At 35.9% G+C, this 115343-nt stretch carries 130 protein-coding genes and 2 pseudogenes (1 of these 132 cut by a window edge); 101 read left to right on the top strand and 31 right to left on the bottom strand.

What is annotated here, in order from left to right; genetic code table 11:
* The first annotated feature begins 74 nt into the window (after positions 1–74).
* The 28 genes and pseudogenes from Q5760_RS20650 to Q5760_RS20515 all read left to right on the top strand — a co-directional run bounded on the left by Q5760_RS20650 (position 75) and on the right by Q5760_RS20515 (position 27701).
* Positions 75–1970 (top strand): PrkA family serine protein kinase, encoded by a 1896-nt coding sequence (locus tag Q5760_RS20650; protein ID WP_428909485.1) that lies wholly within the window; start codon positions 75–77, stop codon positions 1968–1970.
* 620 nt (positions 1971–2590) lie between these two features.
* Positions 2591–4282: a methyl-accepting chemotaxis protein gene (locus Q5760_RS20645; RefSeq protein ID WP_428909484.1), complete on the top strand. Its 1692-nt coding sequence runs from the start codon at positions 2591–2593 to the stop codon at positions 4280–4282.
* 49 nt (positions 4283–4331) lie between these two features.
* Positions 4332–5357, top strand: a complete 1026-nt coding sequence (locus tag Q5760_RS20640; RefSeq protein WP_428909483.1) for a TRAP transporter substrate-binding protein — start codon at positions 4332–4334, stop codon at positions 5355–5357.
* A 240-nt stretch (positions 5358–5597) separates the two neighbouring features.
* A pseudogene (locus Q5760_RS20635) lies at positions 5598–6266 on the top strand (DUF444 family protein); the annotation flags it as partial.
* 696 nt (positions 6267–6962) lie between these two features.
* Complete coding sequence (locus Q5760_RS20630) at positions 6963–7151, top strand: hypothetical protein (RefSeq protein ID WP_428909482.1); 189 nt, start codon at positions 6963–6965, stop codon at positions 7149–7151.
* Positions 7148–7531, top strand: coding sequence for a hypothetical protein (locus Q5760_RS20625; RefSeq protein WP_428909481.1), 384 nt, complete (start codon positions 7148–7150; stop codon positions 7529–7531). The genes Q5760_RS20630 and Q5760_RS20625 overlap by 4 nt, the downstream gene beginning before the upstream one ends.
* Complete coding sequence (locus tag Q5760_RS20620; RefSeq protein ID WP_428909480.1) at positions 7524–7757, top strand: hypothetical protein; 234 nt, start codon at positions 7524–7526, stop codon at positions 7755–7757. Before Q5760_RS20625 ends, Q5760_RS20620 begins: the two co-directional genes overlap by 8 nt.
* Complete coding sequence (locus Q5760_RS20615; protein ID WP_428909479.1) at positions 7750–8124, top strand: HNH endonuclease; 375 nt, start codon at positions 7750–7752, stop codon at positions 8122–8124. Before Q5760_RS20620 ends, Q5760_RS20615 begins: the two co-directional genes overlap by 8 nt.
* Before the next feature lie 111 nt (positions 8125–8235).
* Complete coding sequence (locus tag Q5760_RS20610) at positions 8236–8754, top strand: phage terminase small subunit P27 family (protein WP_428909478.1); 519 nt, start codon at positions 8236–8238, stop codon at positions 8752–8754.
* On the top strand, positions 8751–10454 hold the full coding sequence (locus Q5760_RS20605) for a terminase large subunit (RefSeq protein WP_428909477.1): 1704 nt from the start codon (positions 8751–8753) through the stop codon (positions 10452–10454). Before Q5760_RS20610 ends, Q5760_RS20605 begins: the two co-directional genes overlap by 4 nt.
* A gap of 36 nt (positions 10455–10490) precedes the next feature.
* Entirely contained in the window at positions 10491–11684 is a 1194-nt protein-coding gene (locus Q5760_RS20600; protein ID WP_428912649.1) for a phage portal protein, read from the top strand.
* Entirely contained in the window at positions 11662–12414 is a 753-nt protein-coding gene (locus tag Q5760_RS20595; RefSeq protein WP_428909476.1) for a head maturation protease, ClpP-related, read from the top strand. Before Q5760_RS20600 ends, Q5760_RS20595 begins: the two co-directional genes overlap by 23 nt.
* A gap of 1 nt (position 12415) precedes the next feature.
* Entirely contained in the window at positions 12416–13654 is a 1239-nt protein-coding gene (locus Q5760_RS20590; RefSeq protein WP_428909475.1) for a phage major capsid protein, read from the top strand.
* Between the two features lie 41 nt (positions 13655–13695).
* A complete protein-coding gene (locus Q5760_RS20585) occupies positions 13696–13923 on the top strand; it encodes a hypothetical protein (RefSeq protein ID WP_428909474.1) in 228 nt (75 codons plus the stop codon).
* The gene (locus Q5760_RS20580) at positions 13923–14255 is read left to right on the top strand and encodes a head-tail connector protein (protein WP_428909473.1); all 333 of its coding nucleotides are present in this window, start codon (positions 13923–13925) and stop codon (positions 14253–14255) included. The genes Q5760_RS20585 and Q5760_RS20580 overlap by 1 nt, the downstream gene beginning before the upstream one ends.
* A gap of 13 nt (positions 14256–14268) precedes the next feature.
* Positions 14269–14571 carry a phage head closure protein gene (locus Q5760_RS20575; RefSeq protein ID WP_428909472.1) on the top strand — a complete coding sequence of 101 codons (303 nt, stop codon included), beginning with the start codon at positions 14269–14271 and terminating at the stop codon, positions 14569–14571.
* 1 nt (position 14572) lies between these two features.
* Complete coding sequence (locus Q5760_RS20570; RefSeq protein ID WP_428909471.1) at positions 14573–14995, top strand: HK97-gp10 family putative phage morphogenesis protein; 423 nt, start codon at positions 14573–14575, stop codon at positions 14993–14995.
* A complete protein-coding gene (locus tag Q5760_RS20565) occupies positions 14992–15336 on the top strand; it encodes a hypothetical protein (RefSeq protein WP_428909470.1) in 345 nt (114 codons plus the stop codon). Before Q5760_RS20570 ends, Q5760_RS20565 begins: the two co-directional genes overlap by 4 nt.
* Before the next feature lie 14 nt (positions 15337–15350).
* Positions 15351–15923 (top strand): major tail protein, encoded by a 573-nt coding sequence (locus tag Q5760_RS20560; RefSeq protein ID WP_428909469.1) that lies wholly within the window; start codon positions 15351–15353, stop codon positions 15921–15923.
* A 57-nt stretch (positions 15924–15980) separates the two neighbouring features.
* Positions 15981–16298, top strand: coding sequence for a phage tail assembly chaperone G (gpG, locus tag Q5760_RS20555; RefSeq protein WP_428909468.1), 318 nt, complete (start codon positions 15981–15983; stop codon positions 16296–16298).
* A gap of 176 nt (positions 16299–16474) precedes the next feature.
* Positions 16475–19930: a phage tail tape measure protein gene (locus Q5760_RS20550; RefSeq protein WP_428909467.1), complete on the top strand. Its 3456-nt coding sequence runs from the start codon at positions 16475–16477 to the stop codon at positions 19928–19930.
* A 12-nt stretch (positions 19931–19942) separates the two neighbouring features.
* Positions 19943–20773, top strand: a complete 831-nt coding sequence (locus tag Q5760_RS20545; protein ID WP_428909466.1) for a phage tail domain-containing protein — start codon at positions 19943–19945, stop codon at positions 20771–20773.
* 15 nt (positions 20774–20788) lie between these two features.
* A complete protein-coding gene (locus tag Q5760_RS20540) occupies positions 20789–22549 on the top strand; it encodes a hypothetical protein (protein ID WP_428909465.1) in 1761 nt (586 codons plus the stop codon).
* Between the two features lie 59 nt (positions 22550–22608).
* Complete coding sequence (locus Q5760_RS20535) at positions 22609–23640, top strand: acyltransferase family protein (RefSeq protein ID WP_428909464.1); 1032 nt, start codon at positions 22609–22611, stop codon at positions 23638–23640.
* Between the two features lie 104 nt (positions 23641–23744).
* Positions 23745–26111, top strand: coding sequence for a phage tail protein (locus Q5760_RS20530; RefSeq protein WP_428909463.1), 2367 nt, complete (start codon positions 23745–23747; stop codon positions 26109–26111).
* 20 nt (positions 26112–26131) lie between these two features.
* Positions 26132–26335, top strand: coding sequence for a hypothetical protein (locus tag Q5760_RS20525; protein ID WP_428909462.1), 204 nt, complete (start codon positions 26132–26134; stop codon positions 26333–26335).
* A gap of 32 nt (positions 26336–26367) precedes the next feature.
* A complete protein-coding gene (locus Q5760_RS20520) occupies positions 26368–26769 on the top strand; it encodes a phage holin family protein (RefSeq protein WP_428909461.1) in 402 nt (133 codons plus the stop codon).
* The gene (locus Q5760_RS20515; protein WP_428909460.1) at positions 26769–27701 is read left to right on the top strand and encodes a LysM peptidoglycan-binding domain-containing protein; all 933 of its coding nucleotides are present in this window, start codon (positions 26769–26771) and stop codon (positions 27699–27701) included. The genes Q5760_RS20520 and Q5760_RS20515 overlap by 1 nt, the downstream gene beginning before the upstream one ends.
* 33 nt (positions 27702–27734) lie before the next feature.
* On the opposite strand, the gene Q5760_RS20510 is transcribed toward Q5760_RS20515, so the two are convergent.
* Genes Q5760_RS20510 through Q5760_RS20500 form a run of 3 tightly spaced genes read right to left on the bottom strand, consistent with a single transcriptional unit; the run spans position 27735 to position 28331 of the window.
* On the bottom strand, positions 27735–27929 hold the full coding sequence (locus tag Q5760_RS20510; protein WP_428909459.1) for a hypothetical protein: 195 nt from the start codon (positions 27927–27929) through the stop codon (positions 27735–27737).
* Between the two features lie 20 nt (positions 27930–27949).
* The gene (locus tag Q5760_RS20505) at positions 27950–28189 is read right to left on the bottom strand and encodes a hypothetical protein (protein ID WP_428909458.1); all 240 of its coding nucleotides are present in this window, start codon (positions 28187–28189) and stop codon (positions 27950–27952) included.
* The gene (locus Q5760_RS20500) at positions 28182–28331 is read right to left on the bottom strand and encodes a DUF6364 family protein (protein WP_428909457.1); all 150 of its coding nucleotides are present in this window, start codon (positions 28329–28331) and stop codon (positions 28182–28184) included. Before Q5760_RS20500 ends, Q5760_RS20505 begins: the two co-directional genes overlap by 8 nt.
* An 88-nt stretch (positions 28332–28419) precedes the next feature.
* Between Q5760_RS20500 and xerA the strand changes: the two genes are divergently transcribed.
* Complete coding sequence (xerA, locus tag Q5760_RS20495) at positions 28420–29439, top strand: site-specific tyrosine recombinase/integron integrase (protein WP_428909456.1); 1020 nt, start codon at positions 28420–28422, stop codon at positions 29437–29439.
* A 31-nt stretch (positions 29440–29470) separates the two neighbouring features.
* Here the strand turns inward: xerA and Q5760_RS20490 are convergent, their stop codons facing one another.
* Together Q5760_RS20490 and Q5760_RS20485 are read right to left on the bottom strand one after the other, a co-directional pair.
* The gene (locus Q5760_RS20490; protein WP_428909455.1) at positions 29471–29731 is read right to left on the bottom strand and encodes a hypothetical protein; all 261 of its coding nucleotides are present in this window, start codon (positions 29729–29731) and stop codon (positions 29471–29473) included.
* 9 nt (positions 29732–29740) lie between these two features.
* Positions 29741–30106: a hypothetical protein gene (locus Q5760_RS20485; protein ID WP_428909454.1), complete on the bottom strand. Its 366-nt coding sequence runs from the start codon at positions 30104–30106 to the stop codon at positions 29741–29743.
* A 125-nt stretch (positions 30107–30231) separates the two neighbouring features.
* Here Q5760_RS20485 and Q5760_RS20480 point away from each other — a divergent pair, with 125 nt between their 5' ends.
* The 3 genes from Q5760_RS20480 to Q5760_RS20470 all read left to right on the top strand — a co-directional run bounded on the left by Q5760_RS20480 (position 30232) and on the right by Q5760_RS20470 (position 31635).
* Positions 30232–30429 carry a hypothetical protein gene (locus Q5760_RS20480; RefSeq protein ID WP_428909453.1) on the top strand — a complete coding sequence of 66 codons (198 nt, stop codon included), beginning with the start codon at positions 30232–30234 and terminating at the stop codon, positions 30427–30429.
* Positions 30430–30650: 221 nt separating this feature from the next.
* The gene (locus Q5760_RS20475) at positions 30651–31061 is read left to right on the top strand and encodes a hypothetical protein (RefSeq protein WP_428909452.1); all 411 of its coding nucleotides are present in this window, start codon (positions 30651–30653) and stop codon (positions 31059–31061) included.
* Entirely contained in the window at positions 31048–31635 is a 588-nt protein-coding gene (locus Q5760_RS20470; protein WP_428909451.1) for a hypothetical protein, read from the top strand. Before Q5760_RS20475 ends, Q5760_RS20470 begins: the two co-directional genes overlap by 14 nt.
* 214 nt (positions 31636–31849) lie before the next feature.
* On the opposite strand, the gene Q5760_RS20465 is transcribed toward Q5760_RS20470, so the two are convergent.
* Complete coding sequence (locus Q5760_RS20465) at positions 31850–32140, bottom strand: helix-turn-helix domain-containing protein (RefSeq protein ID WP_428909450.1); 291 nt, start codon at positions 32138–32140, stop codon at positions 31850–31852.
* 236 nt (positions 32141–32376) lie between these two features.
* A complete protein-coding gene (locus tag Q5760_RS20460) occupies positions 32377–32793 on the bottom strand; it encodes a helix-turn-helix domain-containing protein (protein ID WP_428909449.1) in 417 nt (138 codons plus the stop codon).
* Between the two features lie 226 nt (positions 32794–33019).
* Between Q5760_RS20460 and Q5760_RS20455 the strand changes: the two genes are divergently transcribed.
* The 30 genes and pseudogenes from Q5760_RS20455 to Q5760_RS20310 all read left to right on the top strand — a co-directional run bounded on the left by Q5760_RS20455 (position 33020) and on the right by Q5760_RS20310 (position 51811).
* Positions 33020–33298: a hypothetical protein gene (locus Q5760_RS20455; protein WP_428909448.1), complete on the top strand. Its 279-nt coding sequence runs from the start codon at positions 33020–33022 to the stop codon at positions 33296–33298.
* An 89-nt stretch (positions 33299–33387) separates the two neighbouring features.
* On the top strand, positions 33388–33549 hold the full coding sequence (locus Q5760_RS20450) for a hypothetical protein (RefSeq protein ID WP_428909447.1): 162 nt from the start codon (positions 33388–33390) through the stop codon (positions 33547–33549).
* 4 nt (positions 33550–33553) lie between these two features.
* The gene (locus Q5760_RS20445; protein WP_428909446.1) at positions 33554–33805 is read left to right on the top strand and encodes a hypothetical protein; all 252 of its coding nucleotides are present in this window, start codon (positions 33554–33556) and stop codon (positions 33803–33805) included.
* A gap of 10 nt (positions 33806–33815) precedes the next feature.
* A complete protein-coding gene (locus tag Q5760_RS20440; protein WP_428909445.1) occupies positions 33816–35330 on the top strand; it encodes an AAA family ATPase in 1515 nt (504 codons plus the stop codon).
* Complete coding sequence (locus Q5760_RS20435) at positions 35327–35590, top strand: AbrB/MazE/SpoVT family DNA-binding domain-containing protein (RefSeq protein ID WP_428909444.1); 264 nt, start codon at positions 35327–35329, stop codon at positions 35588–35590. The genes Q5760_RS20440 and Q5760_RS20435 overlap by 4 nt, the downstream gene beginning before the upstream one ends.
* A 4-nt stretch (positions 35591–35594) precedes the next feature.
* Positions 35595–35747, top strand: a complete 153-nt coding sequence (locus Q5760_RS20430; protein WP_428909443.1) for a DUF6906 family protein — start codon at positions 35595–35597, stop codon at positions 35745–35747.
* A gap of 141 nt (positions 35748–35888) precedes the next feature.
* Positions 35889–36818, top strand: a complete 930-nt coding sequence (locus Q5760_RS20425; RefSeq protein ID WP_428909442.1) for a recombinase RecT — start codon at positions 35889–35891, stop codon at positions 36816–36818.
* 6 nt (positions 36819–36824) lie between these two features.
* Complete coding sequence (locus Q5760_RS20420) at positions 36825–37577, top strand: MBL fold metallo-hydrolase (protein WP_428909441.1); 753 nt, start codon at positions 36825–36827, stop codon at positions 37575–37577.
* Positions 37578–38003 carry a hypothetical protein gene (locus tag Q5760_RS20415; RefSeq protein ID WP_428909440.1) on the top strand — a complete coding sequence of 142 codons (426 nt, stop codon included), beginning with the start codon at positions 37578–37580 and terminating at the stop codon, positions 38001–38003.
* A gap of 6 nt (positions 38004–38009) precedes the next feature.
* Entirely contained in the window at positions 38010–38795 is a 786-nt protein-coding gene (locus tag Q5760_RS20410) for a replication protein (RefSeq protein ID WP_428909439.1), read from the top strand.
* Positions 38767–40068: a replicative DNA helicase gene (locus Q5760_RS20405; protein ID WP_428909438.1), complete on the top strand. Its 1302-nt coding sequence runs from the start codon at positions 38767–38769 to the stop codon at positions 40066–40068. Before Q5760_RS20410 ends, Q5760_RS20405 begins: the two co-directional genes overlap by 29 nt.
* Before the next feature lie 215 nt (positions 40069–40283).
* Positions 40284–40538: a hypothetical protein gene (locus Q5760_RS20400; RefSeq protein ID WP_428909437.1), complete on the top strand. Its 255-nt coding sequence runs from the start codon at positions 40284–40286 to the stop codon at positions 40536–40538.
* Between the two features lie 210 nt (positions 40539–40748).
* Positions 40749–42110, top strand: coding sequence for a DNA cytosine methyltransferase (locus tag Q5760_RS20395; RefSeq protein WP_428909436.1), 1362 nt, complete (start codon positions 40749–40751; stop codon positions 42108–42110).
* Positions 42111–42285: 175 nt separating this feature from the next.
* Positions 42286–42591, top strand: coding sequence for a hypothetical protein (locus Q5760_RS20390; protein WP_428909435.1), 306 nt, complete (start codon positions 42286–42288; stop codon positions 42589–42591).
* Positions 42592–42777: 186 nt separating this feature from the next.
* The gene (locus Q5760_RS20385) at positions 42778–43227 is read left to right on the top strand and encodes a hypothetical protein (RefSeq protein WP_428909434.1); all 450 of its coding nucleotides are present in this window, start codon (positions 42778–42780) and stop codon (positions 43225–43227) included.
* Positions 43224–43460: a hypothetical protein gene (locus tag Q5760_RS20380; RefSeq protein WP_428909433.1), complete on the top strand. Its 237-nt coding sequence runs from the start codon at positions 43224–43226 to the stop codon at positions 43458–43460. Before Q5760_RS20385 ends, Q5760_RS20380 begins: the two co-directional genes overlap by 4 nt.
* Before the next feature lie 3 nt (positions 43461–43463).
* On the top strand, positions 43464–44063 hold the full coding sequence (locus Q5760_RS20375; RefSeq protein WP_428909432.1) for an HNH endonuclease signature motif containing protein: 600 nt from the start codon (positions 43464–43466) through the stop codon (positions 44061–44063).
* 165 nt (positions 44064–44228) lie between these two features.
* Entirely contained in the window at positions 44229–44423 is a 195-nt protein-coding gene (locus Q5760_RS20370) for a hypothetical protein (RefSeq protein ID WP_428909431.1), read from the top strand.
* A 288-nt stretch (positions 44424–44711) separates the two neighbouring features.
* Positions 44712–45383 carry a dUTP diphosphatase gene (locus Q5760_RS20365; protein ID WP_428909430.1) on the top strand — a complete coding sequence of 224 codons (672 nt, stop codon included), beginning with the start codon at positions 44712–44714 and terminating at the stop codon, positions 45381–45383.
* Between the two features lie 12 nt (positions 45384–45395).
* Positions 45396–45938, top strand: coding sequence for an HNH endonuclease (locus Q5760_RS20360; RefSeq protein WP_428909429.1), 543 nt, complete (start codon positions 45396–45398; stop codon positions 45936–45938).
* Positions 45939–46127, top strand: a complete 189-nt coding sequence (locus tag Q5760_RS20355; protein ID WP_428909428.1) for a hypothetical protein — start codon at positions 45939–45941, stop codon at positions 46125–46127. It begins immediately after the preceding gene.
* Between the two features lie 2 nt (positions 46128–46129).
* On the top strand, positions 46130–46576 hold the full coding sequence (locus Q5760_RS20350) for a YopX family protein (RefSeq protein ID WP_428909427.1): 447 nt from the start codon (positions 46130–46132) through the stop codon (positions 46574–46576).
* Positions 46576–46860 (top strand): hypothetical protein, encoded by a 285-nt coding sequence (locus Q5760_RS20345; RefSeq protein WP_428909426.1) that lies wholly within the window; start codon positions 46576–46578, stop codon positions 46858–46860. Before Q5760_RS20350 ends, Q5760_RS20345 begins: the two co-directional genes overlap by 1 nt.
* Before the next feature lie 102 nt (positions 46861–46962).
* The gene (locus tag Q5760_RS20340) at positions 46963–47445 is read left to right on the top strand and encodes a hypothetical protein (RefSeq protein WP_428909425.1); all 483 of its coding nucleotides are present in this window, start codon (positions 46963–46965) and stop codon (positions 47443–47445) included.
* A 56-nt stretch (positions 47446–47501) separates the two neighbouring features.
* A complete protein-coding gene (locus Q5760_RS20335) occupies positions 47502–47945 on the top strand; it encodes an ArpU family phage packaging/lysis transcriptional regulator (protein WP_428909424.1) in 444 nt (147 codons plus the stop codon).
* Between the two features lie 51 nt (positions 47946–47996).
* Positions 47997–48149, top strand: coding sequence for a hypothetical protein (locus Q5760_RS20330; protein ID WP_428909423.1), 153 nt, complete (start codon positions 47997–47999; stop codon positions 48147–48149).
* 142 nt (positions 48150–48291) lie between these two features.
* A complete protein-coding gene (locus tag Q5760_RS20325; RefSeq protein WP_428909422.1) occupies positions 48292–48834 on the top strand; it encodes a CopG family transcriptional regulator in 543 nt (180 codons plus the stop codon).
* Positions 48835–48851: 17 nt separating this feature from the next.
* Positions 48852–50447, top strand: a complete 1596-nt coding sequence (locus Q5760_RS20320; RefSeq protein WP_428909421.1) for a recombinase family protein — start codon at positions 48852–48854, stop codon at positions 50445–50447.
* Positions 50448–50457: 10 nt separating this feature from the next.
* Positions 50458–50970: pseudogene (locus Q5760_RS20315) on the top strand (DUF444 family protein); the annotation flags it as partial.
* A 232-nt stretch (positions 50971–51202) separates the two neighbouring features.
* Entirely contained in the window at positions 51203–51811 is a 609-nt protein-coding gene (locus Q5760_RS20310) for a YczE/YyaS/YitT family protein (RefSeq protein WP_428909420.1), read from the top strand.
* Positions 51812–51860: 49 nt separating this feature from the next.
* Here the strand turns inward: Q5760_RS20310 and Q5760_RS20305 are convergent, their stop codons facing one another.
* Both Q5760_RS20305 and Q5760_RS20300 read right to left on the bottom strand, forming a co-directional pair.
* Entirely contained in the window at positions 51861–52496 is a 636-nt protein-coding gene (locus Q5760_RS20305; protein ID WP_428909419.1) for a spore coat protein, read from the bottom strand.
* Positions 52497–52608: 112 nt separating this feature from the next.
* On the bottom strand, positions 52609–53226 hold the full coding sequence (locus Q5760_RS20300) for a DUF47 domain-containing protein (RefSeq protein ID WP_428909418.1): 618 nt from the start codon (positions 53224–53226) through the stop codon (positions 52609–52611).
* Between the two features lie 185 nt (positions 53227–53411).
* On the opposite strand from Q5760_RS20300, the gene Q5760_RS20295 reads away from it, so the two are divergent.
* On the top strand, positions 53412–54242 hold the full coding sequence (locus Q5760_RS20295; protein WP_428909417.1) for an aldo/keto reductase: 831 nt from the start codon (positions 53412–53414) through the stop codon (positions 54240–54242).
* Positions 54243–54661: 419 nt separating this feature from the next.
* On the opposite strand, the gene Q5760_RS20290 is transcribed toward Q5760_RS20295, so the two are convergent.
* Positions 54662–55582: an RluA family pseudouridine synthase gene (locus Q5760_RS20290; protein WP_428909416.1), complete on the bottom strand. Its 921-nt coding sequence runs from the start codon at positions 55580–55582 to the stop codon at positions 54662–54664.
* A gap of 139 nt (positions 55583–55721) precedes the next feature.
* Here Q5760_RS20290 and Q5760_RS20285 point away from each other — a divergent pair, with 139 nt between their 5' ends.
* Both Q5760_RS20285 and Q5760_RS20280 read left to right on the top strand, forming a co-directional pair.
* Positions 55722–56120, top strand: a complete 399-nt coding sequence (locus Q5760_RS20285) for a DUF5365 family protein (protein WP_428909415.1) — start codon at positions 55722–55724, stop codon at positions 56118–56120.
* Between the two features lie 158 nt (positions 56121–56278).
* On the top strand, positions 56279–58021 hold the full coding sequence (locus Q5760_RS20280; protein ID WP_428909414.1) for a phospho-sugar mutase: 1743 nt from the start codon (positions 56279–56281) through the stop codon (positions 58019–58021).
* Between the two features lie 158 nt (positions 58022–58179).
* Here the strand turns inward: Q5760_RS20280 and Q5760_RS20275 are convergent, their stop codons facing one another.
* A complete protein-coding gene (locus Q5760_RS20275) occupies positions 58180–58437 on the bottom strand; it encodes a YhdB family protein (protein WP_428909413.1) in 258 nt (85 codons plus the stop codon).
* A 201-nt stretch (positions 58438–58638) separates the two neighbouring features.
* Between Q5760_RS20275 and Q5760_RS20270 the strand changes: the two genes are divergently transcribed.
* Positions 58639–60051: a SpoVR family protein gene (locus Q5760_RS20270; RefSeq protein WP_428909412.1), complete on the top strand. Its 1413-nt coding sequence runs from the start codon at positions 58639–58641 to the stop codon at positions 60049–60051.
* A gap of 344 nt (positions 60052–60395) precedes the next feature.
* On the top strand, positions 60396–61415 hold the full coding sequence (locus Q5760_RS20265) for an AI-2E family transporter (RefSeq protein ID WP_428909411.1): 1020 nt from the start codon (positions 60396–60398) through the stop codon (positions 61413–61415).
* A gap of 64 nt (positions 61416–61479) precedes the next feature.
* Here Q5760_RS20265 and cydC read toward each other — a convergent pair whose 3' ends face one another.
* The 5 genes from cydC to Q5760_RS20240 form a co-directional block, all read right to left on the bottom strand.
* Positions 61480–63210, bottom strand: a complete 1731-nt coding sequence (gene cydC, locus Q5760_RS20260) for a thiol reductant ABC exporter subunit CydC (protein ID WP_428909410.1) — start codon at positions 63208–63210, stop codon at positions 61480–61482.
* A complete protein-coding gene (gene cydD / locus Q5760_RS20255) occupies positions 63207–64934 on the bottom strand; it encodes a thiol reductant ABC exporter subunit CydD (RefSeq protein ID WP_428909409.1) in 1728 nt (575 codons plus the stop codon). The genes cydC and cydD overlap by 4 nt, the downstream gene beginning before the upstream one ends.
* Before the next feature lie 2 nt (positions 64935–64936).
* Positions 64937–65950 (bottom strand): cytochrome d ubiquinol oxidase subunit II, encoded by a 1014-nt coding sequence (gene cydB, locus Q5760_RS20250; protein ID WP_428909408.1) that lies wholly within the window; start codon positions 65948–65950, stop codon positions 64937–64939.
* Positions 65937–67340, bottom strand: coding sequence for a cytochrome ubiquinol oxidase subunit I (locus tag Q5760_RS20245; RefSeq protein ID WP_428909407.1), 1404 nt, complete (start codon positions 67338–67340; stop codon positions 65937–65939). Before Q5760_RS20245 ends, cydB begins: the two co-directional genes overlap by 14 nt.
* Positions 67341–67667: 327 nt before the next feature.
* Complete coding sequence (locus tag Q5760_RS20240) at positions 67668–69053, bottom strand: hemolysin family protein (RefSeq protein ID WP_428909406.1); 1386 nt, start codon at positions 69051–69053, stop codon at positions 67668–67670.
* A 467-nt stretch (positions 69054–69520) separates the two neighbouring features.
* On the opposite strand from Q5760_RS20240, the gene Q5760_RS20235 reads away from it, so the two are divergent.
* A complete protein-coding gene (locus Q5760_RS20235; RefSeq protein ID WP_428912648.1) occupies positions 69521–70555 on the top strand; it encodes an ATP-binding protein in 1035 nt (344 codons plus the stop codon).
* A 76-nt stretch (positions 70556–70631) separates the two neighbouring features.
* Here the strand turns inward: Q5760_RS20235 and Q5760_RS20230 are convergent, their stop codons facing one another.
* Entirely contained in the window at positions 70632–71204 is a 573-nt protein-coding gene (locus Q5760_RS20230) for a GNAT family N-acetyltransferase (protein WP_428909405.1), read from the bottom strand.
* A 175-nt stretch (positions 71205–71379) separates the two neighbouring features.
* On the opposite strand from Q5760_RS20230, the gene Q5760_RS20225 reads away from it, so the two are divergent.
* The 3 genes from Q5760_RS20225 to Q5760_RS20215 are packed head-to-tail and all read left to right on the top strand — an operon-like array spanning position 71380 to position 73773.
* Positions 71380–71610: a FeoA family protein gene (locus Q5760_RS20225; protein WP_428912647.1), complete on the top strand. Its 231-nt coding sequence runs from the start codon at positions 71380–71382 to the stop codon at positions 71608–71610.
* Entirely contained in the window at positions 71610–73616 is a 2007-nt protein-coding gene (gene feoB, locus Q5760_RS20220) for a ferrous iron transport protein B (protein WP_428909404.1), read from the top strand. The genes Q5760_RS20225 and feoB overlap by 1 nt, the downstream gene beginning before the upstream one ends.
* Positions 73617–73632: 16 nt before the next feature.
* On the top strand, positions 73633–73773 hold the full coding sequence (locus Q5760_RS20215) for a FeoB-associated Cys-rich membrane protein (RefSeq protein WP_428909403.1): 141 nt from the start codon (positions 73633–73635) through the stop codon (positions 73771–73773).
* 69 nt (positions 73774–73842) lie between these two features.
* Here Q5760_RS20215 and Q5760_RS20210 read toward each other — a convergent pair whose 3' ends face one another.
* On the bottom strand, positions 73843–74043 hold the full coding sequence (locus Q5760_RS20210) for a small, acid-soluble spore protein, alpha/beta type (RefSeq protein WP_428909402.1): 201 nt from the start codon (positions 74041–74043) through the stop codon (positions 73843–73845).
* 306 nt (positions 74044–74349) lie between these two features.
* Entirely contained in the window at positions 74350–74520 is a 171-nt protein-coding gene (locus Q5760_RS20205) for a hypothetical protein (protein WP_428909401.1), read from the bottom strand.
* Positions 74521–74748: 228 nt separating this feature from the next.
* On the opposite strand from Q5760_RS20205, the gene Q5760_RS20200 reads away from it, so the two are divergent.
* The 9 genes from Q5760_RS20200 to Q5760_RS20160 all read left to right on the top strand — a co-directional run bounded on the left by Q5760_RS20200 (position 74749) and on the right by Q5760_RS20160 (position 85554).
* On the top strand, positions 74749–75882 hold the full coding sequence (locus Q5760_RS20200) for a DUF445 domain-containing protein (protein ID WP_428909400.1): 1134 nt from the start codon (positions 74749–74751) through the stop codon (positions 75880–75882).
* Positions 75883–75994: 112 nt separating this feature from the next.
* Positions 75995–76339 carry a YlbF family regulator gene (locus Q5760_RS20195; RefSeq protein WP_428909399.1) on the top strand — a complete coding sequence of 115 codons (345 nt, stop codon included), beginning with the start codon at positions 75995–75997 and terminating at the stop codon, positions 76337–76339.
* Positions 76340–76481: 142 nt separating this feature from the next.
* Positions 76482–77348 carry a Cof-type HAD-IIB family hydrolase gene (locus tag Q5760_RS20190; protein WP_428909398.1) on the top strand — a complete coding sequence of 289 codons (867 nt, stop codon included), beginning with the start codon at positions 76482–76484 and terminating at the stop codon, positions 77346–77348.
* 138 nt (positions 77349–77486) lie between these two features.
* Positions 77487–78278, top strand: a complete 792-nt coding sequence (locus tag Q5760_RS20185) for an enoyl-CoA hydratase-related protein (RefSeq protein WP_428909397.1) — start codon at positions 77487–77489, stop codon at positions 78276–78278.
* A gap of 149 nt (positions 78279–78427) precedes the next feature.
* The gene (locus Q5760_RS20180; RefSeq protein ID WP_428909396.1) at positions 78428–79327 is read left to right on the top strand and encodes an ABC transporter ATP-binding protein; all 900 of its coding nucleotides are present in this window, start codon (positions 78428–78430) and stop codon (positions 79325–79327) included.
* Positions 79320–80570, top strand: coding sequence for an ABC transporter permease (locus Q5760_RS20175; protein ID WP_428909395.1), 1251 nt, complete (start codon positions 79320–79322; stop codon positions 80568–80570). Before Q5760_RS20180 ends, Q5760_RS20175 begins: the two co-directional genes overlap by 8 nt.
* Before the next feature lie 336 nt (positions 80571–80906).
* Positions 80907–82127 carry a metallophosphoesterase family protein gene (locus Q5760_RS20170; protein ID WP_428909394.1) on the top strand — a complete coding sequence of 407 codons (1221 nt, stop codon included), beginning with the start codon at positions 80907–80909 and terminating at the stop codon, positions 82125–82127.
* 3 nt (positions 82128–82130) lie between these two features.
* Positions 82131–85109, top strand: a complete 2979-nt coding sequence (locus Q5760_RS20165; RefSeq protein ID WP_428909393.1) for an AAA family ATPase — start codon at positions 82131–82133, stop codon at positions 85107–85109.
* A gap of 253 nt (positions 85110–85362) precedes the next feature.
* Positions 85363–85554 carry a sporulation YhaL family protein gene (locus Q5760_RS20160; RefSeq protein WP_428909392.1) on the top strand — a complete coding sequence of 64 codons (192 nt, stop codon included), beginning with the start codon at positions 85363–85365 and terminating at the stop codon, positions 85552–85554.
* Between the two features lie 48 nt (positions 85555–85602).
* Here the strand turns inward: Q5760_RS20160 and Q5760_RS20155 are convergent, their stop codons facing one another.
* Positions 85603–86466, bottom strand: a complete 864-nt coding sequence (locus Q5760_RS20155; protein ID WP_428909391.1) for a peptidylprolyl isomerase — start codon at positions 86464–86466, stop codon at positions 85603–85605.
* A gap of 184 nt (positions 86467–86650) precedes the next feature.
* On the opposite strand from Q5760_RS20155, the gene Q5760_RS20150 reads away from it, so the two are divergent.
* On the top strand, positions 86651–86731 hold the full coding sequence (locus tag Q5760_RS20150) for a YjcZ family sporulation protein (protein ID WP_428912646.1): 81 nt from the start codon (positions 86651–86653) through the stop codon (positions 86729–86731).
* A 76-nt stretch (positions 86732–86807) separates the two neighbouring features.
* Positions 86808–86891 carry a YjcZ family sporulation protein gene (locus tag Q5760_RS20145; RefSeq protein WP_119707122.1) on the top strand — a complete coding sequence of 28 codons (84 nt, stop codon included), beginning with the start codon at positions 86808–86810 and terminating at the stop codon, positions 86889–86891.
* 49 nt (positions 86892–86940) lie between these two features.
* Here Q5760_RS20145 and Q5760_RS20140 read toward each other — a convergent pair whose 3' ends face one another.
* Complete coding sequence (locus Q5760_RS20140; protein WP_428909390.1) at positions 86941–87126, bottom strand: hypothetical protein; 186 nt, start codon at positions 87124–87126, stop codon at positions 86941–86943.
* A 385-nt stretch (positions 87127–87511) separates the two neighbouring features.
* Here Q5760_RS20140 and Q5760_RS20135 point away from each other — a divergent pair, with 385 nt between their 5' ends.
* On the top strand, positions 87512–87847 hold the full coding sequence (locus tag Q5760_RS20135) for a DUF1878 family protein (protein ID WP_428909389.1): 336 nt from the start codon (positions 87512–87514) through the stop codon (positions 87845–87847).
* A gap of 3 nt (positions 87848–87850) precedes the next feature.
* On the opposite strand, the gene Q5760_RS20130 is transcribed toward Q5760_RS20135, so the two are convergent.
* From Q5760_RS20130 to Q5760_RS20110, 5 genes are all read right to left on the bottom strand, one after another.
* Positions 87851–88426, bottom strand: a complete 576-nt coding sequence (locus Q5760_RS20130; protein WP_428909388.1) for an HTH-type transcriptional regulator Hpr — start codon at positions 88424–88426, stop codon at positions 87851–87853.
* 239 nt (positions 88427–88665) lie between these two features.
* Positions 88666–89019: a YtxH domain-containing protein gene (locus Q5760_RS20125; protein ID WP_428909387.1), complete on the bottom strand. Its 354-nt coding sequence runs from the start codon at positions 89017–89019 to the stop codon at positions 88666–88668.
* Between the two features lie 552 nt (positions 89020–89571).
* Complete coding sequence (locus tag Q5760_RS20120) at positions 89572–90102, bottom strand: tryptophan transporter (protein WP_428909386.1); 531 nt, start codon at positions 90100–90102, stop codon at positions 89572–89574.
* Positions 90103–90221: 119 nt separating this feature from the next.
* Positions 90222–91304 (bottom strand): 3-phosphoserine/phosphohydroxythreonine transaminase, encoded by a 1083-nt coding sequence (gene serC / locus Q5760_RS20115; protein WP_428909385.1) that lies wholly within the window; start codon positions 91302–91304, stop codon positions 90222–90224.
* 139 nt (positions 91305–91443) lie between these two features.
* Positions 91444–91863, bottom strand: coding sequence for an HIT family protein (locus Q5760_RS20110; RefSeq protein WP_428909384.1), 420 nt, complete (start codon positions 91861–91863; stop codon positions 91444–91446).
* 713 nt (positions 91864–92576) lie between these two features.
* Here Q5760_RS20110 and Q5760_RS20105 point away from each other — a divergent pair.
* Genes Q5760_RS20105 through Q5760_RS20090 form a run of 4 tightly spaced genes read left to right on the top strand, consistent with a single transcriptional unit; the run spans position 92577 to position 95998 of the window.
* The gene (locus Q5760_RS20105) at positions 92577–93317 is read left to right on the top strand and encodes an ABC transporter ATP-binding protein (protein WP_428909383.1); all 741 of its coding nucleotides are present in this window, start codon (positions 92577–92579) and stop codon (positions 93315–93317) included.
* A complete protein-coding gene (locus Q5760_RS20100; protein WP_428909382.1) occupies positions 93310–94521 on the top strand; it encodes an ABC transporter permease in 1212 nt (403 codons plus the stop codon). The genes Q5760_RS20105 and Q5760_RS20100 overlap by 8 nt, the downstream gene beginning before the upstream one ends.
* Before the next feature lie 37 nt (positions 94522–94558).
* Entirely contained in the window at positions 94559–95281 is a 723-nt protein-coding gene (locus Q5760_RS20095; protein WP_428909381.1) for an EcsC family protein, read from the top strand.
* A gap of 48 nt (positions 95282–95329) precedes the next feature.
* Positions 95330–95998 (top strand): phosphatase PAP2 family protein, encoded by a 669-nt coding sequence (locus Q5760_RS20090; protein WP_428909380.1) that lies wholly within the window; start codon positions 95330–95332, stop codon positions 95996–95998.
* Between the two features lie 24 nt (positions 95999–96022).
* Here Q5760_RS20090 and Q5760_RS20085 read toward each other — a convergent pair whose 3' ends face one another.
* Positions 96023–96544, bottom strand: a complete 522-nt coding sequence (locus Q5760_RS20085; RefSeq protein WP_428912645.1) for an antibiotic biosynthesis monooxygenase family protein — start codon at positions 96542–96544, stop codon at positions 96023–96025.
* Between the two features lie 216 nt (positions 96545–96760).
* On the opposite strand from Q5760_RS20085, the gene hemE reads away from it, so the two are divergent.
* The 3 genes from hemE to hemY all read left to right on the top strand — a co-directional run bounded on the left by hemE (position 96761) and on the right by hemY (position 100558).
* Positions 96761–97801 carry a uroporphyrinogen decarboxylase gene (hemE, locus tag Q5760_RS20080; protein WP_428909379.1) on the top strand — a complete coding sequence of 347 codons (1041 nt, stop codon included), beginning with the start codon at positions 96761–96763 and terminating at the stop codon, positions 97799–97801.
* A 358-nt stretch (positions 97802–98159) separates the two neighbouring features.
* Complete coding sequence (gene hemH, locus Q5760_RS20075) at positions 98160–99095, top strand: ferrochelatase (protein WP_428909378.1); 936 nt, start codon at positions 98160–98162, stop codon at positions 99093–99095.
* Positions 99096–99118: 23 nt separating this feature from the next.
* The gene (hemY, locus tag Q5760_RS20070) at positions 99119–100558 is read left to right on the top strand and encodes a protoporphyrinogen oxidase (RefSeq protein ID WP_428909377.1); all 1440 of its coding nucleotides are present in this window, start codon (positions 99119–99121) and stop codon (positions 100556–100558) included.
* A 157-nt stretch (positions 100559–100715) separates the two neighbouring features.
* On the opposite strand, the gene yhfH is transcribed toward hemY, so the two are convergent.
* Entirely contained in the window at positions 100716–100850 is a 135-nt protein-coding gene (gene yhfH / locus Q5760_RS20065; RefSeq protein ID WP_428912644.1) for a protein YhfH, read from the bottom strand.
* A 224-nt stretch (positions 100851–101074) separates the two neighbouring features.
* On the opposite strand from yhfH, the gene Q5760_RS20060 reads away from it, so the two are divergent.
* The 4 genes from Q5760_RS20060 (at position 101075) to Q5760_RS20045 (ending at position 104317) form a co-directional block, all read left to right on the top strand.
* The gene (locus tag Q5760_RS20060) at positions 101075–101809 is read left to right on the top strand and encodes an MBL fold metallo-hydrolase (RefSeq protein WP_428909376.1); all 735 of its coding nucleotides are present in this window, start codon (positions 101075–101077) and stop codon (positions 101807–101809) included.
* A 15-nt stretch (positions 101810–101824) separates the two neighbouring features.
* Positions 101825–102505, top strand: a complete 681-nt coding sequence (locus Q5760_RS20055) for a metal-dependent hydrolase (protein ID WP_428909375.1) — start codon at positions 101825–101827, stop codon at positions 102503–102505.
* A gap of 100 nt (positions 102506–102605) precedes the next feature.
* Positions 102606–102854, top strand: a complete 249-nt coding sequence (locus Q5760_RS20050; protein WP_428909374.1) for a hypothetical protein — start codon at positions 102606–102608, stop codon at positions 102852–102854.
* 146 nt (positions 102855–103000) lie between these two features.
* On the top strand, positions 103001–104317 hold the full coding sequence (locus Q5760_RS20045) for a DRTGG domain-containing protein (RefSeq protein ID WP_428909373.1): 1317 nt from the start codon (positions 103001–103003) through the stop codon (positions 104315–104317).
* A 360-nt stretch (positions 104318–104677) separates the two neighbouring features.
* Here the strand turns inward: Q5760_RS20045 and Q5760_RS20040 are convergent, their stop codons facing one another.
* Positions 104678–104980 (bottom strand): YtpI family protein, encoded by a 303-nt coding sequence (locus Q5760_RS20040; protein ID WP_428909372.1) that lies wholly within the window; start codon positions 104978–104980, stop codon positions 104678–104680.
* Positions 104981–105132: 152 nt separating this feature from the next.
* Between Q5760_RS20040 and Q5760_RS20035 the strand changes: the two genes are divergently transcribed.
* The 3 genes from Q5760_RS20035 to Q5760_RS20025 all read left to right on the top strand — a co-directional run bounded on the left by Q5760_RS20035 (position 105133) and on the right by Q5760_RS20025 (position 107717).
* Complete coding sequence (locus tag Q5760_RS20035; protein ID WP_428909371.1) at positions 105133–106089, top strand: DHH family phosphoesterase; 957 nt, start codon at positions 105133–105135, stop codon at positions 106087–106089.
* Positions 106090–106542: 453 nt separating this feature from the next.
* Positions 106543–106842: a transposase gene (locus Q5760_RS20030; protein WP_428909370.1), complete on the top strand. Its 300-nt coding sequence runs from the start codon at positions 106543–106545 to the stop codon at positions 106840–106842.
* The gene (locus Q5760_RS20025; RefSeq protein WP_428909369.1) at positions 106839–107717 is read left to right on the top strand and encodes an IS3 family transposase; all 879 of its coding nucleotides are present in this window, start codon (positions 106839–106841) and stop codon (positions 107715–107717) included. Before Q5760_RS20030 ends, Q5760_RS20025 begins: the two co-directional genes overlap by 4 nt.
* A 758-nt stretch (positions 107718–108475) precedes the next feature.
* Here Q5760_RS20025 and ytrI read toward each other — a convergent pair.
* Both ytrI and Q5760_RS20015 read right to left on the bottom strand, forming a co-directional pair.
* A complete protein-coding gene (ytrI, locus tag Q5760_RS20020; RefSeq protein WP_428909368.1) occupies positions 108476–108982 on the bottom strand; it encodes a sporulation membrane protein YtrI in 507 nt (168 codons plus the stop codon).
* Positions 108979–109317 carry a YtrH family sporulation protein gene (locus Q5760_RS20015; RefSeq protein ID WP_428909367.1) on the bottom strand — a complete coding sequence of 113 codons (339 nt, stop codon included), beginning with the start codon at positions 109315–109317 and terminating at the stop codon, positions 108979–108981. The genes ytrI and Q5760_RS20015 overlap by 4 nt, the downstream gene beginning before the upstream one ends.
* A gap of 385 nt (positions 109318–109702) precedes the next feature.
* Here Q5760_RS20015 and dnaE point away from each other — a divergent pair, with 385 nt between their 5' ends.
* The 4 genes from dnaE to accD form a co-directional block, all read left to right on the top strand.
* Entirely contained in the window at positions 109703–112825 is a 3123-nt protein-coding gene (gene dnaE, locus Q5760_RS20010) for a DNA polymerase III subunit alpha (protein ID WP_428909366.1), read from the top strand.
* A gap of 139 nt (positions 112826–112964) precedes the next feature.
* Positions 112965–114194, top strand: a complete 1230-nt coding sequence (locus Q5760_RS20005; RefSeq protein WP_428909365.1) for an NAD(P)-dependent malic enzyme — start codon at positions 112965–112967, stop codon at positions 114192–114194.
* Positions 114195–114273: 79 nt separating this feature from the next.
* The gene (locus tag Q5760_RS20000; RefSeq protein ID WP_428912643.1) at positions 114274–114840 is read left to right on the top strand and encodes a FadR/GntR family transcriptional regulator; all 567 of its coding nucleotides are present in this window, start codon (positions 114274–114276) and stop codon (positions 114838–114840) included.
* Positions 114841–115023: 183 nt separating this feature from the next.
* On the top strand, positions 115024–115343 hold the 5' end (the start) of the coding sequence (gene accD, locus Q5760_RS19995) for an acetyl-CoA carboxylase, carboxyltransferase subunit beta (protein ID WP_428909364.1). 547 nt of this gene lie beyond the right edge of the window; the window shows 320 of its 867 coding nt (coding positions 1–320); the start codon lies at positions 115024–115026; its stop codon lies off the right edge, out of view.

The following is a 115343-nucleotide window of genomic DNA, read 5'->3' as shown; positions in this document are numbered from 1 at the left end:
CTTACCGCTATTATTTTTTCACAAAAAATATGATCTATAGCTAGTAAGAAAGAAAAGCGTAAGGGGAGGTCTATATGGATATATTAAAAAAAGTTCAATTATATCGTCAAGAAGAAGCGATGCTTAAATGGGAAGGTACTTTTGGAGAGTATTTAGAGATTGTTAAAGAGAAGCCATGGGTGGCGCAGTCAGCACATTCTCGTGTCTATAATATGATTAAAGATGCTGGAGTGGAAGAGGTGAATGGGCAAAAGCGATATAAGTTCTTCTCAAACCAATTATTTGGTCTCGAAGAAGCATTAGAGAGATTGGTAGAAGAATATTTTCACCCTTCTGCGAAAAGATTAGATGTTCGCAAACGGATCCTTCTATTAATGGGTCCTGTCAGCGGCGGTAAGTCTACATTGGTTACTTTGTTAAAAAGAGGTTTAGAAGCTTATTCTTTAACAGACCGAGGAGCAGTCTTTGGAATCAAAGGATGCCCAATGCATGAAGATCCCCTTCATTTAATTCCGCAGCATTTGCGAAAAGATTTCTATGACGAATATGGTATTCGAATTGAAGGAAATCTATCGCCACTCAACATGATGAGGCTCGAACAAGAGTATGACGGTCGTATTGAAGATGTTCTTGTTGAAAGAGTCTTCTTCTCTGAAGATCGTCGTGTCGGTATAGGAACGTTCAGTCCATCTGACCCGAAATCACAGGATATTGCAGACTTAACCGGAAGCATTGATTTCTCAACAATTGCTGAGTATGGATCTGAATCAGACCCAAGAGCCTACCGCTTTGATGGGGAATTGAACAAAGCCAATCGCGGAATGATGGAGTTCCAGGAAATGCTGAAATGTGATGAAAAATTCCTATGGCATTTATTATCCTTAACACAAGAGGGGAACTTTAAAGCGGGTCGATTTGCGCTCATAAGCGCCGATGAATTGGTTGTAGCTCACACGAACGAAACCGAATATCGTTCGTTTATCTCTAATAAGAAAAACGAGGCATTACATTCAAGGATCATTGTAATGCCAATTCCGTATAATTTGAAAGTAACAGAAGAAGAAAAAATCTATGAAAAAATGATTCGCGAAAGTGATGTTTCTGATGTGCATATTGCACCGCACACATTAAGAGTAGCGGCGATGTTTACAATTTTAACTAGATTGAAAGAGCCGAAAAAAGGTGACATTGATTTAGTTAAGAAGATGCGTCTTTATGATGGTGAAAATGTTGAAGGCTATAATCAGGCCGATGTAGACGAATTGAAAAAGGAATATACAGATGAAGGAATGAGTGGAATTGATCCACGATATGTCATTAACCGTATTTCTTCCACGATCATCCGAAAAGATATGACAAGCATCAACGCCTTGGATGTTCTCCGATCCTTAAAAGAAGGACTTGATCAACATCCATCTATCAACTCTGAACAGCGTGAACGTTATTTGAATTTCATTTCTTTAGCACGTAAAGAATACGATGATATCGCCAAGAAAGAAGTACAAAAGGCGTTTGTCTATTCTTATGAAGAATCAGCGAAAACGTTAATGGACAATTATTTAGATAATGTGGAAGCCTATTGTAATAAAAATAAGCTACATGATCCGTTAACTGGAGAGGAAATTAATCCAGATGAAAAACTAATGAGGTCGATCGAAGAACAAATCGGAATTTCTGAAAATGCGAAAAAGGCATTCCGTGAAGAAATCCTCATTCGAATTTCCGCATATGCGCGTAAAGGAAAACGTTTTGATTATAATTCACATGATCGTCTGCGTGAAGCCATCCAGAAAAAGCTATTTGCTGATTTAAAAGATGTGGTTAAGATTACAACGTCTACGAAAACGCCAGATGAGCAGCAGCTGAAGAAGGTAAATGAAGTGGTCGCACGATTAATTGATGAGCACGGCTATAATTCAACTTCAGCAAATGAACTCTTACGTTATGTCGGAAGCTTATTAAATCGATAAATGAAACGATCGGCAATCCTTTAATGAATGCAGTTCCAATCACTGTAGAAAATAAGTAAACTTGATTTATAATAAAAAACAATAGAACAAGCAAAATGGAACGCATGGATTTCCGTGCGTTCCATTTTGCTTGTTTTATCTAATTACATATTAACCATCGAGTTCATACTGTTCTAATTTCTGTGGACATTGTCCAATCTAATAGAATGTGAAATCTCCATTCTTGACTTAAATAACGGAACACACGTCCTCATACTCAGACCCATAACAGTAAAATTACCTTTTTCATATAACCTATTCAAGCATAGTAAATAGGATCACTTTTCATACACTAAATAACAGAGTTGCATCGTTTATTGCCACTCTGTTATTTGGTGTATTCTTTTATTTGTCATGATTTTAAATTTGTTGAAGTTCTTTATTCGTTGATATAACAGTAAACGGAACTGCTAAGGATAGTCATTTTTTTATTTTTTACGAAAAATTTATTGAATTATTATTATTTTACATAAAATTGTTACTTTTCTCACAGAGGAATCACGAAGAAATGGATATACTAGTTCTAATAATAGGTAAAAAGAATGAATAAGTAGCTAGTTCATCATAAAGGAGACATTTCTATGAGACTAACGGTAGGCAAAAAAATATTTGGTGGTTTTTTCTTCATTCTTCTTTTATTAGCAATTGGAAGTTTAATATCTAGCAATCGAATCAATTTTACCGATGAAAGTTACAGTAAATTGATTTATGAAAATGTGGAAAATGCGATGTACGCAAAGGATTTGAATATCCTCTATTTAGATCAATCTAATGCTGTTAAAAGTTACCTGTTAACTGGGGATGAAACGTATATTGAACATTACGAAGAACAATTAAATAAGGCGAACGAAACGATGAAGGAAATGTTAAAAGTCTATCAATCAGAAAGGGATCTAGAAATTATAGAGCAATTGGTTGCTTTCCAATTGCGTTTTGATGAAATTGTCAGAAAAGAGATCGCATTGAAGAATGATGGTGATACCGTCGGATATACAAATTTAATGAATACATCTGGAAAAACAATATCCAATGTATTTCAAAAGAAAATTGAGGATTTGGATAAAGGGCAAGAAACCCTTGTCTTCTCGGGAATTGAAGAAACGTCTAAATCAGTGGATCAGACAAAAACGTTTGTTTTAGTTATTGGAATCATAAGTATGTTAATGGGTACGATATTGGCGATTCTCATCACCCGATCCATAACGAAGCCGATCAAATCTGCTTCTGAAGCTCTAGGGAAAATCGCCGCAGGAAACTTACAAATACAAGCTTTAGAGATTAAGAGCAATGACGAAGTGGGAGATTTAGGAAAATCATATTATAAGATGATTGAAGATTTACGTTCTGTACTTGGACAAATTCAGGAATCCGCCTCAAGTGTTGCATCTAGTAGTGAGGAGCTAGCAGCAAGCTCTCAGGAAAGTACGTCAGCATCCGAACAAGTTTCCCGGATGACTCAAGATAGTGCTGAAGGAATTGAAAAACAACTGCTTTATTTCAAAGAATTATCTCAGTCAATCAATGAAATGAATGAGGGTATCTCACAAATCGCCGAAAACAGTGAAAATATGCTTCATTTAACTGAAAAGACAAGCTCCTTAACAAATGAAGGGGAAGGATTTATTGAACATGTTGTGAAACAAATGAACCAAATTCAAAAAACTGTAATAAAGGCTAGTGATTCAATCGGATCCTTACAGACGAGTTCCAACGAAATTAGCCAGATTATTGAAATCATTACAGGCGTTGCGGAACAAACCAATCTACTTGCCTTAAATGCGGCAATCGAAGCAGCTAGAGCCAGTGAACATGGACGAGGATTCGCAGTTGTAGCAGATGAAGTGAGAAAGCTTGCGGAAGAATCGAAACGCTCAGCTGGACAAATCACAAAAATGATTCAACATATTCAAGTTGAAACAAATGAATCCGTTAACATGATGAATGAAGAAAGTCTTCAAGTAAAAGAAGGATTAAGAGAAACAGAAGAGGCTTATAAGGCATTTAAATCGATTTCAAATGCAATGGAAGAAGTCAGCCAAAAGGTAATCGAAGTGTCAGCAGCTGTTGAGGAGATGACTGCAGTTACAAGTCAAATTGTGAATGCCATTAAGAAAGTGGAAGATATCGCTGAAAAGAGTTCGCATAATAGTCAAGAAAGTGCTGCTGCAACAGAGCAGCAATTTGCAGCCATGCAAGAAGTCGCTGCATCCGCACAATTTTTATCCAAAATGGCAGAAGATCTACAATCAATCTTATCAAAATTTAAATTATAGGATTTTGTCTAACGTTTAAAAATATAGATCAGCACAAGGGGACCTGATTATGAAAAGAAATAAACTCTTTTGGTTATGTATCCTTATGGTTCTATTCAGTATATTGTCAGCATGCTCAACACCTACAACCAGTGAAAGTGGGGAAGGGAGTCATGAAATATTCGTTATAAAAGCAGGTCATGCCGCCGCAAAGGAGCATTTTGCGCAAAGCTCATTCGAGAAGTTTAAAGACTTGGTTGAAAGCAGAAGCAATGGAAGAATAAAAGTGGAGATCTATCCAGCAGGGGAGTTAGGTGGCGAACGTGAAATGCTTGAGCAAGTATTGCTTGGCGAATTAACGATGATCGCTCCTGCATCTGCACCACTTGATGCGGCTTCTAAATATATGGCGGTTTGGGATTTGCCCTATTTATTTAATGATCGAGAAACTGCCCATAAAGTATTGGACGGAGAAGTCGGACAAGCCGTACTAGATTCCCTTTCAAATAAAGGACTTAAAGGGCTCGTATATTGGGAAAATGGTTTCAGACACTTAACGAATAATATTAAACCCATCACAAGTGTTGAGGATTTAACAGGGATTAAGATGCGAACTTTAGAAAATCCGATGCAAATAAAGGCTTGGTCATTACTTGGGACAAATACAACGCCGATTGCCTTTACGGAATTATATGGCGCATTAGAAACGAAGAGCGTTGACGCTCAAGAAACCCCACTTTCGCTTATGTACTCGTCTAAATTTCACGAAGTTCAAAAATATTTAACGTTAACCGGACATACCTATTCTCCATGGCCAGTCGTTATGAATAAAGAGTTTTATGATCAGTTGCCTGAAGACTTGCAAAAGGTAGTGATGGATGCTGCTATTGAAACAAGGGAGTATAACCGAGAATTATCGAAGCAAGATGAAGAAACATCGCTCCAACTATTAAAACAAGAAGGAATGGAAGTAACGGAATTAACAAACGAACAAAAACAAGAGTTTAAAAACAAGATGAGTGAAATATATCAAGACATTGAAGTTGAAGTAGGAACGGAATTTTTTGAGCAACTAATGAGTGAAGTCCGATTATAGGAAAATGGGGTTGTCCTAAAAGTGCAATGCACCTTAAAGGCAACCCTATTTTCTATTAAAAATAGCTTGTCTATAATGATAGGCATTTTAATCAAATAAAAATTATTTGTAAATTATTTTGTCTTCTCGCATATGATAGAGTAATCCATTATTTTTCCCTTTTTTTTGCACTCAAGATATAGTATGTAGACCTTCCAAAAGTGTGCAAAAAAAAATGATTATTTTTAAGGAGGGGTAGAAGTGACTGATAAAAATAAACATCAATTTGTAATTTCGAAAGAAGATTGGTCCCTCCATCGCAAAGGCCACGATGATCAACAGCGGCATCAAGAAAAAGTTCAGGAAGCGATTCGTAATAATCTCCCCGATCTCATTACAGAGGAAAATATTGTTATGTCAAACGGTCGAGAAGTAGTGAAAATTCCGATTCGTTCCCTTGATGAATACAAAATTCGTTATAACTATGATAAGAACAAACATGTCGGCCAAGGCGACGGGGAGAGCAAAGTTGGAGATGTTGTTGCTCGTGATGGTTCTCCAGGTCAAAAAGGACCTGGGAAAGGGCAAGGTGCTGGCGACCAAGCTGGTGAGGATTATTTTGAAGCAGAAGTATCCTTGATGGATCTCGAAGAAGCCTTATTTAAACAGTTAGAACTTCCAAACTTAAAACGAAAAGAATTACAAGAAGACATTATTGAAGATATTGAATTTAACGATATTCGTAAAACCGGTTTAATGGGGAATATTGATAAGAAAAGAACAATGATGTCCGCCTTTAAACGAAATGCCATGAAAGGTGCACCGAAATTCCACCCCATTTATCAAGAAGATTTAAAATTTAAGACGTGGAATGAAGTGGTGAAGCCAGATTCCAAAGCCGTTGTCATTGCCATGATGGATACAAGTGGAAGAACGGTAGTATTGTTTTAACTATTGTTGTAAATGTTGATGTATCAATGTTTTAAAAGTTTATGAAGAATTTTTTGAGAATGTTTTAATGATGATTTAAGTTATTTGGATAAATACGTGTTAAATTTATATCATCGAATTCGTTTAAAAGAATTCTAAAACCTGCATTGGCGATTCGTTTAGGCGAGTCGCTCTTTTTATACTTTGTAAACAGTATCCAGTAACCTTAGTAAATGAACACAATATCTTTATGGTTGAGATATCTTTTCATGTGCGTGTTATTTATTAAGTACTGGATATTGTTTAGAGAGACTAACTCTTGAAGGCGCTGATTTAGCGCCTTTTGTTATGGGAATCATTTGTTCGTACTACAATTAGAGTACGATAAACATCGTACTACAATAGGTGGACGATATCGTACTACAACTGTATGACGATGTAGTACTACAACTGTAGTACGATAGAAATTTTTCCTTCATTATATGCAAAACTCCTAAAGAAAATATTAAAGAAAATATTAAAGAAATATACTAGCAAATCATCTTTGCTAGTTTTATTTTTATTTTATTTATTAGTAGTTAAGGAGGTGGATCAGGTTGCTTTATCAATATAAAGGCGATATGCCGGAAAGGTTAAGGTGATCCAATCTATCTCCGAACTATCGGTTAAATAGTAATTAAGGTTGAGGTGAACGATATGAAGTTTGCTGATCATTTAAGTAAAGAAGATATTCGTAAGTTCAACCAGATGAGAAAGGCAGAACGTGACAAGAAGTTACAAAAGCCTAGGAAGAAAGAGAAACTCAGTCAACGAGAACTTGAGGATTTAATGGATGTACACAGAGATGTATACATTCGACATAATGGAGCGTGGAGGAGAAAATGAAATATAATAATCACTGTGAATGTATGGATGAAAATTGTAGGACTGTAATTGTTGGACCTGATACTCGTTTAGATGGGATTAGTTGCCCTAGATGTGGAGGACCAGTTTTCGTTAAACCTCTACAGGATAATAAAAAGAAAGTTAGTGATAGGGCTTTATATGTTAGGAAAGAAATACTTTGGAAAAATAAAAAACATTGCTTTGATTTAACGCCAGAACAAATTGAAACGGTCTTGAGTATTGGTGATGAGTACAATAAAAAACATTCATATGTAAATGATTTAAAATGCACAATAAATATTGATAGCAAAGAACTTGCTAGACTTGTAAGTGAACATATTAAGAGAGAAGAAAAAAGAAGTGTAAGGTTCAATGGCTAGATTACCTGAAGGGAAACAGAGAATATCGGTAGGTTGTTATTATGAAATGAGTCCAGGTAAAAACTTTACTATCAATATGTCATTTATTATTAGATGGTATGCTTGGCCATTCTTAATGTGGAAATTCATTAGGAAAGAACAAGATGTTAAATGGTATCAGTATCCAACTCTAGTGTTGATAATCATTAATTACACATTAAAGAAGTGGTTAAAGATCAATGAATAAGAAACCATTAAAACCATGTAGCAAGATTGGTTGCCAAAACCTAACAACCTCTAGATACTGTGATCAACATCAAACTGAATTTAGAAACCAAAATAGATTTTACGATTTGAATTTGAGAAATAAAAAGTCGGATTCATTTTATCATTCTGCTGCCTGGAAGAAAGCAAGGGACCTTGTAAAGATAAGGGACAATGGTTTGTGTCAAGAATGTATAAGGAATAAACGTATAGCTGTGGGTACAGAGGTAGACCACATCATCCCGATCAAGCAAGACTGGAACAAAAGACTAGAGTTAGGCAACCTTCAACTCTTATGCAAGGCTTGTCATAACAAGAAAACAGGGGTGGAAAGAGCTGGAGAAGCATAGCCCCCTCCCTTTTTCTTTAGTTGGGTAAAGTACTATACACCGGTTGTCCACTTTCCGTGCAGAAAAATCCGTTTTTGAAATATTTTTCAGAAAAGAAAGTGAGGTGATAGCATGGCAGGCAGAAATAAGCAGCCGTTAAGCGTAATTCAAGGGAAAGGTCGCTCGAACCATTTAACAAAAGATGAAATAAAAAAGCGACAAAATCACGAAGAAAAAATGCGTGGACCTACTGAAAATATCGAACCTCCTAAATATTTAACTGTGGCACAAAAAAGAGAGTTTAACGAGATTGCAGAAAAACTCGTTGCTCTAGAAATATTTAGTGAGTTAGATGTCGATGCTTTGGCTCGTTACTTAGATTCGAAATATCAATACATTCAGTTGGTAAAGGAACTTAAAAAAATCAAACCTACAGAAACAATAGTGCAACCAGACGGTAAAAAAATAACCTTAGCAAATGATGATTATCCCAAATTACAAAGAACAAAGAACACATTATTTACTGAATGTCGTTCAGCTGCAAGCGATCTAGGGCTAACTATCACTTCACGTTTAAAATTAGTGATTCCAGAACCATCTGAAAGAGAGCCAACGAGTGAAGCAGAACGGCGCTTCAGTGGTAGGTTATGAGCGTTTTAGAAAGAGTCTTTGCTTATTGCGATGACATCTTAAAAGGTCGTATAAAAGCAGGGAAAAAACATATATGGGCGGTAAAACGCTTTTTGAAGGACTATGAAGATTGTATTAACAATCCAGATAGTCCTTTTTATTTTGATGAAGATGTCGGAGAAGATTTCTATTGGTTCTCGCGTGAATTCAAGCACGTTGAAGGGGTTCTTGCTGGACAATCAGTAGAACTAACAGATTTTCAATTATTTATTTCCGTTAACATATTCTGTTTTAAAAAGAAAAAGAATGGCGCTCGTCGCTTTCGTAAAGTCTATATCCAACTGGCTCGTAAGAATGCTAAATCGCAATATCTTGCAATCGTAGGAGCCTACATAGCATTCCTTGGTGATGAAAAACAGCGTATTTATATTGCTGGATGGCAAAAGGACCAATCTGACGAGGTTTATATAGCTGTTCGAGATGGAATTGGTTCTAGTTCTCTATTAGACGGGAAATGGAAAGAAGCATACGGCAAGATTGAAATATTTAGAAATGGTTCCGTAATTGTACCGTTATCCCGTGAAACTAGAAAAACAGGTGACGGGAAAAACCCATCAGTTGGAATAGTTGATGAGTATCATATCCATCAAACATCTGAAATTTATGACGTATTACAGTCAGGTATGGTCGCCCGTAAAGAGCCTTTAATGTTTGTTATCACAACAGCAGGATTCGATTTAAGTCGCCCATGCTTTATTGAATATGAATATGTGAGTAGAATTCTTGACCCAGATGATGATATCGAAAACGATGATTACTTTGCAATCATTTGTGAGCTTGATGAAGGTGACGACATAAAAGATGAGTCGAACTGGATTAAAGCTAACCCGATAGTAGCTACTTATGAAGAAGGCTTAGAATCTATCAGATCCGATTTAAAAACAGCCCTTGACGTTCCGGAGAAAATGAGAAACTTTATGACCAAAACCATGAATATTTGGGTTGATATGAAGGTCGGTGGCTATATCCCAGCAAGCAAATGGAAGGCAGGTAAAATCGATTCTTTCGATATGACTGGAAGAGATGTTTATATCGGAGTCGATTTATCTAAAAAAATTGATTTAACTTCTGTTGGATATGTATTTCCTACTGATTATGGATATCACGTTGGTCAACATTCATTTATGCCTGAGGAAGCATTAGCAGAGCGCAGAACAAAGGATAAGGTTCCTTATAACGTATGGATTGATGAAGGTTGGATGGATGTAACACCAGGAGCTGTAGTTGATTATAGTTTTGTAGAACAATGGATTATTAATTTTATTAACGACTATGAATTAAATGTTATTTTATTCTGTTATGACCCATATGGAGCAACGCAATTCGCTCAAAATATGGCTAATTATGGGTTAACTATTGTGGAAGTTAGACAAGGATTCCCTACTCTATCGGAGCCAACTAAAGAGTTTCGTGATTACGTCTATCAAAATAATGAACAGCAAAAGAAAATCACACATATTGGCGATAAAACATTATCCTGGGCTGTTGGAAATGCGATAGCTGAAATGGCAGCAAATGAAAGTATTAAGTTGTCTAAATCAAAATCTAGGGAGCGTATTGACCCAATAGCTGCAATCATTACGGCATTTGTACAGGCAAGATTTGCAACAGTAAATTCAGGTAACGGAAATATCAAATTTATCTCTATCAATGATCTGTAAGGAGGTGAGATTTTGAAATGGCATCAGAGAATTAGGATGGCTGTAAAAGGTGCAGTAACCGGATGGAAAGGTTTAAACTATGACTTTTCCAATTGGTTTGGACGTACCTTTTGGGGCGTTGATAATAGCAAACTAGCAACAAATGAAACTATTTTTAGTGTAATTAGTAGGCTTTCTAATACTTTATCCGCATTGCCTATTAAATTGCATCAAAACTATGATGTGATCATGGATCATCAAGCAGCAGATGTATTAATCAATGACCCAAACCCCAATATGAGTAGCTTCGATTTATTAAATAAATTAGAAGTCGCAAGGAACGAAAACGGGAATGGATATGCAGTTATAATCCGTAATATTAGGATGCAACCAGAAGCGCTTATACCGTTAGATTCTAGCTATGTGACACCATTTATTAATTTAGATGATGAATCACTATGGTATAAAGTTATTTCAGCAACAAAAACCCACTATGTCCATAATATGAATATGATTCACGTTAAACATATCACAGGGACATCAAGATGGGCAGGAATAAGCCCTTTGGATGTTCTTAAAAACACACTGGAGTATGATAAGGCGGTCCAAGAGTTTTCTCTTTCAGAAATGAAAAAGAAAGAGAGCTTCATTCTGGAATATGCTGCAAACGTGGACGAAGAAAAACGAAAATTAATTATTGCTGATTTTAAACGATTTTACGCTGAAAATGGCGGTATCTTGTTCAAAGAACCGGGTGTTGATGTTAAAGAAATCGAAAAAAAATACTTTGCATCTGACACGCTGGCATCGGAGCGGATCACACGCTCAAGGGTAGCCAACGTTTTTAATGTTCCTGTATCTTTTCTAAACGATACAGAAGGCGGTTCGTTTGGCAGTAATGAACAACAAATGATTCAGTTCGTAAATATGACCCTTCTACCAATAGTACGGCAATATGAGCATGAATTTAACCGAAAGTTGCTTACGAGAGCCGAAAGATTGAAAGGTTTTTACTTTAAATTCAATCTTGGAGGACTTCTTCGAGGTGATACAGCTGCAAGAACTCAGTTTTATCAAGCTATGCTGAGAAGTGGAGGGATGAAACCTGATGAAGTAAGAAGATTAGAAGACTTACCGCCATTAGGTGGAAAAGCTAATGAATTGTGGATCAGCGGTGACTTATATCCAATTGAACTTGATCCGACATTACGTAAAGGAGGTGAGAAGAGTGGGAAAGAACCAAAAGAATAAGTTTTTCAACATGAAAGCATCAGCCGATGGAAAGTCAGCTGATATTTTTATTTATGGTGAAATTACCAAATATGCATGGGAAGAGTATGGTGAAGTATCATCCATTACTTTTAAAAATGAACTTGATCAACTAGGTGATGATGTAGAGGTTATTCATCTTTATGTTAATAGCCCAGGTGGGAGCGTTTTTGAAGGTGTAGCTATCCATAACATGCTCGTAAGACACAAAGCAAGGATAATTGTACATGTTGATGCATTGGCTGCTTCTATTGCTTCAGTTATAGCGATGGCAGGAAATGAAGTCAGAATGCCTAAAAACTCTATGCTTATGATTCATAATCCATGGACATTTGCGATGGGTAATGCCGTAGAATTACGAAAAGCAGCAGATGATTTGGACCGTATTGGTCAGTCTGCTATTCAAAGTTATCTTCAAAAATCAGGAGATAAACTTGACGAAGAAACATTGAAAGAGTTACTCGATGCTGAAACATGGTTATCAGCTGATGAGGCATTTCAATATGGACTTGCTGACGTTGTAGAAGAAGCTAATGAAATGGCTGCATCTATTAATCAGAATCTATTCCAGAAGTATAAAAACGTACCAAAACAACTTGTTTCCGAACAAAAACCAACTATTTCAGCAGAAGAAATGTCACAACGTAAAAAAATTGCAGAAGAAGCAAAGGCTAATTCAGCCTATTTAAATACGATTCTAGGAGGAATGTAACATGACAAAGAGCAAACAATTATTCAAGGCGGTACAACGTAAAAATTTATTAAAATTAGACCTTCAACATTTTGGGACAACTCTTTTTGAGTTAAAACAAAACATGGCTACTATTGGTCAACAACTTCAAAAAGTTGAGGGCGAATTAGCACAAAAAGCAATTGATACCACTGCATCAATGGAGGATATCCAGGTATTACAAAAATCAAAACAAGATTTGCAAATGCGTTTTGATGTGATTAAACAACAGCATGACCAAATGGAGGCTGAACAAAAAGCAAAGTTTTCAGCTAAACAAGGTATTAGTGGGATTGAAGATCCAAAACAAAAAGTTATTTCAGCTAAAGCTGCTTTAATTCGTTCTACTATTCGTCAAACAGCTCTTTCTACTGATGTTTTCCAAGCGTTAGGTGATAATGATACAACCGGAGGTAACAAGTTCCTACCAAAAACAGTTTCTAATGACATTTTGGTGGAACCGTTAGTTAAAAACCAACTTCGTGAATTATCAACTTTTACTCAAATTACTAACCTTGAAATTCCAAAGCTTGCATTCACATTAAGCGACGATGATTTTATTCTGGATACAGAAACAGCTAAAGAACTTGCAGCTACAGGAGACGTTGTAACCTTTGGACGCCATAAATTCAAAGTTTTTGCTAGTATTTCTGAAACTGTTATTAACGGGTCTGATGCTAATTTAGTATCATATGTTGAAAATGCCCTGCAATCAGGTGTTGCAGCGAAAGAAAAGAAAGTTGCATTTGCTACTGCACCGAAAGCAGGAGAAGAGCACATGTCTTTCTATTCATCAGGAATTGCTGAAAAAACATACGTTTTAGATGCTGATGAAACTATTAAGGCTAAAAATCTATATAAAGGTATTAAAAACGCAATTGCCGATCTTCACGAGGATTACCGAGAAAATGCAACAATCGCCATGACGTTTAAGGATTATTCCGATATTATCGAAGTTCTTGCAAACGGCAATGCAACTTTATATAGTGCTCCTCCTGAACAAGTATTAGGAAAGCCAGTTCAATTTATTGATGCTGCTGTAAATCCTGTAGTAGGTGACTTTTCTTACTCTCATTACAACTATGACCTAGATTCACTTTATGACCGTGATAAAGATGTGAAGACTGGTATGGAACAATTTGTTGTTACAGCTTGGATGGATCACCAAATCAAATTAAAATCAGCTTTCCGAGTAGTTAAAGGTGAAGTGCCTACTCCTTAATAAATAGATACTTTAATAGATTGTAAAGAAGGTGATTTATAGTGTACAAGGTTATTAATAGATTCAAAGAAAACCAACATGACGACCACATCTATGAAGTTGGTAAACCATACCCAGCAGAAGGAAAAAAACTTGTTAAATCTAGAGCTGAGTACCTTACAAAAGTGCATCCGAAATATGGTGTTGCATTTTTACAGGAAATCGAGGAAAAGAAACCTGCTGTAAAAAGCGCGCCTAAAAAGGTAACGGTTGAAAAGAGTGATGAATAATGAACGCTCTACTCGAAGAATTAAAGCAATACTTACGAATTGACGGGGATGATGAAAATTCATCCCTTTCTACTTTTTTATCTGCGGCTATATCTTATTTGATAGGTTCTGGAGTTAAACAACCACAAGATTATTATTTAAAAGTTGACGGTAAAGATGTTTTTTCTTTACATCGTTTAGCTATTATGATGCTTGCAACACATTTCTATGAGAATCGTATAGCCATAACCCCTACAACTATTAAGACTGCTCAAATTCCCATTCCTTACGGCTTACAATCGGTTATTTTGCAATTAAAGTGGGTTGATCCGGATGAACTTTCAATACAATAACAATCCTGCCAGGATGAATAAAAGAATTACCTTTTATAAACCTCCAGGAGAAATTGTAAATGGATGGCCATTAATTGAATGGACAGAGCATGTCACCGTATGGGGAGAAGTTAAAACTCAAAAAGGTTATCGAATGTTTAATTCTGATGCAACACAATGGCAAGGTAAGAAGATTGTTGGAATCAGGTATAGAAATGATATCCAAGCAGGTATGAGGCTTAGTATTAATGGTGTTATGTATGAAATGGACTCTCCACCAATCAATGATGATGAGCGTAATCAATGGCTTACTCTTATAGTTATGGAGGTTCTATAGGATGGAAATGAAAGTACTTGGTTTGGATGAAACTCTTCAAAATCTAAGAAAATATATAGTTGATGAAGCGATAGAAAATGAAGCATTAAAGAAAGCTGGAAAGGTTACACAGGAGGCTGTTATTGAAGAAGCACCAATTGATAACAGAAATCCACCTGACCATGCGTCATTGCATAAGAATATTAAAGTAAGTAGACCTAGAGACGGAGAAGTTAAAGTCCACACTGGAGGAGCTTACCATGCACATCTTGTTGAGGATGGAAGAAGTGGCGGATCAGCAGTAGTAATAAAAAATGGTAAACGCCAAAGAGTGACATGGGGACCAACCAGTCCAAATCCATTCTTTTCAAGAGGTTTTGGAAAAAGCAATATTCCTGCAAGACAAGCTATGGTCGATGAATTGAAAAAGGGGTTAGATTTATGATAGATATAATCGATTATATTAAAACAACCCTATCCCCATTAGGTATTCCGGTAGTATTTAATGGTCTTCCTACAGGTTCGAAAACACCTAGTCAATACATTACCTTTCTTGAATATTTATCTGGGGCAGAATTAGAAGCAGCTGATAAAGAAATAACAACTGAAAGACTTATACAAGTAAATGTATGGTCAAAAATTAATTATTCACAGCTAGTTAGTGATGTGAGAACGCTATTAGAACAAGTAGGATTCGAGAGAATATCTGATTATGATGCAGCATATCAAGATGGAGATTCCCATTTTAATAGAGTGTTAAGGTTTAAATTTATAGATGAATACTAGGAGGTATTTATAATATGACACCAATTCCAGAAAAAGTACAAAAAGTAAGCTTGAAAAAGCTACATTATGCAGTTATGACCGATGAAGCTACAGAAGCGCATGACACTGTAAAAACATTAACAATGCCAATTGAATTAACATTAACACCAAACTATGCGGAAGGTACGTTTGATGCTGGTGATCAAGTAGTAGCAAGCGAAGTACAACTTGATACTATTACCATTGCTGGTCAAACAGCGGACCTACCTACAGAAGTTCAAGCCGATTGGTTCGGTCATAAATTATCTGATGATAAGGGGCTTATCGCTAACGTTAATGATACACCTAATTATATTGCTGTTGGTTTTGAGAGCGGATCTAAATTAGTGTGGCTTTATAAAACTAAGATGCGCCAAACGGAAGAAACTAACACAACCAAAAGAAAAGGTGAAATTACTTATAAGCAAAGTGGTTTTAGTGGAGAAGCTATTCCGTTAAAAGATGGGACATTAAAATACACTGTACGTACAGATGACACAGGAGTAACCGAAACAGCTGAAACATTCTTTACTACAGTTAAAAAGCCAACTATTACACCGGCACCATGATGAAGGGAGGACTTAGTGCCTCTCTTTTTTATTTGACTATTTTTAGGAGTGAAAATCATGCAAATTACCTTAAATAAAAACGGTTCTGAAAAGACATATATAAACGATTTTGTAAAAGCTCGCCACTTTCGAAATGCTCTAAAACTAAATAAAGAGTTCAGAGAATCTAATTTAACCATTGCTGACGAAGAAACTTATCAAAAATTATCTGAGTTTACAGTTTCAGTATTCGATAACCAATTTACGTTAGATGAATTAGAGGAAGGAATTTCAGCAAAAAGTTATCTCTATGAATTACAAAGAATTTTTAATGAGGTTCTTAATTTAGGTGGTTTAGAAGTGCAAAGTGACGAGGGAAACGAACAGGGGAAGTAAGTAACTTTGACGGATACGCATGGATAAAAGACTGGTATCGTGAGCGTATCCGTGAAGGTTATAAGCTTCCCGAAATAGATGAAATGGATATAAAATTTTGGTTTGAATTAAACCTGATTGAAACGGAATACATCACAGCTGACGATCTGGATTGGCTATAAAGGCAGGTGAAATAAATGGCTGAAATAGGTAGTTTATCGGTTTCATTATCTTTAGATGCTTCAAACTTTAATGGAAGTATATCCAAAGTTGACAGAAACCTTCGTGCTATGGGATCCGAGTTAAAGGCTATTAAAGCTAAAGGCGCTGATTACGGTAAATCATTAGACGGGTTAAAGTCTAAAAAAGATGTATTGTCACGTTCGGTTGAAGCGGCAAATATCAAGTTAACTGAATCTCGAAAAAAGTACGATGAGCTAGCAGCAAGCGGTAAAGCTAGTGAAGTGCAACTAGAAAGACAAGCAAAAAAAGTTAATGATGCACAGACACAATTTAATAGACTTGAAACAGAATTAAAAGAAGTCGATGCAGCTCTAAAAATTCAGTCATCTTCCTGGACTCAAGTTTCTCAAAAACTTGAACCGATTGGAACCAAGTTAACAACTGTCGGAAAAAGCATGACTGATATAGGTCAAAACTTAACCATGAAGGTAACGGCACCATTGGTTGCATTAGGCACAGGTGCGTTCAAGGCAGCAGTTGATTTTGAATCAGCCTTTGCCGGTGTTAGAAAAACAGTCGATACAACAGAAGAAGGATTTGAAAAGCTTGAAAAAGGCATTAGGGACATGGCAAAAGAATTGCCGACTAGCGCAAATGATATTGCGGCTGTAGCTGAATCAGCAGGACAATTAGGGATTGCTGAAGATAAAATTTTGTCATTTACGAAAACTATCATTGACCTGGGAGAGTCAACGAACCTTACTAGAGAGCAGGCGGCAACAGAGTTTGCCCGTTTCGCTAACATTGTTGGAATGAGTCAGGATGATTTCGACAAATTAGGTTCAAGTGTTGTTTCGTTAGGTAACAATTTAGCAACTACAGAATCTGAAATTGTATCTATGGGTATGCGCTTGGCTGCACAAGGCGCACAAGTAGGAATGTCAGAAGCACAGATCATGGCATTAGCGGGAACCATGTCCAGTTTAGGTATCCAAGCCGAAATGGGTGGCACTGCGATGACTACCATCCTTAAAAAGATTCAGTCAGCTGTAGGATCAGGTGGGAAGGATCTAGAAGCATTTGCTAAAGCAGCAGGAATGACAGGAGCAGAATTTAAAAAGGCTTTTGAAACTGATGCTGTAACGGCATTAGATGCTTTGATCAAAGGTTTGAATAAATCATCCGGTGAAGGAAAGAACTTAACGGAAATTTTAGAAACACTTGGTATAAAAGGTGTCTATGAATCAGACGTGATCATGCGTATGGCCGGTGCATCCGATCTATTATCAAGTGCTGTAAATACATCAACAAAAGCGTGGAAAGAGAACAACGCTTTAACTAACGAAGCAAAACAGCGATACGAAACTACAGCTTCACAATTAAAAATCTTGTGGAATAATGTAAAAGACTTAGGTATCGAAATGGGAGGACATCTTATTCCAATCGTGATGGATGGGGTAAATAAGATAAAACCTCTTGTAAAATCATTTGGAGAAGCTGACGATAAAACAAAGAAGCTCATCCTTACAGTAGGCGGTTTAGTTGCGGCAGCTGGACCATTGCTCGTTATCGGTGGAACGATTATGAGTGGAATAGGCGGAACTGTAACAGCGGTATCAGCTCTTACTGGAGCAATTGGTGCTGGTGGGGGGTTAGCAGCAACTCTTACAGCATTATCAGGTCCAGTCGGTTGGGTAGTTGGCGGTATTGCACTTTTAACAGGAGCAGTAATTGGTGTTAAAAAGGTAATCGATGATAATAATGCAGCCACAGAAAAGGCGAAAGAAGTAAATCTTGAACATGCTGAATCTTTAATTGCTCAGCAACAAGAATTAGGCGGTTTATCTGAAAAATACAATGAATTAAAAGGAAAAAACAAGTTATCTAATGATGAATTACTAAGGTATCTAGATATACAAGATGAATTAAAATTCGCTACAACAGCAGACGAAATAAAGGCTTTAACGGATGAGCAAGCAAACTTACAAGAAAAGTCTGGTCTGGCAAATGAAGAAATGGCTGAATTACTTAGTTTGAATGACCAATTGATTAAAAAAGTACCTGATGTAGATACTGTTTTATCAGAACATGGAAACATAATTGTCGGTAACGCTGATGCTATTGATCAGGCTAATGGTAAGTTAAGAGAAAATATAGCATTAGAATTAGAGAATCAAAGAATTAAAGCAGAAGCTCAACTGGATGAACATATCAGAAATTATATAACAGCATTGGATGAATTGAGCGCAAAGGAAAAAGAACGAGATGAAGCAGTTAAAACAAGAAATGAAACACAACAAAAAGTAGACGCATTAAGAATTGAAGCTCAAAATCAATTGAATGCAGGTAAAGATGCTGAAGCGGAAAAGACCATTGAAGAGTTAGTAAGTCAAGAAATCCTATTAGATAGACAGAACGATAAAATTGTTAATATAGCAAATGAAGTCTCAGAAAAACAAAAGAGTGTTGATAAATCACAGGAAGAAATTAATAAAACAATAGAATTATACAATCAAATGATTAATCTTCAACTAGCTCAAGTTGGGATTAATGCTGAGGGCGACAAGGGAATCAAGCAATTAGATGAAGCTATAACAAAGACTCAAACAAGAATTGATGAGTTAAATAATACAAAAAGTGCTCAAGGCGGTCTAAATGCCGAACAACAAAAAGAACTAGACAACTTATTAAAGGCATTAGGTTTATATCAAAATACTAAAGGTGAAATACAAAGAATCCAGGGTGAACAATCTACTGTTAATCAGAAGATTGATGAGGGTACTGGAAAAGCCCAAAAAATGACTGATGAGCTTGGTAAAGATGTAAAAAAAGATGTAAATGTAGATGATAAAGGTAAAGCGAAGCAAATTTCCGATGAAGCCGGAAAAAGTAAAAATAAAAGCGTTACTGTCAATGATAACGGTGGAGCCGATAATTTAAATCGAAAAGTGAGCGAGGCTAAAACAAAAAGAGTCACGCTTAACGCAAGATGGACGGGAATTAAAAGTGCATTAAGAATTGCACTTCCTCATTTCTTTGCAAAAGGTACAAGAAACGCCCCAGGTGGATTATCCGTTATTTCTGAAGCGGGTAGAGAGCTAGTAAGCGTAGGGAATGGTTTATACCTTGCAGAAGAACCAAGTTTAGTAAATCTCCCAAAAGGGGCAAAGGTAATTCCAAATAGAGATACAGAAGCAATTTTAAGAAAATGGAATGTACCGGCATATGCAAATGGTACTGATAATGCTAGAGGTGGACTTTCTCTAGTCGGTGAGCGAGGCAGAGAATTGATTGATTTAAATAGAAATAGAGGATCAGGAAGTAACGATTTAGCTGTTATCTTAGAAAAACAAAATTCAATCTTGTTACAAATACTTAATAAAAACCAACACTTATATGCTGATGGAGAAAAAATAGCGGACATTGTAAATCATAGAAATGCTTTAACAAATTCTATGAATCTATTTTAAGGAGGTTTACTCATGTTTCTGGTCTATGATAAAAACATGAATCTTATCAGTTATCCAGATGGAGCTAAACCTCTGGATATATTTATCCATTCGATAAGGAAAAAACGAAATCAAGAAGAAATTGAAGGAAGAAACGGGATAATTGATCATGGTTTTACTTATGATACTCGTCTTATTGAAACAAAAATGCTATTAAAATCTTATGATGCAAAGGATTATGAGCTACTAAGAGATGAAATATATAATCTGTTAGATGATATTTATTATATTTCTGAAGAACGTGAAAAAGGAAAAAGATTTAAAGTTACCACATCAGAATCAATTATCCCTGAAAAGTTTACAAAAAGAGTTTCAACAATTCTTGTGAATTTTAATACAGCGGAAATCCCATTTGCTGAAAGTATAGGAACAGCAAAAGATATAGATCTTAGAGGAATTAATGCAGAAGATGAGTTATGGGGTTTCGGCATGGGGTTGATTGATGATCCAGATAGCCACAAATATACCCACACAGGAACTTCATTTAAAATTTACAATGCAGGCAACGAATCTATACATCCATTTGAACAAGAATTGAAAATTACAATCAGCAACATTCAAGGTTCAACAAACTTCTTTGAACTAAGAAATCTAACAAATAATACTGTATTTCATGTAAATGAAGCAGTTTCAAGTGATAAAAAAATAGTTATTAATGGTCCAAACGTAACTCAAAACGATTTGGCTTTTTTACGTAAAACAACAAAAGAATTTATTGAACTTAACAAAAAGTGGAATGAATTTAAAATCACAGGGGCTACAAGCGCAAGAGTAGAGTTTGATTTTCGATTCTACTACAAGTAAAAGAGGTGACATCAATTGAGCAGAAAAGAAGTTGGCACCGGATGGGATAGGGACAGCCGCAATGCCATAAATAATAATTTTGAAGAGTTATATAAAGTACAAGACAGAGCTATTGCAGAAGCAACACAAGCTGTCATTAGTGATTCGAAATTGATTTGGAAGGAACCAGTTGCGACTTTCAATGATATTGCTACAACTTATACAGATCCCCAAAATGGTTATACGGTCATGGCAAGAGATACCGGTAAAGTGTACCGTTTTTTTGAAGGTAATTGGGACGAAATACAAGAAATTGATGCTGGTCCAGTTAATGCAGCAGAAACAAGATTGTATCAAAAGATAGATGATACAGCCGGAGATTTATCACTATTACAGACTCAAAATAAGACAAATATCGTTGAATCAATCAATGAAGTTACTTCGCAAATGGCTTCAAGTGCGAATGAAATACAGGAAAAATACGAGTCTCCTTTTGTGTCTCAAGGAATTAAGATTCCTAAACCAATTTTGGTGTTTGAAGACGATGACGGTAGAATTGAAACGTGGACTAAAACGAGAGAAATATTTAATCGTAAAGGTAAGAAATTTGTTTCAGCAGTGTCGGCAGGGTTGGTTGATACAACGGGTTACATGACGTTATCACAAGTAAAACAATTACAAGCAGAAGGACATGAAATATCTGCTCACTCGTTTATGCACTATGGTGGAGACGCTGATATTGGCGGAATCAGTCAATCTAAACAATGGTTTATTGATAATGATATAAAATGCGACACTTACACTTGGGTTGGAGGTGCATATTCTGACCTTACAATAAATGAAGCAAAGAAATATTATAAATGTGCGGTAAGTGTTGAACGAGGCATAAACATTGTTCCTGTTAAACAATTCCGTCTGAATAGGTTCGCTGTCGGTTCTATGTTTGGAAATAACACCATTGCTGGACTATTAGAAGATGGTTCGCAAACGCAGTACAATGCAATGGTAGATATGGCGAAAAATAATAATGCTCTTGTAATTGCAATGATGCACAATTGGAACCCTCAGTTTGATACCACTCAAGAGGCAAGATTAGAAGCAATGATTGATTATGCAGATAATCAAGGTGTAGAAATAATGACACTATCGGAAGCACTGGAGTATTTCGGAAACCTAATAGATGTAGGTACTGACAGTAAAGATTTTTTTAGAGTTGGTGCAAATGGAAAAATTTCTTCGCCAGTACTCGATAAATTTATTTATAAAAATATGGGGCTTAACCCTTCTGGAATAACAAGTTCAACACTAGGCACTTCGTTTGAAAAAGGGTTCGTTAGTATTGCAACATTTAACCTTACTCCGGTTACGGGATTTCCAGTTTCTAACGCAGGTATTTTAGAGACCTATTACCCTTACGATGCCTATGGGATACATCAAAAATGGTATCCGTATAACAGCGGAACCATGTGGTTTAGGCAATACAATGGAGCAAATAATACATGGGGCATTTGGCGAAGAATAAGTTTAGATTCCACTTCTACTATTAGTGTAAGTGTGGATGCTCAAACCATTAATGCAAACTCAGTTAAAGAAATACAAATTACTCATCCAGATGCATCGAATATTGATGGAAACAATGATCTGATTTTAATGTCACCAATTGGAGGATTGGAAAACAACTTAATTCATAGCGTTTCCATGTGGTCGAATAAAACAATTATTTTAAGATTATACAACCCAACAGCTTCAGCAATCACTACAGCAGTCAGAAATTGGAGAGTTAAAGTATTGAAATAATGATGAAAAGTATATAACAAAAATGATATTATTGTATAAAAAGGCAAGGGGACTGCTTCATGCTATATACATTAATATCTTTTTTTCTCATTATCGTTATTCTTTTTATTTTCTCTTGGTTTAACAAAGATAAAACCGTCCAAGTAAATGGGTTTTCTCATTTAAGTAAAAAACACACTGATATTTTAAAGGGTATAGCTACCGTACTGATTGTTATTTCTCACATTGCGAACTATAGAGGTTTTAGTATTTTGATACCTCTAGGCGGAATAGGAGTTGCTTTATTTTTATTAGGCTCTGGCTATGGATTAAATGAATCTTTTAAAAGAAAAGGATTGGACAATTTTTTTAAAAATCGTTTACTAAAAATAATGATTCCTTATTGGATAATGGTGATTTTTTATTGGGTTTTAAATTTTGAAACTATAAGTTTAAACTCGTTTTTAGGGTCACTTATCCTTGTAAATAGGTTGCCTTTCATGTGGTTTATCCAATACATTTTTATTTGGTATTTAATATTTTATCTAAGTAAGAAGATTTTCAATGGATCAAAAGGAACATTATTTCTTTTAATTATGGGATTAATATTAGTGTTCATCTTTAAAGATACCACTTGGGGAGAACAATCTTTCTCGTTTACTGTAGGTGTACTATTATCTCAATATCAAAAACTGAAAAATTATTTATCTGTTAACACATATCAATCATCATTAGTGTTTTTGCTTTTGGGAATTATATTCTCTGGGTTATTTTTTATGATGAAAATAAAAGGGTTAGACACTATTAATAACTATTGGGTAATGAGTATTATTCAAACGCTTATGAAAGTTTCGTTATCTATTTTTATTATCCAATTTACGTATTGTTTTAAGAACTATTTATATACTGCATTGGTGACGGTAGGGTTATATTCATTTGAGATTTATTTGTCACACACATTGATTATTGAGATGACCAGAAGTGATAACCAATACTACCTTTTGATTGTCTTCTTCATCGTAGTAATAGCTCTTTCAGTTGGAATAAACAAACTAAGTTCCATGGTTTATAAAATGCTTTTCAAAAAGACATCAATATCCACTACGTCATAATTGGACTAAATTCCGAAGTAAGGAAAAACATAATAGTTTAGTAATACAGAAATTAAAAGAGGACTATGACAGTTCTCTTTTTTCTTTTTGAAAGGGGTGAGTAAATGTACGTAAGAGATTTAGATGGTAATGAGTATCCTTTACAAGCAACCTCTACAAATGACCAAGAACTAAACAGCAATCAATCATTAACCTTTAGAATACTGCCAACTAAAGCTAATAATTTATTTATAAAGGACATTTCTGAAATGTGGGAAGTTGTTGATCATGACGATGTTCCCCATAAAATAATTTATTTTAAAAAACGTGGGGAAGGTATTACATTAACTGTCGAAATTAAAGCTATCCCTTTATTTTTTGATGACTTTGAGAGAGATCGGATTTATGAAGAATACAACAAACACATGACAGCAAGTGAATTTTTCACCTTGCTTTTTAATGGCACCAATTATGATTTTGTCCTGGTTGATACTTTTGATGCGATTCAGTGGGAAGGCTTGGGAAAGGGTAATACTAGACGTTCTATATTCAAAGACGGCTTAAATAGGTATGGGGCAGAATTTAAGCTGATAGGAACTACTGTTTACCTTGAAGCACAGGTTGGCAGAGATACTGGATTTATGTACCGGCATAAATTAAATGCTTCAAATATCGTACAGGAAAATGATGCAAGCTCCTTATACACCTATGCAAAAGGGTTTGGTAACTATGCGGATGGTGAAGAATCTAATGCAACTTTAATTAGAGAATATACTTCTCCTATAGCATCCATAATTGATATTCGTCACGCTCCACCAATCTACGACGGACGGATCACCGATCCAGATACAATGGATAGCAAATTAAAAACACTTGTAGATGAATCATTGAAAGTTAGTGTGTCAGCTGATATCCATGATTTACGAAAACAGAATTATCCTATCGCTCAATCGGAGGTGGGAGATAGAGTCTTTTTAATCGATGAAAGAATCAATTTAAACACAGAAGTAAGAGTAGTAAGTCAATCGAAAATAAGAGATTGGCGTGGAAATGTTATAGGTCTTAGAGTAACGTTTGGTTCCCCTGGTATTACAAAACGATATCAATCTAATATAAATACTGCTGTTAGCAACATTAAGGATGTCATGTCTGGTCGAAAAAAGATTCCATTTACCGCATTAGACAACGCAGTTATGCAAGCGACAAAAGATTTACAAAATGTACAAACTGAATTAGTAATCCCACCAAACGGTGGGTGGATGGCAGTTGATAAAGATGACCCCAACAAACTAGTACTATTTAACTCAGCAGGTATCGGTATCTCTGATGATGGTGGTCAAACATTTAAAACAGCTATGACAGGTAGTGGGATTGTAGCTGACGTTATTACAGCTGGAACTCTTCGTGGTATTAATATCGAACAAGTAAGTGAATACGCTGGATTAAAGCTTTATAATGGTCTTGTCGAGTCTTATTACAATGGAAACCTAGCGATGAGATTCGGGCAATATAGTTTTGATTTTTACAATAGGGATAGAGAATTAACAGGAAAAATTGTTACTAACCATACTTCCGATAATGAAAATAAAGGACTCGGTATTCATTTCTATAATGAGTTTATATCCATAGCAGAAGCGCAACCTGGTTTAGGAACTACAAGACCAGTTTTTTATTCTTCTACATGGGACAAAAGCACAGATGTTCTTGGTCCGTACTCAGAAGGAGAATCTTTCCTTAGACTTTTTGCTAATGAAAGGTTATGGGAAGAGACACATCCGAGAGCGAGAGCTACAGACCAACCGTGTATTATTTTACAAGAAGGTTCGGAAGACTCAAGTGTCTATCATTATTATGGAGGATATAACAAACGAAATGGTTCTACTTGGAAACTTTATTATAATTATGATGAAACATCGGTATATCCAAGGATAATTGCAACTGATAAAGGAGTAGAACTATACGGGATTGTCAGAGCAGTCCACGATATTTATATTGGTGAGCCATCTACTGGCATTAACGCTGCTGTAGTAACCTATCCAGATGCAGCAGTATATTGGCAAGCTAATAACAATTCGATGATTAGGCAATTCAAGGACGGAACCGTTGACTTTATCATTAATGGTGCCGGTAATTTCGCAGTTTTCCCTAGTGGAAATGGTCAAGTAGCAGGGGCGTTTTTCGCAACCGAATTTAACCCTACATCAAGTGCTACGTATAAGCAGAACATTAAATTATACGAAGAAAATGCAACGGAATGGGTGCGCGACATAAACGTGTATGAGTACCATCTAACTAGTGACCTTGATAAATTAAACTTCACGAAAAAAATCGGATTTATTGCAGAAACTCTTCCTGATAAGTTAAAGGGTTCAGATGGTATGTCTGTTAATTTATACGGATTATTGTCAGTTTTATGGAAAGCAGTAAAAGAACAACAACAGACGATAGACGATCTAAGCGAACGAATAAAAACATTAGAGTTAATTGCTTAAATATTATTGGAGGGATTATTATGGCAGAACAACAAAGGCAACTAAATAAGGATTATGTTATTCAATCTTTGCAAATGCAATTATCTGAGGCCCACTATAAGATTGCAGAAAGAGATTCAGTTATTACAGAATCCTATCAACATATCAAAGAACTTGAAAAAGAATTACAAGAATTAAGAGAAGAACAAATCAAAAAAATGGATGAAGAATTAAAAGCCGAATAAGGCTTTTTTATTTTGTCGAAAGGAGAGGGAGAATGAATTGGGAAGCATTTTATAAAATTGGAGCGACAGCTACTGGAGTCATAACGGGATACTTATTTGGGGGGTGGAGTGTATTGCTACAAGTATTGCTTACTTTTGTTATTATCGATTACATTAGCGGTTTACTAGCATCTGGAGTAGAAGGCAAACTTAGTAGCAAAATTGGATTTAAAGGGATTGCTAAAAAATTGATGATTTTTTGCTTAGTTGCAGTTGGACATTTAGTAGATAAAGCGATTGGAGATGGTAGCATGATTCAAAATGCGATCATCTTTTTTTATCTGGGTAATGAGTTGTTAAGCATTCTGGAAAATGCGGGACGTACAGGTTTGCCTGTACCAGAACAAATTAAAAGCGCAGTACAAATTTTAAAAGGAAAAGGAGAGAGTAAATAATGGGTTACATTATCGATTTATCTCACCACCAAGTACCGACAAAAATTAAATACGATGCATTGTCTAAGGAATTAGACTTTGCAATTATCCGTACTCAATACGGTTCAAAGACATTGGACAAGTATTATAAGACCCATCATAAAGAGTTACAATCTAGAGGAGTACCTACAGCTGCATATGCTTGGGTAAGAGGTGTAAGTATTGCTGATATGGAGGTCGAAGCAACAGACTTCTATAATCGTACAAAGGACCTTAATCCAACATTTTGGTTCCTAGATGTAGAAGAAATCTCAATGAATGATATGAGAGCAGGAGTTAAAGCATATGTTAATAGATTACGTGCTTTAGGCGCCAAAAAGGTTGGTGCCTATATTGCTCATCATTTATTCAAACAATTAAATTTAGATACAAGTGATTTTGATGCAGTGTGGATCCCAAGATACAGTAACTCTAAACCTGATTATTCATGTGACTTATGGCAATATACCGATAAAGGTCGCTTAAATGGATATGGTGGAGATTTAGATTTAAATAAAATCATTAGCAATAAAACATTAGATTTTTTCACTGGTAAAGAAGAACCAAAAGTGATCATTCAAACAGCAACATCTAAAAAGGAATCAAACGATGATTATCTCCATGTTGTGAAGTCAGGAGAAACTTTAAGCGGAATTGCATTTCAACATCATACTACAGTTGATTATTTAGCCAAACTAAATGACATCGATGATCCTGACCGTATTTATGTAGGACAACGATTAAAGTTAAAAGGTAAATTACCAGAATCAAAACAATACTATACAATTAAATCCGGTGATACACTATCTGAAATTGCTGTAAGATACAAAACAACTGTAAAAAAACTTCAGGATTTAAACGGAATTAAGAATGCACATAAAATTTTTGCAGGACAAAAGATAAGAGTTAAATAATTATGGAAAAGCCCATCTCGTATGAGACGGGCTTTATTTTTGTTTTTCTTTATTTTTCTTATCTATTAAAGCAATATATTTAAAACCGTACTTCACCAGTTCTTCAATTGCCCTTGAACGGTTTTCCATTCTGTTTTCAAAACGAAAATCCTCAATTTTTTCTAATACTTCTGGATCGAATGAAATAGTAGCAGTAGGACGGCTAGAATCTTTTCTATTATGTGCCATTTTAAATTTCCCCTTTAAACTTATTTCTTATTCCCATCTTCATATCCCCAGTTATATGCCCAGGACATTCCCTCTGCAATGATATTAGCTTTTCTTTCTGAATTTAATACGACACCTTCAGTCATATCTCTATCAATAGTGTAATGACCATTATTCGTATGTAGAAAAGAATCTATTTTGTATTTCCCTTTGCCCAAGATCCCTTCCATTTCTACTACTTCAAAATACATCATTCTATTTTCTGTGTAATACTTAGTCATTTTCGTTCTCCTTATATTCTTCGAGAACTTGTTTCAAAGTTTTTTCTATTAGTTTTGATTGGGGAATCAAAGTCTGTTCTGAAACCTTTTTTAATTTGTCAATAAGTTCTTCTTCCAAAGTAAAAGTTATTCGTTTTTTCATATTATCAACTCCTTTTCTTAAATAATACAATAAAAGTATTGCACATACAATACTTTTTATATACAATATAAATATGGTAAAGTATTGCATGAAAAGGAGTGGTGATAAAATGTTTGAGGTAAATGACACAGCTCGTCTTATGAACGATTTAGAAGTTGTTATCAGTACAATAGCTAGTGACTCCGATCGCAATAAATTAGTAGTTTGGCTTGAAGAAGTTTTGAGTAATTATCAGATTCAGCGTAAGACAGAAATAGATATTGAAAACGATATGCAAGAAAAAATTGATATGTATTTGTCAGCTAGAACGATTGAGGGGTTATCGAAAAAAACACTCGATGGTTACAAAATTGAATTGAGTTTATTTGCCAGAAGTATTGATAAACCGACTGTGCAAATTAACACAGCTGATATAAGAAAGTATCTTGCTAGCAATAATAATTGGATGGTTAGTACAGTTGATCGTAAGTTATCGGCTATCAAAAGTTTCTTCGGTTGGCTTGTGGAAGAAGAACTATTATTGCGTAATCCTGCAAGTAAAATAAAACCACCTAAGAAGCCAAAACGGTTACCAAAAGGATTATCAGTTGAAGAGTTAGAAATTGTTCGTGATTCTTGTAAAGATTTACGTGAAAGAGCATTAATAGAAGTTATGTATGCAACTGGATGTCGGTTATCAGAAATTCAATATATGAAAATATCTGATATCAATTCACAGGAAATGAGCATGAATGTTATTGGTAAAGGAGACAAAGAAAGGACTGTATACTTATCAATTAAAGCTATGCATCAATTACGAAAATATTTAAACAGCAGAAATGATGATTGTGATTTTTTATTCGTAACAGAACGTAAACCAATTAGAATGATGAGTGATCGAAATATTGAAAGAATCGTAGATAAAATTGAACAAAGAGCCAAGATATCAAAGAAACTTACTCCACATACATTTAGACATACAAAAGCAACTTTGATGATGGAGTCAGGAGCCGATCTAGCAGACGTTCAGCAAATACTTGGACACGAGAGACCTGAGACAACTCTTGTATATGCTCACGTATCAGAAGAACGGAAAAAGCAAGCAAATAATCGGTTCCATATTCAGTAATAAAAAGCCCCTTGCTCTGGTGAGTGAGGGGCTAAAAAGGTAATCCATCATCATGAATCCTGGTATCTAAATCTTTAACCAAATCAGTGATATCATGTTCATTGTTGTAAGTAACTTTCAAAATATTATTTATCCCACGTTCTCTTCTAATGCCTTTAATCCAGTTTAGCGTTACTTCTGCAGCCGCCTTGTCTGGAACCTCTCTAAACTCCCTGTCATCTACTCTAAAATTTCCTTTTTGCGTGATGGTGCTTTCCCATCCAATATAGGTTAGTTCAATATGGATGTTCATTTCGTGACCTCATCTATCTAATAACATTTTAGCTGTTTCATATTTTTTGCTAAACTCAACGCTATTATCCTTGTAAGCATCAACTGCCTGACCAACGGCGTGAAGCAACACAGCGTCTTTTTCTTCTTTATTAGAAGCTACTCCGCGATTAAATCTTATAGTGCGATCTGTTCTTAATTCCTCAAATTCAGTCATTTCGTTCAATTCATAATCAGTTAGACTTCTATCTTCTTTATAGGCATTTTCTACGATAAAAAATGCCTTTTCGGATTGTTCATAAACTCCATCGCTGTAACTGTTAGCATTAACAATAAAAGCTACAGAAATAAATAAAACAACTCCAATAGCAATTATAATTTTATAAATGTTTTTCACACAAATCTGCCTCCTAGAATATTAATCTAGGACTATCGTATCTAATTAGGAAAACAAAGTAAATATTTAATAGGTGTCATAAATCACTATTACCGATAATACCTTGTACTAAGGAGGCGGTAATAGTGAGTAAAAACAAGAAAATAAAATCAATTAGTTTCAATTTCAACAATAATAGCGACATGGAAATTCTGAAAAAAATTGATGCACCAAATTTTAATTTTAGTGGTTATGTAAAAAAGCTCATCTTAGAAGATATACGAAAAGAACAAATGAGGGCGCTCAAAAGTTCTAATGGTGGAATCAAGATAGTGCTCAAATAATTACTTATTTTTCTTTGACTTCACACTGTCAACATAATGCATAGTCTTTGCTTTGTTCGCTAACTTCTTTGCTAATTCCTTAGTTTCTTTATCAGATGGTATTAACCTAGTCATCGTAAATCACCTCAATAACATTCCTTCCCCTATTCGTAGCAAAATATACATCCAATTAACCAACTGACCAACCAACCCAAAGATAAACCCAAGAGGGAGGCTGAAATATGGAAAAGAGGGGGCATATCAACCCAATCCTTTCTAATAAATCCAAGAGAAAGACGGATCAACAACCAAGAAAAATCCGTTCAGACAAACTCCATGATATTAAGGTACCTGTTACAGAATCCATTGATTTAATCATAAGGAGGGAGGCTAGAAAAGGGTGGGGAGGATCTAAAACATCTGTAGGTACGGAAATATTACTTTATGGACTTGATCATATATTTGAGTATCCAGAAGTAATTTATAAAGATGGTCCATTTACAGTCCATTGCAAAGTCGATCATACCACTTACAATAAGATTGGGCTTTATGCAGATAAATGGAAATGCAGTATCAGAATGGCCGCACATCGGATATTTATTGAGGCACTTAAAAAGAAGCAGCTGGGAGGAATTAATCATGAAGAAATATAGTGAAGCTAATTTATTAAAGGATGAATTAGATTTTATTCCAGCTAATAGCGATGTTTTTAGTAAATTTCTCTATAAGTTAAATAAAAAAACAATGGTATATCTAAAAATCAATCTACCAGTTAGCCTTTATTTAAGAGCAGAAATTTTCTGTGAAGATATAGAGGAATTAAGTGAAATGGAGTTTACCCAAACAGACCTAATAAACATTCTTTATAATGACTTTCTTCTTTATGCAAAAAAGAATCCAGATCCACATAAGATTTATGATTTACTCTTGTCACTTGATCAAGATAAAAAACAATTGAAGTTGGTACAGGAAAGTGAATCAGTCTTTACTACCTTGCGAAAAAGTGAATATCAAAATATGCAGCCCTTACAGATCAAAATGAGAAGGAAAGAGGCGCTTCGTGGCGAGGTGCTTCTGGCTGATATTGAGGAAGTAGTTCCAGATCATGGATATACATTAGAAAAATTATTCGAATTGTTATATTGTGACTTTGTTGAAAAGTTTAGGAAGGAAAATAGTAAAAATGTCATTGAAAATGTTTTAAAGTCTTTGATTGATGATTTGTAAAAAAAGTAAGGATTTGGTTAATATAATAAATTAGTAATATATGTCACAGTACTAATTCCTACTTATCAGGTATAATTTTAAGTATGCTTGACGGCAAAAGCATTATTGAGGAATATTTTAAAAAATAAATATTAACTATTGAATAAGAACGGGTGTTCCTATATAATATAAACAAATAAGGAAAAAAGCACCAACGCTGAGAACGTAAAGTGCTTTATCTATACTTATTTTTTACTTCTTTATAAAGATTTAGAGCTTTAATCATAAATTCAATTTCATCGGGTGCATAGCTCTCGGTATGTATAGGTACATCGGTCCTATCAAATAAATAATCAAGAGATACCTTATAAAAGTCTGCAATTTTTACAAGGGTGTCATAATCCATTTCTCGAGTACCTATTTCGTAACCACTGTAAGTATTTCTGGCAACACCAAGATATTTTGCAACGTCTCCTTGGTTAAGGTGGTTGCTTTTCCGTAATTCATAAAGCCGTTTTAGTAACATCTACAGCCCCTCAATCTATCTATGTACACTTATTATAAGTTTTGTAGGGGAATCGTAAATAAGATGTCACAAAATGCGTATTAATTTATTTTATATATCACTTTTCGAGACAAAAAACAAAGGAAGAAGGTTAAGTCATAATGAAAAAACCTGTAGATTTAGAAGCACTAGCGAAGATGTTAGGGGTCAATCTATCAGATATGATAAATTCCATTAAAAAGTTAAAAGTACTCCTATTATTTCTCTACCTGGCGTAAAGTACGTATATATGCAATAAGTCCTTTTGCTTCTTCTTCAGTTAAACTTTTTCCGTCAAGCTTCAAATCAAACTGCTCCATCAATTCTTCATCAGATAAATCAATTTTTTGTACAAATTCTTTTTCATATTTGTATTCTTTAGGATCCTCATTAACAACATCTAATAATTCATCTTCCTCCCAATAACCACACACAACCATTAATTCCACATACGTTGTTGTTTCTAAATACTCAGCTAGAGCCTTCAAAGTTCTTGCTTCAGGTTTTTGAATTTCTTTTTCAATTCTAGATATAGTCGAAACACTAATTCCACTTTTTTCTGCGAGCTGCCTCATAGTCTTGTAACCACTAGCTTTCCTATGCCTTTTGATAAATTCACCGTATCCTATTTCCATTTTATAGTTCTCCTTTTATTTAATATTGTTTATAGTCAAAAGTAATTTCACTTACGATTATACAAAATTAATTGCGTGTACGCAATAATATATATGTATCATTTTTCGCATTTACGACATAAAAATGTCGATATTTGAAAGAAAACATTAAAAATACAAAATAAAAAGTTGCGTTCTCGCAAAAAATGTTTTATATTGGATTCATGAACGAGTTGGAGGTGAGTAAATGGAAACTAAAATAGAAAGAGCAACAATACGTTTAAATGAAAAGGAGTTGATGAAAGCGGCAATCGATCACAACTTAGAAACTAAAGCGCAGATTGCTGAAAAAATTGGTGTATCAGTTTCACAGTTATGGAGAGCAACATTGCCTGTTACAGATCCACGTTATTGTTCACCAGGACAAAGTTTTATTGCTGGAGTAATCGCTGCATTTGGTGAGCCATTTGAAAGGTTCTTTTTTTTGGAAGGAACAGTTGCGAACGCAAGTGCAGAGGAGGTTTAAAGAAATGTTTGTTGCGTACTTGCTTTGTTTACTATCGTTTTTCTTTGGTGTTTTGGTAGGAGATTTTCATAGTGGAGGGAGGTGAAAAATTGCATAAGCACCTTTTTCATGTATATGAATGTCAGGATTGTATTTTAACTTTTGCGGTTGAACAAGCTTTTGAAGAACAATCAGCTGTATGTTGTCCGGTATGTCATGATGACAATTTGAGTGATGTAGCATCCGGGGAAATGAATATAAAAGGAGAGTAATGAAGTGGATTTAAAAACATTGGAGTATATGAAAGAAAGGGTAAAAAAGGCAGAGAATCTTGTTTTTCGCATAAATGAACTTAACAAGGCAATTAAGAAGATTGAAGTAGCTGAAAAGACTATGTTTTCTACAAAACAACATGGAAACTACGTTGAATTAGATGGATTTGAACTTGTAAAGGACTTAAAAGCATCTTCAATCGTTTGTATTGAAAAAGAAATTGCTCGTTTAGAAAAAGAACTAGCAGAACTATAGGAGGTATTTCATGAAAATAATATTCAAAACTTTATCTCTAGAAAATTTTAAAAGTCACCAAGACCTCACTGTTAACTTTGGCGAGAGAACAGAGGTCACTGGTGACAATGCGAAAGGTAAAAGCTCCGTACCAGAAGCAGTTACATTTATATTTTACGGCACAGATGTTTTTGGGTCAAAACTAGATCCAACTCCTATCACTTACGAATCAGAAGAAACAAAAGTTTCACTTTTATTCAATGTTGATGGAAAAGATGTACTTTTAGGTCGCGAAATTAAAAAAGGCAAGACAAAGTACATTATTAATGATGTTCCATCGAAAGCAACAGAATTCAATGAAATCGTAGGACGATTATTTGATAAGGACCTGTTCCTGTCATTATACAATCCAAGTTATTTCTTCACTATGAATTGGACTGAACAAAGAGCAATGCTTCTGCAATATGTAACGGCACCTGCAAATAAAGAAGTACTTAAACAGTTGCCAGCTGCACAAGAAGAAATGCTCAGTGGACTTGTTAAAAAACATAGTTTAGATGATCTCGAAAAGATTCATAAGGATAACAAAAACAAAAAAGATAAAGCTTATATTGCTGCTCAAAGCAGAACAAAAACTCTTAAAGAAATGTTTGAAAACAATGCTCCTACAGTTGCACTCGATGTTGTAAAAGTTGAGCTTGATCAATTAACAAAACAACGGTCTGAAATTGAAAAAGTAACAGATTCAGCAAGTGATAATAACAGCAAGATAAATGTATTGAACAGTCAAATTAAAACGCTCATGGATCAACGTGACCGGATGAAAGATGATTTCCAAGACTTAAAAAATGAGGAAGTTAAAGATACTTGTCCAACTTGCAAACAAAACTTATTAGGTAAAGCACTTAAAGCTGTTGTTACTGATAAAGAAAATAGAATTGATAGATTCAAGGATAACTATAATTCTGTTGTAACTAAAAGAAAAGAATTAGAAGAACAGCTTTCTGCATTGGAATACATTGACGTATCTGAACAACTTGAAAAAGTACGTGAATTAACAGCAAAAATCGAACCATTAGAGCATGAATTGAGAAAACACAAAGAGTATGAAAGTAGTTTAGAGCAAGTCAAACAAGCTGAAGATGATGAAAAAGAAACATTAAATTCTCTGAATGAATCAATATTTATCCTGGACTGCATTAAAGCATTCAGAGCAAAAGAAGCTGAAATGCAAGGTGAAAAAGTACAAGCCTTATTTGACACTTTAACTATTAAACTATTTGAAACTCAAAAGACCGGTGAAATTAAGCCTACATTCGAAATTGAAATGGATGGTAAGGGTTATAAGAGATTATCGTTGTCAGAAGGTATTAGAGCAGGATTAGAACTAAGGGAAGTACTTAGTCAACAAAGCGAAATAACTGCTCCAGTATTCGTAGACAATGCAGAGTCCATTACAAGCTTTAAGGAACCAACTGGACAATTGATTATGTGCCGGGTTGTGGGTGGACAAGAATTAAAAATTGAAGGAGGAAAAACAGAATGAAAGCATTAGGTATTGTTCGTAAAATTGATGATTTGGGTCGTGTAGTTATTCCGATGGAAGTTCGTAGAACAAATGGTTGGGAAACTGGTACTCCGGTTGAATTATTTTCAACGGAAGAAGGTCTATTGATTCGTGAATATGGTCGTGAACAAGAAGTAGTTAATCTTCTTGCTGAATTAGATAAAGCTGATCAATTAGCTTCAAATGAATCTATAAAACTAGCAATCAACAAAGCTAGAGAATTCATTGCAAAGGGGTGAGGAAATGAAACACGGCAAGCGTCCTACTCGAAATCAAAAGAAATCAGTTATTTTCGCAGGATTAAATCCACAAAATTGGCTTGTGTTTAAAAAAGAAGGCGGTCAATTACACCTGGTCCATCGGGAAACTGGACAAACCAGAGTGATTCCAGAATGAAACAAAATGAATTAGGTCTAATTGAATATTGCGGAGAAATCATACCTATCACATGGGATGAATACCTATCACTAATTTGGAACAAGGATCCACAAATAGAAATCTTATCGGTCCCTAAAAGAACTAAGGAGGAAAAGAAATATGTCAAATAATCAACTATCAGTCTATCAATCTTTTGCTTTTGGTGAATTAACACAACAGGATGTAGTAACAATTCGTGAAACAATTGGTAAGCAGTGTGATGAATCTCAATTCAAATTGTTTATGTCAATTGCAAAGGCAGCTGGTGCTAATCCAGTAATGAATGAGATTTACCCAACTGTTAGACAAAATCAATTAACTGTTCAATTTGGAGTTGATTTCTTTGTAAGAAAAGCTAAGGAATCAGATGGTTATAAAGGTTATGATGTTCAGCTTGTACATGAAAATGATGAATTCAAAATGCACCAAGAAAAAGCAGAAGACGGTAGTTATTTTGTTGTTATCGATGAACACTCTTGGGGATTCCCTAGAGGAAAAGTAATTGGTGGTTATTGCATCGCTTATAAAGAAGGGTTTAATCCATTTACCGTAGTTATGGAAGTTGAAGAAGTTGAGCATTTTAAACGGTCACAAATTGGAATGCAAAAAACAATGTGGACAAACTATTTCAATGACATGTTCAAAAAGCATATGACTAGAAGAGCACTAAAAGCCGCCTTCAATTTAAACTTTGATGATGAAACAGTTGAAAACAATGGTGGAGACAACATTCCAGAATATCAACCACAACAAAGAGAACGTAAAGATATTACTCCACAGCAAGATACCATCCAAGAACCACAACAACAGGAACCGGAAGTAATTGATCCAGAAGTAGATAAAATTAAACAAGCAAGAAAAGATATGTCCTCCAAGTTTAAACAGTTAGGTATTACTACTAAACAAGGAATGTCAGATTATATCGCTAAAAACGCTCCTAATTTTGGTGATAATCCATCTTACTCAGATATAGTCGGACTACTATCTTACATGGATATGGATATCGAAATGCAAGAAGCAAATGCAACTGATGATGACAGTTTGGAGTGATAAGAATTGAAAATTGACATTTTAGCTAGTGGATCTGCTGGGAACTGCATAGCCATTACCCATCCCAATAAAAAGACTATTTTAATAGATGCAGGTATAGCGAAAACTAAGATTGATAAAAGATTAGTAGAAGTTGGAATACATCCAATTAATGTAGCAGCAATCTTTATCACACATAGTCATGGAGACCATATTAAAGGTCTCCCTTTGGCTAACAAATATCGGATTCCAGTTTTCGCTGGTGAAGGTGAATGGAAAACAATTAGTACAGTTGACTTAGAATTACAAAGACCAATCAAAGCTCGAGAGAAAATGAATCTTGAATCAATCGGTTTTTATGTAGAATCATTCGGAACTCATCATGATGCCATGGATCCATTAGGATACACAGTACATGATTATTGCGGTCATAAAACTTCGATATGTCTGGATACCGGAAAAGTGGACCAAGAAATGTTAGAAGCCATGGAGTATTCTTCAGCCTATATTATCGAAAGTAATCATGAACCGAATATGGTTGAAGCTGGCGATTATCCACCTAGTGTTAAGTCAAGAGTACTTTCAGATGTTGGTCATTTATCTAATATGCAAACCGCAAAAGCTCTATTTCAGCTTGTAAATGGAGTAGGAGAAAAGATTTATCTTACTCACTTGAGCAGTAAAAACAATATGCCAGGACTCGCTGAAATGACAACAAAAAGAGCATTAGCGAAAAAGGGTTTCAAAGAAGGTAATCATTATTTCTTGGAGGTGTGCTGAATGGAAGTTATAACAAAGAGTGATTTAAAGTTTCCCCATAGAAACGGAAGAAAGGTGATTAATAAAGGCACAGTGTTGGAAGTGAAAAAAAGTAAAGTATGTGGTTTAGACTCTTATAAAATTACAACTGGTTTATATCAAGGGTATTATCTTGATCCTAGTAGTTGTGAAGTAGTCGAAGATGTAATCTATACAGAAAAAGAATGGAATGACATGGAGAATTATTATCTAGCTGAAATAGATAAGGAAAAAGAACAAACTAAACGCGCTTATGAAATAGTTAGTAATCTATCTTATCACCTAAAAAAGAAACACAAAGAAATTGAGAAACTAGAATATTATTTAGGTGCATTAGCAAAGGGATTAAACGTAGCTGGTGAAGCTATGAGGGAAATGAGGAATAGCAGCATACAAAAGAATGGATGATCGTGAATGGCGAGTCCACAAACTGGAAATGGTTTTACTAGAATTGCTAATGAGATTTTAGATCAAATCATTAAAACAAATTTTAATGGAACACAGTACAGGATCGTGATGGCTATATGGCGATACACTTATGGGTTTCGCAGGAAAGAGTATGAAATGCCATTGTCTTTCTTAGCAGAAAAAATGGATACTACCAAAAGCCATGTAGATAAAGAGTTAGATGTATTAATAGAACGAAAGATTATATCCGTTCATGGTGTCGGTCCAAGGAGGGGAAGGATTTTGGGTTTTAACAAAAACTATGAAGAATGGGGCGATAAACCGCCTGAACAGGAAGAAGTTGAAACCAAAAAGAAAGAAGTTAAACCTAAAAAACAGAAGATATTAAAATATGATGAAAATAATACCTATTACAAAATGGCTCTTTATTTTCATGGATTGGTTTCAGCTGTCGCAAAAGATGCCGGTGTTGAGCACTTAATTAAAAAGGCTAATTTACAAAGTTGGGCTAATGATTTTAGGTTGCTTGTTGAAAAAGATGGCGTTAGTAAGCGCCTGGCAAAAGATGTGATGGATTGGGTTACTAAGGATGATTTTTGGAAGACCAATGTACTATCAGCAAAAAAGCTCCGGGAAAAGTTCGGTGAGTTGGCCATAAAGATGAATGCAGCACAAAAACCTAAACAACAGAAACAGCAACCACAACAACAGAATGATATAAGAGATAAGGAAATAGCCTTTAACAAATGGATAGCAGAAGGGAATGATCCTAATGCATTCGATTGGAGCTAATGAATTAGTTGCAGAACAATCTGTATTAGGTGCCGTTCTTTTAGATGCTTCAGTTTTGGACGATATTATTTTTCTCGAAGAACGTGATTTTTCTTCTAATAGACACCAACAGATTTATAAAGTGATGAGGTATCTAGAAAAACGTGGCGATCCAGTAGACCCAATTACAATTACAGATGCATTCGTCAAATTTGGCACAATCGAAAATGTCGGTGGAATTGAATATCTCTTAGAATTATCAAACTCCTGTCCATCAACTGCAAATGTAGTTTATTACGCTCAAATTATTCGTTCGAAAGCCTTTGAACGTAGGATAAAAAATACAGCAGAAATCATTTCAGGTATGAGTAGAGATGATTATGATACAGACGAAGAATTCTTTAGTTATGTTGAATCTCTAGTATCAGAAATGAGACCACAAGATACATCAAAAATGAGGAACTTCACTGAAATGCGGCAGGACTATATCAAACACTTAAAAACTCCTGCTCAGTATATTCCTACAGGTTTCAAAGCATTTGATGAATGGGCAAAAGGACTTTGGAGAGGTTGGTTATATGTTTTAGCTGGTCGTCCAAGTGTAGGGAAAACAGCAAAGACTTTACAAATGCTCCAAGGTGCAGCAATGTCTAACAAAGGTGCCGTTCTCCTGTATTCTCAAGAGATGGGTTATGAACAAGTGATTGATAGATGGATATCTAGTGCAACAGGTATCAACTATCAAAAGATTAAACATAAAAATCTTAGTCCAAATGAAATGGAACAAATATTAGTAGCCTATGAAGCTTTTGAAGGTTTACCTCTATTTGTCCAGGACTCAGCTGGTATTACCATAGAGGAAGTTAAAGCAACAGCAAAGATAATTAAAAAGAAATACGGAAGAATCGCAGTAATAGCAGTTGATTATCTCCAGATCATGAAGATTCCGCAGAAAAAAAGCGAGAGCAGATCAACTGCAATTGGTAATGTCACTGGAGAAGCCAAACGAATAGCAAGAGAATTGGATTGTTGTTTTATTATGTTATCTCAAATGTCTAGAGCTTTTGAAGGTGCCTTAAAACCTCAACTTTCACACTTAAAAGAATCAGGTTCTATTGAACAGGATGCAGATGTAGTTGAATTCTTATGGCATGACCCTAATGACACAATAAGCGGTGGAAAGGTCATTCAACAGACCATTGCAAAGGGTAGAGATACGGGTCTAAATGAATTCAGATTACTCTTCCAAGGATGGATCCAGCACTTTAAGGAGCTGCCAAGTGATAGGAAGTAGGCTCAAAGGGGTGATGTTATGGCTAACAAAAGACAAACGAAAAAGGAGTGGAGGAGGTTAATAAATATTTATGGCGACCTCACAGTGCTAAAAGAAAAACGCGGCACTCCTACTAAAATTAGGTTTAACGGACATGATTACGCCCTGGTACATCCTAATTATATCAACGGAAATAAGAGCAAGTTAAAGCGCTTTTGAATGAGAAGGTGAATTCGATGAAAAGAATCTTTATTTTTGCAGGTTCACAAAATAGGTCTAAAGAGTATCGAGGGTATTTTGACGGAAATACTTTCCATCCAAAACTTGGTTTCTGTCATTCTTTAGATGAATTGTATCAGTTTGATTATGTGGAGTTTTATGGAATGGATGGATTATTGTGTTATTCACCTAAACGATTCCATTCTGATTTATTAAGGTTGATGAATCACGAGTTTATCAGAGAGTACGGGGAAATGACGTTATTTGATTAATAAGGATTCGACTGAAATTTTGCGGTAAGGAAGGTGATTAATTTGAAATTAAAAATGTGTGATAACTGCGGAAAGAAACCATGGGAAGAATCTATGAATTATAACGGTGATATCTATTTCTATTGTAAAAAGTGTTATATAAAAATTCAATATCCAATCGACACAAGTATACGGTAATGACTATAAATACGAAGTAAGGAAGGGTGAGAAATGCAGCTAGATTTATTTAGAGAAATCATAGTTGACAATTTTGCCGGTGGCGGTGGTGCATCAACGGGTATTGAATTGGCTACAGGACTCTCAGTTGATATTGCCATTAACCATGACCCAGCTGCAATTGCTATGCATAAAGCAAACCATCCAGATACAGAGCATTATTGTGAGTCGGTTTGGGACGTGGATCCAGTCAAAGCATGTAAGGGACGTAAAGTTGGATTAGCTTGGTTTAGTCCTGACTGTAAGCATTTTTCCAAGGCTAAAGGTGGAAAGCCAAAAGATAAAAATGTACGTGGTCTTGCGTGGATTGCAGTTAAATGGGCAATTGCAGTAAAACCAAGAGTTATTATGTTAGAGAATGTTGAGGAATTTAAAACTTGGGGTCCATTAGATGAAAATGGCTATCCAATCAAAGAAAGAGAAGGAAAAACCTTTGAATCGTTTGTTAAAGCCTTAGAGTCATTAGGATATCAGGTTCAATTTAAAGAATTAAGAGCCTGTGATTATGGAGCACCAACTACTAGAAAAAGATTCTTCATGATTGCTCGATGTGACGGTAAACCAATTGTTTGGCCAAAGCCTACCAATGGTGATCCTAATAGTTTGGCTGTTCAGGTGGGGAAGTTAAAACCATGGAGAACTGCAAGTGAAATTATTGATTGGAATATTGGTACACCCTCTATTTTTGAAAGAAAAAAGCCATTAGCGAAAAACACAATGCTTCGAATTAGTAGAGGAATTCAGAAATTCATTATTGAAGCAGATAATCCTTATATTGTTGAAGATAAAGCCTGTTTTATTCAACACTATTACACACATCAAGGGAAAGAAACAAGGGCAAGTGGTTTAGATGAACCGATAGCAACAATCCCAACTGCGAATAGATTTGGTCTTGTTACTGCTTTTTTAGCAAAGAATTACGGAGGTAATTATACAGGTTCTGGAATAAGCCTTGAGGAACCATTGCATACCATAACGGTTAAAGATCATCACTCATTAGTAGCTGCTTTTCTTACAAAATATTATGGAGCCGATGTTGGGCAATCACTAAATGCTCCATTACACACAATAACTACTAAAGACAGATTCGGGCTGGTTACTGTTAAAGGAGAAAATTACCGGATAACAGACATTGGGATGAGAATGCTGCAACCGAGGGAATTATTTAATGCTCAAGGATTTCCCGAGAGCTACATTATTGATCGGGACTATACTGGCAAGATTTATCCAAAAACTGAACAGGTCGCTCGATGCGGTAATTCAGTTCCACCACCGTTTGCAGATGCTTTAGTAAGAGCTAATCTTCCAGAGTTTTGCTCGAGTGAAAGTAGATATAAAACGGTTGTTGGTAATTAGGTTTACGTCATAGTCCGAACAAATTTGGCACAAAGGAGGGATAACAATGGAATTTCGTACAAATTTAATCTATGAAGCTACTAAATTATTAATGAAATGGAAAGAGTCTTTACGTAAATAAGTAATATTTTTTTTACCAAAATTGTTGCGAACGCAAATTTAAGGGGTGATCTCGTTGGCTAAGAATCCTTTGTTGGAGAAGAAAAGACAAGAAGGAATCCTCGAAGGAATGAAACTTGGTGAAACAGCTGGTTTTATAAAAGGTTATGAAGAGGGATTTGAAAAGGGTCAAAAAGAAGCCGTTAATATTTTAGCTGATAGATTTGATGGTCTTCATAAAGTACCTGGCATTGGTCCTAAACTTATGGAAAAGATAGTGAACCACTTTGGTTCTGAATACTTTAAGGCGGTGGCAGAGGGAAATGAAAAACAAACACAAACAGGAGAAGAGATTGAAAAAATCTCTCTCCCGTCAACGTAAGTTAGTTGATGAGAATAAAACAAATAATGCACTAAGAAATATTTTAGAAGAGAGAGGGTTTTTCAAATAACTAGATTCGTAGGTATTGACCCATCTACTAAAACAGGTTTTGTTGCTCTTGATGGCAAAGGCAGTGTTTTAAAAGCAAAAGAATTAACAGGTATAGGGAAAGTAGATCCACATCGTATGGTAACTCAAATCGATGAAATTATGGACCATATCCAAAAAGATGACTTAATTGTGATTGAAGGATTTGGTTTCAACTCTCAACAAGCTATTCAATTAGGTGGAATTGGTTGGGGTGTAAGAATGGCACTTCACCGTAGAGGATTTACTTATTATGAGGTTGCTCCGAATGCTGTAAAAAAGTTTGTTGGTGTAACTGGATGGACTGGTGAAACAGGAAATAAAAAACGTCTCACGGGTCCACAAAAGAAAAAAGCGGTTATGGCAGCAGTTAAGGAAATGTACGGATTTACTCATTCCAGTGACAATATTGTAGATGCTTATATAATGGCTCAGATTGCTCAAGAAATTTGGATGGAACAAAACGTCTATAGGATTTTACCAACTAACCAGGCAGAAGTAATTGCAACCATTTTAAAGCCAAAAATTAATAAGAAGGTGAAAAAATGAAGAACACTCTAGGTGATTTAAATAATCATTTGTTTGCTCAGTTGGAACGTTTAAGTGATGAGGATGTTAAGGGTGAACAACTAACTGAAGAACTAGAAAGAGCTGATGGAGTATCTAAAATAGCAACTCGAATTATTCAAAATGCAAATCTAGTATTGAGTGCTCAAAAATTTTACGATGATAAAGATCGTCTTAATGTAGATGCAAAGAAACCCAAGATGTTGGAGGGTTGATAATTGGCTTATCATTTTTACACTCCTCAACAAATTGAATTTCTTAGAGAAAATGTCAAAGGTCGTTATAGAAAAGAATTAACCGAAATGTTTAATGTTCATTTTAACTTAAACCAAAGTACCGATCAAATCAAAAGTGTATTGAAAAGATATGGTTTGTGTAGTGGGATAGATGCAAGTTTTAAAAAAGGTAGAGTACCTTGGAATGCAGGAATGAAAGGGTTACAAACTGGTGGTAAAGAAACGCAATTTAAAAAAGGACATATACCATCTAATTATAGACCTGTTGGTTCCGAGAGAATTACCAGAGATGGATATACAGAAGTTAAAGTTGCTGATCCAAACAAATGGAGATTGAAACATCAAATAATCTGGGAGCAAATGAACGGTCCCATTCCAGAAGGGCATACAGTAATTTTTGGGGATAGGAATAGACAAAACTTTGATGCAGACAACCTAATCCTCGTATCTCGCAAACAATTAGTTACCTTAAATAAAATGGATTTAATAAAAGACCATGCAGAACTAACCAAAATCGGTATAACCATTTGCAATATTCATCAAAAGAAAAATGAACGAAGGAGGAAATTGAAAAATGGGTAAATCGACAATCATTGAAGATCAGGAACGTTTGGATTATAAAAAGCGTTAGCAGAATTCATGCAGGAGATTAATCCAAAAATGGACGAAGCAATCATTGAAAAGATAAAAGAACACTATAGAAAAGAACGGTTCGAAAATTAATTAATTTAAAAAGGTGGAGTGTTTATGATATCAACATTTACAGTCACCGAAGAAATGAAACGTCAAATCTATATTAAAAGATTGCTAGAAAACAAAGTTTACACGGATCCAGAAGGTACAAGCATTTATGAATTAGATTATAAGTCTTTAAGGCGTGAAGTAGTTATGCTTGAGTATCGAAACATAAATGTTGAAAGTCCTGAAAATGATTGGTTTTGAGGTGAAAAGATGCTGTATTTTGAAAATGCAACTAAGCAGCAGTTATTAACCATCTGTCTTTATGAAGATTGTCCATTGGAATACAAATATGAAGCTGCCAGGGAATTGCAGATTAAACAATGGCGCGAGGAGTATTTAACTGACTTAATCAGATTATAGGGAGAAGGAATGACCATAATTGAAATTGCTGTTGAATTAGGAATTGATAAAAACCAAGTGGTTTATCAACTTGATAAATACGTTTTGTATGGCAGAAGAATTAGAAAAAGTGAGAAAGGGGCGTAATTTATGAATATAGAAAAAATGCTACAAACCCAAATAACGCTTGATGATCGGATTATCAAAGAACATGGACTTGAAGGGAAAGACCTTTTTCCTAACACAATTTTAGCTTTGATAGTGGAATTGTCAGAGTTTGCTAATGAGGGAAGATGGTTCAAACATTGGAGTAATAACCAGGAGCCAAGAACAAAGGTTAAATGTGAGTATTGCTCTGGTAAAGGTTACTGGGAATTAGATTATTTTCAGCAGATTGGACATTGCCATTATTGTAATGGAAAAGGGTTTATAGAAGGCGAAAACCCACTTCTTGAGGAATATGTCGATTCAGTTCACTTTTTCTTATCGATTGCAAATCAAAAGGGATGGCAGGATGCACTGTACATTTCAAGCGAGCCTTTAATGGAGTGTTATGAAGAGATGTACAGAGAAGGAAAGAAAAAGTACCTAACAGATACATTCCTAGAAACGATTTATTTCTTAACGAAAGCCTATATGGAAATAAATCCAAATGAAAATAAAATAGCAGGGTTTAAGATTAATGTTTATCATTTTCGCCTTGCATGGAGTTTGTTTATAACTATCGGTCTTGTTGGTTTTAATTTCACACCAGATCAGATCGAGCAAGCTTACTTTGCTAAAAATGCTGTGAACCACGAAAGGCAAAACTCAGGATATTGAGGTGATCGGTTGATGGAATGGAGAGATGTTGTTGGTTATCCTGGTTACAAGATAAATAATTGCGGTGAAGTTTTATCAATAAGAACAGGTACAGAAAAGCTACTAAATACATTTTTAAATAAAAAAGGATATGTAAGAGTAGGTTTGATGAAGGACGGAAAGCAAAAACAAGTATTTGTACATCGATTAGTTACAGAAGCGTATATTGGGAAAATTCCAGATGGAAAGTGCGTAAATCATATCGATGGTAACAAAGAAAATAATCACGTTAGTAATCTTGAAATTCTAACACACAGCGAAAACATAATACATTCTTGCTATGTATTGGGTAAAAATATAAAGCCAGTTTTAATGCTAGATAAGAAAACATTAAAACCAATTAAAAAATTTAACAGTGCTTCAGAAGCAGGAAGAGCAATAAATATAGATATTGCTGCAATTTATAAAGTTTGTGTGTTTGATAGAAACTTTGCTGGTGGCTATTCTTGGTGCTTTGCTGATGAATATACTTCTGAAACGATACAGAAAAAAAGAAATAGATTGAAGGGTGCATAAATGGTTACTAATCTCAGCTGGAAGAACACTCATCCTAAGACATTAAGGAAAATAGTTTACGCATTAAATGAAACAACATTAAATCAATTGATTGAAGATCACGAAGATAGAGGATGGTCACAAGCAAGTGAAATAAAAGAGCATGGTTATGGTATTGCTTGCTTAATGGAATTCAAAAGGAAGGTGTAATGATGAGAGAGATTAAGTTTCGTGTATGGGATAATGATTATAAACGAATGCATATTGTTGGAGATAGCAGTCATGACACCTTAACTTGTTGGAATGGAGAAGTTCAATATTATAACCTTCAAAACGGCGAAGGTAGTGGGGAATATGGAAGTTATATTCTAATGCAATACACAGGTTTAAAAGATAAGAATGGTAAAGAGATTTGTGAAGGGGATATTGTTACCCTCTATTGTCAAGAAAATCGTGGAGAGTGGAAAGACTTTGATGTTACAGGTACAGTTACTTACTTTGCCGATCCAGCTCAATTCTTAGTGAAACGTGAAAATTCACATCCTCAATTAGGTTTTGATTTGTTTGAAATGTGCCATCATCCAGACTATGAATTACTCGAGATGGAAGTCATCGGCAACATTTACGAAAATCCAGAACTGTTAGAAGGTGAAAAGTAATGGCATATTCTCGTGAAGAACAAGAAACTACAATGGTTTTTGATAACTTAACAGGTAAGTGGAACGTTTACTCTACTGTTTCAAAACACATCCGAAAACTATCACAAATTACAGAGGTTAATGTGGTAGAAACTGAAAATGATAGACCTATTGCAATTAAATGCACATTGAATGAAAAACAAGTCAGTATGAGAAAAGAACGTGTAATGACAGAAGAACAAAGAATCAAAACAGCTGAAAGGCTTTCTAAGGCTAGAAAATCAATAAATAAACAGGAAAACTAAACCTTAAATGTTAACCGAGTAGTTTAAGTCGTGTTCGGTTTATATCGTCATATTTCATTTGTTGCGAGTTCGCAAAAATAACTAATAAAAGGAGCGTTTTAAATGGCTAAAGCTGAATTAAATGTATTATTCAAGAAGATCCAAAAGGATGATAAAAAAGAAGTTTTAGAGTTTCATGTGCAAGGTGATGAATTACCACATTCAGATGAGCTCGTCCAAATGGCAGGAAATATCGTGGTTTTAAATGTAAAAGATAGTGCGGCTGGTGAAATCAATGTTGAGTTTAAATCCATCCAAAGAGATTCAAAGAAAACTGTACTTAAATTCAATGTTAAAGGCGATAGCGATGATAAGATGAATAAACTTTATCCATATGCCGGACGTAATACTGTACTCGTTTTAGAACCATCCCAAATGAGTATTGAAGACTTTAATTATCATGAAGGAATCGAATACAAAGTGGAACCCGATGGTACTGCAGCAGTGAGTCCGGATCAACTTTCTATTGATGATGTACCTGCCGAAGAAGATGATCCATTTGCTTTAAACGAACTACCATTTACAGACGATGACATATTAAATTAAGAGTTTTGCCCTGGATCCGTCTAGGGTTCTTCTTAGAAACACTAAGGAGGTAGATTATGGACTTTGAACTACCAGAGTTAGATCGGAAAGAAACAAAACGGAAATTAGAAGCTCATTTAGAAAAATATCGACTATTTAAGTATCTGACGTTTGAAGAAAGAGAAGCATCAACAACTGCTAGTGCTGAAATAAGGTACCATGGTCCAACTAACCAAACGGGTGATCAAACTGCCTCAGCTGCTATATATAATGCTGATGAAATGGAAAGAAGAAAGCATTTCTGTGAACGAACTGAAAGAGCAGTCAAACATCTTCCTCCAATGGAGAGATTCTTAATTGAAACTAGATATATGTCCGAGAATAGTGACTATATAACTGATTACAACGTATACTGTCATGAATTTAAACCGCCAATTTCAGCACCAACTTACGACAAAATCAGATGGAAAGCTTTTTATAGACTTGCTCTTAATCTAAATATTGCCGTAACAAAACGGTGAATAGATAAGACATAACCTTCATAAGCATGTATAACAAAGAGGTGATTCACAATGAGGGAGAGGAAACCACTTATCACGGAGGAAACAAAAATAAACATTGATGAATCAGTATTCAAAGAAAAAGCCGAAGAACTATTCGTAGAACTATTCGTAAATTATGTAAACGATATGCATAAATCACCAGTTTTAGAAATAAAAAAATAATAGTTAGTTCAAGAATGCCGTATGATATAGTATTAACTATAAACGGCATTCTTTTTTTGTTAATTAATCTATGAACTCTTGATAATTTAAGTAACTTATTTTATAATTTAAGTAACTTAAATAAACGTAGGGGGATAACGTCATGAATAAAATTTCAAAAGTAGATGCTTTTCAAGGTATGGACGAAACAGATTTCAAAGTGATGGATCAGGAGCTGGAATCTATTTGGAATACAAAAGGTGACAAGGAGATGACTCAACAGTTTTTTCTTGATGAAAAAGGGGATATTTTCTTAAAGGTTTATTATGACGGTGAAGAAGTACAATCAATATGTTTTAAAAACAAATCTGGATTGACAGAGGTCGGAAAAAAAGCAGTAGGTCGTCCATCGTTGGGAACCACTAAAAAAGTAAGTCTGACTCTTCCAGATGAAATATGGGAAATGATTGAAACTAGAAAAAAAACATGGGGAGTAAGTCAATCTCAAACACTTAGAATGATGATTGAAGGATACTGGAATAGTGAAGATGCCGTTGTAATTACTTCTAATGATGCTGCTGAAAAGTATGATGAATTAGAGAATTATTTTCATGAAAAATATGGTGAAGAAACGGAAAACCAAATCTTTACAATGGGTGTACGTGCTCTTCATTCATTAATTTTCGGAGAACCAATGAAAGATTAAACATGGAGGAAGTTATCATGAAGTTCGCTGCAATATATGCAAGAAGCTCTTTAGGTAAAACAAGACAAGGTGATACCGTAGAACACCAAATAGACATGATTAAAGAATTTGCAAAAAGAACAAATATGGATGTTGTCTTTGATGATCGATTTATCTACGAAGAAGATGGGGAATCAGGATATAAAACTACTCTTTTACAACGTCCAGCAATGAGAAGGTTATTGAATGACATTGATAATGGCTTGGTTGGTACTGTATTTTTTAAAGGGATTTCCCGTTTTGCCCGTGATTCAGGTGAAACTATTACTACTGCTAAAAGGCTAAGTAATAAAGGGGTAAGGGTATTAAGTTTGGAAGAAAATTATGATTCTTTCAGGGATGATCCGACAATGTTTCAAATTTATGCAGTAATGGCAGAACAAGAATCCAGAAAAACATCCATCCGTGTATCATTAGGTAACAAACAAAAAGCAAGAAATGGCTTATGGTCCGGTACTACAACTCCATTAGGTTATTCAAAAGTAAAGGATCTACCAGATGAAGAACTTCGTAAATCTTTAACTAGCCAAGGTGTACATGGTCATTCTTTGCACCCAAATGAGTATGCTCATATTATTAAAAGAATATTTGATATGTCTGTAAAAGAAAATATGGGTAGGAAAAGGATTGCATCCTGGCTTAATGATAATGGTTTTAAAACCAATAGAGGAAGAAAGTTTCAAGAAAAGAACATCATCGACATTTTACAAAATGAGGTTTATATCGGAAATATTGTCTATGGGAAGACTAGGTACAATTATGTTGAGGATGAAGATAGTAATAAAAAAATCCAACAGGTTGTTTATATTGATGAAAGCGATTGGGTACGAACCGAAAATGCTCATCCAGCAATAATAGATAAAGAAACATTTGAAATAGCTCAAAAGAAAATACAAGAGAATAAAGAAATGCATCCACATCCAAGGCGGTTTAATGCTGCTAAACATCCACTAACTGGATTACTTCGTTGTGGCAAGTGTGGAGCTCCAATGATATGTCAAAAACGATCTAACAAGCGTAAAGACGGAACCAAAATAGAGTATAGGTATTATGTTTGCTCTACGTATCATAAAATGGGCAGGCGTGTTTGTTCTCAAGCAAACGTTAATGCTGATAACCTAGAAGAGGATATCATGGATTTCCTAGATAAAAGACTCAAACAATTTGAGGACTTAGACATTGAATCGAGAGTCGCTGAAAAACTCAATAAAAGACAGGGTATTTTAGAACAACTTCAACAACTTGACCTAACACTCAAGAAAAAGATGAATGCTTCAAAAACGCTATTAGAATCAAGAGAATTCTATGATTCAGAAACGTTTATTGAGTTGAACCAAGAGATACAAACAGATATTAAAAAAATACGCGATCATAAAGAACGATTGGAAAATGACATTGAATCATTGGATAATAAAGACAACCCAATTGAAGTGGCGGAATTATACAAACGATTTAAGGAGCAAAAACAGTATGGTTTAGAACATAAGAGAATGATCTTCCATAAACTATTAGACAGCATTGTTTTCCAAGACGGGATCGTTAAGGAAATCAATTTTAAATCATCATTGGTATAATAGTTAATTTAATACTTCTTGTAGTATGGGGATCTGGGAAAAGTATATGGCAAGAAGCTTTTTCTTCTGGATGACGAGATTTTTACGTTCCAAATATGATACTGTCGATATTGAATTTATTGCCCATCATACAGAAGCCAAAGTCGTAACAGAGGAAGAGTTCTTTACGAAAGGAGAGAGTGGGGGAACCATTTGTTCTTCGGCCTATCGTAAAGCACTAGAGATCATTGAAGAGAAGTATCAGCCTAACCGTTATAATATTTATCCTTTTCATTTTTCGGATGGAGATAATTTGACTTCAGATAATGCTCGTTGTGTTAAACTGGTTGAAGAATTGATTAAAGTATCCAGTATGTTTGGCTATGGAGAAGTAAATCAGTATAATCGACATTCTACTCTCATGTCCGCTTATAAAAACATCAAAAATGAAGACTTCAGATATTATATCCTCAAACAAAAAGCCGATGTATTCCATGCGATGAAGAGCTTTTTCGCAAAAGAAGAAGCAAAACAAAATGCATAAAACGAAAAGATAGGTGATTAGAGCGCCTATCTTTTTTTGAGGCTATTTTAAAGAATGTTTAGAGTAAAACCAATGTTGAATGTGGAAGGCGGGAAGTCTCTCTCTTAAGGCGGCTTGACCTGTTTCGCTTCTCCTGCATAGCGTTTTTTTTGAAAATGCATCCACATTTTTAGAATATCAGTTGAACAACTTGTATATCTATTAATGAAGTCTGTCTGAAAAGAGGGAAGGGATGGGGAAAAAGCTTCTTTTTTATATAATAGGAATTGCGATTGCCTGTATGGGGGTAACCTTCATCATAAAATCTCAAGCAGGTGCTGGACCACAGGATGTTGTGTTACTCGTGTTAGCAGAAAAAATCGGTTTTACCTTCGGAACTTGGGTGATTCTTTCACAGGGTGTATTTTTATTAGTAAGTGCTTGGATTTTACAAAAAAGACCTCAAATTGAATCGGTAATGACTATGATTATTTGGGGAGTTTTTGTTGATTTTTGGGGAGAGTTCATTTTCCGTGACTTGACGGGCTGGCTGCATACCCCTGCTTCAGAATGGACATGTTTTTTAATCGGTGTCCTGTTAATCGGAATGGGGGTGGGCATCTATCTAACCGCTAATTTGCCAGCTATGCCCTATGATGGACTGATGATTGGATTGTGTGAAAAATTCGGGATCAATCTAATGATGTCTCGAACAATTTTAGAAGTTATATTTATCATCATTGGGGTCATAATCGGTGGACAAATTGGGGTTGGGACGATTGTATTAGTGATTTGTATCGGTACGATCATTCAATTTTTTAATGGACTTGCTCATAAGATTTATACGTTCTCATTTCGGTGAATGGAAGGAAGGAAAAGGCTGTCATGTTGACAGCCTTTTCTCTTTGTAACTATTGCAATGTAGATCCAGTTGGAACAAAGCTGTTAATCAGTGTATTCATATCTTGTTGATCTAAGCGTGCTACTTGGTAATAACCATGTTTATTTTGATATTGGAAGATTTCATATGCCATCTCGATCGTGTTTGGAACTGAATCGGCAATCACTCTTCTTACAACAGGATTGGTTACTTCAAGGGCAGCTTTTGTTTTGATTCCAGCCTCTGCTTTCATTAAGCCTAACATATAGTTGGTAATACATTGGTCACCAATTTCGGAAGCATTCATTTTCGGTTTTTTCGGTTCGCTTGGAGTTAAGCCATAGACAACATCGTTGCTTTGGGTCATCGCATATCTTGTTGTATGGTGTGAAGGGTTCATTCCTGATTTAAAGCATTCAGCTGTGATATTATAACAGTCCATCATAAATTGATGTTGACGGTTAATCATATCCTTTAATTCAGGATCCTTCGCCATTTGTCCAAATAGTAAATATTGATCCATTGTCGAAACCGCACAGCTAAGCACCTCATGGACATCCATTAATTCATGTCCGCCGTGTTTTGTATCCGTAGCTTGAGCTTGCATGCCAGTCATATTCATGTTTTGTCCTGTGTTCATATTGTTTTGCGGTTGCATCGTTGACATATGTGAATTACCTCCACAATCGATATTTGTAGGCTGTTTGGCCGTACATATTTATTGTGTAAAGAAATCTTGTAAAAATGAGAGGGAGATAAATCCATTCGACGATAAAAACTCAGGCATTCTTCATAATAATCGTTTCTAACGTATTGGCTACACTCTGGCAACAATCTGCCACATTTTCAAAGCTCTCGTAAATTTCCTTATATTGAATCAAAACGATGGGATCTTTTTCAACGCAAAAAAGATGTTTGATGGATTGTCGTTGAATTCCGTCGCATTTGGATTCGTAATCCTTAATTTTTATGGCATTATCTCGTATTTGTAGCAACTTCTTTACAGATAATAAATCGATAGCTTCTTCAATTTCCAGGGTGCATTTTTTAATACAATCGATAAAACGGATCATAAAGTCATCAAATTTCTGAATCGAGTACATTTCAAATAATGCAGAACAATGTTCCAATTCGTCTAATACATCATCCATCCCCATTGCTAAAGCGAGTATATCTGCACGATCAATGGGTGTCACTAATGTGTGATTGAGTTCGACGATCATTTCATGAATATAGCTGTCGCCCTTTGTTTCAAATTCCTTCATGGTTTCCGCTAAAATTTTTAAATCATTTATATTTTTGATTTCAAAATGAGAAAAGAAATGAGCGGCTTGTTTTAGATTGGAGGAAATATCTATTAACAAAGGTGAAAACCTGGACCTTTTTTTAAAAAACATCGTAAAAAAACCCTCCTTAATAGTAACCATTCCTATATGTTTATTTTAATTTTTAATGTTATAGTATAAAATCTAATTGTGAAAGAGATTTTATCTAATTTTTAAAAAAATTTAATATTAGAGAACTTTGCCATCTATTTGTTATAAAATATTAGTGCTTACAATAGAGAGTAGGAGGGATTCATATGGTTAATAGTATTTATGAAACAGTACGTTTACATAATGGCGTAGAAATGCAAAAGTTTGGACTAGGTGTGTATCTCATTAAGGAACGTGCGGAGGTAAAAAACACGGTAAAGACGGCTTTAGAACTAGGATATCGCTCCATTGATACGGCAGCCTATTATGATAATGAAGACGATGTGGGACAAGCGATAAGAGAAAGTGGTATCCCAAGAGAAGACATTTTTGTCACGACGAAGGTTTGGAATGGTGATCAAGGTTATGAAGAAACCCTTGCAGCATTTGAAAAAAGCAGGAATGAGCTTGGTTTAGACTATATTGATTTATATTTAATCCATTGGCCTGTACAAGGCAAATACCTAGACACTTGGAGAGCAATGGAGAAGCTGTATCAAGAGGGAAAAGTGAGAGCGATTGGGGTAAGTAATTTTCAAATACACCACTTACAAGATTTAATCGCAAATTCCAAAGAAAAACCAGTTGTGAATCAAGTGGAATTACACCCACTTTTAAGTCAGGAACCACTTCGTGCGTTTTGTAAAGAACATGAGATTGCTGTTGAGGCATGGTCTCCATTAGGAAGAGCCCGTTTTCTTGATGAACCGACCATCACCACTCTTGCTGAAAAATACAAAAAAACAGCAGCACAAATTATTTTAAGATGGCATTTACAAAATGATGTGATTATTATACCGAAATCGGTAACTCCTTCTCGAATAAAAGAAAACAGTGAAATTTTTGATTTTGAATTATCACAAGAGGACATGAACACGATTAATCAACTCAATCAAAATAAGCGCTTTGGACCAGACCCCGATCATGTTGATTTTTAATTAAGTAGGGTAAGTACTGTCAAAAGTCTAGAAAGAGTGCAAGGAAAGAAACGCTTCATTCTTCCCTTGCATTTTTTTCGGTCATCGTTTTCGTTTTAAGTGGGTCCCTGTTTGAACTGGTCTTACCTTCGGACCCCGCATCCAGATTCAACAGGAATTGAGTTCGAAGTCATGCCACCTTCGGACTTAAAGTTCAGATTCAACAGAGATCCAGTCCGAAGCGGAACTACCTTCGGACATAGATAACGAATATGACTGGAAATTGAGTCCGAACGTGAGGTACCTTCAGACCCAAAACGCAAATATAACAGGAATTGAGTTCGAAGGCGAGCCATCTTCAGACTCCAACCCCATTCCCTTCATTTGACCTGATTCAAGCTCGAATCCAAACACCAACATCAAAAACTCTTGATCTTTAGTTAAATTGAATAAGGATCGAGATCCGAAAAAATCTTAGGTTCATCTAAAAATGGCGCAGGGCATGTGATGGTTTCTTTTGTAAACGGATGGATCAATTGGATTTTTACCGCATGTAAGGCTTGCCTTAGAAATATAGGTTTACCACCATAAAGAATATCCCCAGCTAATGGATGACCTATATGGCTAAAATGAACCCGAATTTGATGGGTTCTCCCCGTATCAAGGGAACATTGAACAAGCGATAAGTTCCGTTTAGAATCGGTTTTGACTAATTGATAATGAGTGATCGCTTCTTGTCCGGTTGGTGATACTCTTCTTCTCGTAGGATGATGGCGGTCACGTCCAATCGATTCGCGAATCGTGCCTTTCTTATTTTTGAGAATCCCATGAACCAAAGCTACATAGGTTCTTTTAATTTCACGCTTTTCCAGCATACCATCAAGAATGGCACCGATAAACGGATGTTTAGCAAATAGAACGGCTCCTGTTGTATCCTTGTCTAATCGATGAACATGTTTGAACGCTCGTAATTCTCCCTTACTCTGCAAATAATAGGCCACTGCATTTGCTAGTGTATCGTTTTGGGTAGGAGAATTGGGATGAGTATCCATGCCCGCGGGCTTATTAACAACTAACAAATGATCATCCTCATGTAAAACGGTGATTTCATAATAGCTGGGCTGAACAGGAAACTCTTCATTTTGGAAAAACTGGATCGTCAATACATCATTTACTTGAAGGGGCTGGGTCCAATTGGCTTCTGCGTTATTGACTTTCACTTTCTTTTCCATTCTTAAGGTATGTACTTGTTTTTTAGGTGCTTGCCAAACATGACGAAAAAAGTCTTGAACGGTGTAGGTTGCCCATTCCTCAGGAATTAAAATCTCAAACCATTCACCTTTACGCTTAGTCTGTATCATAATGTCTCCTTAAATGTATAAGCCTCTACTTTTAGAGGCTCCCGCTTTCCGTTAATTACCACCATATTAACACAGGAAAATATGATATTCTATTACTAACTATGAAGGGTACTTACGAGAAGTTTAAAGGTGGGTTAATATGAAAGTAGTTTTTGCTTCAACTCCTGAGCAGAGAACAAAAATTATGGAGTTATCTAAACAAATCTATACCGACGTTTTCCCTAATTATTTTACAGATCAGCAAATTCAAGAATTCGAGAAACGTAACATCTTACAATTTACCCCGAATCAATTTCAAGAATTAGACACGTTGAAAGATGCCTATCAAGTTATTGCCAGCTTACAGACATTGATTCTTATTCTACAAAGTGAATCTGTTACTGATCAATATATGGAAACCTATTATAAAAATATTTCCATTCTAGAGGACTACGGGGTCCAATTTCCATTTGAATTTGAGCAATTTGTAAATGAAAAAATAAATAAAAGTGAAAATATCAGTATCTATACAAAAGCAGCAAATGAATTTTTAATATAAGTATAAAAAAATCCTTTAAGAGTGGTTCCTCTTAAAGGATTTTTTAATTTATGTAAATTGACTTTACAATCTTTATTATTTGTTGAAATTACTGTATATTTTAAACTGATGGAATCCATACGATGTGAATCGAAAATCTTTGGAGGATGTGTACATAAATGAATTGGAAACAAAAAGCTGAAAGATGGATCCGATTTGAAGGACTAGATTCAGTGGTGAAAAAGCAGTTAGATCAAATTAAGGATAACGAAAAAAGCTTAGAAGAAGCCTTTTATAAAAATTTAGAGTTTGGTACAGGTGGAATGCGCGGTGAAATAGGTGCTGGGACGAACCGCATGAATATCTATACCATTCGCAAAGCGTCAGCTGGTTTGGCTTCTTATATTGAAGGAAACGGGGAAGAAGCGAAAAAACGCGGGGTTGTTATTGCCTATGATTCCCGTCACTTTTCTCCAGAATTTGCGATGGAGGCGGCAAAAACAGTCGCATCAAAAGGAATTCAAGCCTATGTATTTGATTCCTTAAGACCAACACCTGAACTTTCATTTGCTGTTCGGTATTTACAAGCATTTTCGGGGATTGTTGTGACCGCGAGCCATAATCCACCTGAATATAATGGATATAAAGTATACGGCTCTGACGGAGGACAATTACCGCCAGAAGCAGCAGATGTAATTATTGAAAAAGTAAATGAAATTGAAAATGAATTGTTGATTGACGTACAAGATGAACAGGTTTTAAAAGAAAATGGGCTCATTAAAATCATCGGTCCTGAAGTAGACCAAGCTTATAACCAAAAGCTCGTCACGATTTCTGAAAATCCAACGATTTCAGATGAAGTCGATGTAAAGGTTGTGTTCACACCTTTACACGGTACCGGAAATATTCCAGTTCGTGATGGCTTAAAAGCATTGAAATATCAACATGTATATACGGTTGAAGAGCAGGAATTACCGGATCCCCAATTTTCAACTGTCAAAAGTCCAAACCCCGAAGAGCATGCTGCTTTTGAATTGGCGATACAAAAAGGACATCAAGTAGGTGCAGATTTATTAATTGCAACGGATCCTGATGCAGACCGACTTGGTATTGCCGTAAAAAATGATGCTGGAGAGTACACAGTTCTAACGGGAAACCAAACAGGCGCTCTAATATTGCATTATATTTTATCGCAAAAGCAAGACAAGGGGACGCTTCCTAAAAATGGTGTCATGTTAAAAACCATTGTGACGAGTGAATTAGGAAGAAAAATCGCGGATTCCTTTAATGTGGACACGATTGATGTATTAACCGGTTTTAAATTTATTGGTGAAAAAATCAAAGAGTTCGAAGGAACTGGCGAATATAAATTTCTATTCGGTTATGAAGAGAGCTATGGCTATTTAATTGGAGACTTTGTTCGTGATAAAGATGCGGTTCAAGCAGCCCTTATGGCAACAGAGGTTACGGCCTTTTATAAGAAACAGGGAATAAGCTTGTATGACGCGCTAATGAAGATATTTGAACAATATGGCTTCTATCAGGAAGGCTTACGTTCTTTAACGTTGAAAGGGAAGGATGGAGCCGAGTTAATTCAGAAGACACTTGCTTCATTCCGATCACAGCCACTTAAAGAATTAGGTGGATTAAAAGTAACAGCCAATGAAGATTACGAATCAAGTATCAGAACAGAAATGGATGGAACAGAGAAACCGATCCACTTACCTAAATCAAATGTGATTAAGTATTATTTTGAAGATGGTACTTGGGTATGTCTTCGTCCATCTGGAACAGAGCCTAAAGTCAAGTTCTACTTCAGTGTAACTGGATCAAGTTTACAGGAAAGTAAAGCTAAGCTAGCTAAAATTGAAAAAGAATTTATGGATTTGATCGATCAAAAAATTGCGGATCTATCTAATTAAAAAAGGTGTCCTTCCCCACATAACGAATGTGGATGAAGGCACCTTTTTTTTATTCACTTTGAAAAAAGTTCCGAGTGACAAGCTAATCCGTCAATATGAGATTAAATGCTTGTCTTGTGCTTGCTGTATCTCACTAGACGATCACAGCTTTTGGCAGATTAATGCATTGTTTCATACATGGATCCATAACCTGCTTTTTGATCCATGATTTCATTTGCATGATCAACGTATCTTAGTAAAGAATATAAATGTTTTTCAATGATCCCATAATCCTTTTCAAAATTATAGGCATGCAGAAAATGCTCAATTTTTTTAGCTAAAAAATGATCCGTTGTTCGAACCATTAATATCAATAAGTTATCCCATTCAGAACGATGGGTATAATATAGAGCCCGATCGTAATCCATTTTTAACATATCTGTTGTACCTCCTCTACTCTTAAGGAGTTGATAATAGTATATGAGGGAAATTTAAAAACTTACTGTGAAAATGTTGGGCATACTGTCAATAGCAATTTCCGATACGTTACATAACTCATCAACCTCCATGCTTTCGCTATTCTTATCATGTTTTACCTTGTTTTATCATACATTGGGAGTATGAAGGGGGAGATGTGGATGAACGAAACAGATCGTAAAAATCTAGAATATGCGATTGACGAAATAACGGAAATTGCATCAGGTTTCGGACTTGATTTTTATCCAATGCGTTATGAAATTTGCCCTGCGGATATTATATATACATTTGGTGCTTACGGTATGCCGACCCGATTTTCCCATTGGAGCTTTGGAAAGCAATTCCATAAAATGAAGCTTCATTATGACCTTGGGCTATCCAAGATTTATGAATTGGTCATTAACTCTGATCCTTGTTATGCTTTTTTACTTGATTCCAATTCGCTTATTCAAAATAAATTAATTGTGGCACACGTACTAGCGCATTGTGATTTCTTTAAAAATAACGTTCGCTTCCAAAACACAAAGCGTGAAATGGTTGAAAGTATGGCTGCAACGGCGGACCGCATCCGTCAATATGAAATCCAACATGGGAAGCATGAAGTGGAAGTGTTTTTAGACGCTGTTTTGGCGATAGAAGAGCATATTGATCCATCATTAATGAGACCGAAACTATCATGGGATTTAAAGGATGTTGAATATGAGGAAGAAGATGATGTAAAACCAACACCATATGACGACCTGTGGGACCTAGATGAAAAAAACAAGAAAACGGAGAAGAAGAAAAAAATTAAAAAGATTCCTCCCCGACCAGAAAAGGATATCATGCTGTTTATTGAGCAATACAGTCGAGAACTTTCAAATTGGCAGCGGGATATCTTAACCATGATGCGTGAAGAAATGCTGTATTTCTGGCCGCAATTGGAAACGAAAATTATGAATGAAGGTTGGGCTTCATACTGGCATCAACGAATTCTTCGCGAGATGGACCTCACAAGTGGTGAAGCCGTCGAGTTTGCGAAATTAAATGCAGGGGTTGTTCAACCATCGAAAACGAGCATTAATCCCTATTATTTAGGTTTGAAGATTTTTGAAGATATTGAAGAGCGCTATAATAACCCATCAGAGGAAATGACGCGAAGAGGGGTCGTTCCAGGTTCAGGACGGGAGAAGATCTTTGAGGTCCGAGAAATTGAATCCGATATTTCGTTTTTACGTAATTATTTAACGAAAGATCTCGTAATGCGGGAAGATATGTATCTGTTTCAAAAGCAAGGCAAAGATTATAAAATTGTTGATAAGTCATGGGAAAATGTTCGTGATCAACTTGTTAATAGCCGGGTAAACGGTGGTTTTCCATATATTACGGTGAATGATGGCGATTATATGAAGAGTGGCGAACTTTATTTGAAGCATTGGTATGAAGGGGTTGAACTTGATTTACGTTACTTAGAGAAAGTACTTCCCTATATCCATCAATTATGGGGAAGAGCCGTTCATCTTGAAACAGTCAGCGAAGAAAGGACCATTTTATTTACTTATGATGGAAAAAATATTCAACGAAAATTTATCTAAGAATTATCACAAGGAGATGAACTCAAAATATAGGGTCATCTCTTTTTTTTTTACGTATTTTTTCATAAATTATTTCTATACTATCAGCCAAAAATAAGCTAATATTAACATAATAACGTTACCTCATTCAGCCTGTCCTCAATGTCTATAAGTTAGGAATGAATGCAAATAGAATCTCTGTTTCAGTTGGGTAGTCAAACCTCGGCAAAATGAATATATGCCATCGGAGGATGCCTCTTACTTTTTAAGTGGATTTTATTGAGCGAGTGCAGCTATTATATCCGGTTGTAATTTCGATGGTGCATATTTGATATCATGAAATACAGTAAAGGAGTAAGTCAATCATGAATGAAATTGCAAAAATCTTTGAAAATAAAGGGGTTAGACGATTCTTCATCTTTCTTCTCGTTGCACTTGTTTTGTACGGCTTAAGAAGTATGATTGATTTTATTCTCCTTACTTTTATCTTTACCTATCTTATGGATCGACTTTCAACTTTTGTTTTAAAAATAGTCCCCATAAATCGTAACGTAATCGTCCTTATTTTATATACCGTGATCGTAGGAGTTTTAGTCTTAGGGATTGTTAAATATTTACCTGTTATCATTAACGAAATTACACAGCTGATTAAGCAAGTTACAACCTTTTATCAACAACCGCAAGACAATGTTGCTATTAATTATATCCTGAGTTTGATTGATGGAAATCAGATTTCTCAATACATTGAACAAGGCATTGCCTTTGTCATGAAATATTTTTCGGATTTTAGTTCGTTTGCCCTTCAATTATTTTTAGCCATCATTCTAAGCCTTTTCTTCTTGTTAGAAAAACCGAGACTTATTACTTTTACAAGTCAATTTAAGGAAAGTAAATTATCAGCTTTTTATCATGAGATAGCTTTCTTTGGTGGCAAATTTGTTGCAACTTTTGGAAAAGTAATTGAGGCTCAATTTATTATTGCGATTGTTAATACAATTTTATCGGTAATTGCCCTATGGATTATGGACTTTCCGCAATTATTAGGTTTGGGAATTATGATCTTTTTCCTCGGCTTAATTCCAGTGGCAGGAGTGATTATTTCACTTTTCCCATTAACGATTATTGCTTATTCAATCGGCGGATTTATCCAAGTCGTCTATATTCTAATTACAATTGCCGTCATTCATGCGATTGAGGCTTATATTTTAAATCCAAAATTAATGAGTTCAAAAACAGACTTGCCCATTTTTTATACCTTTATTGTCCTTATTTTCGGGGAGCATTTCTTCGGTGTTTGGGGATTAATCATTGGAATTCCAATTTTTGTCTTCTTGTTAGATGTATTAGAAGTGACTAATAAGCATGAAAAAATAAAGCGCAAGTGAACCAGGAAAAAGCGAGAAAAGGTCCATTCAAAAGTGCTAAGCACGATTGAATGAGCCTCTTTTTTTATAATCCTTTATCCAACTCATAAAGCTGTTGATAATGCTCGTTGTTTTGAAGAAGTTCTTGATGTGAACCGTTCATCGTGATATTTCCATTATCAAAAAATAATACTTGGTCCATTTTTTCAATGCCAATCAAATGATGGGTGACCCAAATAATTGTTTTTCCTTCTAACGCTGTTAAAATGGTATCGACTAATTGTCTTTCTGTTTGAGGATCCAGACCAACAGTCGGTTCATCTAAGATAACGACAGGTGTGTTTTTTAACAAAATCCGAGCAAGTGCAATTCTTTGTCTTTCTCCACCGGAAAAACGCTGACCGCTTTCCTCCATTTGTGTATGGATTCCACGTGGAAGGGAATGAATATATTCATCAAGCTGAACTTGTTCTATCACTTGTTCGATTTCTTTATTTGTAGCGGTTTGATTACCTAAACGAATATTGTTTTTAATACTTGTCGCAAATAAATAAGGTTTTTGGTTGAGCACACTCACCATTTCAAAAATATCATCGCCGTATTGTTTTGGTGCATATCCGCTTATATCAATTGTCCCTATCGTAGGAGAGAGGGCACCTAATAGCAATTGAATCAATGTTGATTTTCCAGCCCCGCTTTTTCCAAGGATGGCAATTCTCTTTCCTTGAGGGATTGAAATAGAAATTTTCTGCAGCGCATCTTTTGATTGCTGCTCATATCGATAGTACACATCTTTGAATTCGATTTGTGCTGAATTTGAAACAACCGCTTCACTTTTCTGTTGTTGCTCTTGTTCGGGAACATAGTTCTCAATAGCTTGAATTCGCTTCAAAGATTCGGAGTACGTTGGAATCCGTTCAATTGCGTGTGAAATCGGGATTAATGATTCAGCAATCGGAATGGTAACTAGGGTAAAGGCTGCTATATAAGTTGGTGCAATGGCGCCTGCTTGTGCTTCATTTCCCGACCATATTCCCATGAAGATTAGAATAATCCCTGTAATGATTTGCAGTTGAAAGGCACGTGTTTGATTCCAATAACGAATGCTCTTATCGATGTCATTATTTTCTTTACTATCCTGAATAAATTGAGTTATAAACCGTTCCTTCTGTCCACTAATGATCCAATCTCCCAAGCCAAAGACTGTATCCGTTAATGTTTGATAAAGTTTGGCTCGTGTTTGTTTTTGGTGGATTTGTCGTTTTTTCAAAAGAAATAAGGAAATCAATGGGTAAAGAAATACAATAACCCCTAAGCAAAGGGCAATCCATAGTGCAAAGAACACATCAAAAACGGAGAGTGAAATAATGGCAGCAACATATAGACAAAGTCCAACCAAAGTAGGGAAGATCGTCCGGATATAGACGTCTTGTAAATGCTCAATATCATCGGCCAGTGTTCCAAGTAAATCGCCTGTCTGGAAACGAGAGCGGATAAACAAGGCTTGTGGTTCGATGATGGAATATAATTTTACTCTCATTTGCGAAAGAATTTTCAACACGGCATTATGACCTGCCAAACGTTCAAAGTAATGTGTGACGGATCTCGAAATACCAAAAGTTCGTACAAGCACAACAGGTACATAAATCATTAAAATATTTTCAGGTCTTTCGGCAGCTCGTGAAATTAAGTATCCAGAGGTAAAGGTTAGCATAGAAGCTCCTACAACCGTCAAGAAGCCAAATAAAATTGTAAGCCATATAGACTTTTGATATTGTTTTAGATAGGGAAAAATATATTGTTGATAAAGCTTCATTCTGCTATCCCTCCTCTATGAGCCTCGATTAGCCGATAATAAGCACCTTTTCGTTGGAGTAATTCCTGATGGGTTCCTGTTTCAACCACTTGGCCATGCTCAATCACAAGAATAATGTCCATCTCACGCATCCAATGCAGGCGGTGGGTCGCAAAAAAGACTAATTTATTAGCCATTAATGGGAGAATTAATCGTTTAATCTCGTGCTCTGTTTCGATGTCTAAATGGGCAGTAGGCTCATCAAATAGCATAATTGGTCTGTTTAAAAGCAAAGCTCTTGTCAAAGCAATTCGTTGCTCTTCACCACCACTTAATGTTCTTCCTCCCTGACCAATTCGCTCATCCAATCCGTTTGTCAACTGCTCGATTAATGAAGAGAGCCCCGTAACAGAAAGTGCTTCTTTCATTTCCTCCATTGATGCATCCGGAGCATATAACCGGAGATTATCAGCAATGGTACCAGCAAATATATATGGATGCTGTGGAATATAGGTCAATTGCTTTTGCCAATTATGATTAGTGAAGGATTCCAGCTTTGTTTCATTCACTGTGATCGAACCGTTAGACATGGTTGAAAATCCTGAAAGTACATCAATTAAAGTGGATTTACCCGCACCCGAAGCGCCGATAATCCCAATTTTTTGATACCCTGTTACTTCAAAGTTGATTTCCTGTAAGATCAACCGATCCTTCTTATCACTTTGCTTCGTTAAACCCTGGACCGTAAGCTTGCTATGTTCGTTCCATTGCGGAACATCTGTTTTCATCATAAAGCTTGCGACTGTAGGCTTCGATAGAATACGATTGATCTGCTTTCCGGCATCTTTTCCATCCATGGTCGCATGATAATCATTTCCTAAATCACGGATTGGCTGAAAATATTCAGGAGCCAAGATGAGAATCGTTAAAGCCGCCTGTAGTCCTATTCCTCCATCAATCAGACGAATTCCTAGCTCAACTGCAACAACGGCAACAGACAAACTAGTAAAGAAATCTAATGAAAAAGAAGATAGGAAGGCAAGTCTTAAGGATTTATTTGTGGCTATCCGATATTTTTCACTGACGGATTTAATGGCATCTTGATGGGATTTACTCCGACCCAAATATTTTAATGTTAAAAGCCCCCGTAAGGAGTCAACAAAATGTCGTGATAATAATTGATATGAACCCCATTGAGCATTTGCATATTTTTGTGCAACTACTCCGAGTAAGATGAGAAAAGCGATTAGGATGGGCATTGTAAGCATGAGGACAATACCTGAAATCGTATCAAAAACAAACACATAGATAAGCACGGTAATGGGAATGACCATCATAGAAATCGCTCTAGGAATAAATAATTCTAAATACGTGCGAAAGCTGGGGATTCCTTCCAAAGCTAAGGTGATCATATTTCCAGATCCTTTACTTCCAATCCCGCGTGGACCAAGCTCAAATAGTTTGTGAATGAGTCGTCCTTGTATATGAGAAGATGTATGTTCTGCAAAGCGAAAGCTTAATCGTTCTTTCAACCATTGCAAAAAGTGGCGGAAAATATAGACAAAGGCAAAACCAAGAAAAAAGGGAAGGACAGCTATGGACGCTGTCCCATCAAACATATAAGATATCGCTTTTGCTAAAAGAATAGCTTGTACGATCATGGCGATTCCTTGAAAAACGGTTAGGGTTGCAACTAGAAAAAAGTGTAGCTTAATTCCTTTATAGTGGAAAAGATATTTATCCATCATTAATATTCTAAATGCTCCTTAGGGGTTACCCGTTTACGGAAAACATAGTAACTCCAAATAGTATAGGCAAGTACAATTGGAACCATTGTAAGGGCTACAATCGTCATTAATTTAAGTGAATAATCTCCAGAAGCTGCATTATAAACGGTGATATTATTGGCAATGTCCGTTGAACTAATCATGACGTTCGGGAACAAGGCAATAAAGAATGATGCGGTTACAAGAATAATGATCAATCCAGTTGCTGCAAAGCTTAGTCCTTCTTTTTTATGCTTTAATAGCGTGAATAGGGTTAAGTAAAGAATGACTGCCGCCGCATAAACGGGGATTAAGATATTTCCACGATCCGCAAATGCGTTTGTATAAACTCCTGTTAGTACGATAAACAAAACAAGCACAGCCCCAAGTGACAAGTAGATTTTTTGGGCTTGTTGATTCGCACGTTGACGAATTTCCCCATCTGTTTTCAGTTGAATAAACATCAATCCGTGAATATAGCTTAATAAAACAACGGCAATTCCACCGACAACTGTATAAAGATTCACAATATCGAAAAATCCTGCATTCATATTCATCTCAGCATCGATAGGTACTCCTTTAATTAAGCTAGTGAAAAGAACTCCAACTAAAAATGGAGGGAGAAGACTACCAAAGAAAATGGCGATATCCCATGTTTTTTTCCATTTTGAAGATTCTAGCTTTCCTCTAAACTCAAAGGCTACGCCGCGGGCGATCAAGGCAAGTAATAGTACGACAAACGGCAAATAATATCCGCTAAAAAGGGTTGCGTACCAGTGTGGAAATGCCGCAAACATGGCACCGCCAGCTGTAATTAACCAAACCTCATTGGCATCCCAGAATGGTCCAATAGAATTAATTAACACACGTTTTTCCAGATCATTTTGAGCTAGGAACTTCGTGCTCATCCCTACTCCAAAATCAAATCCTTCTAAAAAGAGGAACCCCACGAAGAGGACAGCGACAAGAATAAACCATAACTCACTCAGTTGCATGTTCTAACCCCCCAGTACTAAATGGATCAGTGGAACTTGAGTCTTCTTTTTGCTTTTCATAAGGACCTTCTTTTGCCACTTTTACAAATAATTTAACCATTGCAGCTGCTAATAGTGTGTAAATGAGTGAGAAGGCGACTAATGAAAATAGGACTGAACCTGCTGACACGGTAGGTGAAACACCATCTGCCGTTTTCATCAATCCATTAACAATCCATGGTTGACGACCAATTTCTGACATAATCCATCCAGCTGTATTTGCAATAAATGGTAAAAAGATCGAAGCAAATAAGATTTTTAAGAATTTGCCTTTATTGACTAACGTTCCGCGACTATTCCAATAAAGCGCTAAAATACTTAATAGGATGAGAACTCCGCCAATTCCTGCCATGAATCTAAAACTCCAAAATGTGGTTTTTACTGGTGGAATATAGTTTCCTTCTCCATATAACTCTTCGTACTCTGCCTGCAGTGTATTCATCCCGTCTACTTTACCTTTGAATTCCCCGTATGCTAAAAAGCTTAGGGCATAAGGAATTTCCAATCTCATTGACGTATCTTTATTTTCAGTGTCAATATTTGCGATTACCGTCCATGCTGCTGGATCACCACTATCTTCATACAATCCTTCGGCTGCGGCCATTTTCATTGGTTGAGCACCCATTAGATAAGTAGATTGTGAGTGACCTGAAAATGCAATTCCAAGACTTGATACTATTCCAACAATTAAACCGATCGTCATCGAGCGCTTATAAAAATCCAAGTCCCGTTTCTTTAAATAATTCCATGCGCTTATTCCAACAACAAAGAAGGCGCCTGTTGCCAATGCTCCAAAAATAACGTGTGGGAACGCAACCAATAATTTAGGATTCGTAATAACTGCTAAGAAATCGTTCGTTTCAGCACGTCCATTTTGAAGCACATAACCCACTGGGTTTTGCATAAATGAGTTGGCTGCCAAGATCCAAAATGCTGATAACATTGTTGCGATGGAAACAAGCCATATACAGGCTAAGTGTAGTTTCTTAGGTAGTTTATCCCATCCAAAAATCCAAAGTCCAATGAAGGTTGATTCAATAAAGAAGGCAAGCAGTGCTTCTATCGCTAGTGGCGCACCAAACACGTCCCCCATAAATCGAGAGTAGCTTGACCAGTTCATCCCAAATTGGAATTCTTGAATGATACCGGTTACAACCCCTACAGCGAAGTTGATAAGGAAGAATTTTCCCCAAAATATGGACATTTTTTTGTAAACTTCTTTTTTCTTGACTAGATACAATGTTTGCATTATTGCGATAATAAAAGCTAAACCGATGGATAATGGCACAAATATAAAGTGAAAAATCGTTGTAGATGCAAATTGTATCCTAGCTAACATAAGACTTTCCATTACTTTTGACCCCCAATCTAATATTTTATTTCCTACATTTACTATAGCAAAAAGGTCATGTGACTTTGTGAACATTTTGTTAATATATTTTAACAAAATTAGTAATTCGTGGTAAAAGTGATTATGATTGTTGACAAAGCAAAAATAATATCCTGAATTAATAACTAAAACTTGTCTTACCAGCCCAAATGAGCATTTTGTTCGGCGGAATGAGTGTAGGGAAAACCATTTTCTACAGAAAAAAACTCCTCTAACGGTCATAGTTAGAGGAGTTTTTGTTATTCTTATATAGTTTTTTGAGCTGTAATAATATATAAGCCTTTTAGATTAAAATACTTTTGACCCAGCTAGTGGAGTATGGGACGAAAGGTTGGCATCTTCATTTAATGGAATGGTTACATGTTCAATTTCTTCTTCATTCGTACACTTTGTTACTTCTATATATTTAATATGATGTTCTTCCATATCGATGATCGTAAAGGCATAGTTTCCAAAGTTAATTGTGTCACCTTGTTTTGCCTCATAGTTTTCTGTTAAAATCCAACCACCAATCGTATCAATATCCTCATCATTAATATCTAAGCCAAGTAGTTCGTTTACTTCACTGACAAGTACTTTTGAATCAATAATAAAGTGCTCATCTTCAAGTTTTCGAATTTCTGGAATTTCATCTGTATCGAATTCATCACGAATTTCTCCAACGATTTCTTCAATAATATCTTCCGCTGTCACTAAACCTGAAGTTCCACCATATTCATCCATGAGAATCGCCATATGAATACGCTGTTTTTGCATTTTAGCTAACAAATCTTGGATAGGTGCGCTTTCAATTACTTTAATGATCGGTCGTATATAGGGCTGTAATGTTTTTGATTGTAAATCTTGAATATTTAATAAGTCGGTTAAAACTTCTTTTAAATTAATTAACCCAATAATATGGTCTTTATCACCATCAATTACTGGATAACGTGTAAACTTTTCAACGTGTACGATCGAGAGAAACTCTTCTAGTGTCTGGTCTTTTGATAAAGACACAATTTCGGTTCGTGGAACCATAATCTCTTTTGCAATTCGATCATCAAATTCGAAAATTTTATTAACATACTTAAACTCAGATTGGTTGATTTCGCCATTCTTATAGCTGTCCGATAGGATCATTCTCAGTTCTTCTTCTGAATGTGCTACATCATGTTCGGAAATTCGTTTTAGCCCAAAAAAACCAGTAATCATTCGTGCAGAGCCATTTAATAACCAAATAAATGGATACATCATTTTGTAAAAGGCGATTAATGGACGTGACAGAAGTAATGTCATCATCTCTGCTTTTTGAATCGCAACTGTTTTAGGGGCAAGCTCCCCGACGACCACATGTAAAAAGGTCATAATCGCAAATGCAATGGCAACGGATAGAATTGTAGTTAATGAACTTGGAAGATGAAAGAATGATAGAATTGGAAGCAAGATGTGCTCAAATGTTGGTTCCCCTAGCGCACCAATTCCGAGAGCCGTGATGGTAATCCCTAACTGACAAGCAGATAGGTATTCATCTAAATTTGAAATCACTCTTTTGGCTGCTACCGCATTTTTATTGCCTTCCTCGATTAACTGGTCAATTCTTGACGTTCTTACCTTAACAATAGCAAATTCAGAAGTTACAAAGAATGCCGTCAAAGCGATTAAAATGGCTATAATAACCAAGTTTAATATGTCCAAATAGATTTCCTTATCCTGAAAACAGGAAAGGAGTCACCTCCTGATAAATTGAAAAATGTATAAGCTTTTACTATTTATTATAAGGTAGAACAAACTATACAGTCAATTGTCAAGGACGCATTAGAATTTTATCCCACTCTTAATGGGTTTAAAGACCATATCTCAAGATTCTGAGTATACAAAGGAAAGCAGTAAGTAAGGTTTCGAGTGTCCGTAACGTTCCGAAATATGAACGAATGATCAGTGGAAACCCACCAATGAAGGGAAGTTCGTTACACTTTAAGGCATCATATGAAAAATTTTAAAAAAATATGTGTTAGTTTTGTTAAAATCTTACAAGTATTTATCAAAGTATCATATAATTATAGTGTATTAAAAGTAGAAATAGTAAAAATACAGTTGCTTTTATTTAGAAAATTCTGTAAATTTAAAGAAAGTATGGACGAGGAGGGGTGTTGGTGGGATTAATGAACAAAGGAGAATTAGAACGTAATAGTCAAAAGAATACTAGAACAGAAAATCGTTTGATTCTGAAACTTTCTATAGATGGTTTTATTATTTTCTCCACTAAAAATGCAAAAGCGATCATTGATTACGAGCCAGAAGAACTAATCGGAACCCATATAGAAAATCTCATTCACGAAAAAGAATTTGTAAATTTAACTGAACTTTTTTCTTCTAATGTTGAAGAAGTATGTTCATCATCATTACGGTTATTGACGAAAGCAGGTCATGCGATATGGTGTGATGTAACCTTTGCCGTTGTATATGAGGGTTCCAGAAGTCTTCAAGAAGTTATTCTCATCATTCAACCAGTCGCTAATAAAAGTATAGAGGACCATGAGTTAATTAATAATGAAAAATTAAAAATAGCAGGCCAGTTGGCTGCGGGGGTTGCACATGAGATCAAAAATCCTTTAACAAGTATTAAGGGATTTATTCAATTAATGAAGGCGGATACTGTCGTAAATAAAAAATATTTAGAGATTGTAGAACATGAAATTCAAAGATTAGAAGGCATTTCACATGAACTATTGGTGTTGGCCAAGCCGCAAGAACATGATGTACAAATTAATGATTTAGTTGTACTTGTTAATGAAGTTGTTCTCCTGATGGAGGCAGAAGCCATGCAAAAAGGGATTCAGTTCCACATGATAGCAGACGACCAACCATACATGGTGTTATGTGATCGCAATAAAATCAAACAAGTCTTAATAAATATGATTAAAAATGGGATTGAGGCTATGGATCGAATGGGATTCATAACGATTACCTTATCAAGTTGTGAAAATGATGTACAAATGGCCATAAGGGATGAAGGTCGTGGAATCCCAGAGGAACATTTAGAAAAGTTAGGAAACCCTTTTTTCTCTACAAAAGAGAATGGAAATGGTCTTGGTTTGATGGTTAGCCAAAAAATCATTTCAGAGCATAACGGAAAAATATCAGTAGAATCTAGTTCAAATGGAACGACTTTTCATATCCACCTTCCGCTTATATGAATCGGAAAATGGGAAGATTTCGAGTTCGAAAATCCACTATCAAAGAAAATTTTACATATATGAAAAGCACCTTCAACTAATATTGGAAGGTGCTTTGTATGTTTTTATTTTCTTTCCAATCATTTGATAACATTCCATATACGACTAAATCATGATAATGGTCATAAAGGAATTCACCATCCCGGATGATCCCTTCTTCTTTAAATCCTAAGCGGCTTGGAATCGCACGACTTTTATGATTGTTTATTCCACAACGGATTTCAACCCGATGCAGATGGAGATAGCGAAATAAGTAATCAAGCAATACCTTTAACGACCTTGTCATGATGCCTTTTCCTTCAAATCCCTTACCTAAATAATAGCCGATACTGGTTTGTTTATTAAACCAATCAATCGAGTGCAATCCAATGACACCAATTAAATGATGACGATATCGAATTCCTAAGTGAAATCCATTATTATCATAATATTGTCTCAACCAACTAGAGATAATGCTTTGGTATTGTACGGGTGATACGATGCTATCCACCCAAGGAAGCCATCTGCGAAAATGCTCTCGATTGTCCTGTACTAATTGAAAAAGAGTTCCGCCATCTTGCATTTGGAGCAAATGTAATTGTAATTCCTCATCAACGTTAATGGTCAACAATTCTCCCAAGCCCTTTCAATAATAATATGCTTTTTTCTAACGATAACAGAAAATAACTCAAAATGGTTAAAAATTTAGGTAATACGCTTATTCTGAATTATATGATAAAAGACAGAAAATTGTTATAAAAAAGATAATCGTTCTCAATTAAATGGTGGTAAAATGGTATTGGGTGATGAGAATGCTAGGGTCATTAAAAATGGGGGAAAAAGGAAAAATCAAAGATTTATCTCGATTAGACCGACTTGTGAAAAGACGATTGCTTGATTTAGGTATATCAGAAGGCAGTGAGGTTTGCATAAAAGGAATCATGCCTTTTGGCGGACCGATGATGCTTGAATCCTATGGTCAATGTATCGGCATTCGCAAGCGAGAAGCTCTTCAAATAGAAGTGGAGAGATTATAATGGATATTACACTCCTTGGAAATCCGAATACTGGTAAAACCTCTCTTTTTAATCATTTAACAGGTTCCTATGAATATGTTGGAAATTGGAGCGGTGTTACCGTTGAAAAAAAGGTCGGTCTTTTTAAAAATAAAAAAGATCGATTAATTGATTTACCAGGTATTTATACATTAAGTCCTTTATCAAAGGACGAAGGGGTTGTTACTTCCTTCTTTTTACATGAAAAGGTGGACAAGCTATTAAATATTTTGGATGCCTCTCAATTAAAAAGAAACTTACATTTAACGATCCAAATCCTTGAATTCGGCAAACCGGTTGTAATCGGTTTAAATATGATCGATGTTGCCAAAAAAAGAGGAATTGAAATCGATATTGAGAAGCTTTCTGAGTTACTCTGTGTGAAAATCAATCCGGTTATTGCTAGATCAGGAAAAGGTTGTGACGGGTTAGCAAACAGCATTACAAGTAAAAAAGTCTCAAACACAAGAGACGACCTGATCGATTACGGAAACATCATCGAAGAAGTGATGGGGCAGTTTCGAACCATGCTTCAAGATAAAACGCATCTTTCCATAAGATGGTTGACGTTGCAATTACTTGAAGGAAATCAATATGTAAAGGATTACCTTTCAGACTTGTTGGGCGAGAACAACACAACAGCCCTCTTGAATCAGGCTGAGAAAAGAATAGTTGAGCACGATCACGTACAAACAAGCCAACAATATATTTATCAAAAACGCCAAGAATTTATTGAGACGATACTACTTCAAACAACAGAAAAAATCGATCATGGAAGAGTCCCGTTAACAGAAAAAATAGATCGGATTGTAACCAATCGAATATTAGGAATTCCGATTTTCTTATTCTTTATGTATCTCATGTTCATGCTAACGTTTGATTGGCTTGGATTTCCGCTTTCCGACTTACTAAATGGATTTTTTGCTGGACCACTTACAACTGGAATGGAATGGATACTTTCCCTCTTAGGGGTCTCTACTTTTATACATGATTTAATTATTAACGGAATTGTCGCGGGTGTCGGGGGAGTTTTAGTATTCGTTCCCCAGATTTTTATTCTTTTCTTTTTTATTTCACTCCTTGAGGATTCAGGATATATGGCAAGGGTTGCGCTTGTCATGGACAAGGTGATGGATAGTGTTGGTTTAAACGGAAAGGCGTTTATTCCAATGATTATTGGATTTGGCTGTAATGTTCCTGGAATCATGGCAGCACGAACCATTGAAACACCGAAAGAACGGTTATTAACGACGCTTTTGACCCCTTTAATGTCTTGTTCGGCAAGGCTTCCATTATATGCCTTATTCGTTGGGGCCTTTTTTCAAAACAACAAAGCATTCATTGTTCTATCTCTTTATGTACTAGGTGTAGTCATGGCTTTAATTTTAGCCAAGGTATTTTCTAAAACGATGTTAAAAGGAGAAAGTTCTTTATTTGTGATTGAACTACCTCCATATCGAATTCCACAAGGAAAAACATTGTGGAAAAGTACATGGGAAAAAGGGAAAGGATTTATCCGCAAAGCAGGTACATTTATTTTAGCGGGTTCTGTTTTGATTTGGCTGTTAGCTTATATGGGACCAAGTGGTTTACAGGTAGACATGAACCATAGCTTTTTGGCTTATATTGGTGGTCTATTTGCCCCACTTTTTGCTCCGATTGGTTTTGGTACATGGCAAGCGGCATCTTCATTAATAACAGGGTTTTTAGCAAAAGAATCGATTATTTCAACGATGAATATCATTTACTTTACACCTGACGAGGCTTCCTTACAGGGGTTCTTAACGACACAATTTACTCCATTAGCAGCTTATAGTTTTATGGTCTTTATTTTACTATATATACCTTGCCTAGCGACAACGGCTACGATTTATAAAGAAACAGGATCAAAAAAATGGACGGCTTTTGCAATGGGATATGCGCTCCTATTAGCGTATCTCTTATGCTTGGTTATTTATCAAGGTGGTCGTTTATTAGGTCTAGGATAAAAAGAGGTGAAATGGAATGGTTGCAAATATTATAATTGGTACGGCTATTTTTGGTTATGCAGGTTGGACCCTGTTGCGTCATATTAAAAAGTCAAAACAAGGTAAATGTGCAGGCTGTTCTAAAAACGATTCATGTTCAAGTAGGTGTCCCGATTAATATAAAGAGCCCTCCTATTATGGAGGGCTCAAGCCATATTTATGAAATTGTCTAATAAAAGAATCTTACTTATCGAATACCGCCAAGAGATTGTTCAGCCATTTGAACTAGGCGTTTTGTAATTTCTCCACCAACAGATCCGTTAGCACGAGATGTTGTTTCTGCTCCTAGGTTTACACCAAACTCATTCGCAATTTCATACTTCATTTGCTCTAAAGCTTGTTCTACTCCAGGTACTAGTAATTGATTTGAAGAATTGTTGTTAGCCATGTTGAAACACTCTCCTTCATATTTTTTAGATTTGGTGGACTATTTTTGGGATTGAACCAAATTGGATGATTTAATCCATGCAACCATGCATAGTCCAAATTCGGTGGATTTAAGTTAATGGCTTTCTTTGTGTTGCTGGTGTGTGTTGCTGTTTGTTGCTTTGTAGTCATTATTATGTTTAAAATCTAAAATCCTATTCGCGGATTTTTACAGGTAATTATTTCCTAAGTTTTTAGTGGGTAATAACAGAATTAAAGGTACCTACACATCCTTTAATGAATGGTAGATACCTCTTAGTAAGAGTGGCTATTCATTTGGAGGTGTTTCTTGCTCGAGATCACGCGCCTCCTCGATATTTGTTTGTTCACCTCGGGAATGGACCGACCCCCCAGACAAACCCTCATTTATTATCCGATCAATATCTAAATAGACTTCGTCCTTACCTTCATATTGTAAATCCTTTGTTTCTTTTTTCATTTTTTAAACCTCCTTATCATGTCTTTCTTTCTATAGTCTTCGTCATAGTAAGCAAAGAAATACAATTCGTTTAAATTTCATGTATATATTTGCCAGTACGGTCCGATAATCACTATAATAAAAAGGTGTTAATTTAAATGATAAGGTCATACACCCTTTTTTAAGGTTTTGGCCCAATACAAACACAGCAAGTTTTTAATAAAATGAATGGAAGGCTGATTACAATATATGGAAGCATTTTTAACAATTTTATTTATGGTGGCTGTTGGTGCAATTATTGGTGGTGTGACAAATCATTTAGCCATTAAGATGTTATTTCGCCCTTATCAACCCATTTATATTCGGAAATGGCGACTTCCTTTTACGCCTGGGCTCATTCCAAGGCGCCGTCAGGACTTGGCGATTCAATTAGGAAGATTAGTGGTTAACTACTTATTGACCCCTGAAAGTTTTAAAAAGAAACTGTTGGGGAAAGAATTTCAAAGGGATATCACAACCTATTTACAAGGTGAATTAACGAAAGCATTCAACTCAGAAAAAACGATTAATGATTTAATGAAAAGCTGGGGGAAATTTGATAGTCAAGAACAATTACAAGCAAAAATCGATTATTTTATTGAAAATAAATACGATCAATGGATGGAGGAGTATCGCGATCAAAGCATTAGAGATATGCTACCAGCCTCTATGAAAGAAAAGGTCGAGGAAAAACTTCCATTTATTAGTGCCTTTATTTTACAAAAAGGCATCGATTATTTTTCAAGTGAAGAAGGGAAAAATCGAATTGAAAAACTCGTGGAGGATTTTATTCAAAACAGAGGCGGCATGCTTAAAAATATGTTGCAAATGTTACTTGGGAATGTAAATCTTGCCGAAAAAATTCAACCTGAAATCATTAAGTTTTTAAAAAATAAAGGGACAGACGAACTGATTACAAATTTCCTAAAAGCTGAATGGGAAAAAATTCTTGAATACAAAGGGGAAATGCTCGAAGAAAAACTTGAAAAACAAAAAATCATCGAAGGACTCAAAAAGTACATTCACAAAATCATCAGACTTGAAAAGGTCATGAATACACCACTTCAACAATATACTAGAACGGTTGAGGGACCTGTTCTAGAGATGGTTCCAAAAGTGGTAGCAAAGATATGTGAAGCGTTATCGGAAAAAGTTGAAACGATTATGGAAAAATTGAAGCTAGCTGAAATTGTAAAAGAGCATGTTGAAATGTTTCCGATTGAAAGGCTTGAACAAATGCTACTTTCGATCATCAGCAGTGAATTGCGTATGATTACAGTTTTAGGGGTATTATTAGGTGGTCTCATTGGGATTTTTCAAGGAATCATTGCCATTTTATTTTAGTTCCGGCTTTTTACATTGAACGTTAAAAGAGCCAGGAAATTACCGAATGGTGGAAAAGTGTTCCATTGTTTGTTATAGTTAGTGGACTGTCAAAATTTAAAGGAGTGAAAAAATGACTGTTAATGAAAGTGCTGTAGCATTAGGGAATGCCATTCAAAACACTACGGAATTTCAAGATTTAAAAAAGTTATATAGCGAGGTTCAAGCAGACGACGCTACGAAAGGCCTTTTTGAAAGGTTTAGAAATATGCAGTTAGACATGCAACAAAAACAAATGGCGGGTCAGGAAATTACCCAAGAAGAAATCGGAGCTGCACAAATTATCGTTTCTGACGTTCAACAGAACGAGTTAATTTCGAAATTAATGCAAGCAGAAGAAAAATTAAACAATGTTATCCTTCAAATCAATCAAATTGTTTTAAAACCACTCGAGGACTTATATAGTTCCGTTCAATAATATAAAAAGAAGATCTCTGTTGAGGTCTTCTTTTTTTGGTCTATTCATGAATGCTTTGCTTTGGTAAAGTTCTAATCTAGCCCTTTTTTCCATAGTCTTAATAGTAGCAATGATTTACATCTAGATTGGGGGCACGAGAGATATGATTTATCGAATGCTTGCGATAAATATTGATGGAACACTTTTACAATCCAATGGGAAACTTCATAAATCAACAAAAGAAGCAATTGATTATGTGCAACAAAAGGGAATCTATGTCACACTTGTAACATCGAGATCGTTTCCATCTGCCAAAAAATTGGCAAAAGCCTTAAAAATAGATACAAAATTAATTACTCATAGAGGCGCTTATATTGCGAATGAAATCGGTAGACCTACACATTCAAGTAGGATAAAAGAGCACATCACATATGACTTAGTTCGATTACTGGAAGGATTTCCATGTCAAATTCGATTGGTTCATGAACAATTTTCACTTGCCAATAAATATAAATTAAACCATAAATTATTGTCAAAAACGGTATTTACAACAGGGGACCCCATTGTTTACTCCCAGCAATTTGTTGATTCGATTGGGGATACGATTGCAGATGAACCTGCACATCCGTTAAGCATTGAAGTGTACTTTGAATACAAAGAGGACTTAAAAGATGTCCAAGAGGCAATTGGCAAAATGTATCATGAGGTAGAATGCATAGCTCTAAATGACTTGAGATTGGATATTGTACCAACAGGTGTTTCAAAATTAACAGGTCTACTTTATTTAGCGGAAAGACTTGGAATTAAAAGAAATCAAATTGTTTGTATTGGTGATGAAATGGATGATATTGAAATGATTCAGGCTTGTGGGCTTGGGGTGGCAATGGGAAATGCTCCGTTTGAGGTAAAACGAGCAGCAGATTGGATTACACGTTCACAAAATCTGCATGGTGTTGCATATGTAGTAAAAGAACATTTCCGTAAACAGCCACAAATCGAGTTCTTACAAAAGTTAAATATTATTAAATAGCTTTCCTTCCCCCTAACATGTAAGTTCATGATAGGGGACTTTTTGTGTGGAATTTTTTAGAAAATACTAAAAAATGATTTTGGTCCATGGTATGATATAGAAGGTTAGTAAAAGTAAGACTTAGGGGGGAAACAGGGGATGACTGTCAATTTTCTTAAAGATGCACTACAAGTCGAGGTTAACGGTCGAGTAGCAAAAATAGAATTAGAAAAGCCACATGTTCTCCATCGTATTCAAAATGATATGATCAAAGAACTTATCCAAAAATTAAAGGAAATTAGTTTATCAGATGAGATCCAAATCGTCATATTAACTGGAAAAGAAGAAGCCTTTTTTTCTGAATTCCGTAACAGTATTTTAAATGAGATTGAAAATGAAAACGATTTCTATTATACAATGGAGCTAATCAATGAGTTAATGATTACGATCTATAGTATGCCGAAGATTACGATTGCGGGAATTAGTGGAAGAGCTTCTGGTCTTGGCATTAGTTTATCATTAGCTACTGATCATATCTTAGTCGATGAAAGTTGCCAATTCGTTATGAATACAATGGAACAAGGCATCATCCCTGTCGGTGGAGCTCATTTCTTTTTAGAAAGAAGATTGGGCGAAGACCGTGCTCGTCATCTGATATGGGAATCAAAGACGTTATCTGCGCAAGAAGCTAAAGCCCTTAATTTAGTCAATGAAATTGCCAAAGGTGATCTAAACGAAGCAATCGATAATAAAGTGAAGCAATGGGGGCGTAGCCCGATTCTAGCGATGATTAAAACAAAGAAAATACTTGGGGAAAAGAACCGTCCGTATTTATTAAAAATGCTTGAATTAGAAAAGTTTGCCTTGTACCGTATGATGCAAACAGAGGATTACCAAGAATGCTGTCAGGCTTTTAAAGAAAACCGAAAACCTACTTACCTTGGAAAGTAAACGCACTTATTCTTTTCAAAGGGGTCTGAGAACAGTACCCCTTATTTGCAATTTTTTGTAAAATCTTTGTTAAAAGTGTCACGATTTGAATCTTTTCTGAGTTGTTTAACGTAGTATGGACATTGAATATAATAAAGGGGAGCGAATTAATGACATTAGAGATTAAAGATGTGACAAAGAAATTTGGAAACTTTACCGCAGTTGATCATCTGTCCCTATCCATTCCTGAGAAGGAAATGTTTGGTTTTCTAGGTGCAAATGGGGCTGGGAAAACAACAACCTTTCGAATGATTTTGGGTTTAATGAATCCGACTAATGGCACGATTACTTGGGACGGGAAGCGAATTGATTATTCAACAAGTTCAATTATTGGCTATCTTCCAGAGGAACGAGGCTTATATCCAAAATTAAAGGTTCGTGACCAACTCGTATACTTAGCCCGCTTACGAGGGATGGACAAGAGAGAGGCGGTCAAGGAACTGGAATACTGGCTTTCTCGTTTTAAAGTACCTCAATACATCGATAAAAAGGTGGAAGAACTTTCAAAAGGAAACCAGCAAAAAATTCAATTTATTGCTGCAGTCTTACATAAGCCTAAATTATTGATTCTTGATGAACCGTTTAGTGGTTTAGATCCGGTCAATGTAGAACTTTTGAAAGAAGCTGTTCTTGAGTTAAAAGAAAAAGGGACAACCATTGTTTTCTCCAGTCACCGTATGGAGCATGTAGAGGAAATGTGTGAGCATCTTTGCATCATGCATAAAGGAAAACCAGTTGTTCATGGAGCCCTAAAAGACGTTAAACGAGCTTTTGGGAAAAAGAATTTAGTGATACATAGTGATTTTGATTTAGAAGATTTACTTCATTATCCCGGCGTGATACAAGGAAGGAAAACAACCGAAGGGGTAACTCTCCAAATTGAAAAAGAATCCATCGCATCTGATATACTAAAGGGCATTGTTCATAAGGGGTTCATTTCCAAGTTTGAATTAGAAGAGCCTTCTTTAAATGATATTTTTATTGAAAAGGTAGGTGCCTCTTATGAATAATTTTTGGATTATCTTATTTCATACATATACAAGCAAATTAAAAACGAAGTCTTTTCTTTTAACAACGATTATTATGGCTGTGTTAATCATTGGATTAACCAATTTAACGAATATCATGGAGTATTTTAATGGGGATGAAGAAGAAAAGGTAGCTGTGATGGATGAAACAGGCGAACTATATGCTCTGTTTGAAACCCAGGTGAACTCCATTAATGAAGAGCTTGTGGTTGAGGAATTTTCAGGCTCACAATCGGAGGCTGAGGCAGATGTTGAAAATGGTGTCTATGAAGGGTTGCTTGTTTTAAATGTTGATGAGGATGGCTTACCGGTTGCTACATACAAATCATTGAGTGTATCGGATTATGCAACACCAGGTGATTTACAATTCGCTTTGCAAGGGATCAAAAGTCAAATGGCTGCAGCTCAGCTTCAGTTAACACCAGACCAGTTAGCGAAATTAAATGAACCTGTTCCATTTGAACGGATTGCCTTAAAGGAAAATGCTAAGACTCAGGAAGAATTAAGTGAAGCCAGAGGTCTTGTTTATGTTTTACTTTTCGTCATCTATTTTGCTGTCATCATGTATGCGAACATGATTGCGATGGAGGTGGCCACAGAGAAATCCTCTCGTGTGATGGAGATCTTAATTTCCAGCGTTTCACCGATCAAGCAAATGTTTGGAAAAATTTTAGGGATCGCCCTATTAAGTTTAACGCAGATGGCCTTTTTGTTAGGGGTAGGCTACTTCTTTGTTAAACAAAATTTGGAAAAGATGCAAGGTGGATTTTTTGAGTTTTTAGGTTTTCAAAATGTCCCGATTTCAACGGTGATTTATGCCATTATTTTCTTTATTCTTGGCTATTTCCTTTATGCAACGCTTGCCGCTTTTCTCGGGTCACTGGTTTCAAGAATTGAAGATGTCAATCAAATGATCACCCCGATGACGTTCCTGGTGATTGGAGGGTTTATGATCGCGATGTTTGGTCTGAATCAACCAGATACCACGTTCATGACGATTAGTTCTTATATTCCATTCTTCACCCCAATGCTCATGTTTATGAGAGTTGGAATGCTTGAGTTGCCTGTTTGGGAACCGATTCTAGGGATTGCGATTTTAGTGGTTTCTATCGTCATTCTTGCGATTTTTGGTGCTCGTGTCTATAAAGGCGGAGTCTTAATGTATGGAAAATCAAATTCCTTTAAGGATATTAAAAAAGCCTTACAGCTTACAAAAGATGAATGAGTTTGCGGAGTCCTTGAGAAGGTAGTAGATCTTCTCAAGGGCTTTTTTGATTTTTATCCATTTGGGGGTTCTAAAGCCTTTTCCTTGGGGGAAGTCTTTTATAAAGATTCTCAAGGACATTATGAAGGAAAATCCATAGAAAATGTCCATGAGAATGCTTCTCCAATTCTTTATAACTAAAAGTCCAAGCCAGAAGTGCCCGGTAAATTCAAATTCGGCTTCTACTAATCCTGTTTAAATAATCAGAATCCACATCATACTAATATAAGAACGTGCATTCGCTTATTGATGATGGTAATATATAACTATAATCTAGAGTACGAGTGGAGAGTGAAGATGAAAACAATATCCTTTATCCATGCTGCAGACCTGCATTTAGATAGTCCGATGGTGGGTCTATCTTATTTGCCAAAGGAAATCTTTGAACGGCTAAAAGAAAGTACGTTTACAGCATTATCGAAAGTAGTAGATGCAGCCATCCACCACGAGGTTGATTTCGTTATTTTAGCAGGAGATTTATTTGATGAACAAGATCGGAGTATCCGGGCTCAGACAAGACTGAGAAAAGAAATGGACAGGTTGAAAGCGGCAGGAATCGAAGCATTTGTTGTCCATGGAAACCATGATCATTTAAATGGGGATTGGGTGCACATAGAAATGCCAGATAATGTCCATATTTTTCCAGACTACGTAGATGTCAAATCCTATAGGAAACACAACACCTTAGTTCATTTATACGGCTTCAGCTATCCAACCCGACATTTAGAAGACAATCAATTATTCCAATACCGTAAAAAGGAAGGAGCAGACTTTCATATCGGAATTCTTCATGGTCATTATGAAGGAAATAGTGAACACAGCCGATATGCTTCTTTTACAACGACTGAGTTATTGGATAAAAAGTTCGATTACTGGGCTTTGGGACATATACACAAGAGGCAGATTATCCACAATTCGCCATATATTTCTTACCCGGGAAATATTCAAGGTCGAAATCGTAAAGAAGTTGGTGAAAAAGGCTGTTATCTTGTCAAAATGTCTGATGTCGAAACAGATATGGAATTTATTAAAACAGCTGATATTATTTGGGATGAACTGGACATTGATTGTAGTAACGTTAAGACCTTCCAAGATCTCTACATCTTAGTTCAAAAGATGATGGAGGAAAAACGGACACTTGGACATGGAAGATTACTCTCTATTTCCCTATCGAACCTTCGCTTGAATGATAAAGAATGGATGAATGTAAAAAACGGAGACATATTACAGGCCTTACAAGATGAAGAAAAAAGTGAAGATTCTTTCGTATGGCCCATTACCATCACTACAAGGCAAGCAATCGAATGGGACAGAAACACTCTTAAATCAGAGTCGGCGTTTTATAAGGAAATGTTTCAAACGGCAGATCAATTTGAAATAATCTCGCAAAGTATGAAGCCATTATATGATCATCCTGTTGCAGCTAAATTTTTAGATCCATTGTCAGACGAGGAAAAACAAGAAATCCAACAAGAAGCTTTAGACATACTCGTTACATTACTTAAGAAGGGAGGGTAAATATTGAGAATAGAAGAGATTCATATTTATGGCTATGGTAAGTTTGAAAATGTTAAATTTACAAATTTAGGAAAAAAACAGATTTTCTTTGGTAACAATGAAGCCGGAAAATCGACGATTATGTCTTTTATTCATAGTATCTTGTTTGGATTTCCAACGAAACAGCAAACAGAGCTCCGCTATGAACCGAAAAAAGGAGCAAAATACGGGGGTCAATTAATCGTTTATTTTCCAAACTATGGAAGGGCAATTATTGAGCGAGTGAAAGGCAAAGCAACTGGTGATGTAGTAGTCAGATTAGAAAACGGTCAAATCGGCGGAGAAGAGTTTCTAAAAGAGTTGCTTTCGTCAATGGATAAACATTTATATACATCTATTTTTTCCTTTAATCTACATGGATTACAAAATATCCATTTAATGAAAGAACAGGATTTGGGTAAATTTTTGTTCTCGATTGGAACAGTCGGAACAGACCAATTGGTAAAAGCAGAAAATCAGTTAACCAAGGAGCTTGACACGCGATTTAAAAATAATGGGAGAAATCCACAGTTAAATGTAAAACTGAAGGAACTGCAACAGCTGCGTGGTGAACTAAAAAAAGCTGAGAGAAATAATGACCAATATTTGTCACTACTCCAAAAAAGAGATGGTATACAATTTGAAATCCAACAATTGAAAAGGGCTTTAACCGAATGTAGAAGCAAAAAAGAAAAGTGGGAAAAACTGGATCGTGTTTATCCGCTTTATCAAGACGGAAAAATACTTAAAAATGAATTAACCCAATATGAAAATATCACTTTTCCCGATAAAGGAATTGAACAACTCGATCAATTAATGGGATTACATACTCAAGCAAAACGAAAGGTAAATACGTTAGAGCAAAGACTAGAACATTTAAAGGGTGAACTGGAGCAATTAACCCCAAACTTCGAGCTAATTCATAAAGAGAATGAAATCAATACGGTTGTTGAAAACCTACCTTTATTGGATAAGACAAAGCAGGAATTAATTGGACTGCAGGCACAAATGAAAAGATTAGAGGAAGAGTTAATTTTTCTCCATAAAAAGATTCATTTACCTCTTTCACAGCAAGACATTATCACAATTAACACAAGTGTCTTTGTAAAGGAAAAGGTTGTAAGCCTGAATTCCAAACAGAAGAGTTTAACGGATAAAAAACAGGAACTTGATGAAAGATTCCAAGAAGAAAAAGCCCGGTTAGAGGAGTTAGAATCAAAAGAAAGAGAACTTAAACAGGAGTTGTTGCCAGAAGAAGAAAGAAAAAAATTGGAGGATCTTTTATCCCGTTCAAAGGCAAAAGAATATGTTTTGTTTCAAAAAGAGAATATGGAAGAAAAGCTAGTCAGCTTAAAGAAATCCCTGCAAAAAGAAAAAAGAAGAAGTTCGCAACATAAAGTTCAGAACATCGTATTAGGAATTTTATTCATTAGTCTATCTGTCTGGGGAATCTTTTCAGATACCCGTTCTTTCCTCTTATTAGGTGGTTTAGGGCTGTTGTTTATCATATGGTCATTCTTGAAGGATTCCTCTGCAAAAGAGATCCGTTCCATTCAATCGGAAATTGCTCATTTAAAAGAGAAAAAATCAGCATACGAGCAAGAACTACGTACACCGTTGAACCATTTTGAACGATTTCAAATTCAGATTGATCAAGACAATGAAACGAGAGAACAGCTAAAACAGTTATCTCATATGTTGAAAAATCAGCATAACCAGTATAACCATATTGTTGATTTATTTGAGCAATGGGAACACAATGAGGCGGCGCTTCATAGAGAGTTATTGGAAATGGGAAAGGAATTAAAACTTCCTAATCATATTGCTCTTTATCACTTAAACGATGCATTTGAGATTATCGATGAATTGAAAAAAATGTATGTAGAAAAAGAATCATTAATGAAAAGGATCAACGCCAATGAAGCAACCATAAAGGACATTGTTTCTTTGTTAGAGGAACTTTCATTACAACTACTTCAAAACGTAAACACATCCCATCATGAGACAGCCTATCTGCTAAAAAGAAGTTTGCGACAGGAATTGGAAAAACATATTCAATATCAGGAGAAACAGGAACAATACCGTCAACTGGAAGAAGAGTATAAAGTTGAACAAATCGAATTAAAGGAAATAGGAGCAGAAATCGATCAACTTTATCAAATCGCGGGTACTCAAGATGAAATCGATTTTAGAGAGATTGGCAAGAAAGCACAATTAAAGGCTGATTTAATAAACAAATGGAATAACATTGATATTCAACTAAAATTATCACAAATAGACTTTGCAGAGTTAGAGTCCATTGATGATCAAGCTATTGGCGAAAAAATAGAAGGAATAGAAATTGAAATTGAGGAACTAGAGCAAAGAATCACTGGTAATAATGAGGAACTTGCGGATGTTAAACATAAAATCACCATGATTGAAGAGGGAGGAACATATGCTGAGCTTCTCCATCGTTATAAACAATTAAAATATGAATTTGAAAGTGACGCAAAAGAGTGGGTCAAGTTTTCTGTGGCAAAAGATATTTTACAGAAAACGATTAATAATTTTAAAGAGGTATGGTTCCCAAAAATGCTTGCGAAAGCAGAGGAGTTTTTGCAGTTTTTAACAGGGGGAAATTATATTCGAATTTTACCTAAACAAGATAGTAGTGGTTTTATCATTGAAAGGAAGGATCATCTCCTTTTTGAAGCAAATGAGTTAAGCCAAGCAACAACTGAACAAATTTATATTTCCATCCGTTTGGCCTTAGCCATAACGGTTTATGAAAAATATAAGCTTCCGATAATCATTGACGATAGTTTCGTAAACTTTGATCAAACCCGGACAAAACGAGTCATTCATTTATTACAAGAATTGGACGACAACCAAATTCTATTCTTTACCTGTCACGAACATTTAGTAGAATATATGCACTGGGATGATGTTATTGATATGAATGAAGAAAGGGTCGTTTCATAAAAAAAGCTCATGTTGTGACATATCCCTATCCATCCTTTCATAAAATATATGGACAACCTTTAACTTAATAAATAGAAAACTCATACTACTAAAAGCGTTAAAATGAATACATCATAATGAAATTTTAGTAGGGGTAAAGTTAAAGTCTCCGGAAGATGCCTCGGATTTTTAGGGAATTTTATTGAGCAAGCTTGATAATAATCCGGGCGCAAATTCGCTGGAGCGAATATATCATTGGGAAGGGTGGATGAAAATGGATATTCCTTTTTGGATGTATTTAGTGGTTATGGGAATTGTCTTTAGTGCTTTTATGGTATATAAAACGGGTAAAGAAGAAAGGCAAATGGAAGACGAGATTATTGAACGTGAAGGCGAAGTTTATATGCAACGACTCGAACAGGAACGTGAAGAAAAAAGAACCACTGAAAAGTCAATGGGCGTATAACGGAAAGACCCGCTTAAGGTAACCGATCACCTTAAGCGGGTCTTTTGATTATTCTTTTTCTTCTTCTTTTTCAGTACCTGTACCTAAAGTATCTTTAAGATCTTTATCTTTAATCTCTACTCCAGCCTCTTTCATTTCACGGTCAATCACGCCTTGAATAATGGTTGGATTACTTAAACGAGCGTTCTGTAACTCGGTTTTCATTTCATCTTTAACCTCTTCGTAAGGTTCTTTTTCTTTCTTTTCTGTTACTTGGATAATATGAAAGCCAAATTGTGATTGAACCGGTTCACTAATTTCATTCACATCTAGAGCGTAGGCTGCTTCTTCAAATTCAGGAACCATAGCACCAGGACCAAACCAACCAAGGTCTCCGCCTTTTTCAGCTGTACCGTCTTTTGAATATTCTTTTGCTAAATCCTCAAATTTTTCTCCAGCATCTAGTTTTGATTTTACCTCTTTAGCGGTTTCTTCATCTTCAACTAAAATATGTCTAGCCTTGATGTCTGGGCGATATTCTTCTTCATAGTACTTTTTCACATCTGCCTCTTTAATATCAGAGTTAATCGCCTTCTCTAATAAAAGATTTATTTTTAAATAATCTTCTTTAAAGGACTCTTCATCTTGGAATCCAGACTGAAGATAAAACGTTTCTCCATATTGTTCTTTAAATTCAGCGACTTTTTCATCTAATTCTTTATCAGATACCTCATATTTATCAGATAACACTTTTTCATAAACCATTTGTTGTAATACAGCTTGTCCGGCCATATCCTTCATTTCATCGTAGAATTCATCCTTTGTGATATTTCCAGCTTTTGATTCTACAATTAGATCTGAATTGTTTCCATTACAAGCCGTTAAAGACAGAATTCCGGCCGCCATGGTTAAAGGTAATATCCACTTTTTCACGTATTAACACTCCCAGAATATTATTAAGTCGTTTGTGTAACAAGGATAACTATACCATAAATTTAGGTTCTGACAAAAGAATAGGTAACGATTATGAGAAAAATTTTCAAGAAACTGGGTGAATGTCCATTACAAATTGGTCTTTCGCTCATATGATAAATCGTAAGAAAGGAGGTAAAAAAGAATGGGGAGATATAACAGTGGTTTCGCGTTAATCGTTGTTTTGTTCATCTTACTAATTATCGTAGGTGCTTCCTTCTATTAAAACGAAAAACACCCAACTGAATGGTGTCAATTAGATGAAAGAGATATAGGAATACCATGAAAAGGAGGTATTAAGTATGGGTCACTCTTACGGTGGAGGATTTGCGTTAATCGTAGTTCTTTTCATCTTATTAATCATTGTTGGAGCTGCTTGGTTATAAGATGGATTTAAACATATGTAAAAAGCGGTGATGATATCACCGCTTTTTATTACGTAATGGCGACCAAAATTTCAACGTAGGCAGAAATGAGTAAAATGGTCACGAGAATATTAACCGTTCTAAACACACCGGTCTGCTTTTCTTCAGGAATTTCCTTTTGCAGGCAAAGGATATTGGTCATCCTATTAATATGAAATAAGAAAAACGTCGCAAATAAAATATAAAAAAAGAGCACTTCATTAATTCCTCCTTTTAAAGAGGCTGATTCTGCATCGTGAATAAGGTATAATACAATTCATAATCTGAAAAAGAGATCAATGTATATGATCACGATTAATAAAAAAGCCAATTAATGGTAAAGTGGGGTTAAATGGAGTTACTATTATGTATATGCCTTGAATGGGACAATTAAAACAACTATTAGACTTGCAAATAAACAATTAATCTACCTGAAAAGTCATTGAAATGGTAAAATAATGTACATACATAACGTATTTAACTTATTTAAAACTTTTGAACTTACTATGTTAATTTACGCTGAAAGCAATAAAAAATCAATAGTTATATTCTTTTGTTTTACTATTAAATGAGAATAAACCTTAATTAAAGTGGGGACAGATATGGATTTAGAGGCTATTGCAAAAAAAATACAAATGCTGGAATACCATCAATCTCTATTATTAAAAATGAATCGTAATTCACAAGAATCGTTTTATAAATTAATCATTGAAAAAACGCTAACTGAAGACGAAGTTAAACAATTCTATAAAGATTGTGAAGGATTGAGCAGAGCTTATGAAGAACAGAAAGCGGAAGGTTTTGTTTATTTTCATCCGCTTTTCGAAAAGTTTACTCGCGATCTTCATCCAAAACTTACAGCCCAAGAAGTTATTTCAGCTTGTTTAACGCAGGGATTGTATATTCCACTTATGACTGAACTTAAAAAATATCTATAGTACTTATATAAGTTCCTTTTCTAAGTTTGTTTTCTTAACCAATTTTCCTTCTGTTTCTATAAAATCTTGATTGATATTGTTAAAAGAAGTTTCAAAGATTTCCATGAAGTCATCACCGTAAATATTACGGATGACGGCCATTAATTCCATAAATTCTGGAAACTTTCCATATAGATCTTTTAATGGTAAAGAGGCAGTATACATAGACGTTTGAGTTCCGTCATAGGTTTCTAATAATTCTAGAAAGATCTTTTCCCCTTTTTCTGTCAACTTGATATAGGTGTTTCGTTTGTCATTTTCCTTTTTGGAAAATTCAAGGAACCCTCGTTCTTCTAACTTTTTAGAAAAGTTAAAGGCAGTTGATACATGCATGACCCCAAATTTAGCAACATCTGAGATGGAAGCTCCGTTTAAGTGATACGCAATCGATAGGATATGGTGTTCATTAATATTCAAATCATACGGTTTGATCCACTGCTGCCAGTCTTTTTCGACAGATTTCCATAATGCTTTACTTAATTGCGCAATTCTTTGCGTATAAAGCAACGCTTCCTTTATAGAAAATTCTTTTTCTTCCATCCTCTTATACCCCTTTTCATTTTCTCTTTCTCTCTTTATTATCATTATGCCAATAAAATAAAGATTAATAAAGATATTAATTTACTAAATTTTTAGAATATACGTAAATTCTGCTCATTTTGTTGGTAATGGTTGAATTTTGTTAATAATATTAACACAGTATATTTGTTTTCGATTATGAAAGAAAAAAATCCTGCTTTTCTTTCCTATTTTTTATAAAAAATGTCAGAATTTACATACTATTTACGTAGAGACGCTTCAATTTTTTCAATCGTTTCCTCAAGAGAAGCGATTTCCTTCTGCAGCTGTACTTGGTGGGGGCTTATATCTTTCTTCCAATTTGCAATGATTGTTTCTAAATCTGACATAAAGGTACGGATGGTTTCTTTGCTCTCTATTGTAGCGGAAGCAATATCTTTCTGGATTTGGAGTAAGTGAGATTGGACCTCTGAGAGTTGATCAATAAATGACTCTGCTGTGTCTCTTAGTTTTAGACGAGTTTCTTTACCAGAATTTGGGGTTAAAAACAGTGTGATCAAACCGGAGAAAAAAGCCCCTGTTAAAAAGCCTTTGATGTATGATTTTCCTTTCATCTTAATCACCTCATTTATTTCTAATTGTTGAGTGTACTCATATCGTTACCCTAACTCGCATATTCTAAATTATGCTTGTCTGAAATACTGGGGGTGCTGCTGGTTGAGTTTATTCTTTTTTTCCTTAAGTCTTCTGTCTTGTTTGCTGTGCATCTATTATGCATTGGCGATAAAAAGGCCAAGTGCCTATCCACCCAAAGTCTTGTTGAAGAAAAAGTTTCGTTTACTACGTCAGTGCAGTCTTATTTTTTTACTAATTAGTATTGTTTTAAAAATCTTTTAACCTAAATTGGGCAAATGCTTTTATACCGAAATCTTTGACAGGTACCGTACTCATATACTACTAAAGTTAGAGATGAACACTAAAAGTTTTTCATACACAGTAGGTTTAAATTCTGGCTGAAAAGCCTGAGCCTCCGGTGGATGGACCGGATTTTTCAGGTATTTTATCGAACGAGCTTAAGGTTTAGATCCGTGCGCAAAATTTGCGAGAGAATTTGATTTTTTTAGTTAGAAAGAAAAACCCGCCAATTTAAGACGGGTTTCAAACAGTTATTGGCTGATTGTTTGTTGTCCAGTGAATGCCGTTTTGCTCATGATTGTTGTTGCTACTGGATATAGTACAATCATGACAATTGTATTGACTGCTGCTGCTGGTAATACGGCTGCAGCGAACATTGCTGCGAACTGTCCTGGTAGCCCTACAATGACTGATGCAACACCTAGGAAAATCGCTCCTGAAATTAATGTTCCAATTGCTGTTAAAACAGAAACAGAAATAATGTTTTTCTTTAATTTACCTAGAGCCATGAAGATCCCAAAAAAGACAAATGCTGTGATGAATTTATCGATCACATTTGGGAAAAAGCCTCCAGGCATGGATGTTGTAATCCCTGAAATAATTCCTGTTACAAGACCGATTAATAGAACGCTTTTTTTATCAGGAAAAAGGATAATTCCTAAAAACATCATCGTAAGCATCATATCCGGCTTCATCCCAAAAACAAATCCAGGAACAACTGCATGTAATACTGTCCCCATTCCAATCAATAGAGCAATGGCAACCAATTTTTTTGTATTCATTTCTCATCTCTCCTCATCTAATCTTATCTAAAACTGTCTTTTCCTACAGTGCACTCATTGCCTGTAGCGAAAAGTTTTTATTATTATAGCATAATAAGCTTGTCTAAAGCATCTTTTTATTAATAATTTTTTCTGAAATCTTTCATAAATTGTGCAAGTTTCTCTACATTTTCCAGTGGAACGGCATTATAGATAGAGGCTCTGCATCCACCAACAGAACGGTGTCCATTTAAACCAACAAACCCAGCCTCTTTCGCTTGAGTTAAAAAGCTTTTCGTTGCTTCATCAGAGTTCAACGTGAACGTCACATTCATAGTTGAACGGCTGTCTTGCTCAGCATGTCCATTATAGAAGCCTTCACTTTGGTCGATTTCATCATATAAAAGGGCAGCTTTTTGTCCATTGATCTTCTCAATGGCTGTAAGCCCGCCTTGTTGTTCCACCCATTTTAGGACAAGTGATAAAAGGTAAATTCCAAAAGTTGGTGGTGTGTTATATAAAGAATTATTTTTAGCATACGTATTGTAATTTAACATGGTTGGCAATTCATGGGATGAACGAGCTAGTAAATCCTTTTTAATGATGACAACCGTTACTCCAGAAGGACCTAAATTTTTCTGAGCACCCGCATAAATAAGATCAAATTGCTCTACATTTAATGGTCTGCATAGTATATCACTTGACATATCTGCAACAAGTGGGACTTGTAATCCGGAAGGGAAATCATGCCACTGAGTTCCATAGATCGTATTATTACTTGTGATGTGTAAATATGCTGCATCATTAGGAATGGATGATGGATCAAGAGCAGGAATGTTTTTATATTGATTTTCTTTGCTGGAGATGACAGCCTCAGTTTTACCTAATTTTTGCGCCTCTTTTAGGGCCTTTTCAGACCATGAACCTGTTAAAGCGTAATAAGCGGTTTGCCCGTCTTTGAGCAAATTCATAGGGACCATAGAGAATTGCAGACTCGCTCCGCCTTGTAAAAATAGAACCTCATAATCATCGGAAATGGAAAGTAAAGAACGCAATAACGAAATGGCTTCGTTATGTACGGCATCATAATCCTTACTTCTATGACTTAATTCCATTACCGACATGCCTGTACCTCTAAAGTTCAGTAGTTCACTTTGCGCTTCCTTAAGCGCCCATTCTGGTAGTGCAGCTGGACCTGCGTTAAAATTTAGTGCACGACTCATTAAAAAAACCTCCTCATTTTCGTTTCAAGCAAAAAATATTTTCTTCCATAATAGTACTCAGATTCTGTCGAAAAGTACATATCTTATTTTTGAAAAATAAGAAATTCTCCAAAAAGGAGAATTTCATGAAGGAAATATTTTAAAAATGACTCTTAATATCTGCTGCCATTTGCTGCAAGTCTAATGAGGAGTAATCACTTTGATTGTTCTTCCATACAGCTCCAAATCCATCTCCTTCACCATAGCGTGGGATTAAGTGCATATGGAAATGGAAGACAGATTGACCTGCTTTTTCACCATTATTGTTTACGACATTTAAGCCAACTGGATTGTATGTAGCTTTTAGGGCGTTGGCAATCTGCGGAACCACTTCGAAAATATCTTTTGCAATTTCAGGTGTTAATTCATAGACGTTTTCTTTATGTATTTTTGGGATCACTAACGTATGTCCTTTTGTTACTTGACTTAAATCCATAAATGCCAAAACCTTTTCGTTTTCAAAAACCTTTGCAGAAGGAATGTCTCCATTGATGATTTTACAAAAAATACAATCACTCATCCTAATTCAACCCTTTCCGTCATTATGTAAGATGTTTCAATTATTGTAACATACTGGTAAACTTTTTCTACATAGAAAAAGGGCAGGATTCGCATGGAATCCCACCCTGATGCAGGGGAGTCATATACTTTCGTTCACTACAGGTACTGTTCTGCGATAAACACCTCATTTATTAGTAAAATGTTTGTGTTTATTGAGGAACTTCAGATCCTTTGTTCAAGCTAACCATCCCCTTATTTCTTATAAGTTTTTTTGCAAAATCTTATAGAACTTTAGGAACGTTATCTTTGACAAACACCTCATTTTCAAATTATTTCATTTGAACTTTGGTGAAAGGAATCCTCTTGGTTTTCATACAACTTGTGCATTACAACCATCCCCTTATTAGGAACGTTTTTAAAGCATATGGGTTAATCGAAACAATTGTCTTTTGCAGACACCTCATTTCAATTTTTGATGATTTTCATCATCAAGGTTGTTTCCCCTACATAGATTAGAATGTCCGATATTGAAATTTATATACTCCTTTATTAATTCTTTTTTAATATCTTGTCAAAGTTTCGTAAAGATGATTTTTACATTGAAAACAAAGTCAATCATCTATTTCCTTTAAAAGTAACAAGTTTAAGAAAAGAGTCCTAGTCAAAACTGGACAAGGACTCCTATCATTTCTTACAATCAACATAGAAACCATAATAGGAAGGACGTTTTTGATGTCTTTATTAGAGATAAAAAATATAACTGGTGGATATACAAGAAATCCTGTATTGAAGGATGTTTCTTTCTCCGTTAATAAAGGGGAATTAGTGGGTCTCATTGGTTTAAATGGGGCAGGGAAAAGTACAACGATTAAGCATATTATTGGATTGATGGAACCACATAAAGGGGAAATTACCATCAATGAGAGAACGATTGAACAAGATCGAGAAATGTATCGAAAACAATTTACATTTGTACCAGAAACCCCCGTCCTATATGAAGAGTTGACACTTCAGGAACATTTACGCCTAACAGCAATGGCCTACGGGATGGATGAAGCTGTATATAAGGAAAGAATACAAACCCTATTGAAAGAGTTTCGAATGGAAAAAAGACTCAAATGGTTTCCGGCACATTTTTCTAAAGGGATGAAACAAAAGGTCATGATTATGTGTGCCTTTTTAGTACAGCCATCTCTGTATATCGTGGATGAACCCTTTGTGGGACTTGATCCACTTGGAATTCAATCTTTGCTTGATCTCATGGAGAAAATGAAAGAAAGCGGCGCTGGGATTTTAATGTCGACTCATATTTTAGCGACTGCTGAACGATATTGCGACCGATTTATTATTCTCCATGAAGGTAAGGTAAAGGCTCAAGGAACAATGGATGAGCTGCGTCAGGATTTTCGGATGCCGAACGCAACATTAGACGATCTTTATATTAGATTGACAAAGGAAGAAGACCATGTTTGATGAAAAATTATTATGGAAAGAACGGTTTAGCCGGACGAACCGTGAACTTTCCCGTTACCTCAGATATATATTGAATGGTCATCTTGTCATTGTTTTTATCTTTTTGCTAGGTACGGCTGCCTACTACTATCAAGAATGGCTAAAGTCGCTCCCTGCTGATTTTCCAGCTGCTCCGATCATGGCTGTTCTCATGGCACTACTCGTTACATACAGTCCTATCTATACGTTTATGTCAGATGCCGATCGAATTTTTCTACTTCCCTTAGAAACGAAACTACAGGGGTATTTTAAAAAGTCGATTCTAATTAGTTTTTTTGTTGGGGTGTATGTATTATTGGTTGTACTTGCTGTATTAATGCCAATGTATGCAGCTGTTCATAACGGACAATTTAAAGATTTTTGGATCTTCTTACTCATAGTTTTAGGAGCAAAAGCCATTAATCTCTGGATTCGTTGGTTTGTTCAATACGACAATGAAGTCCGCAATCATCGCATTGATTCAGCTATTCGATTTTTTGTAAATCTTGTTTTCCTTTATTTATTATTCTCTAACGCGAAACCGTATCTAATAGCGGTTCCGGCAGTTCTCTTAGTTGGTTTATTGCTGTATTACCGTCAACAATCGCAAAACAAAGGATTAAAATGGGAGTATTTAATTGAACAAGATGAACGAAGAATGACCGCGTTTTATCAACTGGCTAATTTATTTACTGATGTTCCTAAGTTAAAAAATAAAATAAAGCGTAGAAAAGCACTCGATAACCTGCTTACAAGAATCCCATTTCAACAAGATCACACCTATATTTATTTATTAGGTAGAACATTCTTGCGATCAGGTGATTATTTAGGTTTATTCATTCGTTTAACAATAATTGCTGGTGTGGCGATTTATTTTCTGACCTTTGGCATCGGACAAGTTATTCTCGTTGTTCTATTTCTTTATTTAACAGGTTTCCAATTGCTGCCATTATGGAAGCATCATCAGAATCATTTCATGCTTGAGTTGTTACCAATCAGTAATAGAATAAAGCACGAAACTTTTCTGCGAATGATTCGTAATATTTTAGGACTGCAAGCCCTGTTATTATCGGCTGTTGTTTTCGTCAAGGGAGATTGGATGTCAGCAATCATTTCCTTATTAGCTGGAATCGTCTTTTGTCTATATTTTGTTTACATGTATAGTAAAAGAAAGATCAGTGAATAAATGGAGCGTAACAACTTAAAGGAGAGATTTCGCATACATGAATCAATACGAGGAACAAGCGTTCAATGAGATTTTAGAATGGAAGCGAAAAATATTAAAAAAGCCGAAGCTGTTTCAACGGATGACAAAAGGAATGCAAGATAAAATTAATGAAAAAATCCCGGAAAAAGCCCATGTAGTCATTACAGAAGGGATTAAAAATTTCGTAAAATTAACGTTAACGGGTTCACAAATCACGACGAGAAAGAGTGAAGAAGCTTATTATTCGCTAAAAGAGCGGGATGAAATCTTCCAACAAAAATTGTCTACCTATCGTAAGTCCGCGGTCATTGAAGGAGCCGGGACTGGTGCAGGAGGGATTCTTTTAGGGCTTGCCGACTTTCCGCTTCTTTTATCGATTAAGATGAAATTTTTATTTGATGTGGCCAATTTATATGGCTTTGATACGAAAAAATATGAAGAACGAATTTTTATTTTGCTTGTTTTTCAATTAGCGTTTTCGAGTGCGGAAAAAAGAAGAGAAACAATGGAGCTGATTGAAAACTGGGAAGAACGAAAATTAGAGCTAGTGGAATTAGATTGGCAAGCGTTTCAACAAGAGTATCGGGATTATATTGATTTTGTAAAAATGCTTCAGCTTGTACCAGGAATTGGTGCCGTTGTAGGAGCCTATGCCAATTATAATTTACTCGACCAACTTGGCGAAACCGCGAAAAATTGTTATCGATTAAGATTATTAACAACACCTCCAACCTTATAGTATAATTTTCCTGTATAAAAAGGGGAAAGGATTTAAAGGGTTGGAGAAATGAAGAAAATAAGATGGATGATTTTATTATTGGTCCTCGCACTTGTGTCCACCGTTTTTCTAATAAGTGGTGTAAGACATGATGAGCATTTAGCGTTGGATGAGGACCTAAACCAATTGGTATTATCTCTGTTTCCAGAAGCTAGTGTTTCTTTTTTTAACGTGGTTACGGAATTAGGCGACACAATCGGAATTGGGATTGTAGCTCTGATGATGGTCATTTGGCTTGGCTTCAAAAAACGAGACCTTATCGGAATCGTTATTTTGCTATTGGCGGTTGCGTTAGGAAATGAAATGAGCAAATGGTTAAAAGAAGTAGTTGGTAGAGAAAGACCTGTTACCGCAGAATTAGCGGAAACGTTAAGCTTTCCAAGCGGTCATGCCATGGTAAGCTTCATTCTGTATTTTATATCAGCTACCTTTTTGATTTCCCATTTTAAATCGGTTAAATTTAAGTGGGGTACTGGTATTATGGCATTTATGATGGTGACCCTAATTGGGTTAAGCAGAATTGTCTTACAGGATCATTATCCTACAGATGTTCTTGGAGGGTACACGATTGGTTTGATTTGGTCTTTACTATGGTTGGTTATCTACTTTGTCTTCAGTTCTAATATGAAGAATCGTCAGATGAAAAAAGGGTCAAAATCACTCCCATTAAACCAATAAAAATAACTGACTGGTGGCGTCCAGTCAGTTATTTTTTTCTTCTTTTTCTTCATAGATTTTATAGTTTGTTACAAAGGACGGTCGAGGGAAAATGATGGGGTTCTGTTTCTTATCAAATTCACCTTTCGCATGAGCTTCTGAAAACGATTTGGATTTTTTCCATTGATGATAGGCCTTTTCATCTTTCCAAAGAGTGAACACCATATACGTATCATAGCGTAGTGGACGTAATACACGAATCGCGATAAAACCAGGTTCTTTTTCAATGGACCTTGCTCTGTTCTTAAAGCGATATTCAAATAATGGACGACCTTCATCGCTTACAGGGATATGATTGCATCCTGCAAATCCAGTAGTTGCGGTTAGTGATCCAGAAGAATCGATTATTTCATATTTTTTCGGTTCATTAAAAACCGAACTTCCCTCTGTTTCATGAGCCAACAAAAAAATATCCTCATTTTGCATCAATAGGAGCGTTTCATTTCGATGTTTCTCGATTATCTTTTTTAAATAGTCTTCTGTACCACCTGTAAAGTACATATTCATCGTAATCACCCTTTTCCCTCATTATAAATCTAGAAACAAATCATTCCCAATCAAATGTAACGATCATCATTATTTTGTGAGAAAGCGATAAACTATACAATAATATTATAAAAAGGTATCATGATAATTGTCATAAAAATGTACGTTTATCAATTTCGTTTTAACGATTATCTATATTACACTAGAGATATGTGTTATTAGAAAGGGGTATAGGGAATGGAAAGAAAATTTAACGACACTTTTTTAAAAGCAACAAGGGGAGAAAAAACAGATCATGTTCCTGTTTGGTATATGCGTCAAGCAGGGCGTTCACAGCCGGAGTATCGTGAAATTAAAGAAAAATACTCTCTATTTGAAATCACCCATCAACCAGAATTATGTGCATATGTCACACGATTACCTGTAGAAAATTATGGAGTTGATGCGGCCATTCTTTATAAGGATATTATGACACCGCTACCTGCAATTGGGGTAGATGTAGAAATAAAATCAGGAATTGGACCAGTAATTGATAATCCAATCACTTCATTAGCAGATGTTGAAAAACTAGGTGAAATTCATCCAGAAGAAGATGTACCTTATGTTTTGGAAACGATTAAAATGTTAACGAGGGAACATTTGAACGTGCCTTTAATTGGTTTCACGGGCGCGCCTTTTACATTAGCAAGCTACATGATTGAAGGCGGCCCATCAAAAAATTATACAAAAACAAAGGCGTTTATGTATTCTGAACCAAAAGCATGGTTTGCTCTTATGGACAAGCTTGCCGAAATGACAATTACATATGTTAAATCTCAAATTAACGCTGGAGCAAAGGCGATTCAAGTGTTCGATTCTTGGGTTGGAGCATTGAATGTAGAGGATTACCGTACCTTTATTAAACCAACCATGACCCGAATTTTATCTTCTTTAAAGGAAGAAAATGTACCTTTGATTATGTTCGGTGTGGGAGCAAGTCACTTAGCTCTTGAATGGAATGATCTTCCTGTTGATGTTGTTGGATTAGATTGGCGTCTTCCTATACGTGAGGCACGAAATTTAGGTGTAACGAAATCGATTCAGGGAAACCTCGATCCGGCCCTTCTTGTAGCACCATGGGAAGTAATTGAGGAAAAAGCGAAAGCTATCCTCGATCAAGGGATGGAAAAAGACGGTTATATTTTTAACCTAGGTCACGGTGTGTTTCCACAAGTGAATCCTGATACATTAAAGAAATTAACCGCCTTCATTCATGAATACTCAGCAGCTAAGAAATGAGGTAACTAAGTTCGGGTTGTTTAGAAAATATAGTTTTTTTAAGTTAGATTGATGTCTAGCGCAAGCAACCATCCCCCTCGAGGTCACAAGATTGTCTAGTGTCGGCTCCTAGGGACGAAAGGATAAGCCAAGTACTTCTCTTAAGAAGTACTCGTCTTACGCCCTTTGACCCTAGATAGTCACCTATACATTTCTTACAATTCGTCAAGAAGATTAAAGAACAATCTTCTTACCGGCTCGTCTTGTGCTGGTCGGGGGTGAGCACATCAGGGAAAGCTTCCTTGAATTTTCTTCATAGGAACAAAAGACTTTGTGTTCCGAAGGCGCTTGCGCTTTTCTTAGAAGGGATGATGACTTCATGAAAAAGACAATAGGTCTTCTAGTTATGGCTTATGGGACACCGTATAAGGAATCTGATATTGAACGGTATTATACCCATATTCGACGTGGACGAAGGCCGTCAGATGAGGCCCTTGATGATCTAAAAAGAAGATACAAAGCAATTGGAGGAAGTTCTCCGTTAGCTGAAATAACGTTGGCGCAGGCTAAAAAACTAGAAGAGCAATTAAACCAAATACAGGATCAATACCAATTCAAAATGTATTTAGGATTAAAACATATTGAGCCGTTTATTGAAGATGCTGTCAAAAAAATGCATGAGGATGGTATTGAAGATGCGGTTAGTATTGTACTGGCACCGCATTTTTCTACTTTTAGCATCCAATCCTATAACGGGAGAGCGAAAGAAGAGGCTGAAAAACTTGGAGGTCCTCATATAACGAGCATTGAGAGCTGGTATGATGAACCTAAATTTATTCAGTATTGGGTTGATCAATTAACGATCACATTTGAAAAAATGACAGAGGAAGAGAAGCAGAATTATGTCTTAATTGTTTCAGCACATAGTTTACCTGAAAAAATCATTAACATGGGAGATCCCTATCCAGAGCAATTAAAGGAAACTGCAGAAATAATTGTTAAACAAGCTGGTGTTAAAAATTATGCGCTAGGCTGGCAAAGTGCGGGAAATACCCCTGATCCATGGTTAGGGCCTGATGTTCAGGATCTTACTAGACAATTATATGATGAAAATGGGTATCAGGCCTTTATCTATATTCCGGTTGGCTTTGTTTCTGATCATTTAGAGGTTCTTTATGACAATGATTATGAGTGCAAGGTGGTCACAGAGGAAATCGGTGCTTCTTATTATCGACCAGATATGCCTAATGTGAATCCACAATTTATTGATGCGTTAGCAACCATTGTTTTAAAAAAATTAGAAATACAACAATGATTATCTTATTTTAAAAGTAGGCGATGAAATTGGAACATAAAAAACAAATAGTGATCATCGGTGGGGGAATTACTGGTTTATCGGCAGCTTATTATTTGCAGAAGGCTGTTCGTGAAAAGCACTTGCCGTATGATGTCACGTTGATTGAAGCATCGCATCGCCTAGGTGGACAATTGCAAACGTATAAAAGAAATGGATATGTCATTGAAAGAGGACCAGATTGTTTCTTGGAAAGCCAAGAAAGTGCCACCCGCTTAGCTCTCGAAGTAGGACTAGGGGATCAGCTTGTCCATAATAAACCTACTAGCACGCTAATCTATGCTAGGGAACAGCTTCATTCAATCCCGGGTGGTGCCGTAATTGGAATTCCGACTGATATAAGCCCATTGTTGAAAACGAATTTGTTTTCGTTCCCTGGAAAAATACGAGCAGCTGGTGATTTTATATTGCCCAAATCACATCATGAATCTGATCAATCATTAGGTACTTTCTTTCGTCATCGTTTTGGTGATGAAGTGGTAGAGAACTTTATTGAGCCCTTATTATCAGGAGTTTTTGCTGGGGACATTGATAAAATGAGCTTGATGGCGTTATTTCCTCATTTTTACCAAATTGAGCAAAAATACCGGAGTCTTATTTTAGGAATGAAGAAAATGTCTCTACCGATGTCAAAAGAGTTTCTAAACGATTCAAGGATGTTCCTGTCTTTTAAAACAGGTATGCAATCTTTTGCAGATGGTATCGCAAAAAAGTTGAATCCAGAAAGTGTAAAATTAGGATATCGGGTAGAAAAAATTAGGAAAAGAAACAAACGCTATGAAGTAGTCTTAAATGGCGGAAACATTATGATGGCCGATAGCATTATCATGGCGGTTCCGCATCAAACTCTTAATAGTGTTCTTTCAGATTATTCGTTTCTCCAAAGCCTTAAGGGTGTCCCGGCAACATCCATTGCGACAGTAGCTTTAGGTTTTCCGAAAGACGCTATTGAAAAGGACATGGATGCCACCAATGTTCTTGTATCTCGGAATAGTGACTCTACGATTACTTCGTGTTCATGTGCACATAAAGTATGGCCGCATACGACACCCCAAGGGAAGGTCTTATATCGTTGTTTTGTGGGCAGAGCTGGAAGAGAAGTGGTCGTAGATTTATCCGATGATCAAATTGTGAATAATGTGTTAGCGGATTTAAAGAATACGTTCAAAATAAGTGGTAGTCCCGAATTATCTGTTGTTTCCAGATGGCCAAATTCTATCCCACAATATACCGTAGGTCACTTGCAGCGAATGGAGAAGGTCCAACAAGGATTAACACAGGAACTTCCAGGGATTTTCTTGGCTGGTAAATCCTACAATGGCGAAGGTGTATCTGCATGTGTAAAACAAGGTGAAGAAGCGGTCAATAATGTGATGCAATACATGATGAATCAAAGTGGACAAGACGTATTCCAAATTGGCTAAAAAAAAGGAGTACAACTCGAGTAGATGTTGTACTCCTTTTTATTATGAAGGCTGTATGAAAAAAAACATAAAAAAACAGCCGTAATATTTTTCGGCTGAATGGAGTTTTGTGGTTATATAGAATATTAAGAAAATAAAAAATAAAAAATATTAATTCTTATAAATCGTTAATCTCGATACAATGGTTACAAGTATTACCGTAGCAATCGGCCTGTTCCTCTATTTCTTTTCCGCATTTTGTGCATTTTTTACTAGGTAGATTTCTAAAGAATTCAAGAATATTTTTAACCATTTGTATCCCTCCAGTTTGAATGTTTGAATAGGCTTTCATTTGATGTTTTAATTGTATTATAACAGGATAAATATTGTCAACATTTGTTTTAATACAAATTTTCTTACATTTTACACTGTTTTAATACAAATTATCTTACGTAAAAATAGTGTATAACAGCTTATACTGTTTCTAAATTTTTCCTATAATAGTTCAGTGGAAGAAAATGAAAATGGAGGTGCGAGATGAAATTAACGATTATTGGTCCTTGGGGTGGTTATCCAAAAGCAAATGAAGCAAGTGCAGGGTATATCCTTGAGCACGAGGGGTTCAAGTTATTAATTGATTGCGGTAGTGGTGTTCTATCAAAGCTTCAAACCATTCTTGAGCCTGAACATTTGGATGGTGTAATCATCTCTCATTATCATGCGGACCATATCGCTGACATTGGTGTATTACAACACGCAAGATTAATTCAAGGCTTTCTAGGAAAAAAGATGGACAATTTGCCCATTTATGCTCATGACATAAACGCTGAAAAATTTTCCGTATTAACATATAAAGAAGTCACAAAAGGAATTCCGTATCAACCTGGAGAAGTATTACAAGTAGGACCATTTTCTGTTACTTTTCAAAAGACCAATCATCCAGTTGAATGCTATGCTATGAGATTTGAAGCTGGGGGACGTTCCTTGATCTACACTGGAGATACTTCATTTAAAGAAGAACTCGTTGCTTTTTCCAAAAACGCTGATATCCTTCTTTGTGAATGTAACTTTTATGGGGATCAAAACGGTTCGAATGCGGGTCATATGACAAGTTTTGATAGCGGAAAATTAGCAAATGTGGCAAGTGTGGGACAACTCATTTTAACCCATCTCCCACATTATGGAAGGTTGGAGCAATTGAAGGAAGAGGCAGCAACCATCTATAAAGGTCCTATTCAATTGGCTCAATTTGGCTTAACTGTAACCTTATAAGGAGGAGGACAAAGGATGAAAGTAAGTTATCACGGACATTCTGTTGTAAAAGTTGAAACAGGTGGAAAAACGATTCTTTTTGACCCTTTCATCACGGGAAATGGATTAACCGATTTATCGGTTGATGACGTAAAACCAGATGTCATTCTGTTAACTCATGGTCATAATGATCATGTAGGGGATACGGTTCAACTTGCTAAAAAACATGGCTCTTTGGTCGTTACCAATAATGAATTAGCGAATTGGTTAAGTTGGCAAGGATTAAACACGCATCCGATGCATATTGGAGGATCTTACCAATTTGATTTTGGTAAAGTCAAACTAACCCCAGCCTTTCATGGAACAGGTTTTGAAACAGAAGACAAGCAAATCATCTATCTAGGTATGCCAGCGGGTATTTTATTCATGGCTGAAGGAAAAACAATTTATCATGCTGGAGATACGGCTCTATTTTCAGATATGAAATTAATTGGAGAACGACATCCGATAGACTTAGCGTTTTTACCAATCGGGGATAACTTTACGATGGGACCAGAAGATGCAGCGTATGCCGCCAAACTTCTTGGTGCGAAGACGGTTGTGCCTATTCACTATAATACGTTCCCACCAATTAAACAGGATCCAAAAGAGTTTATCGAACTTCTTGAAAATAAAAACGGGAAAGTATTAAATCCAGGTGAATTCATAGAATTATAAGCTAACAAAAAATCGTGCGATATTCGTACGATTTTTTGTTTTTAAAGGATTATTTCAGGCTTGTACGCATAGATTGATAGTAAGAAAAGGGGTGGAAAGATTGACTAAAACGAATCGTTATTTCATTTGCTTATTATTAAGTGGAGTTCTACTGTATTATGCCGTTCCACGTCTAACCATTAACAGCCCTGGGCTAGAAGGTTATTTTTCTATTGCTTGGCTGCTATTTGCTTTAATGGTGATAGCAGGAAATCTAACAGGTTTGTTATATACTCCTAGTAAAAAGAAAAAGCAACAGACAGGTAGCTATAAGGTAAGAAAAGGAGTAAAATCAAGATCTTATCATTGAAACAGAAGAGAAAATAAAATTGAAACAGATAACGAAACAAAATTGAAACAGATGGCCAAGACCTTTATAATAGAGGTAGTAGAATATAAACAGATACGTGTACGATAATAGCTATTATTTTTATTTTAAGATAAAGGGTGAGACTCTTGGCCACGAAACATGAACAAATACTAAATTATATTAATGATTTGCCGGTCGGTGAAAAAATATCTGTCAGACAAATTGCCAAGGCATTAGAAGTGAGTGAAGGCACGGCATACCGTGCGATTAAAGAAGCAGAAAATAAAGGCTTTGTTAGTACAATCGAAAGAGTTGGAACCATTCGGATTGAAAAAAAGAAAAAGGAAAATATTGAAAAACTAACGTTTGCAGAAGTGGTTAATATTGTCGATGGTCAGGTCCTTGGTGGACGTACAGGTCTCCATAAAACATTAAATAAATTCGTCATAGGTGCCATGCAGTTGGATGCGATGATGCGTTATATTGATGCCGGGAGTTTGTTAATTGTTGGGAACCGTTCGGATGCCCATGAATTAGCACTGACTGCTGGAGCAGCAGTATTGATTACAGGTGGATTTGACGCTAATGAGCAGGTGAAGAAACTAGCGGATGAATTGGATATGCCTGTCATTTCAACTAGCTATGATACTTTCACAACAGCGACAATGATTAACCGGGCGATTGATGATCAATTAATAAAGAAAGATATCCTTCTTGTAGAAGATGTGCTTACTCCATTAGATAAGTCCTATTACTTGCAAACGAACAATACGCTTTCTGATTGGTACGAGTTAAACAAAGAAACAGGTCATAGCAGATTTCCGGTTGTTGATCAAAATTTAAAGGTACAAGGGATGATCACCTCAAAAGATATTATTGGTGTGGAACGAAGTATATCCATTGAAAAAATTATGACCAAAAACCCAATGACAGTGAATAAGAATACAAGTGTTGCTTCCACGGCACATATGATGGTTTGGGAAAGTATTGAGATTCTTCCGGTTGTTAATGAATCCAATCGTTTGGAAGGGCTAATCAGCCGTCAAGACGTGTTAAAAGCATTACAGGTGAATCAAAGACAGCCGCAAGCCGGTGAAACAATTGATGATATTATCACAAATAACATTGGTTTGATGAAGGGAAAAACAAAATCAGATGATATCTTTCGTTTCGAAGTTTCTCCACAAATGACAAACCATTTGGGAACAATCTCGTATGGTGTTTTTACCTCAATCGTATATGAGGCAGCAAATCAAGCGTTAAAGGCTCATAAAAAGGGTGATCTTGTTCTTGAAAGCATCACCATTTACTTCTTAAAACCTGTTCAAATTGACAGTATTGTTGAGATTCATCCAAAAGTATTAGAGGTTGGACGAAAGTTCGGAAAGATTGATATTGAAGTTTATAACGAGGGACTCCTAGTGGGAAAAGCATTAATGATGTGTCAGCATATTGATCGATAAATAAGAAAAGCGGAAGCGCCTTCGGAACAAAAAGTCTTTTGTTCCTGTGAAGCCAATTCAAGGAAGCTTTCCCTGATATGCTCACCCCCGACCAGCACAAGACGAGCCGGCATGAAGATTGTTCTTTAATCTTCTTGACGGATTGAAAGAAATGTATAGGCGACTGTCCAGGGACTCAGGTCTAGGCGAGTACTTCTTAATGCGTTTTTTGCCTTCAGAAGTACTTGGCTTATGACCCTAGTTCCTAGGAGCCGACACTAGACAAGCTTGTGACGAAAAGAGGGGGATGGCTGCTTGCGCTAGACATTAATCTAACTTCAAAACGAAAGTATTCTGTAATAAGAAAGAGAAACCTCTTTCTTATTTTTGCGCTTCTTGAACTTCTTTAGCTGCGAGTGGCAAGAAATACTTATACGCCTTGAACCCTCCCCACACGTTGATGCCCCCAAGAATAATGAAGATTCCAGCAATAATGTAGGTAATGGTGGTTTGATAAAGAAACAGTTGATTAATTCCAAATAAACCGACAAAGGAACCAAGGGCAATATTCGATTTTGCTGAAATCCAGCGCTTCTCTGCAGGCAATTTTGTTCGAACATATTTTGTCTTATAAAAAAGATAAAAAGCAAATGAAAAAACAATCAAAATGACTAAAAAAGGCAAACAGATCCCTCCGCTCTATTGAATTAAGCTCTATTATTAGATTCTATTGTACTTGCTTTATTTGAAAATTTCCAAAATGGAGCTTATATTCTTTTTCTTTCTCGTTTTTTGTGCTATTAATTAAATAACCATCATTTAAGAAGGAGAACAATATGAAAGATCAAATACTCCAAACCATAAAAGATTATGAAACCATTATTATTCACAGACATATACGCCCTGATCCAGATGCATACGGATCACAGGGGGGATTAGCAGAAGTACTGAAAGCATCGTTTCCAGAAAAATCTATTTATACAGTTGGAAAAGAGGAAGAAACGCTTCATTACTTACGTAGACTTGATCAAATTTCTGATGAAACATATCAAGGAGCATTAGTCATTGTTTGTGATACAGCTAATCAAGCACGGATCGATGACTCAAGATATACATTAGGTGAGAAGTTAATAAAAATTGATCATCATCCAAATGTTGATCAATACGGTGATTTACTTTGGGTTGATACGAATGCAAGTTCAACGAGTGAAATGATTTATGAATTTTATTTAAATGGAAAAGATAAAGGATTGAAAATGTCTGATGCTGCTGCGCGTTTATTGTATGCAGGAATTGTTGGGGATACTGGTCGATTTTTATATCCAAGTACAAGTAAAAAAACCTTTACCTATGCGGGTGAACTCATTCATTATGACTTTTCGAGAACAGAAATCTATGAAGGTATGTACAATCTAAACCCGAATATTGTCAAATTGAATGGATATATTCTGCTGAATTATGAAATAGGACAAAATGGGGTAGCCTATGTTAAATTAACGAAGGCATTGCTTCAAGAGTTTGATGCGAATCCTTCAGAGGCATCCCTGTTAGTAGGAGCTTTAGGGAATATTAAAGGAATTTTAGCATGGGTCTTCTTTATTGAAGAACAGGACCAAATTCGGGTTCGATTCCGTTCAAAAGGTCCTGTTATTAATACGATTGCCCGCAACTTTAAAGGTGGCGGTCACCCGTTAGCAGCAGGCGCATCCATTTATTCCTGGGACGATGCAAAGGCCGTTGTCCAACAAGTGGAAGAATTATGTGCTCCATTTGGACAAGATCATCTCGAATGATTTGAACTAATTTAATAAAAGTATCATGCGTAAAATCGAACGGGTGGTTCTCTTTAAGGAGGCTTAATACATTTTAAGTATCCTAACTACAAATAATATATTGCAACAACTTTAGAAGCCTGATAAATGTTAATTTATCAGGCTTCTGATCATATAGTTGTATAAGAAAAACAATTCAAATAGCAAGTAAAGAAAAAAATTCTTGATATACTGCTTCGGGAGCTAAAGTGGATGTCGTTTTGGATGTTATTATTGATGATACGGACAACTCAATCGGGTATTTGACAAATGAAGTCCGATAGACCGTCTCAAACGGACTCCGTTATCTAGAAACTCGAGAAAGGAGTCCGATAGACCATGATATTGTATCTATAAAGTAGACAATCTTAGAAAGTGTCCTATTCATTTGATAACCTTATAGTAGAAAAAGATAGATATTGGTGGGAGATGAATATGGCAAGACAACAAAAAAGATACAGTTACGAATTAAAGAAAACAGTAGTTGAAAAATATTTCGAGGGGCATTCAATCCGAGACTTGATAAAAGAATATAACATCAGCGCCCCTCGTGTAGCGAATCGTTGGGTAAATAAAGTGCGCGAAGGAGGATATGAGGCATTAAAAGATACAAGAGGGATGAAGAGCATAGGTAAGCAAAAACGAAATGAAGAGGAAACAAAAAATGAGATCATCGAAAGACAGGCCTTACAGATCGAATACTTAAAAAAGCTGTTAGAGCTGGAAAGGATGTGAAGCAGAAAGAAGTAGAATTTGCCTTTATCGAAGCAAACTCAAAAGATTATCCCGTTACGCTATTAGTTCAATTAACTAACGTATCTCGTTCTGGTTATTACAAATGGAAAAAACGTGGTGGAGGTAGTGTGCAAGCACAAAGGGATGAAGAGCTGTACAACTATATCATTAAACTACACCATAAGCACCGCGGAACGTTAGGTAGAAACAGAATGAAAATGGCATTAAAAGAAGAATATGGCATTGAGGTTGGAGAGATACGTGTTTCTAAAATTATGAGGAAATATGGTATTCGTTGTAAAATTCGCCAAAGGCGTTATATCAAGAGTAATGAGGTCAATATTAAAGTCCCCAATATATTAAATCGAAACTTTCACGCAAACAAACCGGGAATGAAGTTTACGATTGACATTACCTACTTACCAGTAGAACAAGGACCAAATAAACATATCTATTTATGTGCGATTAAAGATTTATTTCATGACGAGATCGTGGCGTATGCAATTAGTCATCGCCAAGATTTAGAGCTGGTTTACGAAGCGTTAGATCGTTTAAAAGAAAAAGCGTTTGTGAAAGGCGCCATTCTACATAGTGATCAAGGCGTACAATTCACAAACGCTGGATACCAAATGCGTGTCAAAAAGATGGGCCTCACCCCATCTATGTCCCGCAAAGGCAATTGCTGGGACAACGCACCCATTGAGAACTTCTTTAGCCACTTCAAATGTGAAGTAAAATGCTTTTTTGAAGATGCAGAAACTGCATTCGAAGTCCAAAATGCGGCATCCGAATATATCCATTACTTTAATCATAGCCGAATTAATACAAAATTACAAACGAGTCCTGTAAAATATATCAAACAATATGCAAGCTAAGAGACACGCAGGGAACCACAGCGGAGCTGCTTGCCCTTGCCTGGAATACCTCTTCTTAGTGATTCGCTGTGTTGGGTATCGGGCCCCGACCAGAGAGAGCTTAGAAGAGCTGGTTCGTGGTACGCTGTGTGCGCGATTGGAGAGCTTTTATAGCTTTATTTTCTCCAATTCGCCACTTTACTTACACCACGAACCCAAATGACTGGCAAGGGTGGTGGATATGGCTTAAGCTCAACGTATTGATAGTATAGTGCTTGAGGCAAAGATATAGGACACTTTGGTACTGTCTACTTGACAGAAGCATGTGCACCAGCTCAAACGGACTCTATTTTCCAGAAACTCGAGAAAGGAGTCCGATAGACCAGTTCAAACGGACTCCGTTATCCAGAAACTTGAGAAAGGAGTCCGATAGACCAGCTCAAACGGACTCTGTTTTCCAGAAACCCGAGAAAGGAGTCCGATAGACCAGCTCAAACGGACTCTGTTTTCCAGAAACCCGAGAAAGGAGTCCGATAGACCAGTTCAAACGGACTCTATTTTCCAGAAACTCGAGAAAGGGGTCCGATAGACCAGTTCAAACGGACTCCGTTATCTAGAAACTCAAGAAAGGAGACCGATAGACGTGCTTAAATCAGACTCCATTAGCCTAGCTGTAAAAGCTATCGGATAATCACTAATTGCGAATTCCTAAGCAGTGCTTTTTTGTTTGCATCTCAAAAGAGAACACGTTACTGTTTTAAGGCAGACAACTTTTCTTGTTATTCAATTTCAATTTCTAGTTCAATTGACAATGTTGTATAAATCGTCATTTCTTTTACCTTGAATTTATAGCGTTTATCATTGGCTTTAATGATTTTATTTTCAATGGTTCTTCTAATTAGCTCCCGGCTGTTATAGACGGTTTCAATATCTTTTGCTATCATCACCCTAAGGTCCTCGCGAATTCGGTCCTCCATTTGTAAAACACTAACAGGGTCAAGGGAGTCTTTATATTTATCCTTGTTTGTAAATTTAATATAAACAGACTGAACCGTTAATTTTTCTTGATTCTTTTTGTTTAGCTTTTCAAATTCCTCTTGCCAGATTTTCTTCTCATCCGTTAATTCGGCAATGCGATCTTTTTGTAATTGTATTTCCTTACTATATTCCTCTTGCCATACTCCAAAAATATATAAAAAGATAAACCAACTGATGATGGAGCCAATCACGGTACCTGCGAAGAATTGCTGCCAAGTTGGTTTCCGATAATAGGGTGGTATTCTCATAAAGTGGTATGCTCCTGTGTTAGCCATTGAATAATGAGTGAGCCGGTTTGTGCACCGCCTAAAGCAGATAGGATGATGAGCATTTGTTTAAATAAATCCTTCGTTTGTCCTTCATAGATGCCTCTTTCAAATGTTGATACAGCGTCAAATGTACCACCGATGGCCGTCACAATAGCCCAGATATGAATCATATTTGAAAGACGATAAATTTCGGTTAAGGGAGGCTTCCCTGTTAAAAAAGCCGAAAACCCACCGATAATTGATCCACCAATTAATACGCCTAAAGCGATAAAGTAACTTTGAAAAAAGAGTGTAATAAAGGGCTGTTCTTGCATCGTATCCCCATCCTTATAAAAATAAGTGTTATCTTTATAAACATATGGACAAGTTGATACAATTATGATTAAACGATGAAGGGAACATATTTTCTTTTTTCTAGATATATCTTTATAATTAGGATATATATATTAATCATTGATAGTGGTCTAGCTCCAGCGCCTAGAGCCTAGTGGACTTCCCATCCCTCCCTACGATAAGTGAACATCGATTCACACTGCGTGTTCATCGTGTTTCCTTTATCTCAAAAGGGGAAGGAACATCGACTAAAATCTGCAACGTCCTGTTGCGAACGTCGATGTCAGCACATCCTGTGCAAGGCAGTCCATATTCTGCTTAAGCAAGGGGCTTCCGCTTTTCGGTTTTGAAAGTGAGTGAGTCTCCATGTCTTTTATCCATCTTCATGTATATAGCGCATATAGTTTATTAAGTAGTACGGCATCGATTGAGAAATTGGTGGTAAATGCAAAGCAAAAGGGATTTCAGGCTGTAGCGTTAACCGATCGGAATGTTATGTATGGGGCTGTTTCTTTTTATAAACAATGTCTAAAACATGGTTTGAAACCAATTATCGGCTTAACGGTTGATGTAATAAGTGAAGTGCAAAAGGATAAAGCTTTTCCGCTTGTTCTTTTAGCGCAAAACCAAGTGGGTTTACAAAATCTATTGAAAATCACGAGTGCTGTTCAAACGAAATCTCCGACAGGAATTCCAGTCAAATGGTTAAAGCACTATAGTGAAGGACTCTTTGCGATTACACCTGGAATCCAAGGCGAGATTGAACAGGCGATGATTCAAGAGGAATTAGAATGGACGAAGAAAGTATTAGCTCTTTATCAAACATTATTTGGTGACTCCTTTTATATAAGTCTGCAAAACCACCAAATAAAAGAAGAACTTGCGCTAAATGAGAAATTAATAGAAATAGCGGAAAGTTCCGGCGTCAAATTGGTTGCAACCAATCAAGTTTATTATTTGGAGCAGGAAGATTCCTTTCCCCATGAATGTTTACTAGCGATCAAAAAAGGGCAAAAATTACAGGATGAAAATCATGAACGTCTTAACAGTGACCAATTTTATTTGAAGACATCCCAAGAGATGGTTGAACTATTCTCAGATCGACCAGAAGTGCTCGAAAATACGCTAAAAATTGCAGAGGCTTGTAATGTCATGATTGAGCAAAAAAGAACAAAACTACCTAAATTCCCTACAGAGAATGGAAAACCTGCGGATAGCATGCTAGCAGATCTATGTTGGCAAGGGTTGACCGAGCGCTACCCTAATCAAAGCGATGAAATCAAGCAACGTTTGCAATATGAGTTAACTATTATTAAAAACATGCAGTTTAGTGATTATTTCTTGATTGTCTGGGACTTTATCAAGTTCGCACGAGAATCGGGAATTTTAACTGGCCCTGGAAGGGGCTCTGCTGCAGGCTCACTTGTTGCTTATACTTTATATATTACTGATGTGGATCCGATTGAGCATGGTCTCTTGTTTGAGCGTTTTTTAAACCCAGAACGGATTTCAATGCCAGATATTGATATTGATTTTCCAGACCATCGGCGTGATGAGGTCATTCAATATGTTGCTAAAAAATATGGCGAACTCCATGTAGCACAAATTATTACGTTTGGGACGCTGGCGGCAAAAGCTGCATTACGAGATGTGGGAAGAGCGTTTGGGTTAAATACAAAGGAACTGGATGTTTTATCAAGAATGATTCCTTCAAAACCAGGCTTGAATCTTCAAGATGCTTATAAGGAGTCACAAGCCCTGAGAAATTTTGTGAATGAATCTCCTCAAAATAAGCGATTATTTGAGACCGCTCTAAAGCTAGAAGGGTTGCCAAGACACACTTCCACACATGCAGCAGGGGTTGTTATTAGTGAAGAACCGCTTGTCAATGTCATTCCGATTGGGCAAGGACAGGCTGGAATCTACTTAACCCAATATTCAATGGAATATCTTGAAGAGTTGGGATTGTTAAAAATTGATTTTCTAGGGTTAAGAAACCTTTCACTGATCGAAACGATTCTTGCATCGATTCATCGTACATCCGGTGTGAAAATAAATATTAAAAAGATCCCTATAGATGATCAGAAAACCTATCAACTAATTAGTTCTGGTCAAACGACCGGGGTATTCCAACTTGAATCTGAAGGGATGCGGAATGTATTAACACGATTAAAGCCTAGTCGTTTTGAGGACATAGTGGCTGTAAATGCCCTGTATCGTCCAGGTCCAATGGAAAATATTCCTCATTTTATTAATCGTAAACATGGAAGAGAAAAGGTCATTTATCCACATCCAATACTTAAGCCAATCCTTGAAAACACATATGGGGTTATTGTCTATCAAGAGCAGATCATGCAGATTGCTGCTGTGATGGCTGGGTTTACGCTAGGTGAAGCAGATCTATTAAGAAGGGCAGTAAGTAAAAAGCAAAAAGAAGTGCTTGACCGTGAGCGAGCCCATTTTGTTGCAGGTGCCCTAAAGTTAGGGTATGAAGAAAAACTAGCTCATGCAATTTATGACTTAATCGTCAAGTTTGCGGATTATGGATTTAATCGGAGTCACGCGGTTGCATACAGTGTCGTTTCCTATCAATTAGCATACTTAAAAGCTCATTATCCGATTCATTTTATGGCGGCACTTTTATCATCTGTCACAGGAAATGAGGATAAAATCAGTCAATATATTAGTGAAATGAAGCAAATGAATATAAACATTCTGCCACCTTCGATTAATAAAAGTGGGTATTCCTTTTTCCCAGAAAAGTTGGGGATTCGTTATAGTTTAGGTGCCATTAAAGGGGTTGGAATGGTCGCTTTAAGAGAGATCTTCCGGGTTCGCAAGGAAAAATCATTTAACGATTTATTTGATTTTTGCATTCGTATTTCCCAAAAAGCAGTGAATCGTAAAACGTTAGAAGCCCTTGTTTGTTCGGGAAGTTTTGATGAATTTGGAGAGGATCGGGCCGTTTTATTAGCAAGTATTGACGTAGCGATGGAACATGCCGCTTTAGTAAGACCTGTGGAGGGGGAACAAGGTGATTTATTTATCGATGTAGAATTTTCGATCAGACCAAAATATATGGAGGTTGAACCGATAAGGGAAGAAGATAAACTGCGATTGGAAAAAGAAGTTCTTGGATTTTATTTATCCAATCATCCTGTTTCCGTGTATGAAAAGTGGTTCGAAAAGTTACATGCCCATTCCTTATATGATCGGAATCAATCCGATTTTAAAAAGTCCATTGTTTACATTAGTGAGGTAAAGAAAATCCGAACGAAAAAAGGTGAGCAAATGGCCTTCTTAACCGTCAGTGATCAAAGTGGAGAAATGGAAGTGGTTGTTTTTCCAAATGTATTAAAAAATCAGGGATCAATTTTGCAAAAGGGAAAGATTATTTTTATTCAAGGAAGATTGGAGAACCGTAATGGGAAAGGGCAGTTAATCATGAAAATGGCTCAAAATATTGACACTGCACTTGAAACGGTATAACGAGATTTTTGCATCAATCCTTATTTTTTCTTCTAAATCATATGCTAGTGTGGTATATTGTTTAAAAGAACGGTACTGGTCAGACCAGTGGAAAAAGAGATGTTTGTCATGGATAAAAAGTCTTGAGGGAGTGGAAAAGGTGTCGTTAAGAGAAGAAGCTTTGCATATGCACAGGGAAAACAAAGGGAAACTTGAATCGAAATCAAAAGTATCAGTTCAAAATGCGAAAGACTTGAGTTTGGCATACTCCCCAGGTGTTGCGGAGCCTTGTAAGGAAATTTACGAAAAGCCTGAGACAGTATACGAATATACGATGAAGGGTAATATGGTTGCAGTTGTAACCAATGGAACAGCTGTATTAGGTTTAGGAAATATTGGACCAGAAGCAGCGTTACCGGTTATGGAAGGGAAAGCCGTATTATTTAAAAGTTTTGCAGGGGTAGATGCCTTTCCGATTTGCTTGAACACGACGGATGTAGAAAAAGTAGTCGAAACGGTTAAACTGTTAGAGCCGACTTTTGGTGGTGTGAATCTTGAAGACATCGCCGCTCCCCATTGTTTTGAGATTGAAGAAAGATTGAAAAAAGAAACAAATATTCCGATTTTCCATGATGACCAACATGGGACAGCAATTGTTACAGCTGCTGGCTTAGTAAATGCATTGAAATTGGTGAAGAAAAAGATTTCGGAAATTAAAGTAGTTGCTAATGGTGCAGGTGCGGCTGGTATTGCGATTATTAAATTACTTCACGGGTATGGAGTTCGTAACATAATTATGTGTGACACAAAAGGTGCAATTTACGAAGGTCGTCCTGTAGGCATGAATTCTGTAAAAAATGAAGTGGCTAAGTTTACAAACAGTCAAAATCAAACGGGTAGCTTATCAGATGTTATTAAAGATGCAGATGTGTTTATTGGCGTTTCAGCAGAAGGTGCTTTAACAAGCGAAATGGTAAAATCAATGAATGAGAACCCAATTATTTTTGCTATGGCCAATCCCAACCCTGAGATTCTACCGAGCCTTGCAAAAGAAGCTGGCGCAAAGGTAGTTGGCACAGGAAGATCTGATTTTCCAAATCAGGTAAATAATGTTCTTGCATTCCCTGGCATATTCAGAGGTGCTCTTGATGTAAGAGCAACACATATTAACGAAGAAATGAAGATTGCTGCAGTGAGGGCTATTGCTGATTTAATTTCAGAGGAAGACCTTCATGAGGATTATGTCATTCCTGGACCATTCGATCCACGAGTAGCACCAGCTGTAGCTGCAGCGGTGGCAAAGGCTGCAATGGAAACAGGTGTTGCCCGTATAAAAGTAGATCCTGAAGAAGTAAAAGAAAAAACGAGAAAACTTTCTAGTATTGGGTAAGGCGAGTGAATTTGATAAAGTGACTACAACACAAACCAATTCAAAGGTATATCTTGAGATCGTGAAACAACTTAAACATATCATCGAAGATAATGGTTTAACCCCTGGTGATCGATTACCTTCTGAACGTGAACTTTCCGAGCGTCTTCATGTAGGACGCTCTTCTGTTCGTGAAGCGTTAAGAGCGTTAGAATTATTGGGGCTTATTGAAACAAGAAGAGGCGAAGGGACCTATATTCGTGATTTTAAGGATCATCAGTTAATTCCGTTGTTAAGTACCTTTATTTTACAAGGTGATAAATCCAAACGAGATGTAATTGAAACGAAAACACTCATTGAAAAAGATTGTTTATCTCTTGTTTTAAATCGCCAGCTAAAAGAGGATCATTTGAATAGACTTCTAGATGAGGTGGACGATGATACTCCTCTTGATGACTTTCTTGTCAAAATCATCCAGCTAGCCGATAATTATTTAATCTTAAGGATCTGGTTGATTTTAAAAGACTTCAGTGACTCATTTGCTCTTCATGATGATAAACTGCAAAAATCCGATTATATTCAATTTATCCAAGTCTTAACCTCAAAGGATCAAGAGAAAGTATTGAAAGTATATGAAAAATTAAAGGGAATGTCGAATAATCGCTGACAAATTACAGCAAAGATTTTACATCAATTCCTTTATAGTTTTATACTAAGGTTAGTTTTTTAAACTGAGAAAAGAGACTAGCTCCTATAATTAGCCCATAGATGGCTGGTAAAGGGCTACTTCTTTTTGTTTAGACGAGCTTCCTTTAGAGGCTGAAATTTAAATAATAAGGGAGGTTCAACCTTGCTTAAAGATATTTTTACAAAGCAAAAGAAGAAATACGCGACTATTCCTTCTGAGAAATCTAAACAGGATGTTCCTGAAGGGATTATGTTGAAATGTCCAAACTGTAAAAAAATCATGTATACAAAAGAACTAAATAAAAACTTAAAAGTGTGTTTGCACTGTCAGTATCATTATCCGATGACGGCTTGGGAAAGAATTCACTCATTTATCGATGAGGAAACCTTCGAGGAAATCAATGCAGGAATGGTATCAGGCAATCCATTAAATTTCCCAGGGTACGAAGAAAAGCTAGAAAAGGACCAAAAGAAAACAGGACT

This window comes from Niallia sp. Kr1 (genome assembly GCF_050389805.1).
In the GTDB taxonomy this organism is placed as follows: Bacteria; Bacillota; Bacilli; order Bacillales; family Cytobacillaceae; genus Bacillus_BD.
Note: the sequence above shows the minus strand (reverse complement) of the source record. Positions and strands in the feature narration are given on the sequence as shown.

Excerpts from the sequence above, each read along its gene's own strand:
- Q5760_RS20090 (WP_428909380.1), top strand. The coding sequence starts at position 95,330 with ATGAAGAAAATAAGATGGATGATTTTATTATTGGTCCTCGCACTTGTG.
- hemY (WP_428909377.1), top strand. The coding sequence starts at position 99,119 with ATGAAATTGGAACATAAAAAACAAATAGTGATCATCGGTGGGGGAATT.
- yhfH (WP_428912644.1), bottom strand. The coding sequence starts at position 100,850 with ATGGTTAAAAATATTCTTGAATTCTTTAGAAATCTACCTAGTAAAAAA.
- Q5760_RS20035 (WP_428909371.1), top strand. The coding sequence starts at position 105,133 with ATGAAAGATCAAATACTCCAAACCATAAAAGATTATGAAACCATTATT.
- Q5760_RS20185 (WP_428909397.1), top strand. The coding sequence starts at position 77,487 with ATGACTGTCAATTTTCTTAAAGATGCACTACAAGTCGAGGTTAACGGT.
- Q5760_RS20380 (WP_428909433.1), top strand. The coding sequence starts at position 43,224 with ATGAAGAACACTCTAGGTGATTTAAATAATCATTTGTTTGCTCAGTTG.
- Q5760_RS20030 (WP_428909370.1), top strand. The coding sequence starts at position 106,543 with ATGGCAAGACAACAAAAAAGATACAGTTACGAATTAAAGAAAACAGTA.
- Q5760_RS20350 (WP_428909427.1), top strand. The coding sequence starts at position 46,130 with ATGAGAGAGATTAAGTTTCGTGTATGGGATAATGATTATAAACGAATG.
- Q5760_RS20285 (WP_428909415.1), top strand. The coding sequence starts at position 55,722 with ATGAAAGTAGTTTTTGCTTCAACTCCTGAGCAGAGAACAAAAATTATG.
- Q5760_RS20175 (WP_428909395.1), top strand. The coding sequence starts at position 79,320 with ATGAATAATTTTTGGATTATCTTATTTCATACATATACAAGCAAATTA.
- Q5760_RS20100 (WP_428909382.1), top strand. The coding sequence starts at position 93,310 with ATGTTTGATGAAAAATTATTATGGAAAGAACGGTTTAGCCGGACGAAC.
- Q5760_RS20590 (WP_428909475.1), top strand. The coding sequence starts at position 12,416 with ATGACAAAGAGCAAACAATTATTCAAGGCGGTACAACGTAAAAATTTA.
- Q5760_RS20280 (WP_428909414.1), top strand. The coding sequence starts at position 56,279 with ATGAATTGGAAACAAAAAGCTGAAAGATGGATCCGATTTGAAGGACTA.
- Q5760_RS20330 (WP_428909423.1), top strand. The coding sequence starts at position 47,997 with ATGAGGGAGAGGAAACCACTTATCACGGAGGAAACAAAAATAAACATT.
- Q5760_RS20460 (WP_428909449.1), bottom strand. The coding sequence starts at position 32,793 with ATGGAAATAGGATACGGTGAATTTATCAAAAGGCATAGGAAAGCTAGT.
- Q5760_RS20550 (WP_428909467.1), top strand. The coding sequence starts at position 16,475 with ATGGCTGAAATAGGTAGTTTATCGGTTTCATTATCTTTAGATGCTTCA.
- Q5760_RS20570 (WP_428909471.1), top strand. The coding sequence starts at position 14,573 with ATGGAAATGAAAGTACTTGGTTTGGATGAAACTCTTCAAAATCTAAGA.
- Q5760_RS20520 (WP_428909461.1), top strand. The coding sequence starts at position 26,368 with ATGAATTGGGAAGCATTTTATAAAATTGGAGCGACAGCTACTGGAGTC.
- Q5760_RS20615 (WP_428909479.1), top strand. The coding sequence starts at position 7,750 with ATGAATAAGAAACCATTAAAACCATGTAGCAAGATTGGTTGCCAAAAC.
- Q5760_RS20130 (WP_428909388.1), bottom strand. The coding sequence starts at position 88,426 with ATGGAAGAAAAAGAATTTTCTATAAAGGAAGCGTTGCTTTATACGCAA.
- Q5760_RS20605 (WP_428909477.1), top strand. The coding sequence starts at position 8,751 with ATGAGCGTTTTAGAAAGAGTCTTTGCTTATTGCGATGACATCTTAAAA.
- Q5760_RS20215 (WP_428909403.1), top strand. The coding sequence starts at position 73,633 with ATGGTTGCAAATATTATAATTGGTACGGCTATTTTTGGTTATGCAGGT.
- hemH (WP_428909378.1), top strand. The coding sequence starts at position 98,160 with ATGAAAAAGACAATAGGTCTTCTAGTTATGGCTTATGGGACACCGTAT.
- Q5760_RS20125 (WP_428909387.1), bottom strand. The coding sequence starts at position 89,019 with ATGAAAGGAAAATCATACATCAAAGGCTTTTTAACAGGGGCTTTTTTC.
- Q5760_RS20335 (WP_428909424.1), top strand. The coding sequence starts at position 47,502 with ATGGACTTTGAACTACCAGAGTTAGATCGGAAAGAAACAAAACGGAAA.
- cydD (WP_428909409.1), bottom strand. The coding sequence starts at position 64,934 with ATGGATAAATATCTTTTCCACTATAAAGGAATTAAGCTACACTTTTTT.
- Q5760_RS20400 (WP_428909437.1), top strand. The coding sequence starts at position 40,284 with ATGAAAAGAATCTTTATTTTTGCAGGTTCACAAAATAGGTCTAAAGAG.
- Q5760_RS20370 (WP_428909431.1), top strand. The coding sequence starts at position 44,229 with ATGATATCAACATTTACAGTCACCGAAGAAATGAAACGTCAAATCTAT.
- Q5760_RS20465 (WP_428909450.1), bottom strand. The coding sequence starts at position 32,140 with ATGTTACTAAAACGGCTTTATGAATTACGGAAAAGCAACCACCTTAAC.
- serC (WP_428909385.1), bottom strand. The coding sequence starts at position 91,304 with ATGAGTCGTGCACTAAATTTTAACGCAGGTCCAGCTGCACTACCAGAA.
- Q5760_RS20365 (WP_428909430.1), top strand. The coding sequence starts at position 44,712 with ATGAATATAGAAAAAATGCTACAAACCCAAATAACGCTTGATGATCGG.
- gpG (WP_428909468.1), top strand. The coding sequence starts at position 15,981 with ATGCAAATTACCTTAAATAAAAACGGTTCTGAAAAGACATATATAAAC.
- Q5760_RS20490 (WP_428909455.1), bottom strand. The coding sequence starts at position 29,731 with ATGAACATCCATATTGAACTAACCTATATTGGATGGGAAAGCACCATC.
- Q5760_RS20645 (WP_428909484.1), top strand. The coding sequence starts at position 2,591 with ATGAGACTAACGGTAGGCAAAAAAATATTTGGTGGTTTTTTCTTCATT.
- Q5760_RS20345 (WP_428909426.1), top strand. The coding sequence starts at position 46,576 with ATGGCATATTCTCGTGAAGAACAAGAAACTACAATGGTTTTTGATAAC.
- Q5760_RS20320 (WP_428909421.1), top strand. The coding sequence starts at position 48,852 with ATGAAGTTCGCTGCAATATATGCAAGAAGCTCTTTAGGTAAAACAAGA.
- Q5760_RS20415 (WP_428909440.1), top strand. The coding sequence starts at position 37,578 with ATGGAAGTTATAACAAAGAGTGATTTAAAGTTTCCCCATAGAAACGGA.
- Q5760_RS20565 (WP_428909470.1), top strand. The coding sequence starts at position 14,992 with ATGATAGATATAATCGATTATATTAAAACAACCCTATCCCCATTAGGT.
- cydB (WP_428909408.1), bottom strand. The coding sequence starts at position 65,950 with ATGCAACTGAGTGAGTTATGGTTTATTCTTGTCGCTGTCCTCTTCGTG.
- ytrI (WP_428909368.1), bottom strand. The coding sequence starts at position 108,982 with ATGAGAATACCACCCTATTATCGGAAACCAACTTGGCAGCAATTCTTC.
- Q5760_RS20275 (WP_428909413.1), bottom strand. The coding sequence starts at position 58,437 with ATGTTAAAAATGGATTACGATCGGGCTCTATATTATACCCATCGTTCT.
- Q5760_RS20160 (WP_428909392.1), top strand. The coding sequence starts at position 85,363 with ATGGATATTCCTTTTTGGATGTATTTAGTGGTTATGGGAATTGTCTTT.
- Q5760_RS20245 (WP_428909407.1), bottom strand. The coding sequence starts at position 67,340 with ATGGAAAGTCTTATGTTAGCTAGGATACAATTTGCATCTACAACGATT.
- Q5760_RS20425 (WP_428909442.1), top strand. The coding sequence starts at position 35,889 with ATGTCAAATAATCAACTATCAGTCTATCAATCTTTTGCTTTTGGTGAA.
- Q5760_RS20265 (WP_428909411.1), top strand. The coding sequence starts at position 60,396 with ATGAATGAAATTGCAAAAATCTTTGAAAATAAAGGGGTTAGACGATTC.
- Q5760_RS20300 (WP_428909418.1), bottom strand. The coding sequence starts at position 53,226 with ATGTTTTTTAAAAAAAGGTCCAGGTTTTCACCTTTGTTAATAGATATT.
- Q5760_RS20530 (WP_428909463.1), top strand. The coding sequence starts at position 23,745 with ATGTACGTAAGAGATTTAGATGGTAATGAGTATCCTTTACAAGCAACC.
- Q5760_RS20580 (WP_428909473.1), top strand. The coding sequence starts at position 13,923 with ATGAACGCTCTACTCGAAGAATTAAAGCAATACTTACGAATTGACGGG.
- Q5760_RS20060 (WP_428909376.1), top strand. The coding sequence starts at position 101,075 with ATGAAATTAACGATTATTGGTCCTTGGGGTGGTTATCCAAAAGCAAAT.
- Q5760_RS20475 (WP_428909452.1), top strand. The coding sequence starts at position 30,651 with ATGGAAAAGAGGGGGCATATCAACCCAATCCTTTCTAATAAATCCAAG.
- Q5760_RS20235 (WP_428912648.1), top strand. The coding sequence starts at position 69,521 with ATGAACAAAGGAGAATTAGAACGTAATAGTCAAAAGAATACTAGAACA.
- xerA (WP_428909456.1), top strand. The coding sequence starts at position 28,420 with ATGAAAAGGAGTGGTGATAAAATGTTTGAGGTAAATGACACAGCTCGT.
- Q5760_RS20440 (WP_428909445.1), top strand. The coding sequence starts at position 33,816 with ATGAAAATAATATTCAAAACTTTATCTCTAGAAAATTTTAAAAGTCAC.
- Q5760_RS20435 (WP_428909444.1), top strand. The coding sequence starts at position 35,327 with ATGAAAGCATTAGGTATTGTTCGTAAAATTGATGATTTGGGTCGTGTA.
- Q5760_RS20310 (WP_428909420.1), top strand. The coding sequence starts at position 51,203 with ATGGGGAAAAAGCTTCTTTTTTATATAATAGGAATTGCGATTGCCTGT.
- Q5760_RS20210 (WP_428909402.1), bottom strand. The coding sequence starts at position 74,043 with ATGGCTAACAACAATTCTTCAAATCAATTACTAGTACCTGGAGTAGAA.
- Q5760_RS20510 (WP_428909459.1), bottom strand. The coding sequence starts at position 27,929 with ATGGCACATAATAGAAAAGATTCTAGCCGTCCTACTGCTACTATTTCA.
- Q5760_RS20410 (WP_428909439.1), top strand. The coding sequence starts at position 38,010 with ATGGCGAGTCCACAAACTGGAAATGGTTTTACTAGAATTGCTAATGAG.
- Q5760_RS20145 (WP_119707122.1), top strand. The coding sequence starts at position 86,808 with ATGGGTCACTCTTACGGTGGAGGATTTGCGTTAATCGTAGTTCTTTTC.
- Q5760_RS20535 (WP_428909464.1), top strand. The coding sequence starts at position 22,609 with ATGCTATATACATTAATATCTTTTTTTCTCATTATCGTTATTCTTTTT.
- Q5760_RS20610 (WP_428909478.1), top strand. The coding sequence starts at position 8,236 with ATGGCAGGCAGAAATAAGCAGCCGTTAAGCGTAATTCAAGGGAAAGGT.
- Q5760_RS20120 (WP_428909386.1), bottom strand. The coding sequence starts at position 90,102 with ATGAATACAAAAAAATTGGTTGCCATTGCTCTATTGATTGGAATGGGG.
- Q5760_RS20600 (WP_428912649.1), top strand. The coding sequence starts at position 10,491 with ATGGCTGTAAAAGGTGCAGTAACCGGATGGAAAGGTTTAAACTATGAC.
- Q5760_RS20560 (WP_428909469.1), top strand. The coding sequence starts at position 15,351 with ATGACACCAATTCCAGAAAAAGTACAAAAAGTAAGCTTGAAAAAGCTA.
- Q5760_RS20500 (WP_428909457.1), bottom strand. The coding sequence starts at position 28,331 with ATGAAAAAACGAATAACTTTTACTTTGGAAGAAGAACTTATTGACAAA.
- Q5760_RS20325 (WP_428909422.1), top strand. The coding sequence starts at position 48,292 with ATGAATAAAATTTCAAAAGTAGATGCTTTTCAAGGTATGGACGAAACA.
- Q5760_RS20305 (WP_428909419.1), bottom strand. The coding sequence starts at position 52,496 with ATGTCAACGATGCAACCGCAAAACAATATGAACACAGGACAAAACATG.
- Q5760_RS20055 (WP_428909375.1), top strand. The coding sequence starts at position 101,825 with ATGAAAGTAAGTTATCACGGACATTCTGTTGTAAAAGTTGAAACAGGT.
- Q5760_RS20205 (WP_428909401.1), bottom strand. The coding sequence starts at position 74,520 with ATGAAAAAAGAAACAAAGGATTTACAATATGAAGGTAAGGACGAAGTC.
- Q5760_RS20135 (WP_428909389.1), top strand. The coding sequence starts at position 87,512 with ATGGATTTAGAGGCTATTGCAAAAAAAATACAAATGCTGGAATACCAT.
- Q5760_RS20505 (WP_428909458.1), bottom strand. The coding sequence starts at position 28,189 with ATGACTAAGTATTACACAGAAAATAGAATGATGTATTTTGAAGTAGTA.
- Q5760_RS20430 (WP_428909443.1), top strand. The coding sequence starts at position 35,595 with ATGAAACACGGCAAGCGTCCTACTCGAAATCAAAAGAAATCAGTTATT.
- Q5760_RS20150 (WP_428912646.1), top strand. The coding sequence starts at position 86,651 with ATGGGGAGATATAACAGTGGTTTCGCGTTAATCGTTGTTTTGTTCATC.
- Q5760_RS20195 (WP_428909399.1), top strand. The coding sequence starts at position 75,995 with ATGACTGTTAATGAAAGTGCTGTAGCATTAGGGAATGCCATTCAAAAC.
- Q5760_RS20470 (WP_428909451.1), top strand. The coding sequence starts at position 31,048 with ATGAAGAAATATAGTGAAGCTAATTTATTAAAGGATGAATTAGATTTT.
- Q5760_RS20545 (WP_428909466.1), top strand. The coding sequence starts at position 19,943 with ATGTTTCTGGTCTATGATAAAAACATGAATCTTATCAGTTATCCAGAT.
- Q5760_RS20650 (WP_428909485.1), top strand. The coding sequence starts at position 75 with ATGGATATATTAAAAAAAGTTCAATTATATCGTCAAGAAGAAGCGATG.
- Q5760_RS20190 (WP_428909398.1), top strand. The coding sequence starts at position 76,482 with ATGATTTATCGAATGCTTGCGATAAATATTGATGGAACACTTTTACAA.
- Q5760_RS20225 (WP_428912647.1), top strand. The coding sequence starts at position 71,380 with ATGAGAATGCTAGGGTCATTAAAAATGGGGGAAAAAGGAAAAATCAAA.
- Q5760_RS20270 (WP_428909412.1), top strand. The coding sequence starts at position 58,639 with ATGAACGAAACAGATCGTAAAAATCTAGAATATGCGATTGACGAAATA.
- Q5760_RS20385 (WP_428909434.1), top strand. The coding sequence starts at position 42,778 with ATGGTAACTCAAATCGATGAAATTATGGACCATATCCAAAAAGATGAC.
- Q5760_RS20405 (WP_428909438.1), top strand. The coding sequence starts at position 38,767 with ATGATCCTAATGCATTCGATTGGAGCTAATGAATTAGTTGCAGAACAA.
- Q5760_RS20015 (WP_428909367.1), bottom strand. The coding sequence starts at position 109,317 with ATGCAAGAACAGCCCTTTATTACACTCTTTTTTCAAAGTTACTTTATC.
- Q5760_RS20455 (WP_428909448.1), top strand. The coding sequence starts at position 33,020 with ATGGAAACTAAAATAGAAAGAGCAACAATACGTTTAAATGAAAAGGAG.
- dnaE (WP_428909366.1), top strand. The coding sequence starts at position 109,703 with ATGTCTTTTATCCATCTTCATGTATATAGCGCATATAGTTTATTAAGT.
- Q5760_RS20630 (WP_428909482.1), top strand. The coding sequence starts at position 6,963 with ATGAAGTTTGCTGATCATTTAAGTAAAGAAGATATTCGTAAGTTCAAC.
- feoB (WP_428909404.1), top strand. The coding sequence starts at position 71,610 with ATGGATATTACACTCCTTGGAAATCCGAATACTGGTAAAACCTCTCTT.
- Q5760_RS20515 (WP_428909460.1), top strand. The coding sequence starts at position 26,769 with ATGGGTTACATTATCGATTTATCTCACCACCAAGTACCGACAAAAATT.
- Q5760_RS20095 (WP_428909381.1), top strand. The coding sequence starts at position 94,559 with ATGAATCAATACGAGGAACAAGCGTTCAATGAGATTTTAGAATGGAAG.
- Q5760_RS20110 (WP_428909384.1), bottom strand. The coding sequence starts at position 91,863 with ATGAGTGATTGTATTTTTTGTAAAATCATCAATGGAGACATTCCTTCT.
- Q5760_RS20105 (WP_428909383.1), top strand. The coding sequence starts at position 92,577 with ATGTCTTTATTAGAGATAAAAAATATAACTGGTGGATATACAAGAAAT.
- Q5760_RS20200 (WP_428909400.1), top strand. The coding sequence starts at position 74,749 with ATGGAAGCATTTTTAACAATTTTATTTATGGTGGCTGTTGGTGCAATT.
- Q5760_RS20295 (WP_428909417.1), top strand. The coding sequence starts at position 53,412 with ATGGTTAATAGTATTTATGAAACAGTACGTTTACATAATGGCGTAGAA.
- Q5760_RS20640 (WP_428909483.1), top strand. The coding sequence starts at position 4,332 with ATGAAAAGAAATAAACTCTTTTGGTTATGTATCCTTATGGTTCTATTC.
- Q5760_RS20625 (WP_428909481.1), top strand. The coding sequence starts at position 7,148 with ATGAAATATAATAATCACTGTGAATGTATGGATGAAAATTGTAGGACT.
- Q5760_RS20355 (WP_428909428.1), top strand. The coding sequence starts at position 45,939 with ATGGTTACTAATCTCAGCTGGAAGAACACTCATCCTAAGACATTAAGG.
- Q5760_RS20575 (WP_428909472.1), top strand. The coding sequence starts at position 14,269 with ATGAATAAAAGAATTACCTTTTATAAACCTCCAGGAGAAATTGTAAAT.
- cydC (WP_428909410.1), bottom strand. The coding sequence starts at position 63,210 with ATGAAGCTTTATCAACAATATATTTTTCCCTATCTAAAACAATATCAA.
- Q5760_RS20085 (WP_428912645.1), bottom strand. The coding sequence starts at position 96,544 with ATGAATATGTACTTTACAGGTGGTACAGAAGACTATTTAAAAAAGATA.
- Q5760_RS20525 (WP_428909462.1), top strand. The coding sequence starts at position 26,132 with ATGGCAGAACAACAAAGGCAACTAAATAAGGATTATGTTATTCAATCT.
- Q5760_RS20340 (WP_428909425.1), top strand. The coding sequence starts at position 46,963 with ATGGCTAAAGCTGAATTAAATGTATTATTCAAGAAGATCCAAAAGGAT.
- Q5760_RS20290 (WP_428909416.1), bottom strand. The coding sequence starts at position 55,582 with ATGATACAGACTAAGCGTAAAGGTGAATGGTTTGAGATTTTAATTCCT.
- Q5760_RS20395 (WP_428909436.1), top strand. The coding sequence starts at position 40,749 with ATGCAGCTAGATTTATTTAGAGAAATCATAGTTGACAATTTTGCCGGT.
- hemE (WP_428909379.1), top strand. The coding sequence starts at position 96,761 with ATGGAAAGAAAATTTAACGACACTTTTTTAAAAGCAACAAGGGGAGAA.
- Q5760_RS20180 (WP_428909396.1), top strand. The coding sequence starts at position 78,428 with ATGACATTAGAGATTAAAGATGTGACAAAGAAATTTGGAAACTTTACC.
- Q5760_RS20360 (WP_428909429.1), top strand. The coding sequence starts at position 45,396 with ATGGAATGGAGAGATGTTGTTGGTTATCCTGGTTACAAGATAAATAAT.
- Q5760_RS20620 (WP_428909480.1), top strand. The coding sequence starts at position 7,524 with ATGGCTAGATTACCTGAAGGGAAACAGAGAATATCGGTAGGTTGTTAT.
- Q5760_RS20170 (WP_428909394.1), top strand. The coding sequence starts at position 80,907 with ATGAAAACAATATCCTTTATCCATGCTGCAGACCTGCATTTAGATAGT.